125 protein-coding genes and 3 tRNA genes (1 of these 128 cut by a window edge) are annotated in these 112,054 nt (G+C 59.8%); 74 read left to right on the forward strand and 54 right to left on the reverse strand.

All coding sequences use genetic code 11. The features are described 5' to 3' along the window. Positions 1-94: 94 nt before the first annotated feature. From M2366_RS11050 to ruvA, 15 genes are all read right to left on the reverse strand, one after another. A tRNA-Val gene (locus tag M2366_RS11050) sits at positions 95-170 on the reverse strand. Positions 171-202: 32 nt separating this feature from the next. Then, positions 203-278, reverse strand: a tRNA-Lys gene (locus tag M2366_RS11055). A gap of 173 nt (positions 279-451) precedes the next feature. Continuing rightward, positions 452-1,264 (reverse strand): tol-pal system protein YbgF, encoded by an 813-nt coding sequence (gene ybgF, locus M2366_RS11060; protein ID WP_224432055.1) that lies wholly within the window; start codon positions 1,262-1,264, stop codon positions 452-454. 12 nt (positions 1,265-1,276) lie between these two features. Next, complete coding sequence (pal, locus tag M2366_RS11065) at positions 1,277-1,801, reverse strand: peptidoglycan-associated lipoprotein Pal (protein ID WP_042041561.1); 525 nt, start codon at positions 1,799-1,801, stop codon at positions 1,277-1,279. Between the two features lie 50 nt (positions 1,802-1,851). After that, positions 1,852-3,177, reverse strand: coding sequence for a Tol-Pal system beta propeller repeat protein TolB (tolB, locus tag M2366_RS11070; protein ID WP_042041562.1), 1,326 nt, complete (start codon positions 3,175-3,177; stop codon positions 1,852-1,854). A gap of 3 nt (positions 3,178-3,180) precedes the next feature. Next, entirely contained in the window at positions 3,181-4,341 is a 1,161-nt protein-coding gene (gene tolA, locus M2366_RS11075) for a cell envelope integrity protein TolA (protein WP_042041563.1), read from the reverse strand. Between the two features lie 5 nt (positions 4,342-4,346). Next, positions 4,347-4,793 (reverse strand): protein TolR, encoded by a 447-nt coding sequence (gene tolR, locus M2366_RS11080; protein WP_005908538.1) that lies wholly within the window; start codon positions 4,791-4,793, stop codon positions 4,347-4,349. Then, a complete protein-coding gene (tolQ, locus tag M2366_RS11085) occupies positions 4,793-5,473 on the reverse strand; it encodes a protein TolQ (protein WP_306381968.1) in 681 nt (226 codons plus the stop codon). The genes tolR and tolQ overlap by 1 nt, the downstream gene beginning before the upstream one ends. Position 5,474: 1 nt before the next feature. Beyond that, the gene (ybgC, locus tag M2366_RS11090) at positions 5,475-5,882 is read right to left on the reverse strand and encodes a tol-pal system-associated acyl-CoA thioesterase (protein WP_042041566.1); all 408 of its coding nucleotides are present in this window, start codon (positions 5,880-5,882) and stop codon (positions 5,475-5,477) included. Positions 5,883-5,986: 104 nt separating this feature from the next. Further along, entirely contained in the window at positions 5,987-6,298 is a 312-nt protein-coding gene (locus tag M2366_RS11095) for a cyd operon YbgE family protein (RefSeq protein ID WP_259269746.1), read from the reverse strand. Next, entirely contained in the window at positions 6,285-6,401 is a 117-nt protein-coding gene (cydX, locus tag M2366_RS11100; RefSeq protein ID WP_259237956.1) for a cytochrome bd-I oxidase subunit CydX, read from the reverse strand. The genes M2366_RS11095 and cydX overlap by 14 nt, the downstream gene beginning before the upstream one ends. 14 nt (positions 6,402-6,415) lie before the next feature. After that, positions 6,416-7,552: a cytochrome d ubiquinol oxidase subunit II gene (cydB, locus tag M2366_RS11105; protein WP_259269747.1), complete on the reverse strand. Its 1,137-nt coding sequence runs from the start codon at positions 7,550-7,552 to the stop codon at positions 6,416-6,418. A gap of 12 nt (positions 7,553-7,564) precedes the next feature. After that, positions 7,565-9,121, reverse strand: a complete 1,557-nt coding sequence (locus M2366_RS11110) for a cytochrome ubiquinol oxidase subunit I (protein WP_259269748.1) — start codon at positions 9,119-9,121, stop codon at positions 7,565-7,567. A gap of 944 nt (positions 9,122-10,065) precedes the next feature. Continuing rightward, the gene (gene ruvB, locus M2366_RS11115) at positions 10,066-11,076 is read right to left on the reverse strand and encodes a Holliday junction branch migration DNA helicase RuvB (RefSeq protein WP_042041572.1); all 1,011 of its coding nucleotides are present in this window, start codon (positions 11,074-11,076) and stop codon (positions 10,066-10,068) included. An 8-nt stretch (positions 11,077-11,084) separates the two neighbouring features. Further along, entirely contained in the window at positions 11,085-11,699 is a 615-nt protein-coding gene (gene ruvA, locus M2366_RS11120) for a Holliday junction branch migration protein RuvA (RefSeq protein ID WP_042041573.1), read from the reverse strand. Positions 11,700-12,042: 343 nt separating this feature from the next. Between ruvA and M2366_RS11125 the strand changes: the two genes are divergently transcribed. Together M2366_RS11125 and M2366_RS11130 are read left to right on the forward strand one after the other, a co-directional pair. Continuing rightward, complete coding sequence (locus tag M2366_RS11125) at positions 12,043-12,420, forward strand: hypothetical protein (protein WP_224432051.1); 378 nt, start codon at positions 12,043-12,045, stop codon at positions 12,418-12,420. Positions 12,421-12,672: 252 nt separating this feature from the next. Then, positions 12,673-14,397, forward strand: a complete 1,725-nt coding sequence (locus tag M2366_RS11130) for a proline--tRNA ligase (protein WP_259269749.1) — start codon at positions 12,673-12,675, stop codon at positions 14,395-14,397. Positions 14,398-14,479: 82 nt separating this feature from the next. Here the strand turns inward: M2366_RS11130 and M2366_RS11135 are convergent, their stop codons facing one another. The 3 genes from M2366_RS11135 to M2366_RS11145 form a co-directional block, all read right to left on the reverse strand. Beyond that, positions 14,480-15,157 carry an SDR family oxidoreductase gene (locus M2366_RS11135; RefSeq protein WP_259237947.1) on the reverse strand — a complete coding sequence of 226 codons (678 nt, stop codon included), beginning with the start codon at positions 15,155-15,157 and terminating at the stop codon, positions 14,480-14,482. A 23-nt stretch (positions 15,158-15,180) separates the two neighbouring features. Then, positions 15,181-15,810, reverse strand: coding sequence for a TIGR04219 family outer membrane beta-barrel protein (locus tag M2366_RS11140; protein ID WP_042041576.1), 630 nt, complete (start codon positions 15,808-15,810; stop codon positions 15,181-15,183). Positions 15,811-15,920: 110 nt separating this feature from the next. Next, positions 15,921-16,364, reverse strand: a complete 444-nt coding sequence (locus M2366_RS11145) for a copper chaperone PCu(A)C (protein ID WP_259269750.1) — start codon at positions 16,362-16,364, stop codon at positions 15,921-15,923. Between the two features lie 89 nt (positions 16,365-16,453). Here M2366_RS11145 and M2366_RS11150 point away from each other — a divergent pair, with 89 nt between their 5' ends. Further along, entirely contained in the window at positions 16,454-17,203 is a 750-nt protein-coding gene (locus M2366_RS11150) for an enoyl-CoA hydratase-related protein (RefSeq protein WP_259269751.1), read from the forward strand. 39 nt (positions 17,204-17,242) lie between these two features. On the opposite strand, the gene M2366_RS11155 is transcribed toward M2366_RS11150, so the two are convergent. Continuing rightward, positions 17,243-17,719, reverse strand: coding sequence for a DUF2753 domain-containing protein (locus tag M2366_RS11155; protein WP_259269752.1), 477 nt, complete (start codon positions 17,717-17,719; stop codon positions 17,243-17,245). 174 nt (positions 17,720-17,893) lie between these two features. Between M2366_RS11155 and M2366_RS11160 the strand changes: the two genes are divergently transcribed. From M2366_RS11160 to M2366_RS11180, 5 genes are all read left to right on the forward strand, one after another. After that, positions 17,894-19,669, forward strand: a complete 1,776-nt coding sequence (locus M2366_RS11160; protein ID WP_259269753.1) for an ATP-binding protein — start codon at positions 17,894-17,896, stop codon at positions 19,667-19,669. An 88-nt stretch (positions 19,670-19,757) separates the two neighbouring features. Then, positions 19,758-21,116, forward strand: coding sequence for a sigma-54 dependent transcriptional regulator (locus tag M2366_RS11165; protein WP_259269754.1), 1,359 nt, complete (start codon positions 19,758-19,760; stop codon positions 21,114-21,116). Positions 21,117-21,396: 280 nt separating this feature from the next. Further along, positions 21,397-22,386 (forward strand): TRAP transporter substrate-binding protein, encoded by a 990-nt coding sequence (locus M2366_RS11170; RefSeq protein WP_042041582.1) that lies wholly within the window; start codon positions 21,397-21,399, stop codon positions 22,384-22,386. A 54-nt stretch (positions 22,387-22,440) separates the two neighbouring features. Beyond that, on the forward strand, positions 22,441-22,977 hold the full coding sequence (locus tag M2366_RS11175; protein ID WP_259269755.1) for a TRAP transporter small permease: 537 nt from the start codon (positions 22,441-22,443) through the stop codon (positions 22,975-22,977). A 5-nt stretch (positions 22,978-22,982) separates the two neighbouring features. Beyond that, positions 22,983-24,386: a TRAP transporter large permease gene (locus M2366_RS11180; protein ID WP_259269756.1), complete on the forward strand. Its 1,404-nt coding sequence runs from the start codon at positions 22,983-22,985 to the stop codon at positions 24,384-24,386. Between the two features lie 88 nt (positions 24,387-24,474). Here M2366_RS11180 and M2366_RS11185 read toward each other — a convergent pair whose 3' ends face one another. Then, entirely contained in the window at positions 24,475-25,176 is a 702-nt protein-coding gene (locus M2366_RS11185; RefSeq protein ID WP_224432042.1) for a ParB-like protein, read from the reverse strand. Positions 25,177-25,336: 160 nt separating this feature from the next. On the opposite strand from M2366_RS11185, the gene M2366_RS11190 reads away from it, so the two are divergent. After that, a complete protein-coding gene (locus M2366_RS11190; RefSeq protein ID WP_259269757.1) occupies positions 25,337-26,941 on the forward strand; it encodes an ABC transporter substrate-binding protein in 1,605 nt (534 codons plus the stop codon). 148 nt (positions 26,942-27,089) lie between these two features. Next, on the forward strand, positions 27,090-27,416 hold the full coding sequence (locus M2366_RS11195; protein ID WP_259237934.1) for a hypothetical protein: 327 nt from the start codon (positions 27,090-27,092) through the stop codon (positions 27,414-27,416). Between the two features lie 116 nt (positions 27,417-27,532). Here the strand turns inward: M2366_RS11195 and M2366_RS11200 are convergent, their stop codons facing one another. Beyond that, the gene (locus tag M2366_RS11200) at positions 27,533-27,688 is read right to left on the reverse strand and encodes a hypothetical protein (protein ID WP_259269758.1); all 156 of its coding nucleotides are present in this window, start codon (positions 27,686-27,688) and stop codon (positions 27,533-27,535) included. A 2-nt stretch (positions 27,689-27,690) separates the two neighbouring features. Next, a complete protein-coding gene (dusA, locus tag M2366_RS11205) occupies positions 27,691-28,740 on the reverse strand; it encodes a tRNA dihydrouridine(20/20a) synthase DusA (RefSeq protein ID WP_259269759.1) in 1,050 nt (349 codons plus the stop codon). A gap of 640 nt (positions 28,741-29,380) precedes the next feature. Between dusA and zur the strand changes: the two genes are divergently transcribed. From zur to M2366_RS11220, 3 genes are read left to right on the forward strand one after another with little or no spacing between them, the layout of a single operon-like run. Further along, the gene (gene zur / locus M2366_RS11210) at positions 29,381-29,839 is read left to right on the forward strand and encodes a zinc uptake transcriptional repressor Zur (protein ID WP_042041928.1); all 459 of its coding nucleotides are present in this window, start codon (positions 29,381-29,383) and stop codon (positions 29,837-29,839) included. Next, entirely contained in the window at positions 29,829-30,290 is a 462-nt protein-coding gene (locus tag M2366_RS11215; protein WP_042041590.1) for a chemotaxis protein CheX, read from the forward strand. The genes zur and M2366_RS11215 overlap by 11 nt, the downstream gene beginning before the upstream one ends. Before the next feature lie 5 nt (positions 30,291-30,295). Beyond that, complete coding sequence (locus M2366_RS11220; RefSeq protein ID WP_259269760.1) at positions 30,296-30,523, forward strand: hypothetical protein; 228 nt, start codon at positions 30,296-30,298, stop codon at positions 30,521-30,523. 284 nt (positions 30,524-30,807) lie between these two features. Here M2366_RS11220 and brnQ read toward each other — a convergent pair whose 3' ends face one another. Together brnQ and M2366_RS11230 are read right to left on the reverse strand one after the other, a co-directional pair. Continuing rightward, the gene (brnQ, locus tag M2366_RS11225) at positions 30,808-32,070 is read right to left on the reverse strand and encodes a branched-chain amino acid transport system II carrier protein (RefSeq protein WP_259269887.1); all 1,263 of its coding nucleotides are present in this window, start codon (positions 32,068-32,070) and stop codon (positions 30,808-30,810) included. Between the two features lie 235 nt (positions 32,071-32,305). Beyond that, positions 32,306-33,016, reverse strand: coding sequence for a tRNA1(Val) (adenine(37)-N6)-methyltransferase (locus tag M2366_RS11230; RefSeq protein WP_259237928.1), 711 nt, complete (start codon positions 33,014-33,016; stop codon positions 32,306-32,308). A gap of 119 nt (positions 33,017-33,135) precedes the next feature. Between M2366_RS11230 and srmB the strand changes: the two genes are divergently transcribed. Further along, positions 33,136-34,359, forward strand: coding sequence for an ATP-dependent RNA helicase SrmB (srmB, locus tag M2366_RS11235; protein ID WP_259237926.1), 1,224 nt, complete (start codon positions 33,136-33,138; stop codon positions 34,357-34,359). 220 nt (positions 34,360-34,579) lie between these two features. Here srmB and yaaA read toward each other — a convergent pair whose 3' ends face one another. From yaaA to tapT, 3 genes are read right to left on the reverse strand one after another with little or no spacing between them, the layout of a single operon-like run. Continuing rightward, positions 34,580-35,353: a peroxide stress protein YaaA gene (yaaA, locus tag M2366_RS11240; protein WP_259269761.1), complete on the reverse strand. Its 774-nt coding sequence runs from the start codon at positions 35,351-35,353 to the stop codon at positions 34,580-34,582. A gap of 34 nt (positions 35,354-35,387) precedes the next feature. Next, positions 35,388-36,497, reverse strand: coding sequence for a PilT/PilU family type 4a pilus ATPase (locus tag M2366_RS11245; RefSeq protein WP_259237923.1), 1,110 nt, complete (start codon positions 36,495-36,497; stop codon positions 35,388-35,390). A gap of 8 nt (positions 36,498-36,505) precedes the next feature. Continuing rightward, entirely contained in the window at positions 36,506-37,540 is a 1,035-nt protein-coding gene (gene tapT, locus M2366_RS11250) for a type IVa pilus ATPase TapT (RefSeq protein ID WP_224432034.1), read from the reverse strand. A 39-nt stretch (positions 37,541-37,579) separates the two neighbouring features. On the opposite strand from tapT, the gene M2366_RS11255 reads away from it, so the two are divergent. From M2366_RS11255 to M2366_RS11275, 5 genes are all read left to right on the forward strand, one after another. After that, complete coding sequence (locus M2366_RS11255; RefSeq protein ID WP_224432033.1) at positions 37,580-38,281, forward strand: YggS family pyridoxal phosphate-dependent enzyme; 702 nt, start codon at positions 37,580-37,582, stop codon at positions 38,279-38,281. A gap of 106 nt (positions 38,282-38,387) precedes the next feature. Beyond that, entirely contained in the window at positions 38,388-39,212 is an 825-nt protein-coding gene (proC, locus tag M2366_RS11260) for a pyrroline-5-carboxylate reductase (protein WP_259269762.1), read from the forward strand. Between the two features lie 13 nt (positions 39,213-39,225). Next, the gene (locus M2366_RS11265) at positions 39,226-39,777 is read left to right on the forward strand and encodes a YggT family protein (RefSeq protein ID WP_042041603.1); all 552 of its coding nucleotides are present in this window, start codon (positions 39,226-39,228) and stop codon (positions 39,775-39,777) included. Beyond that, positions 39,777-40,079 carry a DUF167 family protein YggU gene (yggU, locus tag M2366_RS11270; protein WP_259269763.1) on the forward strand — a complete coding sequence of 101 codons (303 nt, stop codon included), beginning with the start codon at positions 39,777-39,779 and terminating at the stop codon, positions 40,077-40,079. Before M2366_RS11265 ends, yggU begins: the two co-directional genes overlap by 1 nt. 21 nt (positions 40,080-40,100) lie before the next feature. Beyond that, the gene (locus M2366_RS11275; protein WP_042041605.1) at positions 40,101-40,517 is read left to right on the forward strand and encodes a DUF4426 domain-containing protein; all 417 of its coding nucleotides are present in this window, start codon (positions 40,101-40,103) and stop codon (positions 40,515-40,517) included. Positions 40,518-40,589: 72 nt separating this feature from the next. On the opposite strand, the gene M2366_RS11280 is transcribed toward M2366_RS11275, so the two are convergent. Continuing rightward, positions 40,590-41,015 (reverse strand): hypothetical protein, encoded by a 426-nt coding sequence (locus tag M2366_RS11280; RefSeq protein ID WP_042041606.1) that lies wholly within the window; start codon positions 41,013-41,015, stop codon positions 40,590-40,592. A gap of 102 nt (positions 41,016-41,117) precedes the next feature. Further along, complete coding sequence (hupA, locus tag M2366_RS11285; RefSeq protein ID WP_005305063.1) at positions 41,118-41,390, reverse strand: nucleoid-associated protein HU-alpha; 273 nt, start codon at positions 41,388-41,390, stop codon at positions 41,118-41,120. Between the two features lie 337 nt (positions 41,391-41,727). Here hupA and rsd point away from each other — a divergent pair, with 337 nt between their 5' ends. Further along, a complete protein-coding gene (gene rsd, locus M2366_RS11290) occupies positions 41,728-42,213 on the forward strand; it encodes a sigma D regulator (protein WP_259269764.1) in 486 nt (161 codons plus the stop codon). 85 nt (positions 42,214-42,298) lie between these two features. Beyond that, on the forward strand, positions 42,299-42,679 hold the full coding sequence (locus M2366_RS11295) for a PilZ domain-containing protein (RefSeq protein ID WP_224432030.1): 381 nt from the start codon (positions 42,299-42,301) through the stop codon (positions 42,677-42,679). Positions 42,680-42,766: 87 nt separating this feature from the next. Here the strand turns inward: M2366_RS11295 and radA are convergent, their stop codons facing one another. Further along, positions 42,767-44,131, reverse strand: coding sequence for a DNA repair protein RadA (gene radA / locus M2366_RS11300; RefSeq protein WP_042041609.1), 1,365 nt, complete (start codon positions 44,129-44,131; stop codon positions 42,767-42,769). Between the two features lie 100 nt (positions 44,132-44,231). Here radA and M2366_RS11305 point away from each other — a divergent pair, with 100 nt between their 5' ends. Further along, positions 44,232-46,619 (forward strand): PilZ domain-containing protein, encoded by a 2,388-nt coding sequence (locus tag M2366_RS11305; protein ID WP_224432029.1) that lies wholly within the window; start codon positions 44,232-44,234, stop codon positions 46,617-46,619. 118 nt (positions 46,620-46,737) lie between these two features. Here the strand turns inward: M2366_RS11305 and M2366_RS11310 are convergent, their stop codons facing one another. Further along, a complete protein-coding gene (locus M2366_RS11310) occupies positions 46,738-47,649 on the reverse strand; it encodes an alpha/beta hydrolase (RefSeq protein ID WP_259237967.1) in 912 nt (303 codons plus the stop codon). Positions 47,650-47,673: 24 nt separating this feature from the next. Next, a complete protein-coding gene (gene serB, locus M2366_RS11315) occupies positions 47,674-48,681 on the reverse strand; it encodes a phosphoserine phosphatase SerB (RefSeq protein WP_259269765.1) in 1,008 nt (335 codons plus the stop codon). Between the two features lie 117 nt (positions 48,682-48,798). Between serB and M2366_RS11320 the strand changes: the two genes are divergently transcribed. The 3 genes from M2366_RS11320 (at position 48,799) to M2366_RS11330 (ending at position 52,542) form a co-directional block, all read left to right on the forward strand. After that, positions 48,799-49,437 (forward strand): YtjB family periplasmic protein, encoded by a 639-nt coding sequence (locus tag M2366_RS11320; protein ID WP_259237908.1) that lies wholly within the window; start codon positions 48,799-48,801, stop codon positions 49,435-49,437. 490 nt (positions 49,438-49,927) lie between these two features. Continuing rightward, entirely contained in the window at positions 49,928-51,601 is a 1,674-nt protein-coding gene (locus M2366_RS11325; protein WP_259269766.1) for a DUF3300 domain-containing protein, read from the forward strand. 11 nt (positions 51,602-51,612) lie between these two features. Next, complete coding sequence (locus tag M2366_RS11330; RefSeq protein ID WP_259269767.1) at positions 51,613-52,542, forward strand: DUF2950 domain-containing protein; 930 nt, start codon at positions 51,613-51,615, stop codon at positions 52,540-52,542. Positions 52,543-52,776: 234 nt separating this feature from the next. Here the strand turns inward: M2366_RS11330 and deoD are convergent, their stop codons facing one another. From deoD to M2366_RS11400, 14 genes are all read right to left on the reverse strand, one after another. After that, positions 52,777-53,490, reverse strand: coding sequence for a purine-nucleoside phosphorylase (gene deoD, locus M2366_RS11335; RefSeq protein ID WP_042041615.1), 714 nt, complete (start codon positions 53,488-53,490; stop codon positions 52,777-52,779). Between the two features lie 154 nt (positions 53,491-53,644). After that, positions 53,645-54,853, reverse strand: coding sequence for a phosphopentomutase (locus M2366_RS11340; protein ID WP_259269768.1), 1,209 nt, complete (start codon positions 54,851-54,853; stop codon positions 53,645-53,647). A 14-nt stretch (positions 54,854-54,867) separates the two neighbouring features. After that, positions 54,868-56,199, reverse strand: a complete 1,332-nt coding sequence (gene deoA / locus M2366_RS11345) for a thymidine phosphorylase (RefSeq protein ID WP_259269769.1) — start codon at positions 56,197-56,199, stop codon at positions 54,868-54,870. Positions 56,200-56,305: 106 nt separating this feature from the next. Next, positions 56,306-57,079: a deoxyribose-phosphate aldolase gene (deoC, locus tag M2366_RS11350; protein ID WP_259269770.1), complete on the reverse strand. Its 774-nt coding sequence runs from the start codon at positions 57,077-57,079 to the stop codon at positions 56,306-56,308. A 387-nt stretch (positions 57,080-57,466) separates the two neighbouring features. Next, the gene (locus tag M2366_RS11355) at positions 57,467-57,637 is read right to left on the reverse strand and encodes a XapX domain-containing protein (RefSeq protein WP_042041623.1); all 171 of its coding nucleotides are present in this window, start codon (positions 57,635-57,637) and stop codon (positions 57,467-57,469) included. A gap of 121 nt (positions 57,638-57,758) precedes the next feature. Then, positions 57,759-59,033: a NupC/NupG family nucleoside CNT transporter gene (locus M2366_RS11360; RefSeq protein ID WP_042041624.1), complete on the reverse strand. Its 1,275-nt coding sequence runs from the start codon at positions 59,031-59,033 to the stop codon at positions 57,759-57,761. A gap of 225 nt (positions 59,034-59,258) precedes the next feature. Further along, positions 59,259-60,032: a TatD family hydrolase gene (locus M2366_RS11365; protein WP_259237890.1), complete on the reverse strand. Its 774-nt coding sequence runs from the start codon at positions 60,030-60,032 to the stop codon at positions 59,259-59,261. 170 nt (positions 60,033-60,202) lie between these two features. Continuing rightward, on the reverse strand, positions 60,203-60,361 hold the full coding sequence (locus M2366_RS11370; protein WP_259269771.1) for a hypothetical protein: 159 nt from the start codon (positions 60,359-60,361) through the stop codon (positions 60,203-60,205). 78 nt (positions 60,362-60,439) lie between these two features. Beyond that, positions 60,440-60,952, reverse strand: a complete 513-nt coding sequence (locus M2366_RS11375) for a GNAT family N-acetyltransferase (RefSeq protein ID WP_259269772.1) — start codon at positions 60,950-60,952, stop codon at positions 60,440-60,442. A 186-nt stretch (positions 60,953-61,138) separates the two neighbouring features. After that, the gene (gene rlmD / locus M2366_RS11380) at positions 61,139-62,488 is read right to left on the reverse strand and encodes a 23S rRNA (uracil(1939)-C(5))-methyltransferase RlmD (RefSeq protein WP_259269773.1); all 1,350 of its coding nucleotides are present in this window, start codon (positions 62,486-62,488) and stop codon (positions 61,139-61,141) included. Positions 62,489-62,758: 270 nt separating this feature from the next. After that, complete coding sequence (gene amt / locus M2366_RS11385) at positions 62,759-64,177, reverse strand: ammonium transporter (protein WP_259269774.1); 1,419 nt, start codon at positions 64,175-64,177, stop codon at positions 62,759-62,761. Positions 64,178-64,992: 815 nt separating this feature from the next. After that, a complete protein-coding gene (locus M2366_RS11390; RefSeq protein ID WP_259269775.1) occupies positions 64,993-66,054 on the reverse strand; it encodes a tyrosine-type recombinase/integrase in 1,062 nt (353 codons plus the stop codon). After that, positions 66,035-66,886, reverse strand: coding sequence for a hypothetical protein (locus M2366_RS11395; protein ID WP_259269776.1), 852 nt, complete (start codon positions 66,884-66,886; stop codon positions 66,035-66,037). The genes M2366_RS11390 and M2366_RS11395 overlap by 20 nt, the downstream gene beginning before the upstream one ends. Before the next feature lie 9 nt (positions 66,887-66,895). Then, on the reverse strand, positions 66,896-67,612 hold the full coding sequence (locus M2366_RS11400; protein WP_259269777.1) for an XRE family transcriptional regulator: 717 nt from the start codon (positions 67,610-67,612) through the stop codon (positions 66,896-66,898). A 147-nt stretch (positions 67,613-67,759) separates the two neighbouring features. Between M2366_RS11400 and M2366_RS11405 the strand changes: the two genes are divergently transcribed. From M2366_RS11405 to M2366_RS11490, 18 genes are all read left to right on the forward strand, one after another. Next, a complete protein-coding gene (locus M2366_RS11405) occupies positions 67,760-67,975 on the forward strand; it encodes a hypothetical protein (protein ID WP_259269778.1) in 216 nt (71 codons plus the stop codon). A gap of 29 nt (positions 67,976-68,004) precedes the next feature. Next, entirely contained in the window at positions 68,005-68,514 is a 510-nt protein-coding gene (locus tag M2366_RS11410; RefSeq protein ID WP_259269779.1) for a phage regulatory CII family protein, read from the forward strand. Between the two features lie 10 nt (positions 68,515-68,524). Next, a complete protein-coding gene (locus M2366_RS11415; RefSeq protein WP_259269780.1) occupies positions 68,525-68,983 on the forward strand; it encodes a hypothetical protein in 459 nt (152 codons plus the stop codon). Between the two features lie 68 nt (positions 68,984-69,051). Then, positions 69,052-69,228, forward strand: coding sequence for a hypothetical protein (locus M2366_RS11420; RefSeq protein WP_163147952.1), 177 nt, complete (start codon positions 69,052-69,054; stop codon positions 69,226-69,228). Positions 69,229-69,230: 2 nt separating this feature from the next. Continuing rightward, the gene (locus M2366_RS19910; protein ID WP_404972797.1) at positions 69,231-69,575 is read left to right on the forward strand and encodes a hypothetical protein; all 345 of its coding nucleotides are present in this window, start codon (positions 69,231-69,233) and stop codon (positions 69,573-69,575) included. Continuing rightward, entirely contained in the window at positions 69,572-69,781 is a 210-nt protein-coding gene (locus tag M2366_RS11430) for a hypothetical protein (protein WP_259269781.1), read from the forward strand. Before M2366_RS19910 ends, M2366_RS11430 begins: the two co-directional genes overlap by 4 nt. Then, positions 69,778-70,311, forward strand: a complete 534-nt coding sequence (locus M2366_RS11435; protein WP_259269782.1) for a hypothetical protein — start codon at positions 69,778-69,780, stop codon at positions 70,309-70,311. The genes M2366_RS11430 and M2366_RS11435 overlap by 4 nt, the downstream gene beginning before the upstream one ends. After that, positions 70,308-70,727, forward strand: a complete 420-nt coding sequence (locus M2366_RS11440; RefSeq protein WP_259269783.1) for a hypothetical protein — start codon at positions 70,308-70,310, stop codon at positions 70,725-70,727. Before M2366_RS11435 ends, M2366_RS11440 begins: the two co-directional genes overlap by 4 nt. Then, entirely contained in the window at positions 70,724-71,260 is a 537-nt protein-coding gene (locus tag M2366_RS11445) for a class I SAM-dependent methyltransferase (RefSeq protein WP_259269784.1), read from the forward strand. Before M2366_RS11440 ends, M2366_RS11445 begins: the two co-directional genes overlap by 4 nt. Next, positions 71,257-71,514 carry a hypothetical protein gene (locus M2366_RS11450; RefSeq protein WP_259269785.1) on the forward strand — a complete coding sequence of 86 codons (258 nt, stop codon included), beginning with the start codon at positions 71,257-71,259 and terminating at the stop codon, positions 71,512-71,514. Before M2366_RS11445 ends, M2366_RS11450 begins: the two co-directional genes overlap by 4 nt. Before the next feature lie 140 nt (positions 71,515-71,654). Next, the gene (locus M2366_RS11455) at positions 71,655-73,844 is read left to right on the forward strand and encodes a replication endonuclease (protein WP_259269889.1); all 2,190 of its coding nucleotides are present in this window, start codon (positions 71,655-71,657) and stop codon (positions 73,842-73,844) included. A 2-nt stretch (positions 73,845-73,846) separates the two neighbouring features. Then, positions 73,847-74,341 (forward strand): hypothetical protein, encoded by a 495-nt coding sequence (locus M2366_RS11460; protein ID WP_259269890.1) that lies wholly within the window; start codon positions 73,847-73,849, stop codon positions 74,339-74,341. A 2-nt stretch (positions 74,342-74,343) separates the two neighbouring features. Further along, positions 74,344-74,589 carry a hypothetical protein gene (locus tag M2366_RS11465; RefSeq protein ID WP_259269786.1) on the forward strand — a complete coding sequence of 82 codons (246 nt, stop codon included), beginning with the start codon at positions 74,344-74,346 and terminating at the stop codon, positions 74,587-74,589. Further along, positions 74,586-74,804: a hypothetical protein gene (locus M2366_RS11470; protein ID WP_259269787.1), complete on the forward strand. Its 219-nt coding sequence runs from the start codon at positions 74,586-74,588 to the stop codon at positions 74,802-74,804. Before M2366_RS11465 ends, M2366_RS11470 begins: the two co-directional genes overlap by 4 nt. Positions 74,805-75,011: 207 nt before the next feature. Then, positions 75,012-75,344, forward strand: coding sequence for a hypothetical protein (locus M2366_RS11475; RefSeq protein ID WP_259269788.1), 333 nt, complete (start codon positions 75,012-75,014; stop codon positions 75,342-75,344). Positions 75,345-75,905: 561 nt separating this feature from the next. Next, on the forward strand, positions 75,906-76,127 hold the full coding sequence (locus tag M2366_RS11480) for a hypothetical protein (RefSeq protein ID WP_259269789.1): 222 nt from the start codon (positions 75,906-75,908) through the stop codon (positions 76,125-76,127). Positions 76,128-76,207: 80 nt separating this feature from the next. Further along, positions 76,208-77,263, forward strand: coding sequence for an ImmA/IrrE family metallo-endopeptidase (locus M2366_RS11485; protein ID WP_259269790.1), 1,056 nt, complete (start codon positions 76,208-76,210; stop codon positions 77,261-77,263). Beyond that, positions 77,264-77,743, forward strand: a complete 480-nt coding sequence (locus M2366_RS11490; protein WP_259269791.1) for a PIN domain-containing protein — start codon at positions 77,264-77,266, stop codon at positions 77,741-77,743. Between the two features lie 35 nt (positions 77,744-77,778). On the opposite strand, the gene M2366_RS11495 is transcribed toward M2366_RS11490, so the two are convergent. From M2366_RS11495 to M2366_RS11505, 3 genes are all read right to left on the reverse strand, one after another. Beyond that, positions 77,779-78,030 carry an ogr/Delta-like zinc finger family protein gene (locus M2366_RS11495; protein WP_259269792.1) on the reverse strand — a complete coding sequence of 84 codons (252 nt, stop codon included), beginning with the start codon at positions 78,028-78,030 and terminating at the stop codon, positions 77,779-77,781. 65 nt (positions 78,031-78,095) lie between these two features. Further along, the gene (locus M2366_RS11500) at positions 78,096-79,112 is read right to left on the reverse strand and encodes a phage portal protein (protein WP_259269793.1); all 1,017 of its coding nucleotides are present in this window, start codon (positions 79,110-79,112) and stop codon (positions 78,096-78,098) included. Beyond that, complete coding sequence (locus M2366_RS11505) at positions 79,109-80,929, reverse strand: terminase large subunit domain-containing protein (RefSeq protein WP_259269794.1); 1,821 nt, start codon at positions 80,927-80,929, stop codon at positions 79,109-79,111. The genes M2366_RS11500 and M2366_RS11505 overlap by 4 nt, the downstream gene beginning before the upstream one ends. A gap of 175 nt (positions 80,930-81,104) precedes the next feature. On the opposite strand from M2366_RS11505, the gene M2366_RS11510 reads away from it, so the two are divergent. The 24 genes from M2366_RS11510 to M2366_RS11625 all read left to right on the forward strand — a co-directional run bounded on the left by M2366_RS11510 (position 81,105) and on the right by M2366_RS11625 (position 98,229). Beyond that, complete coding sequence (locus tag M2366_RS11510) at positions 81,105-81,947, forward strand: GPO family capsid scaffolding protein (protein ID WP_259269795.1); 843 nt, start codon at positions 81,105-81,107, stop codon at positions 81,945-81,947. 9 nt (positions 81,948-81,956) lie between these two features. After that, positions 81,957-83,009: a phage major capsid protein, P2 family gene (locus M2366_RS11515; protein WP_259269796.1), complete on the forward strand. Its 1,053-nt coding sequence runs from the start codon at positions 81,957-81,959 to the stop codon at positions 83,007-83,009. Between the two features lie 3 nt (positions 83,010-83,012). Then, on the forward strand, positions 83,013-83,741 hold the full coding sequence (locus M2366_RS11520; RefSeq protein WP_259269797.1) for a terminase endonuclease subunit: 729 nt from the start codon (positions 83,013-83,015) through the stop codon (positions 83,739-83,741). A gap of 114 nt (positions 83,742-83,855) precedes the next feature. Further along, positions 83,856-84,329 (forward strand): head completion/stabilization protein, encoded by a 474-nt coding sequence (locus M2366_RS11525; protein WP_259269798.1) that lies wholly within the window; start codon positions 83,856-83,858, stop codon positions 84,327-84,329. An 8-nt stretch (positions 84,330-84,337) separates the two neighbouring features. Then, positions 84,338-84,844: a phage tail protein gene (locus M2366_RS11530; RefSeq protein WP_259269799.1), complete on the forward strand. Its 507-nt coding sequence runs from the start codon at positions 84,338-84,340 to the stop codon at positions 84,842-84,844. A 2-nt stretch (positions 84,845-84,846) separates the two neighbouring features. Further along, positions 84,847-85,533, forward strand: coding sequence for a phage virion morphogenesis protein (locus M2366_RS11535; RefSeq protein WP_259269800.1), 687 nt, complete (start codon positions 84,847-84,849; stop codon positions 85,531-85,533). A gap of 4 nt (positions 85,534-85,537) precedes the next feature. After that, on the forward strand, positions 85,538-86,659 hold the full coding sequence (locus tag M2366_RS11540; RefSeq protein ID WP_259269801.1) for a DUF2586 domain-containing protein: 1,122 nt from the start codon (positions 85,538-85,540) through the stop codon (positions 86,657-86,659). A gap of 3 nt (positions 86,660-86,662) precedes the next feature. Further along, entirely contained in the window at positions 86,663-87,118 is a 456-nt protein-coding gene (locus M2366_RS11545) for a DUF2597 family protein (protein ID WP_259236933.1), read from the forward strand. Positions 87,119-87,123: 5 nt separating this feature from the next. Beyond that, positions 87,124-87,333: a TraR/DksA family transcriptional regulator gene (locus M2366_RS11550; protein WP_042042808.1), complete on the forward strand. Its 210-nt coding sequence runs from the start codon at positions 87,124-87,126 to the stop codon at positions 87,331-87,333. Positions 87,334-87,358: 25 nt separating this feature from the next. Further along, entirely contained in the window at positions 87,359-87,682 is a 324-nt protein-coding gene (locus tag M2366_RS11555; protein WP_042042810.1) for a phage holin, lambda family, read from the forward strand. Continuing rightward, entirely contained in the window at positions 87,669-88,130 is a 462-nt protein-coding gene (locus tag M2366_RS11560; protein WP_259269802.1) for a glycoside hydrolase family 104 protein, read from the forward strand. Before M2366_RS11555 ends, M2366_RS11560 begins: the two co-directional genes overlap by 14 nt. After that, positions 88,127-88,558: a hypothetical protein gene (locus tag M2366_RS11565; RefSeq protein WP_259269803.1), complete on the forward strand. Its 432-nt coding sequence runs from the start codon at positions 88,127-88,129 to the stop codon at positions 88,556-88,558. The genes M2366_RS11560 and M2366_RS11565 overlap by 4 nt, the downstream gene beginning before the upstream one ends. Then, the gene (locus tag M2366_RS11570; RefSeq protein WP_232302000.1) at positions 88,494-88,685 is read left to right on the forward strand and encodes a hypothetical protein; all 192 of its coding nucleotides are present in this window, start codon (positions 88,494-88,496) and stop codon (positions 88,683-88,685) included. Before M2366_RS11565 ends, M2366_RS11570 begins: the two co-directional genes overlap by 65 nt. Next, on the forward strand, positions 88,682-88,942 hold the full coding sequence (locus M2366_RS11575; RefSeq protein WP_259269804.1) for a putative phage tail assembly chaperone: 261 nt from the start codon (positions 88,682-88,684) through the stop codon (positions 88,940-88,942). The genes M2366_RS11570 and M2366_RS11575 overlap by 4 nt, the downstream gene beginning before the upstream one ends. Positions 88,943-88,983: 41 nt before the next feature. Then, complete coding sequence (locus tag M2366_RS11580) at positions 88,984-89,127, forward strand: DUF6890 family protein (RefSeq protein ID WP_259236241.1); 144 nt, start codon at positions 88,984-88,986, stop codon at positions 89,125-89,127. A gap of 9 nt (positions 89,128-89,136) precedes the next feature. Then, positions 89,137-90,951, forward strand: a complete 1,815-nt coding sequence (locus M2366_RS11585) for a phage tail tape measure protein (protein ID WP_259269805.1) — start codon at positions 89,137-89,139, stop codon at positions 90,949-90,951. Beyond that, a complete protein-coding gene (locus M2366_RS11590; RefSeq protein ID WP_259236926.1) occupies positions 90,948-91,271 on the forward strand; it encodes a DUF2590 family protein in 324 nt (107 codons plus the stop codon). Before M2366_RS11585 ends, M2366_RS11590 begins: the two co-directional genes overlap by 4 nt. Beyond that, the gene (locus tag M2366_RS11595; RefSeq protein WP_259269806.1) at positions 91,268-92,455 is read left to right on the forward strand and encodes a baseplate J/gp47 family protein; all 1,188 of its coding nucleotides are present in this window, start codon (positions 91,268-91,270) and stop codon (positions 92,453-92,455) included. The genes M2366_RS11590 and M2366_RS11595 overlap by 4 nt, the downstream gene beginning before the upstream one ends. Next, entirely contained in the window at positions 92,448-93,050 is a 603-nt protein-coding gene (locus M2366_RS11600) for a phage tail protein (protein WP_259269807.1), read from the forward strand. Before M2366_RS11595 ends, M2366_RS11600 begins: the two co-directional genes overlap by 8 nt. After that, a complete protein-coding gene (locus tag M2366_RS11605) occupies positions 93,047-94,762 on the forward strand; it encodes a phage tail protein (protein WP_259269808.1) in 1,716 nt (571 codons plus the stop codon). The genes M2366_RS11600 and M2366_RS11605 overlap by 4 nt, the downstream gene beginning before the upstream one ends. After that, the gene (locus M2366_RS11610; RefSeq protein ID WP_259269809.1) at positions 94,759-95,190 is read left to right on the forward strand and encodes a tail fiber assembly protein; all 432 of its coding nucleotides are present in this window, start codon (positions 94,759-94,761) and stop codon (positions 95,188-95,190) included. The genes M2366_RS11605 and M2366_RS11610 overlap by 4 nt, the downstream gene beginning before the upstream one ends. Next, the gene (locus M2366_RS11615) at positions 95,187-96,068 is read left to right on the forward strand and encodes a hypothetical protein (protein WP_259269810.1); all 882 of its coding nucleotides are present in this window, start codon (positions 95,187-95,189) and stop codon (positions 96,066-96,068) included. Before M2366_RS11610 ends, M2366_RS11615 begins: the two co-directional genes overlap by 4 nt. Then, on the forward strand, positions 96,065-96,619 hold the full coding sequence (locus tag M2366_RS11620) for a hypothetical protein (protein ID WP_259236249.1): 555 nt from the start codon (positions 96,065-96,067) through the stop codon (positions 96,617-96,619). The genes M2366_RS11615 and M2366_RS11620 overlap by 4 nt, the downstream gene beginning before the upstream one ends. Next, positions 96,616-98,229, forward strand: a complete 1,614-nt coding sequence (locus tag M2366_RS11625; RefSeq protein ID WP_259269811.1) for a hypothetical protein — start codon at positions 96,616-96,618, stop codon at positions 98,227-98,229. The genes M2366_RS11620 and M2366_RS11625 overlap by 4 nt, the downstream gene beginning before the upstream one ends. A gap of 187 nt (positions 98,230-98,416) precedes the next feature. On the opposite strand, the gene M2366_RS11630 is transcribed toward M2366_RS11625, so the two are convergent. The 3 genes from M2366_RS11630 to M2366_RS11640 form a co-directional block, all read right to left on the reverse strand. After that, positions 98,417-98,908 carry a hypothetical protein gene (locus M2366_RS11630; RefSeq protein ID WP_259269812.1) on the reverse strand — a complete coding sequence of 164 codons (492 nt, stop codon included), beginning with the start codon at positions 98,906-98,908 and terminating at the stop codon, positions 98,417-98,419. Then, the gene (locus tag M2366_RS11635; protein ID WP_259269813.1) at positions 98,905-100,008 is read right to left on the reverse strand and encodes a DUF3289 family protein; all 1,104 of its coding nucleotides are present in this window, start codon (positions 100,006-100,008) and stop codon (positions 98,905-98,907) included. Before M2366_RS11635 ends, M2366_RS11630 begins: the two co-directional genes overlap by 4 nt. A gap of 675 nt (positions 100,009-100,683) precedes the next feature. Beyond that, positions 100,684-100,768: transfer RNA gene (locus M2366_RS11640), tRNA-Leu, on the reverse strand. A gap of 144 nt (positions 100,769-100,912) precedes the next feature. Between M2366_RS11640 and M2366_RS11645 the strand changes: the two genes are divergently transcribed. Further along, positions 100,913-101,434, forward strand: coding sequence for an RDD family protein (locus M2366_RS11645; RefSeq protein ID WP_224432017.1), 522 nt, complete (start codon positions 100,913-100,915; stop codon positions 101,432-101,434). A 69-nt stretch (positions 101,435-101,503) separates the two neighbouring features. Here the strand turns inward: M2366_RS11645 and lptG are convergent, their stop codons facing one another. After that, positions 101,504-102,574 (reverse strand): LPS export ABC transporter permease LptG, encoded by a 1,071-nt coding sequence (lptG, locus tag M2366_RS11650; RefSeq protein WP_224432016.1) that lies wholly within the window; start codon positions 102,572-102,574, stop codon positions 101,504-101,506. Between the two features lie 138 nt (positions 102,575-102,712). After that, on the reverse strand, positions 102,713-103,825 hold the full coding sequence (gene lptF / locus M2366_RS11655; RefSeq protein WP_042041633.1) for an LPS export ABC transporter permease LptF: 1,113 nt from the start codon (positions 103,823-103,825) through the stop codon (positions 102,713-102,715). Between the two features lie 171 nt (positions 103,826-103,996). On the opposite strand from lptF, the gene pepA reads away from it, so the two are divergent. The 6 genes from pepA to pbpG all read left to right on the forward strand — a co-directional run. Continuing rightward, positions 103,997-105,505 carry a leucyl aminopeptidase gene (gene pepA / locus M2366_RS11660; RefSeq protein ID WP_042041634.1) on the forward strand — a complete coding sequence of 503 codons (1,509 nt, stop codon included), beginning with the start codon at positions 103,997-103,999 and terminating at the stop codon, positions 105,503-105,505. A 178-nt stretch (positions 105,506-105,683) separates the two neighbouring features. After that, complete coding sequence (locus tag M2366_RS11665) at positions 105,684-106,139, forward strand: DNA polymerase III subunit chi (protein WP_259269814.1); 456 nt, start codon at positions 105,684-105,686, stop codon at positions 106,137-106,139. A gap of 47 nt (positions 106,140-106,186) precedes the next feature. Continuing rightward, positions 106,187-109,039 (forward strand): valine--tRNA ligase, encoded by a 2,853-nt coding sequence (locus M2366_RS11670; protein ID WP_259269815.1) that lies wholly within the window; start codon positions 106,187-106,189, stop codon positions 109,037-109,039. 151 nt (positions 109,040-109,190) lie between these two features. Next, positions 109,191-110,492 carry a hemolysin family protein gene (locus tag M2366_RS11675; RefSeq protein ID WP_259269816.1) on the forward strand — a complete coding sequence of 434 codons (1,302 nt, stop codon included), beginning with the start codon at positions 109,191-109,193 and terminating at the stop codon, positions 110,490-110,492. An 8-nt stretch (positions 110,493-110,500) separates the two neighbouring features. Continuing rightward, the gene (locus tag M2366_RS11680) at positions 110,501-111,172 is read left to right on the forward strand and encodes a DedA family protein (RefSeq protein ID WP_042041933.1); all 672 of its coding nucleotides are present in this window, start codon (positions 110,501-110,503) and stop codon (positions 111,170-111,172) included. Positions 111,173-111,315: 143 nt separating this feature from the next. After that, positions 111,316-112,054, forward strand: the 5' portion of a protein-coding gene (gene pbpG / locus M2366_RS11685; RefSeq protein ID WP_370736606.1) for a D-alanyl-D-alanine endopeptidase. The gene runs 77 nt beyond the window's last position; the window shows 739 of its 816 coding nt (coding positions 1-739); it begins with the start codon at positions 111,316-111,318; its stop codon lies off the right edge, out of view.

Below are 112,054 nucleotides of genomic sequence, written 5' to 3' on the forward strand. Positions count from 1 at the left end.
CGTGCTGGATTCGAACCAGCGACCAATTGATTAAAAGTCAACTGCTCTACCGACTGAGCTAACGGCCCATCTAAATCATTTACTGCTTACAAACTGGTGGTCGTTACTGGGCTCGAACCAGTGACCCCCTCCTTGTAAGGGAGGTGCTCTCCCAGCTGAGCTAAACGACCTGGGATACTGCTTTCCACTCTGGAGTGGAGAATGGTGGGTCGTGCTGGATTCGAACCAGCGACCAATTGATTAAAAGTCAACTGCTCTACCGACTGAGCTAACGACCCATACCACCATCGCATCGGGCACATGACTGTACCGACGCTGACGGCGGCCTATAATACGGATTTAAATTCTTGGTGCAACAGAAAATTCTTAATTTAAATCCGTTTGCTCACTGTGCGTACAAACTGCTGTCACATTTACAAGAGTGTTACGAAAACAACCACCTAGCGCAATGTTACAGCTTGTCGAGGCTCTGCTTGGCGAGCTGTGCTGGCGAGGTGTTGGGATAGCCCTTGATCACCTGCTCGTAGTAACTTTTTGCCTGCGCCTTGTTGCCATCCAGCTGAGCTATCATGCCCAACTTGACCAGTGCATCGGCACGCTTGGGAGACTTGCTGTACTTGTCAGCCAGGGTCTTGAACTGGGCAGTGGCACCGGGCCTGTCCCCCTTGTTGAACAGCAATTGCCCCAGCCAGTAGTGGGCATTGGGCACATAGCTCGAATCCGGGAACTGCTTGATGAACCCCTGGAATGCCGGGATCGCCTTGTCGTAGTTCTTATCCTTGAGCACCAGGTTCACGGCCGAATCATAGGCCTGATTTTCATCCTGGTTACTGGAATAGGTCGCGGCACTCGCGGCGCTGGCCGTTGCCGCCGTGGCGGCGGCAGCTGCGGCCGGAGCTGCCTGTTGGCTGCTGACCTTGTCGAGCTCCTGATAGAGCTGGCGCTGGCGCTCCTGGGACTGCTCCATCTTGTAGGTCTGCTGCTCCAGCTGACCACGCAAGTCGGCCACCTCTCCTTGCAGAGAGTCGACCTGCTGCTGCAAGTCGGCCTGTAGACGCAGACGGGCATTGAGGGTGCGCTCCAGCAGCGCCACCCTGTCCTCCAGGCTGCCTGAGGGCACGATGGCGCCCGCATTGCTGCCGAAGGCGGCGGTGACGGCACTGTCGCCACCGGAGAGATCGGACACAGGCGCCGCGGCGTGGGCCCCCATGCTAAATAGAAGTGCGGCCATCGAAATGGCCGCATTTTTATACACAAGATTCATCCGAATGAAACCTTAGTAGACCAGAACCGCACGACGGTTCTTGGCAAAGGCATCCTCGGTGTGAGACAGGTCCAGCGGCTTCTCTTCGCCATAGCTGACGATGGACAGCTGCTCAGCCTGCACACCCAGGGTTTGCAGATATTTGGCTACGGCCTTGGCACGACGCTCGCCCAGGGCGATGTTGTACTCAGGGGTACCGCGCTCATCGGCGTGACCTTCGATCAGTACCTTGACGGACGGGCGCTCACGCAGGTAGCTGGCGTGGGCATCCAGCAGGTCGGCGTATTGACCCTGGATATCGTAACCGTCGTACGGGAAGAAGATGACGTTATCGCGCTGCAGCGCTTCGAACTTTTGACGCATCTGCTCTTCCGGTGACAACAGACCATTGGCGGAGCCAGTCTGTACACCACCCATGCCGTCGGTCATACCCGCTTCGGCGCCGGAAGCGTCGGAGTCGGAAGAAGAACTACAGGCAGCCAGGGTGAACAGTGGCAGTGCGATGGCCAGACCCTTGAGCAGTTTATTGAGTTGCATGCTATTTCCTTAAACCTTTATAACAAAACAAAAAACAATTGAATTTATTATCAATTCAGAAAGGGCGACCAAGCTGGCGCACGTATTTCCCCGCTGCTTGTCGGCAATACTGCCTTGAAGCGACCATCCGTCGAGACCAGAGCCAGGCTCTTGCGCCCCTGATAGATGGTGGAGTAGATGATCATGCTGCCATTAGGAGCCACACTTGGCGACTCATCCAATGCACTCTGGGTCAATACCAACATGGCTCCGCTTTCCATATCCTGCCGAGCGATGCGATATTGTCCCTGTTCCCGGGTGACCACTACCATGGACTTGCCGTCCGCTGTCATGGACGCACCCTGGTTAGAATCCCCTTCCCAGGTGATGCGACGAGTGGCGCCAGTCGCCAAATTTACGCTATAAATCTGGGGTTTGCCACCACGTTCAGAGGTGAATACCAAACTTTGTCCATCTGCCGTCCAGGAGGGTTCGGTGTCTATGGTGCGGCTATTGGTCACCCGGGTCAGCTGCTTGCTAGCAACATCAATGATATAGATATCCGGTTGACCATCCTTGGACAGAACGATAGCCAATCGGCGACCATCTGGCGACCACTCTGGCGCCCCGTTGATGCCACGGAAGCTGGAGACAAGGCTGCGCTGCTGATTGTAAATATCCTGCACATAGATCTCGGACTTCTGATTCTCGAAGCTGACATAAGCCAGCTTGCTGCCATCCGGCGACCAGGCCGGAGACATCAGCGGCTCACGGGAACGCAGCAAGACCTTCTCGTTGTAACCGTCATAGTCGGAGATACGCAGTTGGTAGGGGAACTGGGCACCCTGATCGACCGCCACATAGGCCAGGCGAGTCAGGAAGGCGCCACGCTCGCCAGTCAGGCGCTCATAGACGATGTCGGAGATACGGTGGGCAAACTGACGCATCTGGGCACCGGGAATGGTGGCCATGCGACTGTCGAGCACGTAACCATTGGCTTCTCCGCCCTGGGTCTTGGCTAGCTGCCCCTTGAGCACATCGACCAGTTCGAAGTTGATTTTGTAGGAACCATTGCCGGCAGGGGCTATGGTGCCCACCACCACGGCTTCCACCCCTTGCGAGGCCCAGGGCGCGAAATCAATCTCGCCACTGCTGCTCGGGGTCTGCGGCATCTGGCCACGAGCCAGCGGCTTGAACTTGCCGCTGCGCATCAGGTCATTGGAGACCACCTCGGCAATATCCTGAGGCAACTGACCCTCACCACTCCACTTGAAGGGAGCCACGGCGATGGGACGGGCGCTGTCGATACCACCTGTGATGACGATGTCCAGCGCCGCCTGGGCGCTCTGGCCCATCAGCAAGCAGCCAACCAAAGCAAAAAATACTTTTCTTATCATGGCTTAAATACTCGGTTCCAATTTGAGATTGAATTCTTTGAGCTGCTCGAATGCCGCAGGATCCTTGGGCACGGGCAACTGGTTCGCCTTCAGTACGGCGGCTCGACCCGAACGACAGACGGCGGGATCACCCTGACCATTGTCGACCGAAATAACGAAGCCACTGCTGGCAAGCTTCACACCGATAGTACATGTTTTGCCCCGCATGGTGGGATCCAAAATCATGTAACGCTCGACCGTGGCCTTGATGAGCGCGGCATACTTGTCGACCTCACCCTGAGCCGCTGCCGCCGCTGCCTGACTTCTAGAGCTGGCCTCAGCCGCCATTTGCGCCTGCATTTGAGCCTCTAGTTGTGCCTGTAGCTTGGCTTCTTCGGCTGCCTTGCGCTTGCGCTCGGCATCGGCTTTGGCCTTCTTGTCAGCCTCTTCCTTCGCTTTCTTGTCTGCGTCAGCTTTTGCCTTTTTGGCCGCCTCGTCCTTGGCCTTCTTATCGGCCTCGGCTTTGGCTTTCTTCTCGGCGTCCGCCTTGGCTTTCTTGTCCGCGTCTGCCTTGGCCTTCTTCTCGGCCTCCGCTTTCGCCTTCTTGTCCGCTTCTGCTTTGGCCTGCTTGTCCGCCTCTACTTTCTTGGCGGCCTTGGCCTTCTCCTCAGCCTGCTTCTGTTCTTGCTCTTGTTTCTTCTTCAGGGCCAGGGCTTTGCTGGTCGCCTCTTCGGCCGCCTTGCGTTCTGTCTCGGCCTTCTTGGTCTTCAGCTCCTCTTGCTTGCGGACCTGTTCAGCCTGTTGAGCTTGCGCTTCGGCCTGTTTCTGCTCGGCCTGCTTCTTCTGTTTCTCGGTCTCGGCTTTGCGGGTCGCCTCTTCGGCGGCCTTACGCTTGGTTTCGACGCTCTTCAGCCGCTCCTCTTCTAGCTCGCGAGCCTGTTTAGCCTGATCGATATCGGCCTTCACGGCGGGCTTGTTTTGCTGTTGTGCTTGCTGTTGCTGGATCTTCGCGGCTTGCTCGGCAAGGAATTCGTCATCGAGCATCACAGCGTTGACTATCTGGGCCGAGGAGGCAGGCCGCTTCGGCTTGCTGAAATCGACACCGACCAGCAAGATGATGCCGATGATCAGATGCAGCAGCAGCGAGACGATGAGATAACTGGAAATACCACGTTTCACATCCATCTCCGTCAGTTCACCGGATCCGTCATCAGACCAACCTGGGGCACGCCGGCTTTCTTCAAGGCGACCATCAACAGTATCACCTCTTCATAGCGCACGGCCTTGTCGCCAGCCACCACCACAGGGGCACCCTGGTTGACCGCGAGATACCCCATGGCCTTCTCGGTGATAAATTGCTGGATAGCCTCGGGCGAACCCGCAGGTACCGGCTCGTCATCCGCTTCACCCGCCTTGACCACGTATTCGCCATCGACGTTGACGCTGACGATGAAGGGGGACTTGGCATCTTCCGGCAGTTGCTCAGACTCCGCTTGGGGCAGATCCACCTTCACCCCCTGGGTGATCACCGGCGTCACCGCCATGAAGATAATGAGCAGCACCAGCATGACGTCGATGTAAGGCACCACGTTGATCTCGGCCACCTTCTTGCGCCGGATCCGCTGATAGGTTTGCATTACTGATCACCCTGTTGCTGCTGTGCTATCTGGCGGTTCAGAATGGTGGTGAACTCATCCATGAAGTTGGCGTAGGCGTTTTCCAGTCGCTCGACCTTGTTGGTAAAGCGGTTGTAGAAGATGACCGCCGGGATCGCGGCGAACAGGCCCATGGCGGTGGCGATCAACGCCTCGGCGATGCCGGGTGCCACCATCTGCAGAGTCGCCTGTTGTACCTGTCCCAGGGCGATAAAGGCATTCATGATGCCCCATACGGTACCAAACAGGCCGATATAGGGGCTGATGGAGCCGACGGTCGCCAGTACCGGCAGGTTGGATTCCAGTTCGTCCACGGCGCGAGACAACGACACCCGCATGGCACGGTAAGTACCGTCCATCACCGCATCCTGACCCCGGGCACCGGCCTTGAGCAGACGGGCATACTCCTTGAAGCCTGAGTAGAAGATGTCTTCCATGCCTTCGATATCATCGCGGCGGGAGGAGGACTCCTGATAGAGGCGGTTGAGATCCACCCCGGACCAGAATCTGTCCTCGAATTGCTCGGATGCCAGGTTGGCAGCCTTGATAACCTTGGCGCGCTGGATAATCAGTGCCCAAGAGACCACAGACATGCCCATCAGGGTCAACATCACCAGCTTGACCAAGAGGCTGGCTTGCCAGAACAGACCAATAAACGAAATTTCAGCGTGCACTTAACAGCACTCCCTTCACATTTTCAGGTATTGCAACAGGTTTCATAAGCGGGTGACTGACACAGGCTATCTGTACCATGGCCTGGGTGATCAGTCGCCCATCAGCCGCCAGTATCTGTTGCGAGAAGCGCATGGAGGCGCGTCTCACTTCAGTCACTTGCGTTATTACGGTCAGTAATTCGTTGAAGCGGGCTGCGGCGCGAAAATCGATCTCGGTCCGGCTCACCACGAAGGCGATCCCCAGTCCGAGCAGGACGTCCTGTTCGATACCACCGGCACGCAGAAACTCGGTGCGGGCCCGCTCCATAAATTTGAGATAATTGGCGTTGTAGACGATGCCCCCGGCATCGGTATCTTCGTAGTAGACCCGTACCGGAAACTCAGAGACTTCACCCATAACAATCTGTGATCCATTCGACAGTCTGATGGGGGGGTATCATAGCGCAGGGGTGAATAGGAAAGAAGCAGGGGGAGACAGGGAAATCCTGTCTCCCCCTGTTTTTATGGCAGGAAGTAACTGTGTGTCAGCCAGAGCCCATAAAGCAGGCTTGGCCAGGCGAGCCAGGGACAGAAAAACACCCTGCCCGGCAGGCTGCGGGGATGAAACCCCAGGCCGTGCATGACGCCGCAACTGACTGCCCACATCAACCAGGGCGCCACCCAGTGACCATGAGCACTGGTGTTGGCCGCAATCAGATTAGGGGCCTGTAAAATGACGGCGGCCAACAGGGCCGCCGCGAGTAACATCAGACCCTGCCATGGCTGGCGCTCAAGGGGAGCGGCCAGCCGGGCCAGTTGGTCACTTGTCTTCATCGATCGTGCGATCCAGGTTCTCGGTGTGCTCCAGCCAGAGCGCATTGATAATCCCAAACGCACAAGCCAGCAGCAGACCCAGGATCCAGGTGAAATACCACATATCAGGGCACCTTCTTAGTAGAGCGATTGTTGGTTGTCTTCGATGTGCTTGTTACTCACCCGGCCAAACATCTTGATGTAGGTCCAGATGGTGTACGCCAGCACAGTCGGCACAAAAATGGCAGCAACCACTGTCATCACCTTAAGGGTGTTGAAGGAGGCTGTAGCATCCCACATGGTCAGGCTCTGTGACGGCTCCAGGCTCGAAGGCATCACGAAGGGGAACATGGAGAAGCCGCAGGTCAGTATGATGCCCGCGATAGCCAGGGAGGAGCAGAGGAACGCCAACCAGCCCTTGCCCAGCTTGGCCACAAGCGCGGTCAGCAGGCTCATCACCAGACCCAGCACGGGGGCAGCAATCATCCAGGGATAGAGGCTGTAGTTCTGCATCCAGGCACCGGCCTGCACCACCACTTCCTTATGCAAAGGGTTGGTCACCGCATCGGTCGCCGCGCCGCTGACCACCACATAACCATCCATGCCACTGACCCAGACACCCGCTACCGCGAAGGTCACCAGGGTCAACAGGGAGAAGATCATGGCAGCGGTACGGGAGCGAGCCAGCACTTCCCCCTCGGTCTTCATCATCAGCCAGGTGGCACCCTGGGTCACGATCATGAACAGGCTGACCAGACCGGCCAGCAAGCCAAACGGGTTGAGCAGGCCGAAGAAGTTGCCGTGATAGGTCAGCATCAGGAACTGGTTGAAGCTGAACGGCACCCCCTGCAGCAGGTTGCCGAAGGCCACCCCGAAGATCACTGGCGGCACGGCGCTACCGATGAAGATTCCCCAATCCCAGTTGTTGCGCCATTTGGCATCTTCACGCAGGGAACGGTACTTGAAGCCGACCGGGCGCAGGAAGAGCGCCATCAGGGTCAAGATCATGGCGATGTAGAAGCCGGAGAAGGCTGCCGCATAGACCATGGGCCAGGCGGCAAACAGCGCACCACCCGCAGTGACCAGCCAGACCTGGTTGCCTTCCCAGTGCGGCCCCATGGTGTTGAGCATCACTCGACGCTCAACATCCTTCTTGCCGACGAAGGGGAGCAGTGCGCCCACCCCCATATCAAAACCATCCGTGACAGCGAACCCGATCAGCAAGACACCGACCAGCACCCACCAGACCAGACGCAACATTTCGTAATCAAACATGAGTCGATCCCCTTATGCCTTGAGCTGTTCGAAGTGGTACTTGCCGGTTCTGAGGCTGCTAGGGCCCAGACGCGCATACTTGAACATCAGGTACATCTCGATGACCAGCAGTACCGAATAGAACAGACAGATGCCTATCAGGGAGAACCAGATCTCGGAGGCGGGTATGTTGGAGGCAGACACGAAGGTCGGCAACACTTCCGCTATGGTCCAGGGCTGACGGCCATACTCGGCCACAAACCAGCCACACTCGATGGCAATCCAGGGCAGAGGTATACCCCACAGCAACGCCTTGAGCAGCCACTTGCGCTGACCGATACGGTGACGAGTGCTGTCATAGAAGGCGATACCAATGAGCAGCAGCATGGCGATGCCACAGGCAACCATGATGCGGAACGCGAAGAACAGGGGCGCCACATGGGGGATGGAATCATCCACGGCGGACTTGATCTGGGCATCGGTCGCATCGACGACGTTATTGGTGTAGCGCTTGAGCAGCAGACCGTAACCGAGATCCTGTTTCACTTCATCGAAACGGGCACGGGTCTCTTCCGACTTGTCACCAGATTGCAGCTTGGTCAGCAGTTCGTAGGCGGTCATGCCGTTACGCACCCGCAGTTCGTGCTCGCTCTTCAGATCCTTGATGCCGGTCACCTGCTCGTCCAGGGAACGAGTGGCAATGATACCGAGGGCATAGGGGATCTTGATGGCGTAATCGGTGCGCATCTCCTCCTGGTTCGGGATACCGAACAGGGTGAAGGAAGCCGGGGCCGGATGGGTATCCCACTCCGCCTCGATGGCGGCCAGTTTCACCTTCTGTACTTCACCTGTCTCGTAGCCGGACTCATCACCCAGGATCAACACAGACAGGATGGAGGCCATGCCAAAGGCTGCCGCGATGGCGAAGGAGCGACGAGCAAACGCCACATCCCGCCCCTTGAGCAGGTAATAGGAGGAAATGCCCAGCACGAACATGGCACCCGTGGTGTAGCCCGCCGCGACCGTGTGCACGAACTTGACCTGAGCTACCGGGTTGAACACCAGATCCGCGAAGCTCACCATCTCCATGCGCATGGATTCGAAGTTGAACTCGGCACCGACCGGGTTTTGCATCCAGCCGTTGGCGACCAGGATCCAGAGCGCGGAGAGGTTGGTTCCCAACGCCATCAACCAGGTTGCCGCCAGATGCTGACGCTTGGTGAGGCGATCCCAACCGAAGAAGAACATACCGACGAAGGTGGACTCGAGGAAGAAGGCCATCAAGCCTTCGATGGCCAGCGGGGCCCCGAAGATATCGCCGACATAGTGGGAGTAGTAGGCCCAGTTAGTCCCGAATTGGAACTCCATGGTCAGACCCGTTGTGACCCCCAAGGCGAAGTTGATCCCAAACAACTTGCCCCAGAACTTGGTCATGTCCCTGTAAACGGGGTTATTGGTCATGACATAGACAGATTCCATGATCGCAAGAATGAAGGCCATTCCCAGCGTCAGGGGTACAAACAGGAAGTGATAAAGGGCCGTCGCAGCAAATTGGAACCGCGATAGGTCTACCACATGCTCAGCAATCATGATGTTTCCTCACCGATTATTGGCACGGCTATTTTAGGTGTATTTAAGAACAAAGCTTCCGTTGGTGCTCCCGAACCCGCTGCGTACTGCATCACTTCACAACCGCATTGTTAGGTCACGACCAAATATTAACAACAAGGCAATAACTAAGAACAAATAAAGCTAATGTTTAACAACTACAAAACAAGCAGCTGGTATTTATTCTCGCCCATGATGACGACTGTTTTATATCATCTTTATTTGATTGAAATCAATGTAAAACCAGTGTCAATACATGTGTTTAAAAGGGTTTTTTACGCTTAAATTACATCCATTTTGAGAGCAAAGTCACACATTCGCAAAGATTTTAATTTATTGATTTAAATCAATTTTTACAAATTGCGCGCCACGATAAAACCTATTAAATAAATCGTTGCATCAATATAGACCTACTCATTCCTGTCAAAGATGATGCCTCGATGCGAAATTACTGAAAAACCGATAAAAACGCATGTTCATGCTAGTTTGAATCGCCAGAAAATGAATTAATAAAACTAATCCGAAAGTGACAATTTTTCTTGTTTGCTCCTTCATGAACCTCCTCCTACAATGCGCCCCGCAGTGAGGGCAATCCCTTGGATACAGGCCGGTTAATCAGGGTTCCCAGTGCGTTTTTGATGACCATTTCGAATCTGACAGAGGGATACCAAGATGAAAAAGTTTGTTACTAAAGCGATCCGTTATTACAAGATCTCTTTCGTTCAGCTGTATCAAATGAACCGACTCTGAGTCTCGCGACGACTCACCGTTTTTGCCTTACCCGGCTTGTGTCCAGGCGCACTCACTGTCTGTGAACATCCACCCTGAATTGTCTTTTATGCCCACCGCCTGTGCGTGTGGGCTTTTTTATGCCCGCCCATAAAAAAACCGCCCCAGAGGACGGTTTTTTGTCGAACCAGCCGTTTTCAGCTCTCAGCGGGTCGCTGCAGACCGAAGTGGGCATAGGCTCTAACCGTCGCAATCCTGCCTCTTGGAGTACGTTGCAGATAACCCTGCTGGATCAGGTAGGGCTCAAGAACGTCCTCAATAGTATCCTTCTCTTCACCGATGGCGGCAGCCAGGTTATCCAGCCCGACAGGTCCGCCCATAAACTTGTCAATCACAGCCAACAATAGCTTGCGATCCATGAAGTCGAAACCTTCGTTATCCACGTCCAGCATGTCCATGGCACGGGCCGCAATGGGGCCATCGATGCGGCCATCGGATTTCACCTGGGCGAAATCACGGACCCGGCGTAACAATCGGTTAGCAATGCGGGGGGTGCCACGGGAGCGGCGCGCCACTTCCAGGGCGCCATCGTCGGTCATCTCAAGGCCCAGGCAGCGGGCGCTACGCGCGACTATGTCGGTCAAGTCCTTGACGTTGTAGAACTCCAGCCGCTGGACGATGCCGAATCTGTCCCGCAGCGGGCTGGTGAGGGAGCCGGCCCGGGTGGTGGCGCCAATCAGGGTGAAGGGGGGCAGGTCGAGCTTGATGGAGCGGGCCGCGGGCCCCTCTCCTATCATGATGTCGAGCTGATAATCTTCCATCGCCGGATAGAGTACCTCCTCCACCACTGGGCTGAGTCGGTGAATTTCGTCGATGAAGAGCACATCATTGGGTTCGAGGTTGGTGAGCAGCGCCGCCAGATCCCCAGCTTTCTCCAGCACAGGACCCGAGGTGGTCTTGATGTTCACCCCCATCTCATTGGCCACGATATTGGCGAGGGTGGTCTTGCCCAGACCCGGTGGGCCAAAGATCAGCAAATGATCCAGCGCCTCGCCACGTTGGCGGGCGGCTTCGATGAAGATCTCCATCTGGGCGCAAACAGGATCCTGGCCGGTATAGTCGGCCAGCTTCTTGGGACGAATAGCCCTGTCGATGACCTCATCTTCACGAACACCCGTGGCCGAGATGAGGCGGTCTGCTTCGATCATCTCTTACCTCACACCAGACTACGCAGGGATTCGCGGATGATGGCTTCCACCGACATCCCCTCCTTGGCGACCTTGCCCACAATTTGGCTCGCCTGAGCCGGCTTGTAGCCGAGCGCGACCAGGGCGCTGGCCGCCTCCTCGCTCGCATCGGGGGCGCGCAGGCTGCTCTCCTGGGCGGGCAAACTGATCGTCGCTGGCGAGAAGAGGTCGTGACTGACCCAGCCCTTGAGCCTGTCTTTCATCTCCACCACCAAGCGCTCGGCGGTCTTCTTGCCAACCCCTGGCAACTTGACCAGGGTGCTTATCTCCTCGCGCTCGACGCTGAGCACGAACTGGCTGGCCGTCATGCCGGAGAGGATGGCCAGCGCCAGCTTGGGGCCGACGCCATTGGTCTTGATCAGCTCGCGAAACAGGGCGCGCTCCTGCTTGTGGTTGAAGCCATACAGCAGCTGGGCATCTTCGCGCACCACGAAGTGAGTCTGAACGATCGCCTCCTTGCCAAGCTCGGGCAAGTCATAGAAGCAGCTCATGGGCATCTGGACCTCATAGCCCACGCCCCCCACCTCGAGCAACACCTCGGGGGGATTCTTCTCAATTACAATGCCTCTCAAGCGACCGATCACGGCTTGTCTCCTCAACCAAAACAGCTCGTCATAAAGTGGCCCCTAGCATAAAGAATAACTGGATAAGTATCCAGCATATGCCAGCCTCCCCACTCTCCTCTTTCCGTGCTTTTATCGCGGACAGGACCCTTAAGAAGGTATGCGTTCAAGCTGAACCCATGATGGGGCCGGCTAAACCTCCATATTTAATTCATTTAGATTCAATTAATTACGAAGAAAATCATCAATAGGGACTGGCTATATGCCCCGAACTGACTAGTCTGAACTCGCCGGTGAGATCTAAATGAGACTCATTGGTACTCTTCCACCTTTGTCACGCGCATCACTGCGCAAGGAGAGCAAGATGGCTAATGGACGTATCAGCTTTTGGGAAGGCAATGGCGCCACTCAGGATCAGGTCGGCAACACCCTCAGTGGTGGCGCGAGTTACAACATCAACTGCCAGAGCGGAGACCATGGTTTTCGCAATGATGAAGCCCGCTCCCTGAAGCTGGAGGGCCTCCCCGGCATCACCCTGATCAAGGTGTATGACAGTCCGTCAGCCAGCACCGACGATGACTGGGCCCAGATCCTGATCAAGGGGCCCATTGCCGACTCCGTCGTCGTCAGCAGCTTCAACAGCAGCGCCAATTTGGATGGGGGCAATGTGGTCGTCACCAGCCATTACCACAATGGCCTGGATGGCAAGATATCGAAGATCATGATCGACTATCTCGGCTGATCCTGGCGCCCTCCTCTTAGCAAGGCGGCCGGCATCCAGGCCGCCTTTTTCTGCCTTTCTCCTATCACCCGCCCCCTCATAGGCCATCGCCAGCCAGTGGGCGCACTCCTGCGCGATGACGAACAGAGAAATAGTCCGCATTGGTGCGCTATCGCGAACAGATAATCGCATTAGGGCAGTGACCCATGTTAAAATTCCGCCCTTGCATTTATCCAGGGCCCGGCGGCCCGTCTCACGTTAAGGTTCATCGCGATGCGTACCAGCCATTATCTGCTTTCTACCCTCAAGGAAACTCCGTCCGACGCCGAGGTTGTCAGCCATCAGCTGATGCTGCGCGCCGGCATGATCCGCAAACTGGCCTCCGGCATGTACGCCTGGTTGCCCTCTGGTCTGCGTGTACTCAAGAAGATTGAGAACATAGTCCGCGAAGAGATGAACAACGCAGGGGCTGTCGAAGTGTCCATGCCGGTGGTTCAACCGGCCGAATTGTGGCAGGAATCCGGCCGCTGGGACGACTACGGCCCTGAGCTGTGCCGCCTGACCGACCGTCACAACCGAGCCTTCGTGCTGGGCCCGACCCACGAAGAGGTGATTACCGCCCTGGTCCGTAACGAGGTGAACAGCTACAAGCAGCTGCCCCTGAACCTCTATCAGATCCAGACCAAGTTCCGCGATGAAGTGCGCCCCCGTTTCGGTGTGATGCGCGGTCGCGAGTTCCTGATGAAGGATGCCTACTCCTTCCACATCGACAAGGCCTCGCTGATCGAGACCTACGAGCGGATGCACGCCGCCTACTGCACCGCCTTCAGCCGCATGGGCCTGAACTTCCGCCCGGTGCAGGCCGATACCGGCTCCATTGGTGGCACTGGCTCCCATGAGTTCCAGGTGCTGGCCGAGAGCGGTGAAGACCTGATCGCCTTCTCCGACAGCTCTGACTACGCCGCCAACATCGAGATGGCCGAAGCCCTGGCCCCGGCCGGTGAGCGCGCTGCCGCGACCCAGGCCCTGACCAAGGTCGCTACCCCGGCGGTGCACAGCATCGATGAGGTCGCCGCTTTCCTGAGCCTGGCACCGAGCGCCATCGCCAAGACCCTGCTGGTACTGGCTGATGCGGACGAGCACGGCAAGCAGGCCGTGATTGCCCTGATAGTGCGCGGCGACCATGAGCTCAACGAGCTCAAGGCAGAGAAACTGGCCGGGGTGGCCAACCCGCTCACCTTCGCCAGCGACGAGCAGATCCTCGCCGCGGCAGGCTGCGAGGCAGGCTCCATCGGTCCGGTCGGCTTTGCCGGTCGCATCATCGTCGATCGCAGCGCCGCCCAGCTGAGCGATTTTGTTTGTGGCGCCAACGAGACTGGCTTCCACCTGACCGGTGCCAACTGGGATCGTGACATCACCGCTTACGAAGTGGCCGATCTGCGCAACGTGGTGGAAGGCGACCCCAGCCCCTGCGGCCAGGGCAAGCTGCTGCTCAAGCGCGGCATCGAAGTGGGCCACATCTTCCAGCTGGGCACCAAGTACTCCGAAGCCATGAAGGCCAACGTGCTCAACGAGGGCGGCAAGTCCGTCACCATGGAGATGGGCTGCTACGGTATCGGGGTCTCCCGCCTGGTGGCTGCCGCCATCGAGCAGAACAATGACCAGTACGGCATCATCTGGCCGGATGCCATAGCACCGTTCGAAGCGGTCATCATTCCGATGAACATGCACAAATCGGTACGGGTTGCCGAACTGGCCGAGCGTTTCTACACCGAGCTGAAAGCCGCCGGGGTCGACACCCTGTTCGATGACCGTAAAGAGCGCCCGGGCGTGATGTTTGCCGACATGGAGCTGCTGGGCGTCCCCCACGCCATCGTCATCGGCGATCGTGGCCTGGACAGCGGCGTGGTGGAGTACAAGTGCCGCCGTACCGGTGAGAAGCAGGAAGTGGCCATCACCGACATCGTCGCCATGATCAAGGCCAAGCTGGGCCGTTAATCCCCGCCAACGCCCATAAAAAAGCGCGCCAATCGGCGCGCTTTTTGTTGTCTGGTGATCCAGCGTCTCCAGGCAACAGTGCCTAATTGCGACCAATAAAGAGGTCGGTCACATGGCAGCTGCTGCGCGCCTCCAGGGCATCGAGCATGTATTCGGCAGCGTCTTCCGGGGTCATGAAACCACTCGGGTCCACGTGATCCGAGTTGTCCCAGAATTCACTGCGAATGCCGCTTGGATAGAGGTTGACCAGGCGCAGCGGGCCGCCCTTGGTCTCGGCGCGCAAGGATTCGAGAAAGCCGCGCATGCCCCATTTGGAGGCGCAATAGAGGCTCTCGTTGGCCTTGCCAACCTGCGCGGCCGAGGAGAGCACATTGGCGAGTATGCCGCCCCGCTCCCCGATGAGCCGCACCGTCTGCTGGGCCACCAAAATGGTGGAGACAAGATTATTCTCCACCACCCGGCGCACCTGTTCGGCGGTATAGACGCCGACCGGGCCAAACTCACCGACCCCGGCGCAATGGATCACCAGACTCGGCAGACCGCCCCACTCCACCGCAGCGGCGAAGGCCATCTCCACCTCTTCGTAGTGGGAGAGATCCGCCGCGATGCCGATCACGGCCTGACCGAGTTCGGCCTCTAGATCCTGCAATTTCTGGTAACGGCGTCCCATCATGGCCACCCGGTGACCGCGGGCCACCAGTCCATTCGTCAAGGCTCGGCCCAGACCAGACCCCGCCCCCGTCACAATGATGTTACCCATGAGGAACCCTCGTTACCGTGAAATTAGAAGCTGAATTCGGCGCCAGCGAACCAGCCATCTATCCGCTGATCAACCTTGTCAAAGTCGACATCGACTTGACGCCAGCCAGCGCGCAGCTTGAGCGGCAGGGAGGAGAACTTGTAAGCACCACCCAGACGGTAGTCATAGTTGTCAGCATCCTGCACCCGGGCATCGCCGAAGGCAGAGAAGCCGGTACCCGGCAGACGCACTTCGGCGCTGCTGTAAGCCATCAGCACGTCTTTGTCATAGGAGTAGTGCTGGGTATTGAAGTCCCCTTCATAACGACGACCGGTCAGACCCAGATCAATCTGGAACAGATCGTTGTTGAACAGGCGATAGTAGAGGCTCAGATCGTAGGCTTGCAGATCGTTGTCGAAGGCGCCGCCGCTGGAGCTCAGGTCGGACATTTCAAACTTGGCATTGGGCAGTAGGATGATGCCATGCTCCAGCTGCAGGTAACCGCTCCAGTTGTTTTTGTCATCAAAGCTGCCGTTGGCCCCGATGTCGTTGACGTGACCGCTACCTTCGGCATTCCAGATATCGCTGCCGACGGCAAAGCGCCAGTCATCGGCGGCCATGGCAGAGGTGCTCATCAGGGCAAGCAGGGAAGAGGCCAACAGTGTCTTTTTCATTATTAAACTCCAGAGAATGCGGGATTAGACCTGCATTTTACCTCGCTTATCCCCAATACCTAGCAAGATTATCCACACAGCGACCAATTCTGACCCAGATCTGACCCGGATTAGTGCTGCATCCCCGCCGAAGGCTCGACCGGTTTCACCGGTAACAACAGACCCAGGGTCTGACCATTATCCAGACTCAGGGTCAGGGGGAAGGGGGTATCCTGACTGGGTTGATCCTTGAGATCGAACAGCATGATGTGAAAACTGCCCGGCTTGAGCGCCACCTCTCCCTTGGCCGGGATCTCGATGCTCTCGACCTGACGCATACGCATCACGCCATTCTCATGGAGGTGAGCATGCAGCTCGGCGCGAGCCACCTCGGGAGAGCTGGCGCCGGTCAGTTTCACCGGGGCATCACCGTCGTTTTTCAACACCACGAAGGCCGCCGTGTTGGGGGAGCCGGGGGGCAGCAGACGCACATAACCGTCGCTGGCTGTCACGTTCGCCAGCACCGGGGTCGCCAGCAACAGGGAGACTGCCGCATAAAACATGCGTTTTAACATAGTTGAAATCCTTTTATGAACTTGTTAAGAAAGGAAAAGCTTACTGCCAAGCGCGGAGCTTGAACAGACCACCAGCCAAGGATTGCGACATGAACGACCCCATCATCAGCCAGCGCCAGCAGGGGGTACTGACCCTAACCTTGAATCGCCCCGCCAAACGCAACGCCCTCAATGGCGTCATGTATCAAGCATTGACCCAGCAACTGCGTGAGGCCGCGCTGGATGCGGACGTGCGAGTGGTGCTGCTGCAGGGCCAGCAGGATTGCTTCACCGCCGGCAACGATCTCGGCGATTTCATCGGCAAGGAGAGCCTCGGCGAGGATGACCCCATCTTGCAGTTCCTGCACACCCTTGCCGATTTCCCCAAGCCGTTGGTGGCCGCCGTGGCCGGGGCGGCGGTGGGCATAGGCACCACCCTGCTGCTGCACTGCGATCTGGTCTATCTGGCAGATAACGCCAGGCTGCAACTGCCCTTCGTCGAGCTGGGTCTGGTGCCTGAATTTGCTTCCAGTTTGTTGCTGCCCCGGGCCGTGGGTCACCTCAAGGCGTGCGAGCTGCTGTTGCTGGCAGAGCCACTCTCGGCCCGGGAGGCGCTGGATCTGGGGCTGGCCAACCAGGTGCTGGCCCCGGGCGATCTCCTGGCCCATGCCAAACACCAGGCCGAGCGGCTCGCCGACAAGCCTCCCCTTGCCCTGCAAAGAAGCAAGGCCCTGCTCAAACAAGAGCTCAGGCAGGCGGTTCATTTCGTCATCGACACGGAGGCGCGCGCCTTCTCCCTGGCGTTGCAGGGGGAAGAGGCGCAAGCGCGCATCGCCCGCAAACTGGCCACCAGGGGATAAACCCGTCGCAACCCGCCCGCTCAACCCGGGTGAGGTTGATCAGTTGAGACGAAAACGTCCAATCAGCTCGCAACCTTGCAAGATGTCCTGACTCTGGATCAGCCTGGCTATCTCGGGGTTGGGGTGGCGACGCAGGAAACCAAGCAGGGCGGCGCGGCAGCACCCCAGCTCACTGATGAGGGACTCGCAGCCCTGGTGGGGACACTGGGGCACCAGTGCCGTCACCAATTCGGCGGCTAGTTTGAGGTAGCGCAACTCGTAGTTGGGCTCCCCCATGGCACGCCAGAAGTCGGCGAGACGATGGCAGGTGGCAACCCGCATGGTGGCCAGCTCTTCGAGGTCGATGGTGACGGCTTTGCTCTGCCCATCGACAGACTCGGAGATGGCGCCAAGGGCCTGCTGATAGAGGCAGACTGCGGAGCCTAGCGCCCCCTGTGCCAAGGAGTGCTCGGCTTCTATCATGTAACGCTGCCAGTGCGCCTCAGTGTCATCCGGCCTGGTGAGTGTCTGTGCCATGAGAGACCTCCTTACTTGAATGAGGCCTATCATGATGCCTAAACGAGAATGAATATCAAGCTGACAGATTGTGCAGGATCTCTGCTCCTGTTGCCCCCATCACACTCTGTCATCGGCGTCGCCCTGTCTCATCCCAAGGCAGGTTAAGATGATGCCAACCTAAGGAAGGGCATGATGAACAATGGAAGTCGGGGCCTGCTGATCGGCCTCTGGGTCACCTTGATGGTGATGATCGCCTTCACGGCGCGCCAATGGGGGCTGGAGAGCCTGCGCCAGCAGGCACAGCTCGACAATGAACGGCTCGCGGGGCAGCTGCTGGGCGAGCTCGACAAGTACCGTCGCTTGCCCGCCCTGATCGCCACCCGCAGCGAGCTCAAACAGACCTTGCTGCTGCAGTTTCCTCCCTATCGCCTCCACCCCCTGCTGGAGCAGTACAACGAGATCCTGGGGACGGATGCCATCTATCTGATGACGGAGCAGGGAGAGGTGCTCTCCGCCAGTAATTGGCGGCAACAGGACAGCTTTGTCGGTGACAACTACCACTTCCGCCCCTATTTTCGCCAGGCGATGCAGGGTAAACCCGGCAGCTACTTCGCCCTGGGTCAACGGTCGGGGCGGCGCGGCTACTACTTCTCCTATCCGGTCCAGGATGGCGATCGCCGGCTCGGGGTCGTGGTGGTCAAGGTGGCGCTCTCCCTGATCGATGAGCGCTGGGCCCGCAGCGATCTCGACTACCTGCTCACCGACGAATACGGTGTCGTCTTCTTCGCCTCTCAGCCTGACTGGCTCTATCGCCCCCTGGTTCGGCTCGATCAGGCAACCCGCCACATTCTGGCCGAGGAGCGTAAATATGGGGACAAACTGGGCGCCCCCTTGAGCGATCTCGCCTCCCTCGGCCTGCTGCGCAGCCAGAGCGAGTGGCACTGGGGCCAGGGCTATCTGTTCACCGGCACCGCCATGCCGACTGCCGGCTGGCACCTCTATACCCTGGAGCCACTCCATGACTTGCGCCCCATCATCGCCAAGGCCCTGGCCAGCTTCACCCTGGTCTCCCTGCTGCTGCTGATGATCTGGCTCTACTGGCGCCAGGTACTGCTCGGTCGCGCCCGGCTGGCCCGGCTCAACAACTTGCTGGAGCACAAGGTCAACCAGCGCACCAAGGCCCTCTCCACCAGCAACCAGGACTTGGTCGCCACCCTGGACAAGTTCCGTCAGACCCAGCGAGAGCTGGTCGATACCCAGGAGCAGCTGGTACAGACCGCCAAGCTGGCCCTGCTCGGCGAGATGTCGGCCGGGATCAATCATGAACTCAACCAGCCCCTGGCCGCCATGCGGGCCTATGGCGAGAATGCCTTGCAGCTGCTCGACCAGGGCCGTCTCGATAGCTGCCGCGACAACCTGCTGCAAATCAATGATCTAAACCACCATATGAGCGAGCTGGTGGCCCGCTTCAAGGTGTTCGCCCGCAAGGGAGAGCAGCGGCTGCAGGCGGTGGCGCTGCAACCCGTGGTTCACGCCAGCCTCTCCCTCTTGCACGGCCAGATGATCAAGCAGGGAGTGCTGGTCGAAACCCGCCTGCCCAGCGAGCCCCTCTATGTGCGCGCCGATGCGGTCCAGCTCGAACAGGTGCTGGTCAACCTGCTGCACAATGCCCTGCAGGCCTGCGCCAGCAGCGGCCCTCCCCGGGTCTGGCTCGAGGTGGAGAGCCGGGCGGAGCAGGTGAGCATCGCCGTCATCGACAATGGCCCCGGCCTCCAGGTCGAGGCCAGACAGCTGTTTGCCCCTTTCTATACCACCAAGTCCCAGGGGCTGGGGCTGGGGCTGACCATATCCCTGCGCATCATCACCGCCTTTGGTGGCACCCTGGACGCCACCAATGACCCAAGAGGCGGAGCCCGCTTCACCATCACGCTGCCCGCGGTTGACCCCAGCCTGAGGAGTCCCCTGTGAAGCAGACTTGCTCCTGCCATGCTGCTGCGCTCACCCTTCGCCATCTCACCCGCACAGCCCGGGCCACAGCGCCCTCAAGGAGGCCGACATGAACCAGATCATGCTGATCGACGATGAACACCACCTGCGTCTCTCCCTCGGCCAGACTCTGGAGCTGGCCCAGTGGCAGGTCACCACCTTCGCCAGCGCCACCGAGGCGCTGCCTCACATCAAGGCGCAGTGGCCCGGCATCATTATCAGCGACATCAACATGCCCGGCATGAACGGCATCGCCCTGCTCGAGGAGATCATGGGCCGTGACCCCGAGCTGCCGGTGATCCTGCTCACCGGTCATGGGGATATCTCGACGGCGGTGCAGGCCATTCGCCTCGGCGCCTACGACTTTATCGAGAAGCCGTTCGGCACCGAACAGTTGCTGGAGGTCGTGCGCCGCGCCTGTGACAAGCGGCGTCTGGTGCTGGAAAACCGCGAGCTGCGCAGCGAGTTGGAGGCCCAGAGCGGGCCGGGCCCCAGGCTGCTCGGCACCCACCCGGCCATCAAGCGGCTGCGCCAGATCCTCACCCACATCAAGGATGCCCCCGCCGACGTGCTCATCATGGGTGAGACGGGGTGTGGCAAGGAGTTGGTCGCCCGCTTCCTGCACGATCACTCGATACGGGCCGCCGAGCCCTTTGTCGCCATCAACTGCGGCGCCGTGCCCGAGACCATGATAGAGAGCGAACTGTTCGGCTTCGAGGCGGGCGCCTTCACGGGCGCCCAGAAGCGACGGGTCGGCAAGATAGTCTGGGCCGACAAGGGCACCCTCTTCCTCGACGAGATTGAGAGCATGCCCATGGCGCTGCAGATCAAACTGCTGCGGGTACTGGAAGATAGAAAGGTCGAGCCACTCGGTACCAACCAGCTGATCCCGCTGGATATCAGGGTACTGGCCGCCAGCAAGATGGATCTGAAAAAACTGGTCGAGCAGGGCACGTTTCGCGCCGATCTCTATTACCGGCTCAATGTCGTGAGGGTCGATATCCCCCCATTGCGGGAGCGCAAGGAGGATGTGCCCCTGCTGTTTGAAAACTTCCTGCGGGTGGCGGCGACCCGCTATCAGCTGGCACCGCCGCGCCTTGGCGCAGAGCAGCGCGCCTGGTTGTTGGCCCACGACTGGCCGGGCAATGTGCGCGAGCTGCGCAACCTGGCCGAACGCTGCGTACTGATGGGGGAAGAGGGCGCCTTTGCCGATCTCAGCCTGGGTTGCGAGGCCCTGACCCTGGCCGAGCAGGTCGACCGGTTCGAGCGCATACTGCTGACCGACACCCTCAGCCAGCATCGCGGTCGCCTGAAAGAGGTTCAGGAGGTACTCGGCCTGCCCCGCAAGACCCTGTACGACAAGATGCGTAAATATGGCCTCGACAAACAGGATTACAAACTCGGAGACGAGGCCAGCGAGGGGGTATAACGCTCCCAGGCCGCACTGCCAGTCGGTACGCCCTGGCTGAAGGCCCTGCCTCAGCGCGTCCAGGGGCGGATCCCAACCTCGATCTCCTGCGAGAATTGGCGAAACCCCACCCATGCCAGCAGGGGGATGGGGGGATTGCCACCCCTTTTCGCGGCGCACTCATCTCGCCCCCGGGCCGCCACGGCCCGGCCCTTCTGAAATGTTGCGGAAATGTTGCCATTGGCACGCAAGTTGCCTTGTTGAGTGGGAATGCACTGACCCACACACAAGGATGAACACAATGACATTCAGAACCCGCGCCCTGACCGCCGCCCTCACCCTGGCCCTCGGCATCTCGACGGCCTTCGCCGCCCCCATCGAACTCAAGTTCTCCCACGTGGTGGCGGACAACACCCCCAAAGGCCAGATGGCAAACCACTTCAAGCAGTTGGTGGATGAGCGCCTCAAGGGACAAGTCGAGGTCAAGGTCTATCCCAGCTCCCAGCTGTTCGGTGATGGCAAGGAGCTCGAAGCCATGCTGCTCGGTGACGTGCAGATGATCGCCCCCTCCCTCTCCAAGTTCCAGAAATACACGGATCAGCTGCAGATCTTCGACCTGCCCTTCCTGTTCAATGACATGGCCGCCGTCGACCGATTCCAGCAGGGCAAGGAGGGCCAGGCCATGCTGGGCTCCCTGGAAAAATATGGCCTGGTGGGTCTGGGCTACCTGCACAACGGCATGAAGCAGATCTCCGCCAGCAACCCCCTCAAGACCCCGGCCGATGCCAAGGGCAAGAAGTTCCGCATCCAGACCTCGGACGTGCTGGCCGCCCAGTTTGAAGCCATCCAGGCCGTGCCGGTGAAGAAACCCTTCGCCGAGGTGTTCACCCTGCTGCAGACCAAGGCCATCGATGGCCAGGAGAACACCTGGTCCAACATTTACTCCCAGAAGTTCTTCGAGGTGCAGCCCTATATCACCGAGACCAACCACGGGGTGCTGGATTACCTGATCGTCACCAACGCCGACTTCTGGAACGGCCTGCCAGACAATGTGCGTAGCGAGCTCAAGAAGGCCCTGGACGAATCGGTCACCTTCGGCAACAAGATTGCCGCCGAGAAAGACAGCGAGGACAAGGCCGCCATCTTCGCCTCCGGCAAGAGCCAGCTGATCACCCTGACCGATGCCGAGCGCAGCCAGTGGGTCGAGGCCATGAAACCGGTCTGGCAGCAATTTGAAGGGGCCATCGGCAAGCAACTCATCGACGCCGCCGTCGCCGCCAATCAGCAGTAAGGAACCAGAAGGCCCCTGCCAGCAAAGGGTAGGGGCCCTCTCAGGGACGATCCTATGAAAAAACTCATTTATCAGCTGGAGGAGACCATCATAGGTCTGCTTCTGGTCAGCACCACGCTGCTGGTCTTCATCGAAGTGGTACTGCGCTTCTTCTTCGACACCGGCCTGCTCTGGGCCCAGGAGCTGACCCTCAACCTCTGCGCGTGGATGGTGCTGTTCGGCGCCTCCTGGGGGGTGAGAGTCGGCGCCCATATCGGGGTAGATGCCTTCATCAAGGTGCTGCCCGGCCATTGGCAACGCCGCCTCACCCTGCTGGCCGTTGGTCTGTGTCTGCTCTACTGCGGTTTCTACTTCTATGGCGCCTGGATCTATCTGACCAAGCTCAAGATGATCGGCATAGAGATGGAGGATCTGCCCATTCTGCGCTGGCAGGCCATGAGCATTCTGCCCATAGGCCTGGCTTTGCTGTTTTTCCGCTTCCTCGGGGTCGGTGTCATGGTATGGCGCGGCCAGATGCAGGGCTTTGCCCTGGCCGATGAGGCGCGCGAGAGCATGCACCTCATCGACAACGATCCGCATCAGAAGGTATAAGCACCATGGCAACCCTGACCCTGTTTACCCTGCTGATCCTCACCATGTTGCTCGGCATGCCCATCGCGGTGGCCCTCGGCCTCTCCAGCGTGGCCACCATATTGCTCTTCTCCAACGACTCCCTCGCCTCCCTGGCGCTCAAGTTGTTCGAGGCGACGTCCGAGCACTACACCCTGCTCGCCATCCCCTTCTTCGTGCTGTCGTCGGCCTTCCTGTCGACCGGTGGCGTGGCCAAGCGGATCATCAACTTCGCCATGGACTCCGTCGGTCACATCCGTGGTGGCCTCGCCATGGCTTCCGTCATGGCCTGCATGCTGTTTGCCGCCGTGTGCGGCTCCAGCCCGGCGACCGTGGCCGCCATCGGCAGCATCGTCATCGCCGGCATGGTGCGCTCCGGCTATCCCCAGGCCTTTGCCGCCGGGGTGATCGCCAACGCAGGCACCCTGGGGATCTTGATCCCCCCCTCCATCGTCATGCTGGTCTATGCGGCGGCGACCGAGGTATCGGCATCGCGCATGTTCATGGCGGGCTTCCTGCCCGGGCTCATGATGGGGGGCCTCATCATGGTGGTCATCTATGTGGTGGCTCGCATCAAGGGCCTGCCGAGCCAGCCCTTCCCGGGGGTCATCACCCTGCTTGGCAGCGGTGGCAAGGCCCTCGGCGGCCTCTTCCTCATCATATTGGTGCTGGGATCCATCTACGGGGGAGTTGCCAGCCCGACCGAGGCCGCTGCGGTGGCGGCAGTCTACGCCTTCTTCATTGCCGTCTATGGCTATCGCGACATAGGACCGCTCAAGGGGATCCCCTGGCGCAATCCGGGGGAGTCTCTGGCTGCCGCCAGCCTGCGCAATCTGGTACTGTTGCCGCTCTCCCTGCTCAAGTCTCCCTTCAACGGGGAGGTGGGCCATGTGGTGCGCGATGCCGCCAAGGTGAGCATCATGCTGCTGTTCATCATCAGCAATGCCATGCTGTTCGCCCACGTGCTCACCTCCGAGCGGATCCCCCATGCCATCGCCGAGACCATCATCGCCTGGGGTCTGCCTGCCTGGGGCTTCCTCATCGTGGTCAACATCTTGCTGCTGCTGGCGGGTAACTTCATGGAGCCCTCGGCCATCGTGCTGATCATGGCGCCCATCCTGTTCCCCATTGCCATGCAGCTGGGCATAGACCCCATCCATCTGGGGATCATCATGGTGATCAACATGGAGATAGGGATGCTGACGCCCCCTGTGGGGCTCAACCTGTTCGTGACCGCGGGGATCACGGGGCAGAGCATGGGCTGGGTGATCCGCGCCTGCCTACCCTGGGTCGGTTTCCTGCTGCTGTTCCTCATGCTGATCACCTATGTGCCGCAGATCAGCCTGTTCCTGCCCGAATACCTGGATGGCCCCAGTCTGCCGGTCCCCTGATAGCCGTGCTCGCCCCCATGCAAAGCGCCACCCTTGAGGTGGCGCTTTTTATCGACGCGGATCTGCCCGAGGCGTGGATCAGGGCAATTCAGCTACGTGCGGGCTTGGTACTGCACTGCTTGCCAGGGTAGCCGGGCAGCGCATCGGCGCCGCGACTGCAGGCAAGCCGCTTTGCCTGCTGCAAGCTGGCCGCCAGGTTGGCTTGATTGATGGGCTGCCACTGCATCTGCTGACCCAGCCAGCTCGCCCAGGCGAACTCGACGAAATAGACCCGCTTCTCCTTCTGGAAATAGCCGGCATCCTGCAGCAGACCCGCCAGGGTACGGTAGGGGTAGTCAGGCAGTGAACCTATGCGGGTCGGCAACTGCTGGGGAGTAAGGGGTTGCCCCTGCTCATTCTTGAGCCAGGCCCAGTGATTGTTCTGCATCTGACTCCAGAAGGAGTCCTTGTCTTGCAGGCGGGCAATGACCTTGACCCTCGCCTCCTTGACCCCCGACTGCCACAGCGCCGTGGTGAGGTGATGCCTGTCCACCAGCCAATAGCCACCATCCGGGGCAATGACGATGGGGATCTCCTTCTTCTTCATCAACTTGTCGAGCTGTTTGGCTGACTTGCCCACCAGCTCGCGCTCTGTCTCATCCACCTGCAGCTGGCCGACGCCCGCCTGGGTCGGATGCAGCTTGGCTATGCTCACCTGGCACCAGCTTCCCACCGGGCTGCTCGGCTGACAGCTATCCAGTGCCCAGGCGCCCTGGCTCAGCAACCCCGCTAATAACCACCCTAGTCTCATCCTCTTCCCCCACCCCATACTGTTCACCCCCGAAAAGGGTCCATAAGAGCCTTGGTGACCGCTAGCGGTCTGACCAGCATTGGGGATATCATGTTTCCCCAACAACAGGCGAGCATTTATCGCCGACTTTTCTCCTCGCCTCACATTTAAGGATCCGACCATGACGCTATGGCGCCCCTTGCTGTTACTGCTGACCGTGGGCACAGCCCAGGCCGCCGATGTGCCATCCGCAGCCAAGCTCGCCGCCGAGCAGACGGTGGTACGCCACCTCAAGGATGAGCCCAGCAGCCTGAGCCCCCTCAAGCTGGTCGGCTTGCCAGAGTTGCAGGTGGTACGGGACTTGTTCGAGGGATTGCTGACCCAAGGGGCCGATGGCAGCGTCCAGCCAGGGGTGGCCCAGCACTGGCGCAGCGATGATAACCAGCACTTCCTGTTCGAGCTGCGCAAGGATGCCGCCTGGTCAAACGGGGACCCGGTCACCGCCAGCGATTTTGTCTACAGCTGGCGCCGCCTGGTCGACCCCAAAGAGGCCGCCACTTTCGCCTGGTTCGCCCAGCTGGCCCATTTCGAGAATGTAGACAAGATAGTGGCCGGTGAACTGAGCCCCGACCAGCTCGGGGTCGAGGCCGTCGGTGACCACACACTCAAGGTGACCCTGTCTCAGCCGGTGCCCTACTTCCTCAATCTGTTGACCCACCCCAGCCTCTCGCCCTTGCATGAGGCCAGCATAGTGCGCGAGGGCAGTGCTTGGACCCAGCCCGGCAAGCTGGTCGGCAATGGCGCCTTCATACTGGCCGATCGCGTGGTCAACGAGCGGCTCGATCTGCGGCCCAATCCCCACTACTGGGACTGGGCCCACACAGTGCTGACCAAGGTGACCTTCCTGCCCATCAATCAGGAGAGCGCGGCGACCCAGCGCTATCTGGCCGGGGATATCGACATCACCGAATCCTTCCCCAAGGAGCAGTACGCCCGATTGATCAAGCAGATCCCGGCCGAGGTATACACGCCGGAGCAGCTCGGCACCTACTACTACGCCTTCAATACCCGCCAGGCGCCCCTCGATGACGTGCGGGTCCGCAAGGCGCTCTCCTATGCCATCGACAGGCAGCTCATCGCCAGCAAGGTGCTGGGTACTGGGGAGAAACCGGCCTACCACTTCACCCCGGATGTGACTGCCCACTTCACCCCCAAGCCAAATACGCTCTCGACCCTGAGCCAGCCTGAACTCGACGCCGAGGCCAAACGGCTGCTGGCCGAGGCGGGTTATGGCCCGGCCCATCCTCTGGAGCTGACTCTGCTCTACAATACCGCCGAACTGCACAAGAAGCTGGCCCTGGCCATCGCCAGCATGTGGAAGCAGAAACTCGGCGCCAAGGTGCAACTCACCAATCAAGAGTGGAAGAGCTATCTCGACAGTCGCCAGCATGGCCAGTTCCAGGTGATCCGCTCCTCCTGGGTCGCCGACTACAACGACCCTTCCGCCTTCCTCGAACTGTGGCGCAGCAGCAACAGCGGCAACATGGCCCGCTTCGCCAGCCCCGACTACGATGCCCTGCTCGATCAGGCATCGCGCAATACGGTCCAGGCCAGCCGCAGCCAGCTGTTCGACCAGGCCGAGGCCCTGTTGCAGGAGCAGGCCCCCATCGCCCCCATCTACCAGTACACCAATGCCAGACTGATCAAACCCTGGCTCAAGGGGTACCCCATCAACAACCCGGAAGATGTGGCCTACAGTCGCCAGCTCTACCTGCTTGCCCACTAAGCCGCCCCACCCGGTGGCCGCCACAGCGTGGCCACCGGGTGGGACAGACCCAGGTGCCAGGTCTCGTCATCTTTGTCCTGTACCCGGGCAACATTACCCCATAAAATAAGTACTAATCAGCAACTTAGTGATAGTTTACTCAGCCAACATGCCACGCATCCTCCTGCTTTTATCCCTGTTCAGCCCCTTGGCGCTGGCTGTCACCCATGCCGCCCCCCAAGAGAATAAAGAAGACGCGTGCCGTCAGGCCTTCCAGCACTGGATGCTGAATCAGCAGCAAGTGTTCAGCGATCGCAAGGCGAGCAAGCAAGATCGCCGCCAGGCGGAGCGCGCCATCGACTTGGTCCGCGCCGAATATGAGAAGGGGGAGAGTTTCTGTCAGAGCATGGCCCTGGCCAAGCAGAGCAATGGCGCCGACCCCCGCTTCAAACCCAGACGCGGCGAGATCCATGACTTCATCCCCGATCAGGGCTGAGCCCATTTAACCGCCGATCTGCCTCCTCCCCATACAGCACTGATCGCAGCGCGCCAGCCTGGGTTGGCGGCAATAAAAAACCCCGCTCAAGGCGGGGTTTGTCTGCGTGCTGGCACTTAATCGAAGAAGTGATCCCGGTGCAAGCCAAAGACCAGGGCGGCGCCGAGTAGGTAGAGGGCACTCAACTTGATGCCGAGGATAGCCATCATGCCGACACAGAGGCGTACCAGCCCCTTGTGCAGCCAGGATCCGGTGAAGCGAGAGCCATTCATCTTCACAGCACCCCTTCGGCGCGATATTCCGGTACCTTGGCCATGGCATCCAGCACCACCTGAATACCCGCTCCCGGCTTGCAGGCGTTCTCGCTCAGATGGCGGCGCCAGGCCCGGGCACCCGGCATGTTCTGGAACAGCCCCAGCATGTGGCGGGTCACATGGGAGAGATAGTTGCCCTTGGCCAGCTCCTGCTCTATGTAGGGGAGCATCATGTGCACCACTTCATGGCGGGAGGGCATGGAGCCTGTCTGGCCAAACAGCTGGCGGTCGACGTCGGCCAGGATGTAGGGATTCTGGTAAGCCTCGCGACCCATCATGACCCCGTCCACCTGCTGCAGATGATCGAGGGTCTGCGCGAGGGCGTTGACCCCCCCGTTGAGGGCAATGGTCAGCGCGGGATAGTCTCGTTTGACCCGATAGACCCGCTCATAGTCCAGAGGCGGGATCTCCCGGTTCTCTCGCGGGCTCAGACCACTCAACCAAGCCTTGCGGGCATGGACGATGAAGGTGTCGCAACCGGCATCCCGCACCTGTTCGATGAAGGCCTGCAAAAACTCGTAAGAGTCCTGATCGTCGATGCCGATCCGGGTCTTCACCGTCACCGGAATATCTACCACGTCGCGCATCGCCTTGACGCAGTCGGCCACCAGTGCCGGTTCCCCCATCAGACAGGCCCCGAAGCGGCCGTTCTGCACCCGATCCGAGGGGCAACCCACGTTCAGGTTGATCTCGTCATAGCCACGCTGCTGGGCGAGTTTGGCGCAGTGAGCCAAGTCTATCGGGTTGCTGCCTCCCAGCTGCAAAGAGAGCGGATGCTCCTGCTCGCTGTACCCCAGATAGTCACCCTTGCCATGAATGATGGCGCCCGTGGTCACCATCTCGGTGTAGAGCAGGGTCTGACTGCTCATCAGGCGATGAAAATAACGGCAGTGCCGGTCGGTCCAGTCCAGCATGGGGGCAATCGAGAATGTCTGGCGGTGGCCAGGCTTGCCAGATATGGCCTCAGAGCCTGATGTCACAAGGTTTTCACTGATTTGTTGCTGCGTCATTTACGGGTGTTTCCAGACATTTGTTGATTGAACCTGCCCCCTATCTGCCCCCACCATGTCATGGGGCAGCTGTACTCCACGAGGTATCTATGGTCGGCGACACAATAGAAAACCTCAGACCAGCAAAGGCGAATTACGCTATCGCGGTACCGTCAGGGAACATAAGGGCGAAGCGGCAGTATACCGGGAATCCCGGACCTTTGGCAGACAGTCCGACGCCAAGAGCCGGAGAATGCAGATAGCAGCGTCGGCACCGTCTTTGGCTCGCTGTGTGGCGTCCTTATCCAGGGCTTGCTCCAGACCTGCATCCACGTCGACGACACACTCAGCGCCTGGTGGATCAAGATCATCATCGGGGTATTGTTGTTCAGCTTCATCGGCTTGCAACCCATGTTGATGCTGTTTTCGGCACACAGGAAAGCCAACAAACCGAGTCCGCTCACCCGAAAAGCCCGGCCGCCGGGGTCAGTGACGGATAACCCTGATGGCCTGCGCCAGTTGGCCCTGTCGCAGGCCAGTCGAAGTGACGCTGACCTCGCCATCCTCAGGACGTGGCACTCATCACAAAATCAATTTTGACGCCACGCGCGAAGAGGCCCTATGTTAGTATCCGCAGACGATACAGGGCATTAGCGTGATCATGAATCAAGACCAACTCCTACAAGCCGCCGAGCGTCTCTGCCAACAACGAGGCATCCGCTTTACTCCGACCCGACGCCAGGTATTTCGCCTGCTGGCCGCCCATGGCAATGCCATCAGCGCCTATGATCTGCTGGCCCAGTTGCAGAAGACCGAGGCCAATGCCAAGCCGCCGACCGTCTACCGAGCCCTCGATTTCCTGCTCGATCAGGGCTTCGCCCACAAGGTTGAGTCCCTCAATGCGTTTATCTTCTGCTGCCATTTCGACCATGCCCACCCCATGCAGTTGCTGATCTGCGATCGCTGCGGCGATGTGGTCGAATTGCATGATGATGCCATCGACCATGCATTCTCCGAGCAGGCCCGCCAGCATGGCTTTACTATTACCAATAAGACCATTGAGGCTCACGGACAGTGCGTCCGCTGCGTGCCTCCTGTAGGAAGTCAACATGAAGGCTGATTTTGTCAATCCGTTCCTGCTCTCCCTACTCAATGTGCTCTCCACCATGGCTCAGCTTGAACTGACCCCCGGCAAGCCCAAGCGCAAACTCGACGAACTGGCCCGCGGTGATGTCTCCGGCCTCATTGGCATGGTCGGTCCCCAGACAAGGGGCTCGCTCTCCATCAGCTTCGAGAAGGGACTGGCACTGGAGATCATGCGCCGCATGCTGGGGGAAGCCCCGACCCATATCAACGAAGAGGTCACCGACATGGTCGGCGAGATCACCAACATGGTCACTGGTGGCGCCAAGCGGATGCTGGGCGAAAAAGGCTATGAGTTCGACATGGCCACCCCGGTGATCGTTTCAGGCCCGAATCACACCATCACCCACAAGGCGGATGGCAGCAAGATCATGATGCCGTTCGAATCTGAGTATGGCCGGGCCACCATCGAAATCTGCTTCGAGTAACGACCATGTGGACACTGTTGAAGTGGTTTTTTATCGGTTGGGTTCTGCTGCTGATCCTCTCGGATATCGAACTCAGCACCTCCATCTATCGCTACCAGGATAACAAGGTGGACATCGCCTTCCCCCGCTGGGAGGGCAAGCACCCCTGGGCCACCTTCTCCTGGCACGCCGGCGAGACGCGGTTCCACTGGTATGGGTTGGATGGCAAACCACTGCCCGCAGATAGCCTCTAGTCTCCCTGGCCAGCAGGTCAGTCCTAGCAAACATGCATCACAGCAAAGGCCAGCATCGCGCTGGCCTTTTTCATGGTGCCCGGCGGTGCAGAGCCTGCGCTCCCGGGCTGGATGCTCAGCCCTCTAACCCGTATCTCCCGATGACATAGCCTGGTGCGCACATCGAGGCGTCGCCGTAAGATACAAGCCAGGGATCAGGGCTGCGGCAGGCTCAAGACGGTGATACCGCGAAAAGCAAAAAGGCCAGCAGCAGCTGGCCTTTTTCAATGGTCACATCCGGGCAATCAAGCCGCGTCTGCCACCAGCTTCTCATTGCCACGCACCATGACACCCAGACCGCAGGCAACCAGGGTTGGCAGCAACCAGGCCAGTCCCTTGTCAAACAGCGGCAGGAAGGCGAAGGAATCCATCTTCATGCCGGCGGCGCCCAGGCCATCCAGGCAACCGAACACGAAGGCCACGGTCAGCACCAGACGGAATGTCAGGCGGGGGCGACCGAAGTAACCCTTCAGGAAAGTCACCAGTACCAGGGCAACGGCGACCGGGTAGATAGCCACCAGCACAGGGATGGAGAGGCTGATCAGCTGAGCCAGACCCACGTTGGCCACCAGGGCACAGGCAGCCCCCAGAATGACCACCAGCTTGCGGTAGCTCATGCCGGTGAGATTGTGGAAGAAGTCGGCACAGGCAGAGATCAGGCCCACCGCGGTGGTGAAGCAAGCCAGGGTGATGATGCCAGCCAGAATGTACTGACCCGGCTGACCAAACAGGCTCAGCACATAGGCGCTGACGATGGCGCCACCGTTGCTGGCATCTGTGGCGATACCGCCTGCCGTATTACCCAGCTGGAACAAGGAGATATAGACCACGGACAGACCGATGGCAGAGATGACACCGGCGATGGCCAGATACTTGAACTGGCTCTGGTAGTCATGGATGCCCTTCTTGCGCAAGATGTCGACGATCAGGGCGCCGAACATCAGGGAGGCCAGGGTATCCATGGTGTTGTAACCCTCCAGGATCCCCTTGACGAAGGCATCATGCTGGTAATCGGCAACGGCGCTCGGCATGCTGCCCTGGGGCGCCACGAATACCCCGACTGCCAGAACGATCAGCAACAACATCAGCACCGGGGTCAGGAACTTGCCGATGGCATCCATCAGTCGGCCCTGATTGAGGGAGACCAGGATGGCAACACCGAAGAAGGCGATGGTATAGGCCATCAATCCTTGCGCGCCCATCTCACCCAGGAAAGGCTTGAGACCCATCTCGTAGGCAACCAGACCGGTGCGGGGAGCGGCGAAGGCCGGGCCAATGATGATGTAGATGGCAACCGCCAGTGCGGTGGCAATGCCCGCTGGCAGCAGCTTGGTCATGCCGGCCCAACCGTTGCCAGCCTTGGCAACGGCCAGGATGGTGATCAGCGGCAGGCCAACGGCGGTGACCAGGAAGCCGAACATGGCCAGGGTCATGTTCTCGCCAGCGAGGAAGCCCGCCAGGGGCGGGAATATGATGTTACCGGCGCCCAGATAGAAGGCGAAGGTCATAAAGCCTAATCCGAGTACATCGGACAATGTCAGTGATTTCGTCAAGTTCAACCTCGTCTGTCTTGTAAACTATTGCTTGTTATAGTTTTTTATTGGTCATTGCCTGGGTTGTTCCTGGGCAAAAAAAAGGAGCCCCGCTTGTTTTTTCAGCATGACCAGTGGTTTTAGCTGGTCTGGCGCGGGTGCTCATTTAAGTGTCAGCATAATGATGTGAAAAAATAGTTCAAGACGAAATTTACATCTTCAAATAGAAGGGGGCGGTCAGTTGGATATATCTGTTGGAATAGCCGCCATCAGCAGAATGGATCACAATCTCACCCCGTTCACACCTGTTTAATTCTCTGCTTAGTTGCAGTAAAACACGATTTGCCGCTTTTCCCTCCCTGGTGATAACAGCTACATAACAAAGTTCATGCAGATCATAGTTCGGCAAAACGGATATTATTTCATCAGCAAACGCCGTCGGCAGCACCATGGCGACTCGTCCCCGGGGTGACAGCAAACGGGAGCAGGCATCAAGCAGGTCCCGACTATCGAGTGCTCCTCTGTGCCTCGCCTGGGCCCTGGCGGGATCCACAAAAGGCTGACCCGCGCCAAAATAGGGGGGATTGGAGACGATGAGGTCATAGGGCTCTGCCTCATGCTGCTGTATGGCGCCCCCTTGCATCTGCACCCGGGCGGACCAGGGCGAAGCCAGCACATTCTCCCGTGCCTGAATGACCGCCTCTTTGTCGAGCTCCACCCCGGTTATCTCGCAATCAGGGTCACTGCGCTGGGCCAGCATCAGGGCGATGAGGCCGCTACCGCTGCCGATATCCAGTGCCCGTTTCACCCCATCGAGCGGCGCCCAGGCACCGAGCAAAATGCCATCCGTTCCCACCTTCATGGCGCAGCGGTCATGGTCGATATGAAACTGTTTGAAGGTAAAACCGCGGCTTCGGCCCATATGGCCCCCCACTCTGGGTAAAAAGGGTCGGCGATTATAGCCAGTTCCCGTCGCCAACCATAGGAGACGACGACATAATCGCCTATAATCTGCCGTTTCCTTAATGACCGAGCATTGCCATGAGCCAATCCTTTGATGATTTCGACCTGAATCCCGCCCTCAACCGGGCCCTGGCCGAGATGGGGTTTACCCGCCCAACCACCATTCAGCAGATGGTGCTGGAACCCGCACTGGAGGGTCGTGACATCCTGGCCTCGGCACCGACTGGCACCGGCAAAACGGCCGCCTTCCTGTTGCCTGCCCTGCAGCATCTGCTCGACTTCCCGCGCCGCAAGCCGGGCCCCTGCCGCATGCTTATCCTGACCCCGACCCGCGAGCTGGCCTTGCAGATCACCGCTCATGCCAAGGCCCTGGCCGTGCACACTCACATCAGTGTCGAGACCATTATCGGTGGCGTCAGTCATGATGAGCAGCTGCCTGCCCTGACCAAGACCACCGACATCGTGGTCGCCACCCCGGGACGCCTGCTCGAATATATTGAGCGGGAAGAGTTCGAGGGGCACGACATCGAGATACTGGTGCTCGATGAAGCGGATCGCATGCTGGACATGGGCTTCATCAAGGATGTGAACCGCATCGTCGAAGAGGCCCGCTATCGCAAACACAGCATGCTCTTCTCCGCCACCCTGGAAGGGGCCGGTCTCACCAAGTTTGCCAACGAGATCCTCAAGGATCCGGTCGAGCTGCATGCCGAGCCGCCGCGCAGCGAGCGCCGTCCCATCACCCAGTGGGTGCATCTGGCCGATGACGCCAACCACAAGCTGGCGCTGCTGATCCACATTCTGAAAGATCCCGAAACCCAGAAGGCCATCGTCTTCGTGCGCACCCGTGAGCGCCTGGCCGAACTCTCCGGCCAGTTGCAGGCGGCTGGCATCTCCTGTGCCTGGATCCGTGGTGAGATGGAGCAGAGCAAGCGCATCGAGTCGATCCGCAAGTTCCACGCGGGGGAAGTCCCCTTCCTCATCGCCACCGACGTCGCCGCCCGCGGCATCGACTTGCCCAACGTCAGCCATGTCATCAACTACGACATGCCCTACGGCACCGACGTCTATGTCCACCGCATCGGCCGTACCGGTCGCGCCGGCAACCGTGGTTGCGCCATCAGCCTGGTGGAAGCCCATGACATGGCCATCGTCGCCAAGATTGAACGCTACACCGAGGAGCGCCTCAAGCGCCGGGTGATCGACGAACTGCGCCCCAAGCACAAAGAAGCCCGGGTGCCGGTGAAGAAGAAAAAACCCAAGGATGCCAAGAAGAAGTCGGCGAAGAAGAAAAAGAAGTAACCAGGCGCCCGCTCACAACGGCCATCTTCGGATGGCCGTTTGTTTTTCTGTGCCCCGAGGAACCGGGTCTTGCCGGGTGCAGTGTCAGGAACATGCTGCAATGGGTGGCGAACAGGCAGAAAAAAGCCGACGCATAAACGTCGGCCAATAAAAAGTGCTTACAACAGAGGATTCACATATTCAGACCCGGGGTCTGGTGATTGGTTCCCCCTTAATTCAATTAATTTCCCGAACGTTTAAACATCAGGGTGCGTTCGTCCGACTCCTCCGCCACGAAGCGGTAACCATTGCTATCAAAACCGGTCAGCTGTTCGACCCGGGTCAGGCGGTGCTTGATGATGTAGCGGGCCATCATGCCCCGTGCCTTCTTGGCATAGAAACTGATGATCTTGAACTGGCCATTCTTCTCATCCTTGAAGACGGGAGTCACTATCTGGCCGCTGAGCACCTTGGGACGCACCGACTTGAAATACTCATCAGACGCCAAGTTGATGAGCACCCCATCCCCCTGCGCCGCCAGCGCACCATTGAGCTGCCTGGTAATGATGTCGCCCCAAAACTGGTAGAGATCTTTGCCGCGCTCGTTGTCGAGCCGTATCCCCATCTCGAGGCGGTACGCCATCATCAGATCCAGAGGACGCAGCACGCCGTACAGGCCGGACAGCATGCGCAAATGCGCCTGCGCGAACGTGAAATCCCCTTCCTCGAAATCCTCCGCGGCCAGCCCGGTATAGACATCCCCCTTGAACGCCAGAATCGCCTGGCGGGCATTGGCCGGCGTGAAATCCGGCTGCCACTCGGCAAAACGAGCGGCATTGAGGCCGGAGAGCTTGTCGCTGATCTTCATCAGGCTGGCTATCTGAGCCGGGCTCAACTGCCGGGCCCGCTCGATCAGATGGGCGGAGTGATCCAGCAATTCGGGTTGGGTGAAGCGGGAGGTCGCCAGCGGCGACTCGAAATCCAGCGTCTTGGCCGGGGAAACCACAATCAGCATAACGATCCTATCTCAAGGGAGGGGCCCCAGGCCCCTAATCATCTACGGTTACGCCCTCCAGCGTACCAGAATCCAGAGGATCCTTGCCCGATAACTTGATCTGCAGGCGCAAGTCATTGGCGGAATCCGCGTGGGCCAACGCCTCCGCGAGGCCGATGCGGCCTGCCATGAATAGCTGGAAGAGTCCCTGATCGAAGGTCTGCATGCCCAGCTCGGTCGATTTGGTCATCACCTCCTTGAGGCGATGCACTTCTCCCTTGCGGATGATGTCGGTGATGATGGGAGTATTGAGCATCACCTCGAACACAGGGCAGCGCCGCTGGCCATCGAGGGCAGGCAACAGCTGTTGGGCAATGATGCCTCTCAGGTTGAAGGAGAGATCGAACAGCAGTTGACGATGCTTCTCGGGCGGCACCAGATGCAGGATGCGATCTATGGCCTGATTGGCATTGTTGGCATGCAGGGTCGCGAGGCAGAGGTGACCCGTCTCGGCAAATTGCAGTGCGAACTCCATGGTCTCCTGACTGCGGATCTCGCCGATGAGGATGACGTCCGGTGCCTGACGCAAGGAACTCTTGAGGGCGGCATCGAAAGAGGCCGTATCAATACCCACCTCCCGCTGGGTGATGAGGCTGCGGCCATGCTGGTGCACGAATTCCACCGGATCCTCCACCGTCAGGATATGCCCATCGCTGTGCTGGTTGCGATAACCAATCATGGCCGCCTGGGTAGTGGTTTTCCCGGTTCCCGTCGCCCCGACAAACAACACCAGCCCCCGCTTGGCCATGCCGATCTCTTTCAGGATATCGGGCAAGCCCAGCTCCTCAAACGTCGGGATCCGGGTCTCGATACGGCGCAGCACCATGCCCGGCAGGGCCTGCTGCCAGAAGGCGCTGACCCGAAATCGCCCCAGCTCAGGTCGGTGAATGGCGTAGTTTGCCTCCTGGGTCGCCATGAAATGCGCGAGATGCTCCGGGCTCAGGGTCTCCCGGATCAAGGCAAGCACCTGCTCCTCATCGAACACCCTATCTTCGAGGGGGTGCAGGTGACCGTCTACCTTGACCATGGGGCGACTGCCCACTGTGATGAACAAATCCGAGCCTTGTCGCTCGACCAGCTGTACCAACAACATCTCGAGTTTCATAAGCGCTCCTAGATAGAATTGGGATCCACCGCCTTGGCCTTGGCATCCAGGGAGGCCACTGTCCCGCGTCCCACCAGCTGCTTGAGGCTCTGATCCATGGTCTGCATGCCGTGCACCATCCCTGTCTGGATAACGGAGTAGAGCTGGGCCACCTTGTCTTCACGGATAAGGTTACGCACCGCCGGTATCCCCAGCATGATTTCGTGGGCAGCGACCCGTCCGCCCCCAATGCGCTTGAGCAGCGTCTGGGAGATAACGGCTCGCAGTGACTCGGACAGCATGGATCGCACCATGTCTTTCTCCGCACCGGGGAAGACATCGATGATGCGGTCTATGGTTTTGGCCGCCGAGGAGGTGTGCAGGGTGCCGAACACCAGATGACCGGTCTCGGCCGCCGTCATGGCGAGGCGTATGGTTTCCAGATCGCGCATCTCCCCCACCAGTATGATGTCCGGATCCTCCCGCAGCGCTGAGCGCAGGGCATTGGAAAAACTCTTGGTGTCCCTGTGCACCTCACGCTGGTTGACCAGGCAGCGCTTGTTTTCGTGCACGAATTCGATGGGATCCTCGATGGTGAGGATATGGTGATGGAAGTTCTCGTTGATGTAATTGACCATGGCCGCCAGGGTGGTGGACTTGCCCGAGCCGGTTGGCCCGGTCACCAGCACCAGACCCCGTGGATATTCGGCAATCTTCTGAAAAATATCGGGGGCATCGAGCTCTTCCAGACTCAACACCGTGCTGGGGATGGTGCGGAACACTGCGCCAGCGCCGCGGGATTGCTGGAAGGCGTTGACCCGGAAGCGTGCCATGTTGGGCACCTCAAACGAGAAATCGACCTCAAAATGCTCTTCCAGTTCCTTGCGCTGATGGTCGTTCATGATGTCATAGATAAGGGCGTGCACTTCCCGCTGATCCAGGGCTGGCAAATTGATCTTGCGCACCTCGCCATCAACCCTGATCATCGGTGGCACACCGGCCGAGAGGTGTAGGTCCGAGGCATTATGTTTTACACTAAAGGCCAATAACTCTGTGATATCCATAGACTTGTCATTCTCCCATCACAAGATCGTTAACGAAATATGAGCCAGATTTTCCAACAGCTTATTCAGGTCAGGAAACGCATTCAGCTGGCCGCCGACGCGGCCGGACGGCACCCTGACCAGATCCGCCTGCTCGCGGTCAGCAAGACCAAACCCCTCGCGGCCATCCAGGATGCCTATGGTGCCGGACAGCGCTGTTTCGGTGAATCCTATGCCCAGGAAGCTTGCAGCAAGATAGACTCACTGCGCGACCAGGCGGGCTATGCCGATATAGAATGGCACTTTATCGGCCCCTTGCAGTCGAACAAGTCCAAGCAGGTGGCAGAGCGATTCGATTGGGTGCAAAGCGTCGATCGAGACAAGCTGATCGAGCGGCTTTCTCGGCAGAGACCGGCGCAGCTTGCGCCGCTAAATATCTGTCTGCAAATCAATATTAGCGGAGAGAGCAGCAAATCCGGTACTTCGGAACAAGAGATTTTCCGGCTGGCCCAGTTGGTCAATCAATCCGAACGCCTGGTGTTGCGCGGTCTGATGGCCATACCGCAGCACACTCAGGATCACGCCGTCTTGGCACAACAGATGCTGCGCATGCAGGCTCTGTTCACCCGGCTTGCGCAACAATATCCCACGGTCGATACCCTCTCGATGGGCATGACAGAAGATCTGGAGCTCGCCATCTTGCACGGCAGCACCATGGTCCGGGTCGGCACCGCCATCTTCGGTGCCCGCGACTACCCCTGACAGGCGCCCTGGAACATCATTCACCGGAGAGCCTGACGCCTGGTCACCTGAAAAATGGGGCTCATTGCTGCGTCAGGCCCACAGACATCATCAGCAGGAGAGCTTGATGCAACACAGAACCATCGCCTTCATCGGGGCGGGTAACATGAGCCGCAGCATCATAGCCGGCCTTCATCAATCGGGTTATCCGGCAGACAGGATCCTGGCCGCCAACCCCAGCCGTCCCAAACTCGATGCGCTGGTCCAGCAATTTGGCATCGGTGTCAGCCAGGATAACGCCGAGGTCGCCAGAATGAGCGACGTCATCGTACTGGCGGTCAAGCCGCAGCTGATGGCTGCCATGCTGGCGAATCTGGTCAGTGAATTGGGCTCATTGGAGGGCAAGCTGCTCATCTCCATTGCCGCCGGCATCAAGGTCGATCGCCTCTGCGAGATGGCTGGCGGTCATCACCGCATCATCCGCACCATGCCCAACACCCCCTCCCTGCTGGGCTTGGGCATGACAGGCCTCTATGCCCCTGCCGCCATAGCCTCCGAGGATCGCCACTTTGCCGAGCAGTTGATGCAATCGGTCGGCAAGACCCTCTGGGTCGAGCAAGAGTCCGGCATCAATGGCGTCATCGCCGCCGCTGGCAGTGCCCCTGCCTACTTCTTCCTGTTTATGCAGGCCATTGCCGAACAGGCCGAGGTCATGGGCTTTAGTCCGGAGCAGGCTCGTTTGCTGGTGCAGCAGACTGCCCTTGGCGCCGCCGCCATGGTAGAGCAAAATCCTCAGCTGTCGCTGCAAAGCCTGCGTGAACAGGTGACCAGCAAGGGCGGCACCACGGCCGAGGCCATTCGCACTTTCCAGGAGCAAGGCTTGCTGCCGCTCACCGCCAACGCCATGCAGGCTGCCGTGACCCGCGCCGCCGAGATGGAAACCCTCTTCTAAATCAGGAGTCCAGATGAACACTGCTTATTTTTTGATTAACACCGTCTTCGATCTCTACCTCATGGTGGTACTGCTGCGCGTCTGGTTGCAGTGGGCGCGGGCCGATTTCTACAACCCCATGAGCCAGATGGTGGTCAAGCTGACCAACCCGCTGGTGGTGCCCATGCGTCGCCTCATCCCGAGCCTGGGTAGCCTGGATCTCGCCTCGGTGGTGTTGGCTCTGCTGATAGCCTTCGCCAAGCTGGCCCTGCTCAAGGCCATGAACGTCATGGTCGCCGACTGGTTGACCCTCGGCCTGTTCGCCCTGCTGACCGTGCTGAAAAAAGCGGGCTCCATGATCTTCTGGATCCTGCTGATCCGCGCCATCCTGAGCTGGGTCAGCCAGGGTCGCAACCCCATCGAATACGTGATGCATCAGCTCACCGAACCCTTCCTCGCCCCCATTCGCCGCATCTTGCCGGCCCTCGGCGGTCTGGATCTCTCCGTCCTGGTCGCCTTTATCGGCTTGCAGGCCGTAAACTATCTGTTGGGGGATCTGTTTGGTCAGCTGTGGTGGATGATCTGATGCCTGCCGTCGCCTGGCAGAATGATGCACTGGTGCTGCACCTGGTCATTCAACCCAAGGCGAGCCGGGATCAGATAGTGGGCCTGCATGGTGAGGAGCTGAAGGTGGCCATTACGGCACCGCCGGTCGATGGGCAGGCCAATGCCCATCTCATCAAGTTTCTGGCCAAGCAGTTCAGGGTCGCCAAGGGGCAGATACGGCTGCTGCGGGGCGAACTGGGTCGCCACAAGACGGTGGCGATCGACGCGCCCAGGCAGATCCCGACCGAGATAGCCGCGCTGATCCCTGCGGCTCCACGCTAATTCGATGAGAAGGATGACACGATGAAAACAGCATGGGTTTGCCTGTTGGCCCTCCTGATGACGCTGCCGCTGCGAGCGGAGCAGATGCAGGCACTCGGTCCCTGGCAGGTTCACTACAACGCCTTCAACTCGAGCTTCCTCACTCCTGAGGTCGCCAAGGCTTATGGCTTGGAGCGCAGCCGTTACAACGGCATCCTCAACATTGCGGTGCAGGACAAGAACGGCAAGGCGCTGGCGGCGGGCCTGACCGGTGAGGCCAAGAACCTGACTGGCACCCTTCGCACCCTCAGCTTCCAGCAAGTGAAGGAGGGGGATGCCATCTACTATCTGGCCGTGCTGCCTTATCGCAATGAAGACACCTACCAGTTCACCATCAATATCATGGCGGACGGTCGGCAGGAAACGCTCAAGTTCCAGCAGACCTTCTACGTGGACTGACCCGCTGGCCACAGATGACGGGCAACAAAAGGGGCATCAGTTGATGCCCCTTTTTCTATCATGTTCCTGCCATCAAGGCTCGGGATCGACGAACTGCAGCTCGGGAGAGTGGGAGGTGAGCACATCGGCGCAGTAGTCCCAGGTCGAGATACGGTAGTGCTGAATGTCATCATCCAGATGCAGGCCATCGGATTCCTGATGGAACCAGCTGGCAAAGCGCGACGGCGTGATGAGCTGGATCTGCTCTTCGATGCTGTGACTCTCTTTCCCCTCCGCCAGATCGCAATCCTCCATCACCCGCACCGCCAGGATATGGCGAAAGTGCACGCGGCACAGGATCAGAGGAGGCAAGTCGATACTGCGCGCGCGGCCCAGCACCACGGTCAAGGAGTCACCCCAAATATCCTGATGCAGTTCGGCAACCACAAGACCCGGGGGAAGTTGACGGGACGGAGCCCAGGGGACGGCAACCTGCCGAATGGCGTTTTTCTGTTCCATCGTCTACCTCCACTACAGCGAGCTGTATAACTTGAGTGTATCCGAAACGAAAAGCGGTGACAGCGGGAAGAAAAAACCCGGCGAGCGCCGGGTTTTGGGAGATTACTTGACGGCGTCTTTGAGCGCCTTGCCGGCCACAAAGGAGGGCACGTTCGCGGCAGCAATCTGGATCTCTTTACCGGTTTGCGGGTTGCGACCGGTACGGCCAGCGCGATGGTTCACCTTGAAGGTACCAAAACCTACCAACTGGACTGCATCACCTTCTTTCAGGCTCTGGGTGATACCGTTGATGATCTCTTCCAGGGCCACTTTAGCCTGAGCTTTGCTCAGATCCGCTTTGGCGGCAATTGCATCGACAAGTTGAGCTTTGTTCATAACATTTCCTTTATGATCGGGCATTTAGCACTTGGTCACTCTATGCAAAAAAAAAGACTCAGGCAAAGGCTTTATCCAGACGGCGGACTCAAATGCTGGGCTTTTCATCAAGAAGTGCGAAAAAAGTCACAGATCCAGCCAGGGTACGGCTTATTCTGACCACAGCAGCACCAAAGATGAGCAGACCATGGAAGGTGCTTGTCACAGTCCCCCCGGATGAGGTAACAATATCCTTACATTGAGGTTGAGCTTAGATCTACTTTCCTGATGGCCGTTGCTGTCGTCACTCAGGAGGCCGGAGCCAGAGTGCTCCCAGCTAATGCCCCATGGAGGGACTATGTTAACTGAACTGGAAAAGACCAAAGACGCGCTGGCAGGAAAGCACAAGGCGATCGATGACTGGCTCGAGGCGAGGCAGGCCCTGCTGGTTGAATATATCCGTCTTGCCGGGCTCAGCCCTTCACGCAGCAAACAGCAGCGCTGCCTGCCCGGTTGTCCCGAACTGCAGCAATTTTGCGAACAGCTCGTCGACTATGTCAGTGCCGGCCACTTCGAGATTTATCACCATGTGGTCAACGCCTTCGAGCAAGCCAGTGGCGACAGCCTGGAGCTAGCCAAACGAATCTATCCTCATATTCGCAGCTGCACCGAATTTGCCCTCGAGTTCAACGACAAATACAGTGATGCCGACGAAGCCCAGCTCCTGAGTCTGGATGAGGATCTCAACAAGCTGGGACCGGTACTGGAAGACAGGTTCAAGTACGAAGACAGGTTGATCTCCGCCCTGCAGGTGGTCGAAACCCTGAGCTCTCAACCCGGTTGAGTCGCAATATCGGAGCCAGCGCAAATTCAAGAGAGGTTGAGTGGATTACACTCAGGCGCGGGATACCACAAGGCAGGAATTGATAATGACAGAGCGTCGCCGCTTCTCACGCGTACTCTATGCGGCCCAGGCCAGCCTGAGTCAGGGCTCACAGACCTGGACGACCCAACTGGTCGATGTCTCCCTGCAGGGGGCCTTGCTGGAACGTCCCAGCGTCTGGCATCCCGGCGAGGATCGAGACTATCGACTCAGTTTTACCTTGGCCGACAGTGACATCATGCTGACCATGGAAGTCGAACTGAGTCATGAGGATGACCATCGCCTCGGCTTTTACTGCCACCATATCGACATCGACAGCGCCAGCCACCTCAAGCGCATGATCGAACTCAATGTGGGAGACGAAGCCCTGCTCCATCGAGAGCTGGAGCAGTTGCTGGCCGAGCACCTCGCGCATCCCCACCCCTGACCGGCGTCTCGCGCCGCTGGGATCAATCGCCCGCTATTCAGCTGAAAAAAGAGCGCCTGCGCCCTTTTTTCATCGCCCCACTCTCGCTCAGAGCGCCTCCAGCGCATCCGCCAGCTTCTTGACCGGCACCACTTCCATCCCCTCGATAGGGTGCTTGGGGGCATTGGCAAAGGGCACTATGGCGCGGCGAAAACCGTGTTTGACCGCCTCTTGCAGCCGCTCCTGACCCGAGGGTACCGGACGAATTTCCCCAGAGAGCCCCACCTCGCCGAACACCACCAGATCCTTGGGGAGAGCCTGATCGCGAAAACTCGACACCATGGCCAGTAGCAGGGCCAGATCCGCACTGGTCTCCTCGACCTTGACGCCGCCCACCACGTTGATGAAGACGTCCTGATCCGCCATCTGCAAACCGCCATGACGGTGCAACACCGCCAGCAGCATGGCGAGACGGTTGTGATCCATGCCCACGGCCACCCGGCGCGGGTTGGAGAGCTGGGAGTAATCCACCAGCGCCTGCAGCTCCACCAGCAGCGGCCTTGTGCCCTCCCAGATCACCATGACGATAGAGCCAGGTGCCTGCTCCTCACCCCGACTCAGGAAGATGGCGGAAGGGTTGCTTACCTCCTTCATCCCCTGCCCCGTCATGGCGAATACCCCGAGTTCATTGACGGCACCGAAGCGGTTCTTGTGGGAGCGCAGGGTGCGAAAACGCGAGTCGTGGCCACCATCGAGCATGATGGAGCAGTCGATGCAGTGTTCGAGCACCTTGGGACCCGCCAGGGTGCCATCTTTGGTGACATGACCCACCATGAAGATGGCCACGTGATTCTGCTTGGCGTAGCGGGTCAGCAGGGCTGCGGATTCGCGCACCTGGGAGACCGAGCCGGGCGCGGATTGCACGTCCGCCACATGCATCACCTGGATGGAGTCGATGACCATCAACTGGGGCTGCTCCTGCTGGGCGATGAGGCAGATCTGCTCGACGCTGGTCTCCGACAACATGCGCAGCTTGTCGGTGGGCAACCCCAGGCGACTGGCCCGCATCGCGACCTGCTGCAGGGACTCTTCCCCGGTCACATAGAGGGTCTTCATCCGCTCGGCCAGCCCGCACATGACTTGCAGCAGCAGGGTCGACTTGCCCGCTCCGGGGCTGCCGCCGATCAATACCGCCGATCCCGGCACCACGCCGCTCCCCAACACCCGATCCAGCTCCTTGAAACCTGTACTGAAACGGGGGATCTCGGTGGTGGCGATCTCGGCCAGGGTCTGTACCTTGCTGCCGATGGCACCGGCATAGCCGCCGTAGCGAGCCCCTGCGCCCGGGGTCGCGGTGCCAAGACGCACCTCTGTGATGGTGTTCCACTCCTTGCACTCGCCGCACTGGCCCTGCCAGCGGCTGAAAGCGGCGCCACACTCGGAGCAGACGTAAGCTGTTTTATTTTTGGCCATGGATAACTCGGGGACAGGATGAATGCCTGCTTGATATACTCGGTTCAGCCCGACAGATCAAACCCGGAACCGGAAAATTGACTTTCCGTAGCAGGAACACATGGACCTAGCCGAACAACAACCGCTCATAGATCAACTCATTACCCTGCAGCGGGAAGCCGATTTTGAAGAGATCTTCTTGCGTCTCACCGCCGAACAGAGCAGCAATACCCGCTTTCTCCTGAAGATGGAACTCAACCGACGCGGCGCCGACAGTCGCCGGGTGCTCGACATGCGCCCCGACTGGCCGCAGGCCTGCCGGGTATTCGAGTTTGCCGGGGTTACCCACTTCATGCCCGATGAGGCCATCGCCCAGTTCCAGTCCCACTGCTATCTCTACCGGGATCGCTACACCCTGGGGGTCTATGAGGCGATGCAGGCGTGGCAGCGCAGGGCCCACAACCGGAGCCTGCCCCCGAGCCAGCATCAGCCGGGTCAGCTGCGCCAACTCGATGTCAACCTCATCACCTTCGCCAGCTACGTCGGACGCAGCCAGGACAGGATGCACTTCAGCTCCCCCCTGGAACTGGCGTTGGTCAGCGGTGAGCGAGTCAATGCCAAGAGCTCGGATCTCTCCATCGGCGGCATCCGGGTCTCGGTGCCTTATCTGCCGCGCTTCGAATCTGGGGACAAGGTCCAGGTGTTTTTCCATGGCCTGGACAAGGAGTCCCCCCACCCCAGCCTCGCCAAAGGGGTGGGTTATCGCATCCTGGGTCAGGAGAGCCGTGATGACAGATATTGGCTGCGGCTGATCCGCGAGGGGGATAATGCGCGCTTCGATGAGTACCTGGCTCGCTTCATTGAGAGCAACAAGGGCCGTTATAGAGTCAGCGTGGATCACCTGCTGTCGGCGGCCATCATCAAGGGCTACGAGCAGTTCTTCCTGCCACGGATGAGCGGCTTGCCGCTCTTCTTCAGCAAACAGAGTCTCGGTGAGGCGCCACGGCTCGAGGTGGTGCTCAAGAGCGAGAACAACCTGCACCTGCTCGAATATTGGCGCGACGAGAAGAATCAAGGGACCCTGGCGGGCCTGTTTCCCCCCCGTCGTCTGAACGCTCTGCTGCCCAGTGGCGATGAGTGCCGCGAGACCCTGATCTACAGCTTCACCCACGCGGTGCGCAGCCACCTCTATTTCTTCTCCGCCACCGCCGAGGAGCTGGCCGAAAGCGGGCTGCGTGACCTCTTCTTTCAAGTGGCGGCCAAGAGGCCCAGCTTCCGGGTTTACAAATTCTCCCTCGACCCCTGCACCCTGACCGAGGCCGACATCAGTAGCCTGCCGACCCAGGAGATCCCCCTGAGCCAGGACAAGCTGCTGCGCACCCGGTTAGAGCGGCTCGGCTATGTCGGGCTATTACAGGAGATCCCGAGCGAACCGGTGCGGGATGAATACCTGGCTCAACCCCAACATCAACACAATGCCAATGCCTTGCAGCGCTTCGGCCACGAGCCAAACCCGGCCCTCTTCGAGGTGGAGACCCTGCACTATGTCCAGCTCAGGCGCGAGGCTCGCTACCTGCACAAGACTGCGGTCGCCCTGCGCCTGGACGAGCAAGCCTGTGTCGGCTGGACCCGCGATATCTCGGCCCACGGCATGCAAGTCGAGCTGGAGAGCCCCTTCCCCGGCAGCAAGGGTGATCTGGTCACTGTCTCCCTGCCCAGGCTGCAACCCCTCACCAAGAACCTGGATCTGCAGACCCTGCGCTATCGCCTGGTCAACCTCAATCAGAGCCGTACTGTGCTGCACCTCTGCATCGAGGGGGAACCCGAGCGCCACAGTGGTCGCCAGTTTTTCAGCCTGCTGATCGAGAGCAACCGCACCAAGCTGAAAACCGCACAGGGGCTGCGTCGGTATCGTGGCCTGGCCCGGGCCCTGCGCAACATTTACAGCCACCACGTGTTCAGCAACCCCATCTATATCAACAAGGGCAAAAACAGCATCAAACCCGCGACCCTGGCGCTGGCCCCTCGGCCCCGCTCCCTGGCTCGCCTGCTGCAAGCCTGCGCAGAGGCCCCCGAGCAGGGCAATCTCTACCCCCTGCTCCAGGGCGATCTGCTGCGCCAGCTGATGCTGGATCCCCTGCGCGCCATGGCGCGGGAAGATTTGCCCAGGGAGGTCGAGATCTATATCAGCTGGCAGCGGCTGGCCAATGGCGCCCCCCAGTTCCACAGTGTGGCGGCCAGCACCCTGGTCGACATTGGGGCCAAGCGGGACTTTATTCGCCATGCCAGGCTCAAGGGAGAGTTCTACTCGGTGCAGATGGGGCTGTCGCGCACCGGCCGACCGGACACCAACTTCATCGCCAGCGAGCTGGACTACATCGCCAAGTTCGCCATTCATAAAGCCAAGCGGCTGGAGGACGAGCTGTGGAGCGTGGTCGGAGTCGGCGAGCTGACCGATACCACCCAGGCAACCCTGCTGCGCCTGGGGCTGGAACCCGCCAAGCCGTGAGGGAGCCGGGGCAGGTGGCCCGCTTTCGATGATGAGATAACAAGACGCGGATCAGCTGGCTGATCCGCGTCTTGTCAGGTGGTCCTTGGGATATCTTCTGTCAATTCACGTACGCCACTTAGCTGGCCGCCGGGTGACTCAGCCAGCGGAGGATCTCGGGGAAGTGATCGTCGATGGCCTGGGGCGCCGTCAACATGTTGATGTGGTCGTAATCGAGCCGATTTCCCCTGTCCCGGCCAAGGCGAGTATGACGGGGCCGGGCTCGGACGCCCAGTTCAGCGCCGAAACGATGCACATCCTCGGGATGACCCAGCACCCGATCCGCCTTGGCCGAGATGAGCCAGAGCGGCGGCCAAGGGACCCGCTCGGCGGCCTCATCATAGGCAAAGCCATCATAAGGATCCTGCCAGGGGCCACACTTGACCCAGGGGATCGTCTCCTCCAGGTAGCGCAGCGGCTCATCGTCGGCACCTATCTTCAAGCGCCGTGCAGCCAGAAAACCACGACTGCGCGCCAGCCAGGGCGCAAGCCTGTTCCAGAAAAGATCCACCTTCAACCAGCGTTCGGGGTTCTGCACCGAGACTCCGCGCTTGCTGCCAAAGAACAGCAGGCTGGCTATCCCCGCGGCCAAGTCGGGAAACCGCACCAGGGTCGAGGCCATCAAGACCCCACCCCAGGAGTGCGCCACCCAGTGCACCTTGTGACCGGGGTGACGGGCCGCTATCCAGGCCTGCAGGGTGGGCAGATCTTCGGTGATCAGTTCATGCTGACCATGATCCTGCACCTTGGCGATACTGGGCTCACTCTGGCCACGGCCTCGCAAATCGGCCACATAGACCTGATAACCGTGCCGGGCCAGGAAGCAAGCCAGCCCCTTGCCCGATTCGGTATAGAAGATGCGACCATTCTCGATGGCCCCATGGACCATGAGCACAGGCTCGGCCTGGCTAACCAGCGTGGAGCCTATCTGGCGCAGGTGCAGGCTGTGCGCCCCGCAAGCGACGTAATGAGAGTCTTGCAGCAGTTCCATCATGACATCCTCCCTGGTGTGGACTCAGCCATCCCAGCGTGTCGTGGCGCAGGCGCGAGCCCCCAGCAGGCAGATGACCCCCTCCAGGTCGTGATGATCCAGGCTGGCGCTCGCCTGGGCACGCACCAGAGGCTTGGCGTGGATGGCAATGCCGAGTCCGGCGACCGCCATCATCTTGAGATCGTTGGCGCCATCCCCCACCGCCACCGTCTGGGCCGTGGCGATACCGCGTTCGGTGGCGAGCTGGCTGAGCACCCGGGCCTTGGCCTGCGCATCCACAATGGCTCCGGCTACCTGACCGGTCAGATGACCATTCGCGACCTCCAGCTCGTTGGCGAAAATCGCGTCCAGACCCAGAGCCCCTTGCAACTCGCCGGCGAAGCGGGTAAAGCCGCCCGATGCGATGGCCAGGGTCCAACCCGCCTGCTTGAGGGTATCGACCATCAGTTTGAGCCCCGGCATCCAGGGCATGTTCACGGCGACCTCATCCAGTATGCTGGCCGGGGCGCCAGCCAGCAGCGCCACCCGGCTGCGCAGGCTGTCGACAAACTCCAGCTTGCCCTGCATGGCGGCAGCGGTCACCGCAGCCACCTGCTCCCCCACCCCGGCCAGGCGGGCAATCTCGTCGATGCACTCCATCTGTATGGCGGTGGAGTCCATGTCCATCACCAGCAGGCCCGGTTCGCTCAAGGTCGGCAAGGCTTCCAGATGACAGATGTCTATGGTCCAGGCTTCCTGCCGGATGACGTCGGCCAGGGCGGTGGAGAAGCTGTCGGTACCGATCAGCAACAAAGGCACACCGGCAATCCGGGTCACAGGATAGAGGCAGGCAGGCACTCCCTCCAGGGCCAGCAGGGGCGCCAGTTGCTGCAGGTGGCGGGCGCCAAGATCATGGCCGAACAGTACCAGCCAGCCCCCCGTCAAGGGATGGCGAGTGCCAACCAGGCTATCGAGACGCAGTTCCCACAGGGGAAAAGAGGCAAGCTGGGCTGCCCAATCGGTGGGGGCTTGAGGTAAGTGGGACAACAACATGAGCAAAAAACCTTCCTTGGATGTCGGGGACATAAGCAGTGCGGGCCAGAGTAGCGTATTGCTTTTTATACAGGCAAGCGCCAAGATCCCGCCAGCACCCGCAATCAGGAGAGCCCCTTGCGTCATATGCCAGTCAAACGTCTGCTGAGTCTCGGCGCCGGTATCGCCCTCGGCGCCTGGGTCCTGGCACTGCTGATCCACATGCAAAGTGCCAGCCAGGCTGCCCTGCATGACGAGGCCCGCACCCGGGCCCAGGCTCTGGTCAACTATGCCAGCCGCGACATGCGCCGCTGGCTGAAGGAGGACAACGAGAACGAACTGGAGCGCCTCGCCGAGGAGCTGGCGCAATCCCCCGAGATCCTTGATGTCACCCTCTATGATGCTCGTGGCGTGCCACTGGCCCAATCGGACCAAGCCCTGCCTATCGACAGCCTGCTCCCCATAGGCACGGATAATGCGACGCAACCCAAGCAGGGCAAGGGGCGCTTGCCCTATGTCGAGGAGATCCTCGACGGTGACAAGACCCTCGGCTACCTGAGGATCACCCTGGAAGAGCAGCAGATGCTGGCCAAGCAAGACAACCAGCTCAAGGTCAATCAGGAGAAACAGCGGCTGATGCTGCTGGTGATGCTGCTGGCGGGATTGCTCATCTCCTACGGGGTGCGCCGCAACTATATGCGGGTCCGCAAGCACAAGAAGAGATCGGTGCAGAGCCAGGCCTCCGCCGACAACGCCCCGCCACCCGGCATCGAATAAGGCGCCGTTCGCGAAACCCGTGAGCTTGTTATTACCCCCGGCGGTTCGAGTAGCTGATCGAGTCGCTTGGATTCGTCGTCGTCGCTGAAGCGCTCGTTGACGAAGTGACGATCCACCATCACTTCATGCCGCAGTGCCTTGACCAGCCTGTCCAGCCATTTGCGCCGCATCGGTGTCCAACTGTGCTGCGCCTAGATCATCTCCATCCCAACGTGCATTGATTGAATCTCGATCACCCTCGAAGGCGGTATCCCATCGCCCTTCACTTCTCGTGTCCATCTGATTTTGGTCAGGTTAAGGTGTTCAGGCGTAGAGTGAGACAGGAGCATACGAATTTTTCACGCCTTTCCAGCCGGTGTTGGGTGTGATCTCGATTCGTGGTTTATGTTTTCGGTATGAAACGCCCGCATTGAATGCATTGAGATACAACATGTGTGGAAATCATCAGGCAAGAGGCGCATCAGCCACTCCAGCAGAAGGAAACAAGGTAATGAAGCAACCCCTATTTCGCCGTAGCGCGTTGGCGGCCCTGATCGCCCTCAGCACGGTATTGGCTGCCTGCAAGGAGGAGTCGCCTGCTGTCACGCAAAATGTCCAGCCCAGCGTGGCCAGCGCAGCCAGCGCTGCGATCGCACCGCAAGCGCAGCCTCAGCCTCAGCCTCAGCCTATTAACACGCCAGCATCGAAATATACCCCGGAGGCGCTCGAGACTCTGCTTGCCCCCGTAGCGCTTTACCCGGATGCGGTATTGGCTCAGGTGCTAGCCAGCGCCACCAATCCGCAAGAGGTGCTCGATGCCGGCAACTGGCTGGTCGCCCACCCCGATCTCAAGGGGAAAGAGCTGACCGCCGCCATTGCGCCGCTGGGCTTTACGCCGCCCACCATGTCGCTGATGCACTTCCCAACCGTCATGGACATGATGTGCTTGAAGATGGAGTGGACGACAGAGCTGGGCAGTGCCTTCCTGGCCGATGAGCCGGGCGTGCTGGCAGCCGTTCAGCGCCTGCGCCAACAGGCGCTGGAGGTGGGCAACCTGAAAGACTCAGAACAGATGAAAGTGGCCAAGGATGAACAGAACAATCAGCAGATCGTCACCATTGCACCTGCCAACCCTGACGTCGTTTACGTCCCGCAATACGACCCAACCGCCGTCTATAGCGCGCCAGCTGCCGGGCCAGCACCAGCACCGGTGACCACAGCAACCACCACCACGACCGTGCCTGCGACAACGACCACGACAGTGGTGGACGACAACGATGATGAATACGACCGTGGTGATATGGTCGTGACGGGCTTGCTCGCCTTTGGTGCGGGCATGTTGGTCAACGAGGTCTTCAACGACGACGATGATGATGAGGGCGATTATTATTACCCGCGGTGGGGATCCGATTATCCCGACGGTTACGCTCCCTATCGTTATCACCCCAACTATGGCAATGGATTCCGTCCCGCCAGCGGGTACAACCGTCCGGTCAACTATCAGCGGGGCTCTAACAACAATATTTATATCAACACCAAGGGGAACGATTACTTCAACAAGTTTGAGCGCGGCCCCAATAACTACCTGCGCCAAGCCGACAGCCCCATCACGGCGGCGCGTCCCCAGCGTGCTGAGCTGGCTACCCTGACGCCACGCTCGCTGAATAACGCGGCACGGGATGCCACACCGAAGGGGAGTTATGCGGGGGCCAATCGCCAACCTAAAAGCGAATACGCCGGCGCACCCCGCGTAGTCAATGAGGTGAACAGGGAGGCGCGCGTAACCGCGCCCAAGGGCACCTATGCGGGAGCCAACCGCCAACTCAACAGCGAAAGTACCAAGGCGACGCGCGACGCTAGACAGGTGAGCAGGGAGGCGAATGTGGTCCAGCGCACGCCGCGCCAGGGCAGCTACGCAGGAGACAAGGTCAAGCGGCAGCAAATCACGCCACAGACCGCAGGAGCCCGTGATCGCGGCTATGTCCAACCACGCGCCATTCACCACAAGAGCACGGCGCAGACTGCAACACGCAGAGCACCTGCGGCCTCCACCTCAAGGAGTGCCTTCCAAGGGGTGCATAATACGGGCAGAACCGAGCGCGCCGCCAGCCAACGTGGGCGCGAAAGTGTGGCTAGTAGCGCGCATGCCGGGCGCAACACTCAACCCAGACGGAGTACGCGATAATGAAGCCTTTGTTGAAATGGAGTTGGGCCCCCTCATGGGGATTGGCCCTGCTGGCCCTGACCGTTGCCAGCAATGCAAGCGCCATGGCACCGCGCACCTTCGCCACCCCGGATGAGGCGGTACAGGCCCTGATCACGGCCCTGGATCGGAACGATGTCACCGCACTGACGCTGTTGCTCGGCGAAAATAGTGAGGAGGCCATCACCTCGGGGGATGAGGTGGCCGATGCCAATGATCGCACCGCCTTCGTCGCGAGCTTCAAGAGCAAGCACCAACTGGTGGCCGAAGGTAAGGATAAAATGGTCCTGGTCGTGGGGGAGTCGGAATGGCCACTGCCCATCCCCCTCGTGGCCGCAGATGGCAAGTGGTATCTCGATGGCGCAGCAGGCGCCAAAGAGATCGCCTATCGCCGCATCGGTCGGAATGAGTTGGGGGCGATTGCGGTGTGCCGTGGCTTTATCGACGCGCAGATAGAGTACGCCACCATGGGGCATGATGGCCAAACAGCGGGGATCTTTGCGGCAAAACTACGCAGTGATGCAGGGCAACAAAATGGACTCTATTGGCCTGTGGCCGAGGGTGAACCAGCAAGCCCGGCCGGAGAGGAGGTCGTCAGTGCCGCGGCAGAGGGCTACAAGGCCGTGGTCGGTCAACGCACTCCCTATCATGGCTACTACTACCGTATCTTGTATGCCCAAGGAGTCGCAGCCAATGGGGGCAGCAAAGAGTACTTTGTCGAAGGGCAATTAAGAGACGGTGTCGCCCTGATCGCCTGGCCGGCCGACTATGCCAACAGCGGGGTGATGAGCTTCATGGTGAATCACGAGGGGCGGGTTTATCAAAAGGATCTGGGGGCAGACACGGCAACGGCCGCTGAGGCGATCCAGCTGTTCGATCCCGATAAGAGCTGGTCGCTGGTGGTGAGCCAAGAGGGTGATTAGGGCGCTTTATCTACTATCGGATCTTGGCAAATAGCATGGGCCCAGAGCGACGTGATTGAGAGCACAGGAGATGATGCGGGGCCTTTTGGCCCCGCGTTGCGCTCTGGCGTTTAGGCCAGCCAGTCTCGTCATCGGCCAACAGACATGGCATTGCTGTTGTCGATCAGCGGCTCGATATCATAAAAAAACGGCGACCCTGAGGTCGCCGTTTTGCATGGAGCCGAAGCCGCGGGATCAGTCGCCCAGCAGCACGGAGTCCAGCGCGATTTCGATCATGTCGTTGAAGGTCAGTTGACGCTCTTCGGAGGTAGTTTGCTCACCGGTACGGATGTGATCGGAGACGGTACAGATGGTCAGTGCCTTGGCACCGTACTCTGCGGCCACGCCGTAGATACCGGCGGCTTCCATCTCGACACCCAGGATGCCGTATTTTTCCATGACGTCGAACATGGAAGGATCCGGGGTGTAGAACAGATCGGCGGAGAAGATGTTACCCACGCGCACCGGTACGCCCTTGTTCTTGGCGGCTTGCACGGCATTGGCTACCAGGTCGAAGTCGGCGATGGCGGCAAAGTCGTGATCCTTGAAGCGCAGACGGTTGACCTTGGAATCGGTGCAAGCACCCATGCCGATCACCACGTCACGCAGTTTCACGTCTTCACGCACGGCGCCACAGGAACCGACACGGATAATGGTCTTCACGCCATAGTCCTTGATGAGCTCGGTGGCGTAAATGGAGCAGGACGGGATACCCATGCCGTGACCCATGACGGAGATGCGACGGCCCTTGTAGGTGCCGGTGAAGCCGAGCATGCTGCGCACGTCACATACCTGCTCGACGTTCTCCAGGAAGGTTTCGGCGATGTACTTGGCGCGCAGGGGATCCCCTGGCATCAGTACTGTGTCAGCAAAGGCGCCATCTTTCGCATTGATATGAGGAGTTGCCATTCTCTTGATTCCTTCACACTAGGTTGAGTTTTATTGTCTTTATTGGTTGCCCGCCACCGAGGCGGCGGGCGCGTAAATTACAGGAAGCAGATACCCTGCTGCACCCTGGGCAGGCCATGCAGGATCAGCCCCACGGCCCGGCCCAGGGGCGGCATCACAAGAAGCTGGTGCCGTATTGCAGCTTGGGCAGACCGTGGTAGGCCGCGATGCTCTGACCGATGTCGGCGAAGGTCTCGCGACGGCCGACGGAACCGGCCTTGACCGGCTTGCCGTAGAACAGCACCGGAATGTATTCACGGGTGTGATCGGTACCGCCCCAGGTAGGGTCGCAGCCATGGTCGGCGGTCAGCACCACCACATCGCCATCTTGCAGTATCTCGAACAACTCCGGCAGACGGGCGTCGAAATACTCCAGCGCATCGGCGTAGCCCTTGACGTCACGGCGGTGGCCGTAGGAGGAGTCGAAATCGACGAAGTTGGTGAAGACTATGGTGTTGTCACCGGCGGCGTTCACCTCTTCCAGGGTTCTGTCCCACAGCTCGGCCAGACCGGTGCCTTTCACTTGCTTGGTGATGCCCTGGTTGGCATAGATGTCGGCTATCTTGCCGATGGAGACCACCTGGCCACCCGCCTCTTTCATGTAGTCCAGCACGGTCGGCGCCGGCGGCAGTACCGAGTAGTCGTGACGGTTGCCGGTACGCTTGAAGTTGCCCTTGCCGCTGCCCACGAACGGACGGGCGATGACCCGGCCTATGTTGTAGGGCTCCAGCAGCTCGCGCACTATGTGGCACAGCTCGTAGAGCTTCTCGAGGCCATAGGTCTCTTCGTGACAGGCGATCTGGAACACGGAGTCGGCAGAGGTGTAGAGAATAGGCTTGCCGCTGCGCATGTGCTCCTCACCCAGATCGTCCAGCACCTGGGTGCCGGAGGCGTGGCAGTTGCCCAGATAACCGGACAGGCCCGCCTTCTCGACGATGGCGTCCAGCAGCTCCTGGGGGAAGCTGTTGTGGTGATCCTTGAAGTAGCCCCACTCGAACAATACGGGCACGCCGGCGATCTCCCAGTGGCCGGACGGGGTGTCCTTGCCGGAGGAGAGCTCCTGAGCGAAGCCGTAGGCACCGACCACCTCGATATCCTTCTTCAAGCCCGCCGGGAAGTAGCCGGAAGCTTGCTCACCGGCATGGCCCAGACCCAGCTTGTTCAGATTCGGCAGGTTGAGGGCGCCACGGCCTTCTATCTCACCGGCGGCGCAGGCCTTGGCGATATGGCCAAGGGTGTTGGCGCCGATATCTCCGAATTTGTCGGCATCGGCGGCGGCACCAATACCGAAAGAGTCCATCATCAGAATAAAGGTACGTTTCATGGGTGTTCCCCCTGTTACAAATCGGCCAGACCGATGCGACGGTAAACCTCGGGCAGTGCCTCTGGCTGGGTGTCGCCGATCTTGATGGCAGCCTGCACCATGCGGGCAGCCTCGGCAAATTGAGCTTCTGTTTGAGCGTGGATCAGGGCAAGCGGCTTGTCAGCCTCGATGCGCTGCCCCAGGCGGATAAAGTCGGTCAGACCAACCGCATAATCGAGCTTGTCACCGGCGGCGCGACGACCACCGCCCATGGCGACCACGGCCAGGCCCAGTTCACGGGTATCCATGGCGGTCACGAAACCGGCATGGTCTGCGTACACAGGGCGTACGATGGCAGCCTTGGGCAGGTAGCTGTCGTAACGCTCCATTAAGTCCGCCGGACCACCGAGGCCGGTCACCATGCGACCGAAGATCTCGGCGGCCTTGCCGTTGTCCAGCACCGCCTGCAGCTTGGCACGGGCGTCTTGCTCGTCGCTCGCAAGCTTGGCGGAGATCAGCATCTCCGCACAGAGCGCCATAGTCACTTCGTGGATGCGCGGGTTGCGGTACTCACCGGTCAGGTAGCGCACCGCCTCGCGCACTTCCACGGCGTTGCCTGCACTGGAGGCCAGCACCTGGTTCATGTCGGTCAGCAGCGCAGAGGTACGGCAACCGGCACCGTTGGCCACGGCCACTATGCTCTTGGCCAGCTCTTCGGAGGCCTCGAAGGTCGGCATGAAGGCGCCTGAACCGACTTTCACGTCCATCACCAGGGCTTCGAGCCCGGAGGCGAGCTTCTTGGAGAGGATGGAGCCGGTGATCATGGCGATGGATTCGACGGTGGCGGTGATGTCACGCACCGCATAGATGCGCTTGTCAGCCGGGGCCAGATCGCCGGTCTGGCCTATGATAGCCACACCCGCCTCTTTCACCACTTTCAGGAAGCGATCGTTGTCGACCGAGGTCTGGTAGCCGGGGATGGCATCCAGCTTGTCCAGGGTACCGCCGGTGTGGCCCAGGCCACGGCCGGAGATCATCGGCACGAAGCCACCGCAGGCAGCGACCATGGGGCCGAGCATCAGGGAGACGACATCACCCACCCCACCGGTGGAGTGCTTGTCGACGATGGGGCCACCCAGGTTCAGGCTCTCCCAGTTCAGCACCATGCCGGAGTCGCGCATGGCACAGGTCAGTGCTACCCGCTCATCCATGGTCATGTCTTTGAAGTAGACCGCCATGGCCAGGGCCGCGATCTGCCCTTCACCGATGCTGTTGCTGGTAATGCCCTGGACGAAGAATTGAATCTCCTGGGTAGTGAGCGCTTCACCGTTGCGCTTCTTGCGAATAATTTCTTGAGGCAAAAACATCTTTCATTCCCTCCGCCATTGCAGGCGTCACATAAGCCGTTATCCCTGCCCACACATGGCTGGGCAGGGGCATATCAGGGCGAGCCGCGCTCGCCCTCTGTGCAACTTAGTAACCGCTGGTATTGGCAGGCTTGTCGCCATGGCCCAGGGTCGCCAGCAGGCTGCCCAGCAGGCTGGAGGCGCCGAAGCGGAAGGTGCGCGGGGAGACCCAATCCTTGCCCAGGATCTCTTCGGCCATGGCCAGGTACTGACCGGCCACGGCGGCATCTTTCACGCCACCAGCAGGCTTGAAGCCGACTTTCGGGTTCTTGGCCTTGATCACTTCCATCATGATGCGGGCCGCTTCCGGGGTCGCATTGACCGGCACCTTGCCGGTGGAGGTCTTGATGAAGTCGGCACCGGCATCGATGCAGATCTCGGAGGCGCGACGGATCAGCGCTTCTTCTTTCAACTCGCCGGTCTCGATGATCACTTTCAGCAGCGCCTGGTCGCCACAAGCTTCCTTACAAGCTTTGACCAGCTCGAAGCCGACCTGTTCATTGCCAGCCATGAAGGCGCGGTACGGGAACACCACGTCCACCTCATCGGCACCGTAAGCGACGGCAGCGCGGGTCTCGGCCACGGCGATCTCGATGTCGTCGTTGCCATGGGGGAAGTTGGTCACGGTGGCGATGCGCACATCGGCAGCGCCGATCTCACGCAGGGTCTTGCGTGCGATGGGAATGAAGCGGGGATAGATACAGACGGCGGCGGTGAGGCCGGCCGGAGACTTGGCCTTGCGGCACAGGTCGACAACCTTCTGATCGGTGTCGTCATCGTTCAGGGTGGTCAGGTCCATCAGGTTCAAGGCGCGTTGGGCAGCCAGTTTCAGATCGGTCATGAAATTCTCCAAAGTCTTTGATTGGGCCCCATGAGGCAAACGAGTCAGCTGCGAAGACGCAGTTGGCCGACAGGTTCCACCCAGCATGCGGGCATGGAAATACAGTGCGACTGCACGGGCAATAGACTGTAAATAAGGCAAGAGCCCTGTCACTTTCTTACAAAAGTGCGGACTTGGTTCCATGAAGACTTGAGAAAGGTCATGCACATCAGACCCTGATTCCCAATCAATTCCATTTGACCGCCAACACCCGATCCCATCGGGCATTAGTCAATGCCAGCACCCTGCTGGCAATGCCTATTTCAGCCGAGATACCCCCTGTTTGCAAGCCGGATTTGCCAATTCCAGAGGTATCTCACACCAGGCAAATCCATCACTTTCTCCTTCTCAGGAGAAGAAGCGAGTCAACACCCAAGAGTAGGCGACACCACCAAGGTAGACTCCTACGATACCCATCACCCCGGATAATACCGGTGGTGCCGGGATCGGCAATTTGAGGAAAGAAAACAACAGGCCGACGATGAAGCCGGCAACCATGGCCAGTAACACTTCGTTCATAGAACCTCCGGTTTGACTCACTTCTTGTGATGAGTTTAGGGAGGAAAACGGTTGTCAGCTCCCCAAATGCGAACGCCACAGCATATGCTGTGGCGTTCGGCTTAAGGCTTGTCAGCCGTACTTAGATCGCGGACAGGGCCAGGAAGAAGCCTGCAATGGTTGCAGACATCAGGTTGGACAGGGAACCTGCCAACACGGCTTTCAGACCAAAGCGCGCAATGTCACCACGACGGTTCGGTGCCATGGAACCCAGACCACCCAGCAAGATAGCCACGGAGGAGAGGTTCGCGAAACCGCACAGGGCGAAGGAGATGATCGCCTTGGTGTGGTCGGACATGGCCACGCCATTGATCAGCACTTCATCCTTCAGGTAAGGAGCAAAGTTCAGATAGGCCACGAACTCGTTCACCACCAGCTTCTGACCGATGAAGGAACCGGCGACGGTCGCTTCGCTCCAAGGCACACCAATCAGGAAGGCCAGCGGGGAGAACAACCAGCCCAGCAGCAGTTCCAGAGAGAGCTGAGGATAGCCGAACCAGCCACCGATCCCGGAGAAGATACCGTTGATCATGGCGATCAAGCCGATGAAGGCCAGCAGCATGGCGCCGACGTTCAGGGCCAGTTGCATACCGGAGGAAGCACCGGCTGCGGCGGCATCGATCACGTTGGCTGGCTTGTCATCCAGGTCGCCATCGGCGCTGTTCTCGTCATAGTTCGGGCTCTGGGTCTCAGGCACGATCAACTTGGCGAACAACAGACCACCCGGGGCAGCCATGAAGGAGGCAGCAATCAGGTATTCCATTTTGACGCCCATGGCGGCGTAACCGGCCAGTACGGAACCGGCTACGGAGGCCAGGCCACCACACATGACGGCAAACAGCTCGGAGTCGGTCATCTTGCCGATGAAGGGACGTACCACCAGCGGGGCCTCGGTCTGACCAACGAAAATGTTGGCAGTCGCAGACAGAGATTCAGTACGGGACGTACCCAGCACTTTTTGCAGTCCGCCACCCAGCACCTTGATGACAAGTTGCATGATGCCGAGGTAATAGAGAACGGCAATCAGGGAAGAGAAGAAGATGATGACTGGCAGAACGCGGAAGGCAAATACAAAGCCACCACCACCAAATACTTCAAACATCTTATCGCTGACCAGGCCACCAAACAGGAAATTAATACCATCCTGGCCATAGCTAATGACGCTGGAAACGGCACTGGAGACGCCGACCAGAATATCGCGGCCAACCGGAACATACAGAACGAATGCCCCCAGACCGGCTTGAATAACAAACGCACCTGCCACGGTACGGATGTTGATTGCCTTGCGGTTGCTGGAGAACAGCACCGCGATAAGGATGAGCGTCGCCATCCCTACCAGACCCATGATCAAACTCATTGTTATCTTCCTCGTAGTAGCACCTTCCAACTTGTTAATAAGTTGTGTCCCAAACTTATCAATCAAGGGTGCGCATTATACTAACTGGCTCGCGACAAAGTATAAGGGCGGTCACATTTTGTAAGCATCAAATCGACTAACTGGCGCTAAATTAGACCGCAAACGATTTTTATCCCCGTGCTTTTTCACCCACGAGCATTGCCAGGTTGAATTAATGTTAATGATTTATTTATGGAGATGAAAACTGCGGGATGTGGATTCACACAACACCCTTGCAACATACTCGACAGGCAAACGTTTTATATTTGCCAATTCATCAAGCACCCTTAATAGAGAGAGTGGCGAATTACGCTCCCCTTGCGCCCCCGACAGTGGCATGTCTGGGGAGTCCGTTTCCAGCAATAGAGACTCAAGCGGCATGGCCGCTACCGCCTCTCTGGTTTTATTGGCCCGCTCATAGGTGATGGTACCGCCAATACCCAACTTGAAACCCAGTTGCCAGAAACGCTCCGCCTGATGCAAAGAGCCGCTGAAGGCATGAATGACCCCTCCCCTGGCCGGCTTGTGACGGCGCAATAGCTTGAGCACATCGTCGTTGGCTCGCACCGAATGGACGATGAGGGGGAGATCCATCCCCATGGCCAACCTGATTTGTGCCTCAAACAGGGCTAACTGCCCCTCCTGGACCAGATGGGATCGCCCATCCAGACCGCACTCCCCTATGGCAACCAGACCCGCCGGTCGTGCAGCGGCCAGGGCAGCTAGCTGCGCCATCACATCCTCTGGCTGATCGGCCACGAAGCATGGGTGCACACCGAGAGCGAAGAAGATGTCGGGCTCGCTCGCAGCCAGCGCCATCACCCGGCGCCAGTTGCCGGCACCGATAGCGGGGATGATGAAGCCCGCCACACCCCGCAGGCGACACTCAGCCAGCAGAGCGGCACGATCCTGATCAAAGTCGGGGAAATCCAGGTGGCAGTGGCTGTCAAACGACCGCATAGAACAGGGCTCGCTATATAAAGAGAAGAAAGGAGGCGGGTTACCGACCCAGTGAGGGACGGAACACTCTTAATCTGAGCTTAGCTCGGGGGATCCCCCCGGCCCAGCAGGCCACAAACGCATGGCCCGGGGAGTCGATTACCCGCCACATGCCGTTCAGCCTGGGCCGCTCATGGCGCTGACTGCTTTTCAACCGGCACCGGCTTGGGACAATCGGCTCTGGCCTCCCTGCGCTGAGGCGTACAGCAACGGCGATACTCAGGGGATAGGCCCCAGCGCTGGCTCCAGGCATCGTAACGGGCCAGCCAACGCAACAAGATAGCTTTCATGATCGATTCCTTGTCTCTGTCCGCGCTTAACACGCTGTTGCCATGCGCTTAACGCCTGGCGCTCCTAAAGAGATGGCGTCATGGCGCGTCTGGCGGCAATAAAAGACCCATGCTGATCTCGTCGACATCGCGATCATCCAGTCGATAGGCGTTGCGCCGAATGCCTTCGTCGATAAAGCCGCATTTGCGATAGAGCCCATGAGCCGCCTCGTTATGGGCCATCACTCCCAACTCCAGCCGGCTGATGCCACAACCTGGCGCGGCGGCGATCAGGGTACGTAGCAAACGCTCACCCCACCCCAGGCCCCGCGCACTCGACCGCAACCCCATCACCACCAGGGCGCAGTGTCGATTGCGCCTCAAGCCGCCTCCGATCATCAGCGCAAACCCCTCCACCTCCCCGTCCAGCACCAGCAGCCACATGGCCTGATTGGGGGCCGCCGCCATGGCCTCGAGCCGCTGGCGCAGCCCCTCGATATCGGATGGGCGCTCCCCCGCCTCGAACAGCATGAAACGCGTCTCCCGATCCAGCTGTTGAAAGAAGTGATCCAGGGCGGCGGCATCTTCCGCCTCGGCCAAACGAATGCTCATATCAGGCTCCCTGCCCTTTAACCCGCTTGCGAGCGGCCATAAAAAACGACTCCATGTGGAGTCGTTTTTATCAGAGCCATCTGGCTAATTCAAATCATGCCTTGGCCAGCAAGCTCAAGCGTGTGACGGCATCTACCGACATGGCGCGGAGGAGGAACATGTCAATCTCTCCGCGCCAATACTCGCTCAGTCTTTCGCTGGCAGGCTCAGACGGGCAACCGCTTCCACGTGCATGGAGTGCGGGAACATGTCCACCGGTTGCACTTCATCCAGCACGAAGCCCTGCTTGACCAGATAGGCGAGATCCCGTGCCAGGGTCTGCGGGTTGCAGGAGACATAGACCAGACGGCGCGGCGCCATGGCGACCAGGGTCTGCAGCACCGCCTTGTCACAACCCTTGCGGGGGGGATCCATCACCACCACATCGGCGCTCACGCCCTGGGCGTGCAGCTCGGGCATCAGCTGCTCGGCCTTGCCCACGTGGAATTCGGTGTGCTCTATGCCGTTCAGGGCGGCGTTGCGACGGGCATCCGAGATCGCGCTCTCCACCGACTCGATGCCGACTACCTTGGCCGCCTTGGCTGCCAGGAACAGGGAGATGGTGCCGATGCCGCAATAGATGTCGAACACCGTCTCGTTGCCGGTCAACTCGCTGTATTCCAGCGCCTTGGAGTAGAGCACATCGGTCTGGCTCGGGTTGTTCTGGAAGAAGGAGAGCGGCGAGATCTCGAATTCGAGCTCGTGGATCTTGTCGCGGATCACCCCTTCCCCCAGCAGCACGCGGTTGCTCGTTCCCAGGATGCGGTTGGTGCGCTCGTCATTGATGTTCTGCACCAGGGTGGTGATGGGCAGATCGCTTAAGATAGCCAGCAGTTCGGCCTCGAAGGGCAGCGCTTCACCCAGGGTCACCAGCACCACCATCAGCTCGCCGCTCTTGAAGCCCTTGCGGGTCATCAGGTTGCGCACGCAGCCGGTGTGGGCCACCTCGTCATAGGCGGCGATATCGTGCGCGCGCATCCAGCCACGCACCCGGGCGTTGAGTTCCACGTGCAGGGAGTCCTGCACCGCGCAGTCGTCGGCGGTGATGAGTGTGTGGGAGTGCTTGCGATAGAAGCCGATCTCGGCCCCCGCCTCGCTGCCACGCACGGCGTACTGCGCCTTGTTGCGGTAGGCGAAGGGGCTGTCCATGCCGAGGATGGGGTTGACCTGAGTCGTCAGCCCGGCCTGATCCAGTGCGCTCTGCACCAGGGATTGCTTGAGCTTGAGCTGGGCCGGATAGGCCAGCGGCCTGACCTGGCAGCCGCCGCACTCGGTATTGGGGCAGAAGTCGGGAACCCTGTCGGCGGAGGGCTGGGTCAGCTCGACCAGCTTGCCGTGCAGGTAGTTCGGCTTGACCTCGGTCAACTCGACCAGCGCCTGCTCACCGGGCAGCAGACCCTCGACGAACAGGGGGCGATCGAACAGGCGACCCTTGCCATCCCCTTTGTCGGTCAGTTCCAGAATATCGATCTGATGTTGGTGTCCCACTAACGGCATGAGCGGCTCCGAAGGCATAGAAGAAAGGGTGGAAGCAGGGCTGGCCCGGCTACCCCAAATAAAGGGTGGCAGAGTTTAGCGGAGATCCGGCCAAATTGCAGGCATAAAACGTTGCCATAGCGGAAATAGCTGAGCGGTGAACCGGGCAGATCGCCAGGCATAAAGCAGCGCCATCAGCAAACGCTGGGCCGAGCTGCTGCCCCTTGGCGGCCATAAAAAAGCCGCCGGATAGGACCGGCGGCGGCATGGAGATCCTGTGACTTGATGTTTTTACTGGCTGTAGGCCTTCTCGCCATGGCTGGTGACATCCAGCCCTTCGCGCTCTGCATCCTCTTTTACCCGTAGCCCGATGGTCATATCCACCAGCTTGTAGGCCAGGAAAGCGACGACACCGGACCAGAGGATGGTCACGCCAACGCCTATGGCCTGGATCTTGACCTGGGTCAGGATGGAGTAATCTGGCGCCACCTGATTGGTGACATAGTCCCATACCCCGGTACCGCCCAGATCCGGGCTGGCGAAGACCCCGGTCAAGAGCGCCCCCAGGATGCCGCACACCCCGTGCAGGCCAAACACATCCAGGCTGTCATCGGCACCCAGCAGTCGCTTGAGACCATGTACACCCCAGAGGCCAGCGACCCCGCTCAGCAACCCCATGATGAGAGCACCGCCCACACCGACAAAACCGGCGGCCGGGGTGATCACGACGAGTCCGGCAACGGCACCAGAGGCCGCACCCAGCAAGGAGGGACGGCCCTTCATCAGCCACTCGGCCAGGGTCCAGGAGAGCGCCGCCGCCGCCGGGGCCAGCCAGGTGTTGATAAAGGCCAGGGCGGCCGTGCCATTGGCCTCCAGAGCAGAGCCTGCGTTGAAACCAAACCAGCCAAACCAGAGCAGGGAGACCCCGATCATGGTCATGGTGAGGCTATGGGGTGTCATGGCGTCGCGGCCATAACCGAGGCGTTTGCCGACCATGAAGGCCCCGACCAACCCGGCCACGGCCGCGTTGATGTGCACCACTGTGCCGCCAGCGAAATCGAGGTCCCCATGCTGGAACAGGTAACCCGCGGTGGCGGTGGCAGCGGTGGCGGCCTCAAGAGTGGTATAAGCGTCAGGACCTGCCCAGTACCACACCATGTGCGCCAGCGGGATGTAGGAGAAGGTGAACCAGAGCACGGAAAAAAGCAGCACCGCGGCAAACTTGATGCGCTCGGCGAAGGCCCCCACGATCAGACCGCAGGTGATGGCTGCGAAGGCCCCCTGGAACACGACATAGATGAATTCGCTGATGCCCACTCCCTTGCTGAAGGTGGCAGCGATGGAGTCAGGGGTCACCCCTTTGAGCAGCAGCTTGTCGAAGGAGCCATAGAAGCTGTTGCCCTCGGTGAAGGCGAGCGAGTAGCCATACACCACCCACAGCACACAAATAAGGGAAAACAGGGCAAATACCTGCATCAGTACGCTCAACATGTTCTTGCTGCGCACCAATCCACCGTAAAACAGTGCCAGGCCCGGGATCGACATCAGGATCACCAGCGCCGCCGACAGCAGCATCCAGACATTGTCCCCTTTGTTGATGGTCACGGCAGCGACTGGGGCTGTGGCCACGACCGCATCCTGTGCCCAGCTTGGGGCGGCCAGCAAGGCGGTCAACGCCAGCGGGCCTGTCATCATGAATCTCTTGAGCATATCGCCATCTCCTTCCCTGTCTTTCCTGCACCGGATCGGTTCACCTTGCTGATGAACATGTGGATCCGGTGGCTCATATAAAACATACCCGGCCATCCCTTCCATCGCCTTCTTGACTGATGTGCCCTTATTGGTGCGGCAACATGGCAAGCTGATGAACGGAAGCATAAACCAGGCCAGTTAATAAACCTCTTTACTATCAGTGTATTAAAAAGATAAAGAGGAATATTAGCACCATGATGGTGCGCTGGACGCGCCAACCCATTCAGGATTGCACCTCGACCGAGCAGCATCCGGGGATGCACTTAAATGGCGCAAAGCCTTGGTTGCGGGCGCCGGAAGGACCAGGGGAACCCAGTCGCACTGGCTGCGAGGGGAAAAACCAGGCGGGCTTGACGCCCACTCAGCAGCCACGGGGCATGGCTGCGGGGAGGCTGCACTGTCCGCTTGTGGCGTGGAGGTTCTGTTGACTGCCGGGGGGCTGTTGACTGCGAAAGAGATCGCCTCTGGCGTGGTTGCATGGCGTAAGCCAGAAGAGGCATCACAGATGAAGACACAAAATCAAGCCTGGCGTCAGGGCAACCTCGCAGCCAGACATCCCGCTGTCGATGCCCATCGCCAGGACCCTGCAACGGGATCCAGAAAAACAAAAGGCCATCCGCGAGGATGGCCTTTTGTCACTGAATTCTGGAATGGTGCCCGGGGTCGGACTCGAACCGACACGTCTTGCAACGGCGGATTTTGAATCCGCAAAGCAACCTTATAAATCAATAAGTTACTGATTCATAAGGGTTGGAAAAGTTCAATATCGCGCTTTATAAGTCAATGTGGAGCGGCTGGATGGACTGTTTGTGGACATCTTTCAAGGCCGTGATGGGGTTCAGCCGCACGGCATCTTCCAAATGATCGGGGGCAAAGTGGGCATAGCGCATTGTCATCTTTATATCTGTATGGCCGAGGATACGTTGCAGCACCAGAATGTTGCCGCCATTCATCATGAAGTGACTGGCGAAGGTGTGACGCAGAACGTGGGTGCTCTGCCCGGATGGCAACGTGATGTTGGCCCGCTTGATAGCTTTCTCAAACTCAGCATAACAATCTTTGAATAGACGCCCGGGGCGTTTGGGCAGCATGGCTAGTAACCAGGGTGCTACTGGTACTGTCCGGTTTCGTTTTCCCTTGGTACGAGTGAACGTGATCCGACCCAAGCCAACTTGGGAGCGGCTGACTTTTTCGATCTCTGACCAACGGGCCCCAGTCGACAGGCAGAGCATCACTATCAGCCACAGATCCCGCAGCTCCTTGCAGGTATCGAGCAGCTGCTCGATCTCATCCTGGGAGAGATAGGCCAACTCGCTCTCCTGTACCTTGTACTGGCGCAGGTCGGCCAACGGGTTGCCGCCACTCCACACCCCAAGGCGGGCCAGTTCGTTGAATACCGCCTGCAGATAAAGCTGCTCTCGGTTGATAGTGGTCGGCGTAACCTGCTTGCTTCGACCTGGGATATAGAGATCGCCCGCGAGTCGACGTTCACGATAGGCCGAGAAGTGCTCAGAGGTGAACTCGGTAGCAACCGGGTTATCCAGTGCTTCACATAGCCATATCAACTTATCCCGCCGCCGCTCCCCATCAGCCAACGTCTGACCATGGCGACCAAACCAGAGTCGAACCAGGTCAAGCAGGCGTTGTTGCTCTTGCTGCTCACTCTCTGGTTCAGGTTCTTTTAGCCAGGGCTTGTTCATTAGCTGGTGCCGCTCCCACGCCAGCGCCTCCCCCTTGGTCATGAAGGATTTGCGCAGTCGGGGACCGGTCACTCCGTCAGGACGAACGTCTGCCCGCCACGGCTTGGCTTGCCCCTCAATTTTTTTGACTGTCATCGCACACTGTCAGGGCTTGCTTGTGGGATGCAATGACCTGCGCCAGCTGGTCCCGTGCCGACTGTAGGGAGCTAACATCACCATTTCTGGCAAAGGTATAGAGCTGGCCGACAAACGCATCACTACGCTGCACCAGGTCAACTGCAAGTCGGAGCACCACATCATCAGTTAGGTTGCTGGTGCGTACGTCGCTCATCGAGTCACGGGCCGCGGATATCACCGGTGTAACACTTTTCACCCGATACTCGGCGATCTGGTTATAGTCGATCTGCTGTCCATCCAGCAGACCACCAAAGTGCTCCATCACTCCATCCGTGGTCTGTTTCATCTTCTGGTAGATATCCAACTCCAATCGGCACTGGTCAGCGAGGGAAAGCGCCCGCTGTGCCTTGGCCGATTGCGGCTCACCTTGCACCATCGCGCTCTCAGTAGGCTGCATGGGAGCATCATACCAAGTAGGGCGGAATAGCCACGCTCCAACAACCGCCGCAACAAATAGAATCAGTACGCCAGCCGTGGCTTTACTGGGGCGAGCTGATGCCGCCCTCTGAGCTCGTTCCTCTTTGCTCATCCTGAGCACGGCAAACGCGTGACTGAAGAACAGCAAGATGCCATGCGCGGCAGACAGCACCGCCAGTAACACCAACCCACCACCCAGCTCTATTTTTCCATCCGGCACCGAGCTGAGCAGGGCAAAACCGAGGAATGCATAGAGCCCGATAAAGAACGCATTAAGCCGACGTTTCAGTCCAAACAAAGCCGGTTTGAACAAACTGATCACCGTCAGCAACAAGCATAAAAGGGCTGTCCAGATAGCCAGCACAGAAAGCATTAGAACTCCTTAAAACTTCTTACCAGCCCAGACCACGCGGCCAACCAGATCCAGCTCGGCCAGTTCGGCCTTGCTCAGGTCGCGTGATTTGTACAGGGGGTTGTCGGAGATGATGCGCACACCACCCAGGTCGAACTGCAGGCGCTTGACGAACAGGCCGCCATCGAGGCGCAGCACATAGAGGCCATCGCGGGGGGCTTCTCCATTCTTCAACCGCACCAGGATCACATCGCCATCATTGATGGTCGGCTCCATGCTGTCGCCCTTGGCCCGGATGACAGCCATCTTGGCCGGGTCAAACCCTTCACGGCGCAACCAGTCGCTACGGAACGCCATCGGCTCGGCCAGTGCTTCGTCTGTGATATTGGCGCCATGCCCTGCGCTCGCAAACACCTGATAGGCGGGAATCGTGGTGAACTCTTCGGTTACCTGAAAGCCTTGAACATCAGAAGCTGGCGCAATAGGAAGATTTGTTCGAGTGCTGGACCCTGCCTCACCGATACCAAACACCAGCCAGTCAAAGGTGACACCGCCTGCGCGCGCCAAGTTTAAAGCTCGATCAATAGGAGGAATGGTTCCCTCATACAGATAGCGCTTGAGGCCGCTATCGCTCATGTCTGCTCGTCGAGCAAAAGCGCGAATTGGTTCGTTGCCTATCACCTTAGTAAGTCGTTCTGAGAAGGATGACTGATCAAAATCAACCTTTAAAGCTTTCTCCGTAGTCATAAAGCACCTTATAGAACTTTATAGGGTTATTAATGCCCCTAAGGATTGACCGAGTAACTTTTTAGATCAACAATTCGCTTTGTGAGATTGAATTGAAGCATTAGAGCTATATCGAGCCGTATTGAGCAACGTTTAAGGGGATCTATCATGTCAGAGATTGCACTCAAGATCGATACACCAGTCAAAACCATCGAGCGCTATAGCGCCGATACCGGCATCCCTGTTGGCACCGTCAAGAAGATGATCTCTAGTGGTGAGCTGCAGATCATGCCAAAACCAGGCCCCAAGCACCGCGTCCTGATCAACATGGTCGCGCTGTACCACAAAGCCGCCGCAGCCGCCTACCTCCCTGCAACCTCCTGATTACTATGGCACTCATTGGATCGAGAACCATGTTTATCAGTGGCGACTGCAAACACCCGCACCTCGAATCTGCATGCAGCAGGTTCAAATCTAATCACGAGATCAGCGCGATTGCCCCGTTGGCCGGCATTGATGCCCAGGTGTTGAGAAACAAACTCAACCCCGACCAACCGCATCACCTGACCATGGCTGATCTCATCGCGCTCTACCACGCCACCGAAGGGGACGAAACCCTGATCGACGGCATGCTGATGGAGTGCGGCCTGACGGCCATCGCCATCCCCAGCGCCGACCGGGCGCCATCCCTACCCCACCAGGCGATCCGCCTCAACGCTGACGTTGCCAGTATCGGCCTGCGTGCGGTGGAGCTGGCCGAACGGGGACGGGTCACCCGCACCGAACGCAACACCATCATCAGTGTCGCCACCGCCGCCATGGGGTCGCTGGCACTACTCATCCACGACGTCGAGGCCCGCTTTCAGGCTGTGCCGGCCGTCGCCTGCGCATCAGACATCCTGATGCAAACCATGACCATGTAAGGGGAAACCCATGCAAGAGAAGCAAACCAACCACGACGAACGCAATCTCGCGGGCCTGACTCCGCTGGAGCAGGTGGCCATGAACACCGCCGGCTGCCAGATCCTGCGGGAGTTGTTCGGCAAAACGCGCTCCAGTCTGGACACCGACTGGCTGGCCTTGAGCCAGGCCAAAAAAGCGGCCATCTGTGCCATTGCCCGCCAGCCACGGGGCGAGCTGATGACCGCCACCTTGTCAGCCCTGCCCCATGCCCAGCGTGAGGCGGTCAGGATGGCGGTGATCGCGCTGGAGTACCAGGGGGAGTTTCGCGGCGGCTGTGACGCCAAGGTATGGCACCCAGCTCCGACTACCAGAGCCATCGGGGATATCGAGAGAGAGAAGAAGGAACGTGCCGCCAAGCTGCGCATGAAGCGCGCCGTCATGGCAGCCAGCCAGATAACACAAAGCGGCCCGCGAGCAATCGGGCAATAAAAAACCCCGCAAAGGTGGTGGAACACCGCGGGGCTTTCATCAGTCACTTATCGACTAGGAAAATCGACATGCCAACTCTAGCCATTCTCGACACAGTGCGCAACCTGCGCCTGCAAAACCGCAAGCTGGCCCGCCAGGGCCCGCGCTACAACTCCAGCCCTGACCTGATCCATGCAGTAGAACGCCCGGCCGCCATGGCCTGGCGTGCGGTCTGGTCATGCGTCAACAGCCGTGGAGGGATCTGATCATGGCCGCCGTTATCACTCGTCACACCGAACCGACCATCAAGGCCGCCAGCGCCTATCTGGTGCAGCAGGGTTACACCAACTGCGGGCCAGAACGGGTACGCCCGCATGGAGCGCATGCTCTCAGGCGCCATCCGCATCATCGAGGGGGTGGCATGAAAAAGCTGTTCCACCCCATCACCCGGCAGGCAGCCCTGGCCGATTTGGCCGATCTGCCGCACCGCATCAGGGCGAAGACCTACACCACCAAGCGCGGCCCAGAGGGCCGCAATCTGCGTGAGCAGGCCCACCTGCAACTGCGCTGGCACCAGCTATTCCACACCATGAACCGGAGGGCCCAGGCATGAGCATCGACGCCATTCATATCGCAAAGCGGGCAGAGCGGGCCGTGTTGCCGCTGCTGACCGAGCTGTTGGCCAGCACTGAGCAGACAAACCGCATCGCCCTGGGCGAGCTCTATTCAAGGGATGAGTACATCCAGGTGCAGCTGGTCGTAACTAGCCGCCCCGCGGATCTGCTCGATGACGACTCAATGATGGGGGATGAGGCATGAGCCAAGACCTGATGTTCCTTCGCTTGTTCAACGAGTTCGCCGCAGCCAACCCACAGGCTGCGGATGAATGGCTGTTCGTAGAGGGAAGAAGCAGCTTTACCTGGAGTGTCGATGAAGAACGGATGGTATTCCAGCCGCAAGACGATGCCGCTCAGGTGCCGGTTGATGACCTGCCGTTTATGGATAACCCGTTCTTCATTGGCGCTGATATGGCCTCTGGCCCCGATGCCACCGTTACCACCGGCACCATTGCCAAGGTGCCGAGCCGACCTAATCGGCTGAGCGTGATCCGCATCAGCTTCTTTGTGATGTGTCAGGCCTGCCTGCGCCTCTCCATCTACTCCAGGGAGAAACACGGCGAGCAAGAGTTCTGCCAGTGCGGAGGCCAGTGGTGTGGCTGCGAAAGCTGCAACGAACAAGCACTCATGCTGCTGAGCGGCGAGCGTGATCAAAACAAGCTGGGCCTGCAAGTGCCCATCTCAAGTTGGTCACCGGTGAACGGATGCGTGGTTGTAGGGGGTGCAACATGAGCAACGTCTATGTGAATCCGATGGCCAGGCTGGCCGCCGAGCTGGCTGTGCTGGATTTGTATAGGGTGGTCAGAACCACCGCTGCCAGCCTGAGTGACTGGGTCGGTGTTAACGGCGATTCGCTCCCAGAGCCGCTTGTCGGTGAGGTGAACACCAGCATGGTCGCCATGTCGGCCGCCGTTCATTGCATTGGCTACAGGTCAGCCGACGAGCTGAACAAGCGGCTGGCTGCCTTCGAGGACACCGGCGAGCTGGTCGTGCAACTGCTGGCAGAGCTGAACCAGGGTGATGGTCTGCGGCGTGAGGATCTGGTTGTCACTCGCTCAGCAGTGTTGCTGCTGGCGATGTATGGGCTGCTGGCACTGGCCAGCCGCGAGTCAAATGCAGACAGCGAAGACGAGGAATATCAGGCATGAGCAGCACGACCGGCAACACCATCGAGCGCGAGCTCTACCCAACTCCAATCAGCGCAGTTGTAGCACTGATGCGCCACATTCAGTTCCGCCAGGGCGACACCTTTATGGAACCCTGCCGCGCTGAGGGGAACATCTATGATGCCGTCCCACTGCCAGATGGTCAGAAGGAGTGGGCCGAGATCCGCCATGGCCGTGACTACCTGGACTGGGACTTTGGCCGCCAGTTCGACGTCATCATCACCAACCCGCCGTTTTCCCTCACCGAGGAATTCATGAGAAAGAGTCTGTCCGAACTCGCACCGGACGGGACGCTCATCTACCTGCAACGGGTGAACTTCCTCGGCAGCAAGCGGCGGGTGCCGTTCTGGGCTGAAATAGGATTCCCGAACAAGACCCCGATCCTGATACCGCGCCCCCGGTTCGTGGGCGGCGGCTCCGACTCCTGCGAATACTGCTGGTTTATCTGGGATAAAGGAAACCGTGTTGCCCTGCCGGATGGTCTGAGCCACCTGATTGCAGAGGAGGCAGCATGAGCCATCGCCTGATCTCAGACCTGCAAACCCGTGTGGATAGATGGTTCGACACCCTGATGAGCGACGAGGCCCGCCTGCGCAGCTACCAGCGCGACCTGCTGGCAATGCGTCGGCTATCCCCTCGCCCGCGCTGCACGGTCTCCCTCACTCTGCGCCAGTGTGTCGCAGCCAGAAAGATAGCGAGGCATGCCCGCCATGCGCTGACCTCCTGCCGAAACAACATCAAAGATCTGTCGGGTAACCATCACCAATGAACCATCAGAACAACACTGGGCCAGCCGCCGAGGCTGGCAAATTTGGTTTTGCCATCACCCGTCTGCCGTCTGCTGCCCATGGACAGCTGCCGCTGTCAAAAAAGGCCATCAGGTCGCGCATTGAATCGCTCTCCAACTCCATGCCAGGTATCAACCTGGCCGATTCGTTTATCGGTTCGGTCGGTGAATATGATCTGGTGTGGGCCGTGCAGCTGCTCGATGGGTTCTCCATGCAGCTGACCCAGACCCTGTTCAAGCAGTACATGCGCCGCCGCAAGAGTGGCACCGCCAAGAAAGCCCGCAATGCCAACATCTGGCTACGTGAGCGGGTCCGGTGGATTCGCGCCCTTGTACAGGCGATCCCGGTCAATGCCCAACACCTGCGCGATGACGAAGGCCGCAAGCGGGTGGCCCACCAGTTCGCCAATATGACAGCCGCCATCTGGAAAAACATTGAGCAGAACAGCACCGCCGGTGAACTGGATCTGATGGCGACATGGGAAGCCATCAAGCAACCCGCCGACCAGTGGGAATTCATCGGCAAGATACCGAAATTCCAAACCCAAGAGGCGCGGAATAACTGGATCCTCAGCGTGATGGTGCGCTTGCTCAGCGCCAAGTGGTGGGAGAAGCGCGTGAACCGCTGCTGGGATCGGCTGCAAGAGCACATCGCCATCCTGCTGGGCAGTGTACGCCACGGCGTCTCTGCCTACGTCTCGAACGCCACCATGAAGGTGGTGTGCGAGCGCAAGCGGGCCATGATGCGCTGGCTGGCCGAGTCGGAAGTGATGAACAGCCAGCACGATCTTGTTATCTCAATGAAAGATTGCTGGGAGTCCAGCATCTCCAACCCGGTCAACCGCCGCAACGAGATGATGACCCGCATGCGTGGCTTTGAAGACTACGCCGAGCAGCAGGGCCATGTGGGGGTCTTCTTCACCTGGACAGCCCCGAGCCGCTTTCACGCCTGGAAGACAGGCCGCAACGGCAAGACCATTGATAACGAAAAGTACGAAGGTGCCACCCCGCGCGACACCTGCGCATATCTGGCCAAATTGTGGAGCCTGACCCGCGCTTCACTCAAGCGCCACGACACACCGGTGTATGGCTTTCGGGTGTGCGAGCCTCACCATGACGGCACCCCGCACTGGCACATGTTGCTGTTTATGCGCCCGAGCGATCGCAACAAGGTGATCAGCACCCTGCAGCGCTATGCCCTGACCGACGACAAAACCGAACTGGTGCGCAACCCCATCGCCGCCCCCTCATTCACCGATATCACGCCCCGTTTCGACTGGAAGCTGATCGACCCCACCAAGGGCGATGCCACCGGTTATCTGGCCAAGTACATCGCCAAGAACATCGATGGCGCCTATGTCGGTGACGATGAAGAGGCAAACACCCCTGCCGATCAAGGCGCTCTGCATGCCTGCGCCTGGGCAAGTTGGTGGGGCATTCGATCCTTTCAGCAACTCGGCGGTGCACCGGTCGGGGTGTGGCGCGAGCTGCGCCGCATCAGCAACGCCAAGAAGCATGGCGATCTGGTGGGGCCACCCAAGCCAGTGTTGCAAGACCCGCGCTTTGAGGCTGCCCGCTATGCCGCCGATAACGCCATCTTTCGTTGCTACCTAGAAGCCATGGGCGGGGCGCTGGCTACCCGTGCCGAGCACCCCATCAAGCTGGCCCACCTCATCGAAGAACAAGCCAACAGCTATGGCGAGGATGTCAAACGCCTGATGGGGCTGCACACCGCTCGCCTGGGTATCAAGACCCGCCTGCAAGGGTGGGAAGTGGTACCAGCAGGCACCTATGAGGCCGCCAAGGCCGTCGGGGGTTCGGGTTGGGGTGTGGGTGTTCAGTCGGGCGACCGCCCGGCTCCTTGGAGCTCTGACAATAACTGTACGCAGCCGGATCCTGAGGCGTTCGCGGATCAGTTGATGGCAGAGCAATGGGATTTATCTCCCTTCTCCATCGGGCGTTTACGGGCAGGCGCCAGCGTCAGCGCGGACGGTTTCAGCCTCTGGCTGGAGAACGGCCAGGTGCAGTCGAGCCGGACGATCCCGAGCGAGCCGGATTGGCAGCCAGAAGGCCAGATGCCAGCCGAACAGGGCCAGTCGGATGAGTACGCGCTGCCGGAAGACGACCAGGACTGGCCGATGTTGGTTGAGCTGTGCGGCAAGGTCTACCAGGCACAGGGCCATACCGGTACCCGCATCTGGATAGAGATGCTGCCGCAGCCCTATCAGTCCGAGATGTGGCGCGTGCTGGAAGGGCTTGATGCACCGGAGTGGATGCAGGAACAGGACGACTACAGCGAGGAGTGGGCATGAACATGAGTTGCAAGCAGACCGTCAGCCGCGAAGAGTACCGCCGCCTGGATAATCGGGTGACCTGCATTCTCCAGCAGCGCTGGCCAGTCAACGAGATCAGCCAGTGGGTGGGGATGCTCAAGGACAAACAGCAGGCCATGGCGTGCGCCATTCTGCGCCGCCGCCATCCTCGCCCAGCGTCGCTGGCCCTGCCGGCCATCGCCACCGAGGTACCGATCCCGTTTCAGGCAAGATCCAACCTCCCCACCGTACCGGTGCTGACAGCTGATGGCCGCTCGGTTGGCCGCCGCCATATCGTGGACGGGCTCACCCCCGTGGCCATCGACCAGAGTGGCACCATCCGGTGCGCCGTCACCGGCCGCACCCTATTCATCGCACCGGGCAGCGCCACCGACCGCGCCAACCCGGGCGCCGCCGCACAGCTCAACCCAACATACCAGCCAGCCCTGCACCAGGCAGTGGCTGACCACCGTCAACATGTAGAAGCAGGGGAATAATCATGAAGCACATCAACTGGAATCAGGCCAGCGAACTTGGGCTTATCGTTCGCATCAACAGCGAAGTTCTGCATCCGCTGGGGCTGGCCATGAGCCGCAACCCTGAGAACGGGGCATCGGAGATGCTGCTGGTGAGCCCAGACGGGGTTTGGGAGTACGCCCATCCGCTGATGGACTTACCTCCTGCGGTCAGTGACGAGGATGCCAGAGCAAAAATTGCAGAGTGGACGAAGGAGCAATATGCATGAGAGACCCCCGCAAACATCCGGTACCGGGTGACGTGATCTCCCGCTTCGGTACCACCAGGGAAGTGACCGGCATCAAGCACAACTCGCGCGGCACTGTTACCCATGTGGTGTACAGCCACCCATCCACCGACACCCCGGCGAAGGAGGCAACCATCTCCAGCTGGCGGGCGTGGGCCAAGCAGGATGCCATGGTGGTCAGGGAGGGAGCGGCATGAACATCGGGGGAGAAATTGGGTTCGCTGTGCTTGTGTGGGGGATAGGCGGCGTAACGGGGTGGATAATTGGCTCTCCCCCACCCAGCACACCGCATCGAGCTGAGGCTATGGTAGTTTACGACAGCGGCACCGGCTGCCAGTACCTCAGCTCTCACTCTGGCGGTTTGATCCCTCGCTTGGATGCCAAGGGTCGGCAGGTGTGCCGTTATGAGTGAGGCGGCCAAACGCAAGCAGGCACAACGAGCCAGGCGGGCCGCCCTCGGTATCAAGCGGGTGGAGGTAGCGCTCTCAGAACGGGAGCGCCAGCAGTTGGAGACGCTGCGCATCGCTCGGGCTGGCAGTTGTGAGCCCTACTCCGCCGACGAGTACATCAGTACCCTGATCCGGCGAGACTGGGAACGCTGGCTGCAGCAGGAAGCCGAGCTGAAACAGCAGATCTGCCCGAACTGCGACTGTGCATTGCCGGCAGGATGCGGCGGAACCTTCAAAGGCGAGGGAGCCTGTTGGCTCACCCTGGGGGAACAAGCCATTGCACTATAATGACCGGCCCCTGCAGCGGGGGCGGTCATTAATAAACTGAGGTCAACATTTGAATAAACCCAAGTTTATAATAATGCCACAAGCGGTCTCAAAGGGGCTCGCTCAATCATATTTTGAAATTTCACATTCAATATTTTGAACGTTTTCAGTAAATCAAAATTGCATTATTGACTCACGGAAACATTATTTATTGAATCAAAATTTCAATATTGACACACAGAGAGACCCCATCGAAACCAAAAATAAAAAATCCTTTATGAACAGCATGATACCCATTGGGTATCTTACTGATATCCCCTTGATACCTCCCTGATATCTCCATCTAGACACTCCGCAATGCTTATTTTTATGATATAAGCAAACGATAGTGAAAATATTTTTCTCGGCGGGTTGATCTCTATATGGCATACACCATACTATCCCGCCACTCGATATTCACTCCTCTATCTGCCGTATGCAGAGGACGCTGTTTATCTGTGAATCGCGGCCCTCGTTTCACGTGCCAATCTGGTGCAGGATGTGACGTAGGGCACAAAATTGTTGGGCCCGATCCGAGGGGTTATGATGGTCACGGCAACGACATCAGCGAACGCAATAGGGGGCAATGTGCAAACAGGCATCAATATCGAAATCTATAGCTCTATCCAGGATATCGCGAGGGTGACGCCGGACCTGAAACTGGCAGACCGGGAGGGGATGTGCCGGGCTATCGCCACGCTCTGCGAACTGGGCATGCGGCTGGAAGAACAAGAACGCACCAACGGCGGGTTAACTGAAAAGTGACCGGTCACAATGGTCGACAAGCATACGAAGTACGGTTTATGATTTACCATATTTGGTAAATTTTATAAACCGGAGTCAGTATGATTGGGGAACGGGTAAGACGTGCTCGTGCCGCTGCAGGCCTGTCAATGCAGGCCTTGGGAGAGAAAGTTGGTGTGTCTGCCAACATGGTAAAAAAATACGAGCATGACCAGAGCATGCCCTCTTCTGCCGTGCTGTTAAAGCTGGCTGCAGCTCTTAATGTGCGCACCGAGTTCTTCTTCCGCCCCTCTGTCGTAACCTTGGCAAACGTAGAGTATCGTAAGCGCTCAACCACCCCTGCAAAAATAATCCAGCAGATCGAAGGGGATGTGCTGGATCAGGCTGAACGTTGGAAGACTCTTGCCGATCTATGGCCCAATTTCCCCATCCCGCCTTTTTCCTACAATGCCCCACTTCCGACTATCCATGGTTGGGACGACATTGAGGCATTTGCCGAAAGCGTGCGTGAACATTGGCAACTAGGGGTAAACCCGATACCCAATCTGATTGACCTGCTGGAAACCAAGGGGATTCTGGTTATTGTCACTAAGGTGGAGCAGGGCAATAAATTTGACGGTCTGCAGGCCCATATCGGTAACCAACCGGTTATCGTGGTCTCCGCACATTGGCCAGGCTGTCGCCAGCGCTTTACCTTGGCCCATGAACTCGGCCATTTTCTTATGCACGGTAAATTGCCAGTAGACATGGATGAAGAGCAGGCCTGCAACCGCTTTGCAGGTGCCTTCCTATTCCCTGAATCCGAGGCTATCGCCCATCTTGGCTGCCCTCGCAGAAGTTTAGAGCCACAAGAGCTCTATTTGCTTAAGCATGAGTATGGTCTGAGCATGGCGGGCTGCCTTTATCGGGCTAAAGATCTAGGGATAATCACCGAAGCGCGCTGTAAGGACCTCTATCTCAGGTATTTCGTTGGCAAGAAATGGCGGGCGGGGGAACCTGGAGAACCCTACCCACAAGAGCACACCTGGTTGTTCCAACAGTTGGTTTACCGTGCTATTTCGGAAGAAATCATATCTGAATCAAAAGCTGCTGAGCTGTTGCAGATGCCACTGATTAAGCTGCGGAGATCGCGCATCATGCAAGGTGAGGCCATGTAAATGCAGGTGCTGATCAGCGACGCCAATATTCTCATCGATATGGAGGTTGGGCTGTTGCTCGACCGAATGTTCCAACTGCCTTTTCAGTTCATGACACCAGATGTATTGTTCGAGGAAGAGCTGAAAGATAGCCATCCTCATTTGCTGACTCTAGGTCTGCAGCTCGGCGAACTTAGTGCAGATAGCATCAGCACTGTGTTTGAACTCAATGGTACATATGGTGGCCCAAGCATTCATGACTGTTTCGCCCTAGCCTTGGCAAAACAAGAATGTTGCCCACTTCTGACCGGTGACCGCGCCCTAAGAAATGCGGCGGAGAAGGAAGCTGTTGTGGTGATGGGGACACTGTGGGTTGTGGAGCAGATGGTTGTGCATAGTATTCTGACCAAAGAAGATGCTTTACTCGCTTATGACACCATGAGAGCCAACGGTAGTCGCCTTCCGTGGGATAAAGCCAAACAGCGCATTGAAGAGATTTAACGCTTCGCCACATGCAATCACGGAAGAAGGGGGCGCTATTGCGCCCCCAGTCCTTTCAGTACCATCTGCCGTCCCTCCGGCGTCAACGAGCCCATCAGACTGAGAACTAGCTGATTAGTTGTCTTGGCCGAAGGGCTCAGGGTATGGGCGAACGACAAGGTGGCCACCCAGCTATGGCCACACTCGGCATCGGTGCACTGACAATAGAGATCGGAAACCTCATCGCTCAGCCGATTGGTCTTGGTAATACGGCCTCGCTGGCCACACTCTTTGCAAAAAACCCGCATCACCCCTCCAGATAAATCGAAATCTCAATCAACAGGTTGCATCCTACATCATTAAGACTGTGTTTTTATACAGCGCCCCCTATCGTTTCTCGAAACGTGACCCACAGCGCCCGGGGCAGGCCAGCGCTGTTGATGGCGTCCTGCACCAGCTCGCACAGCGGCAACACCTCATTCCTGGCATAGGTGGCGTCATACTTTTCCGGGTCACCCAACCCGCCCCCGCCATTGGTCGGGATAATGCCGGCCAGCGCCGCCGGGAAGCGGTGCGCCGTCAGCACGTCCTGGGCGGTGATCCCCTTGATGGCGGTAAACTCGTCCTTGGTCGCTATGTCCCCGACCGGGATCAGCTTGATGCCATCGGGCTTGCCGTCGGGGATGTTCACGAACATCGAGCGGAAGTTCCCCACCCCCTTGCTGCTTGCGATCATCTCCTTCATTTCCTCTTCGGTGTCATCGTCCATGTTCGGGTCGGTGGCATAGAAGATGAAACCCATGTGGGCGCCGTTGAGGAAGTATTTGCGCCGAAACAGGGTGGCGTCCTGGTTGAGCAGGGCCGACTGCAGGCCCCCCAGGTAATCGGGCATGCCATAGACCTGCTGCTCGGGATCGTACTGGGCCAGCCAGATGACATCCTCCGGGCGGTAAATCAGGTTCGGCTTCCCCTGCTGCAGGTAGACAAAGCAGCCATCCTCGCGCCGGCGCAGGTAGACACTTGAGAGCGGGTACAGCCCCACCACCTGGCCAAACCCGTTGCGAATTTTAAGCAGGCCCGCATCCCCAAACTGCAGGTAGTTGTGCACGAACGCCGTGATGGTGGCGCGCTGGTTGGTGAAGCGCCCCGCCACCATGTTGCGCCTTGCCATCAGGATGGCCCCGTGGTGGGCGTTGGCCCGGGCCACCTTGGCCAACCCCTTGCGCTCGATGGGCGGCTGGTAATACTCGCCGTAGGGGTTGTAGAACACCCCGGTGTAATCGGTCATCCAGGCAGTGGGGTCGATGGCCTCCGGCATGCTGAAGGCCACGGCGCTGCGGTTGGGTGAGGTGACCGTCTGGGCCGGTTGGGATTTCTGTCGCTTGGTCATGCTGCCTTCTTCTCCTGGCTGGTTGCCCAGGTGGATTTGCGTTTGCGGTGGGTATCGAGGGGCTCGTTCGCCACGGCGTGGGCGATGGCAAAGAACACGTCGGCGTGTCCGGTCACGTTGTCGCGCGCCGCGCGGAACGTCATCTGGCCACCACCGGTGGTACTGCGTTTGATGGCCAGGAACGCCAGCGGGATGTCCCTGTCCGAGCTGTCCCACTCGATGCGGTTCGCCTCCACCACGTCGATCATCTTGAGTACCAGCCGCGACTTGCTCTCGATGCTGTAGTTGATGGGGTGACACACCCCTTTGAAGACGGGCTTCAAGAGGTCAAACACCCCGGCGCCGATGCCGGACACATCGACCCCCAGATAGGTGACTCGAAACTTCTTGGCGATGCGCTCTATCTCCTGGGCCTGAAACTGGAAGTTGAGCCCCCGCCAGTAGTGCTTTTCCAGCACCCGGAACCGCTCACCGGCGACCGTGGGCGGTGCAACCACCACCAGGGTGGCGTTGTCGCGGGTGCGGCTCGGGTCGTAGCCCATCCACACCTCCCGCCGCCCGAACGGATCGGGCCGCCCTGGCCTGTAATCCTCCCACCGGGATGGCTCCACCCCTGCCCGCTCCATATCCTGGAACTTGAACACCGACAGGGCATCGTCGATAAAGCGACACAGATAGAGGCGCTCGAACACCTCCTCCGGGTATTCGTCTTTGAGCTCCTCGATGTCGATAAGGTTACAGCCCAGGCGTATGGCATCCTCGATGGTGATGACATAGCGCCATTGCCTGTCAGGGCAAACCCGGCCGCCATCGCGCATCTCCTCTTCGCCAGGAAAATCGATGGCCACCCGGCTCGGGCGTTGCCCCTTCCAGCGCTCTCCTGTCCAGAAGCGATAGGCCTCATGCACCTTGCTCGACGGTGTGGAGAAGTAGGTCTTGCGCCAATGGCTCTGGGTCGCCATGGCGCTGGAGACATCGGAGAGCTTCTCGAAGTTGGGGATCCAGAAGTATTCGTCGATGTAGACGTTGCCCGAGCGGGACTGGGCGCTGTTGGAGTTGGTGGAACAAAAGTGCAGCTCGGCCCCGTTCGACAAGACGATAGGGTTACCGGTCAGGGTGAGCCCGAGGAAGGTCTGGGCAATCTTGCAGATGTAGGAGCGAAACACCTCCGCCTGGGCCCGGGTGGCTGACAGGAAGATCTGATTGCCACCGGTCAGAATGGCATCTTCCAACGCCTCACCGGCGAAGTAGTAGGTCATGCCAATCTGGCGGCTTTTCAGGATATTGCGGGTACGCGGCAAGGCCGGGTCGTTCTTGGCCTCCCGCACCCGCAGCTGGTAGCCGAACAGGGTGCCCAGCCACTCGCTGAAATCGGCCTCTGTCAGGTGGCTGACCTCGTTCTTGCCCTTTTTGCCGCCCTTTCCCTTGCGGCTGTTGCCATCCTGGCCGCCACGACCACGTTGCCCACGCTCAGGCGCGGGATCCTCCCCTGCCTCGCGCCTGGCCTTCAGCACCTGTTCGCGCTCGACCCACTTGAGGGCCTTCTCTTTGAGGCTGACATGGTGGCCGATAAGCCTGTCCAGCTCCTCCTGCTCGCCCGGACTTTTCTTCTCACGGTGCAGCAGCACCTGCACCCGGCGAGCGATAGCATCCTCCACCGCCTCGTCGGTGAGCAGGTCACGCCAGCCGAGCTTCTCGGCCCAGTAATAGATGATGCGACACGAATTTAGCCCCAGTTCGTCCTTGATCTCCTGGGGTGTCCATCGTTTAAGGTAGAGTCCCTTTGCTGCCTTGCGGATCTCTTCGGGATACGCCACAGCGCCTCCATCAGGTGAATGATGGCGCCATCATAGCCAGCCCCCTCCCCCGACTTATCCCACTGATGTTCTGAGCACTTCGGATATCCCGCTGGATCCGAATCCCCCCGAACACAACCGGATGAAACCCCCTTTCCGACCCGATAGCCTGAGCCCGTATCAATTGGGAGCAGGCATGAACGAATCAACCTTGAGAACTGGCTTTGTCTGTATCGCCACCGAAGGCAAAGCGGTGGACGGCCGAGACATCACCCGCGACTGGCTGGTCGACATGGCCGAGACCTACGACCCGAGCTATTACACCGCCGTCATCTGGCCGGAGCATGATCGCTGGTCCAGCTATGGCACCGTGCAGGCCCTCAAGACCGAAGAGGTAGACGGCAAGCTCAAACTGTTCGCCGTCCTCTGCCCAAATCGGGATCTCGTCTACTGGAACCAAAGCGGCCAGTACCAGTTCTGCTCCATCGAACCGTTCGAGCAATTCGCCGATCTGGGTCGCACCTACCTGATTGGCCTGGGCGTCACCGACCAGCCCGCCAGCACCGGCACCACCCATCTCAAGTTCAGCAAGAGCAACAAAGGCCAAACCATCGGCACCAGCGAACCGCTGGATCTCTCCATGTTCAAGCTGCCCAAGCACGAGAAGCCCGACAGCCTGATCTCAAAGCTGTTCAACCTGCTGTCCAGCCATGGCGAGCACGAACCACAACCCACCCCCAGCCAATCCGAGGATGAGGAAATGAAACCAGAACAGTTCGATCAGATGCTGGGGGCCATGACAGGCCTTGGCGCCAAGATCGATGCCTTCAGCGCCAAGCTGGAAACCAAACCGGAGACCGAACCAGCCCCGGTCATCGACCCGGCAAAAGAAGACAAGCCCGGCGTCACCACCGAGCAGTTCAACCAGCTGCAAACCCAGCTCAGTGAACTGACCGCCAAAATCGACCAGTTCTCCGTTGAAGTGCCGGGCCAACGCCCGGGCGCGCTCGGCGGTGACGATACCCCCACCGCATATTAAGGAGCGACCGTGAGTCAGACCCTAACCGTCCAGGCCCGTCAGCGCCTCGAAAAATACAGCGCTGCCCTGGCCAAGACCTATGGCATCCCCGTTAACGTGCTGGACAAACAGTTCAGCGTCATCAGTGGCCCGGTGGAAACCGGTCTGCGCGCGGGCCTGCTCGCCTCGGTCGAGTTCCTGAACCTCATCACCTGCATGGATGTGGATCAGATCAAGGGCCAAGTGGTGCAAGTCGGCATCGGCAAGCTGTTCACCGGCCGCAAGAAAAATGGCCGTTTCAACGGCAAGGTCGGCGTGGATGGCAACACCTACGAGCTGACCGAGACCGATTCGTGCGCGTCGCTCGACTGGGCGACCCTGTGCGTCTGGGCCAACGCCGGCAGCGAGGGCGAGTTCATCCGCCTGGTCGGTGAGTTCATCAACACGGCATTCGCCCTCGACATCCTGCGGGTCGGCTGGAACGGCGTCTCTGCCGAAGAGACTACCGACCCCGAGGCTCATCCGCTGGGTGAAGATGTCAACAAGGGTTGGCATCAGATCGCCCGCGAGTGGAACGGCGGCAGCCAGATCATCAAGGCCGGGGCCGGCAAGAAAATCCACTTCGACCCGGACGGCAAAGGCGATTACAAGACCCTGGACGAGATGGCCTCCGATCTTATCAACACCACCATCGATCCCCTTTTCCGCCAAGACCCGCGTCTGGTGGTGCTGGTCGGTACCGAACTGGTGGCGGCAGCCCAAGCCAAGCTCTACAGCGAAGCCACCAAGCCGAGCGAGCAGATCGCCGCCCAGAAGCTGGCCGAGTCCATCGCCGGGCGCAAGGCCTACATCCCGCCCTTCTTCCCGGGCAAGCGGATGGTGGTCACCACCCTGGACAACCTGCACTGCTACACCCAGCGCGGTACGCGCAACCGCAAGGCCGAGGATAACCAGGATCGCAAGTGCTTCGATAACCAGTACTGGCGCATGGAAGGCTATGCCCTGGGCGAGCACCTGGCCTATGGCGGCTTTGAAGAGACCGACATCGAGATCGGCGCCGCACCGGCAGCGCCCGAGGCCTAAGTCATGAGCTCACCCGGTCAGCGTCACAAACAGCGCGTCCAAGCCATGCAAGGGGCCGCGCAATCCGCCAGCTCCGGCATGGCCACCGGCGCAGTGGCTGACAGCCTGCACCTGCAGCTGATTGCGCTGGAGCAAGACATCGGTCGCCTGCGCAAGCTGGCCCGTATCGGGGACCGGGTGAACATGAAACGCGACGAGCTGATGCCCAAGTATCGCCCCTATGTGGTGCGCTATCTGGCCGCTGTCGCTGAGTCCGGTCAGCCCTATCAGAACGAGCTGTTCCAGCGGCTCATCATCTGGGCCTTTGATGTGGGGGATTTTGATTCAGGCATTGCCTGGGCGGATCTCGCCATTGCCCAGGGCCAGCGTACCCCCAACAACATCAAGCGCGACTGGGCCCACTTTGTGGCCGACACCGTGCTGGAGTGGGCCGAGAAGCAAGCCGCCGAAGGCCATGCCGTCGAGCCCTGGTTCTCCCGGGTATTCGACAAGGTGCGCAATGAGTGGCGCCTCAACGAACAACTCACCGCCAAGTGGTTCAAAGCGGCCGGTTGCTTGCTGCTGCGCGACCACGACGGCCAGCCCCGCCCCAGTGCCGTGGGCGACAGCGCCACCCTGGAACAAGCCGATCACTGGCTGGCCCAAGCCGACAAGCTGCACAGCAAGGTGGGCGTCGGCACCTTGCGCCAAAAGATTGCCATGCGCCTACGGGCGCTGAATCCGGAGCAATAAGACTCTCCGCGCCACCGCACCCCGGCGCGAATGCCATGGGCAGCCTCTGGCTAACCCAGCGGCAATTGCGTGGCTACAGGGGTGCACCTATTCAACGAACCAGCGAGGCAAGCCATGTTTGCAGGCAAGAACGTCGACTACAGCGCCGCCACCATCCGCAACGATGGTTTCTGGCCGGATGTGGCCGTGGCTGATTTTGAGCGCCGCCGTGCCCTGCCTGCCGACTTGGACATGCAGACCACTGGCGCAGCCTTGCTGGCCGCCGTGTCTGAAATAAACCTGCAGCTTGCCAGCCATCAGGCCGCGCTGCAGGGCAAGGGCTTTACCACCGCAGCAGACGTCCCCGGGCCCAACCTGGAAGGTGGCGCCCACACCGGCAGTAATGCCCTGACCGAGCAGTACCTGGCCGCCGTGTTTGCCCGCGCCAAGGCTGCCCTGTTGCCCGAGTTCGCCAGCGTCACCGAGCGAGCCAGTGCCAACAACCTGGTGGAGCGATCCCCAGACCCGCGCGCCCAGCTACTGGCCGAAAGCCAGCAACTGGTGCGCAGCATCAAGGGCAAGCACCGGGCGGGGGTCTCGCTGATATGAAAGAGGCCATGAACGAGCAACAGGCCCAGGGCTACTTCCTGCAGGCACTCCACACCGAGCTGCTGCGGGTGCTGCCGCCTAAGTGCCACAAGCGCCTCGATAGCTGGATGGAGAACGGCACCATCAAGCTCGAACCCAAGAACATGGGGCCCACCGGCAGCAACGTCGGCTGGCTCACCTACCAGGCCGTGTTCACCGTCGAGCAGTTGCCCTTTCGGGAGCTCGACCCGGCCATCTTGTTGGCCGTGGTGGCCGCCTGGGTGCAGGAGCATGACGACTACCGAGAGGATTTTGAGCTGCCCGACCCCGAATACGCGGTCACCCCAAACGACGAGCAGACCGCCGACCTTGAGATCCAGCTCGCTTTCGCCGAACCGCTGCGCCTGATTGAGCAGGCAGATGGCCCCATCCACTGGCTCGGCAAGCACTGGCAAGTGGCGCCCTATGCCATCTGGGTGGCCGAGCAGATTGACATGAACGTCGCGGGGACCGGCTCGCACAGGATCCGGGGCTAACCATGATCACCATCACCCTGGACGCCCATCGCAACAAAGAGCAGCTCAACCTGTTGGCCCTGCCCCTCAAGAAACGGCAGCGCCTGGTGTGGCGAGCGGCCAACGAGATGAAGAAGCTGGCCGCCCGTAACGTGCGCAGCCAACAAGACCCCAACGGCAATCCGTGGGCACCGCGCAAGCGTGGCAAACGCAAGATGTTGCGTGGCTTGCCCAAGCTGCTGCAGATCCGCGCCCCTCGCCAGGATGTGGCCGAGCTGGGTTTCAAGAAAGGCAGCATGAGCGCCCATGCCGGGGTGATAGCCGGTACCCACCAGAAGGGGCACACCTATCGGGTCAACGCCGCCAGTCGCCAGCGTATCGCGCCCAGTCGTGGGCTTGCGGACAAAGGCGCCAGCAAAGCTCAGGCCCGCAAGCTGCGAGAGCTGGGCTTCAAGCGTCCAGGCAAACGCAAGCGCACATACCGCTCGGCATCCCTGGCCTGGATAACCGGCAATCTCAACTTCGCCCAGGCGGGATTGCTCATCAAGAAGCTCAAGGACGCGCCGGTGAAAACCAGCTGGGAGATCCACCTCCCCGCCAGACCATTTTTGGGCGCCAATGCCCAGCAACGGCAGCAAGCCTTTGCCCGCGCCCTGCAAAGCATCGACTACGGCTGGGACGTCAATAAACACGATATGAAGGGGAAATAGCGCCATGTGGCCTTATGTGCAGATCAACAACTTGAACCAACGGCAGGGGTCGGTCACCGCCGTCGAGCGCCACCTGCTGTTTATCGGCAGTGCGCCGAGCAACACCGGCAAGCTGCTCTCAATCAACACCCAGAGCGATTTCGATGCCCTCTTGGGCCAGGCCGACAGCGAGCTGAAAACCAACTTGCTGGCTGCCCGGGACAACGCCGGTCAGAACTGGAGCGCCGCCGCCTTCGTCTTGCCGACCGACATGGACTGGATAGAGGCAGCCCGCGCTGCCCAGCAGACCCAATCCTTCGAGGGGATGGTGATCCTGGGCGAGGAGATCACGCCCGACCTCATCACCGCCGCCCAGGCGCTCAATCAGGAGCTGATCGCCAAGTGGGGACGCTGGCAGTTCATCCTGCTAGGGGTGCCTGGCATCAATTCGGACGCCGAGGATGGCGACACCTGGAGCGATTACGAAGCCAAGCTGGCAGCCCTGCAAGATGGCATCGCCGCTGACGGGGTCGCGCTGGTGCCCATGCTCTGGCCAAACCTGTTGGGGGTCTATGCCGGTCGCCTGTGCAACCGGGCGGTGAGCATTGCGGACTCCCCTTGCCGGGTCAAAACCGGTGCTCTGGTGGGTGTGGGCAGCAAGCCACTGGACAAGGACGGGATCCCGCTGCCGCTGGCCACCCTGCAAACCTTGGAAGCGAACCGCTACTCGGTACCGATGTGGTACCCGGATTACGACGGTTTCTATTGGGCTGACGGGCGCCAGCTCGATGCCGAGGGTGGCGACTACCAGGTGATCGAAAACCTGCGAGTGGCCTACAAGGTGGCGCGCCGGATGCGCATTCGCGCCATTGCCCGCATCGGGGATCGCGCCTTCAACTCCACCCCCGGCAGCACCGCCGCCGCCATCACCTACTTTGGCAAAGATCTGCGCGAGATGGCCCGCGCCACCACCATCAACGGTCAGCCGTTCCCGGGCGACATCGCCTCCCCCCAGGATGGCGACATCAGCATCCAGTGGATATCCAAGAACCTGGTCTCTGTGTTCGTGGTGGTGCGCACCCTGGACTGCCCCAAGGGGATCACCGTCAACATCATGCTCGATTTGAGCCTCAACGAGGAGGGCTAACCCATGAGCCGCCGCATTTCCGGTATCAACTTCGACACCACCCTGATGGGGGCCATGGTGCACATCGACAAGGCCAGCCTGACCATCACCGACAACAGCGCCGTGGCCCAGACCCGGGGCGTGCCCGATGGCTACCTGGACGGCGACGTCTCCGCCGAGCTGGAGTTCGAACTCGATACCAAGAACTTCTCCCAGCTCAGTGACGCCGCCAAGCGCGCCGGTAGCTGGCGCGGCCTGGAGCCGGACGATGTGCTGTTCTACGCCGACACTGGGGGTGAGCAACTCAAAGTCGAAGCCTTCGCCGTCAAGCTGGTCATCTCCGACCTGCTCGACATCGACCCCAAGGGCGGCAGCAAAGGGGTGCACAAGGTCAAAGGCTTTGTCACCTCCCCCGACTTTGTCCACATCAATGGCGTGCCGTACCTCTCCAAGGACGACACCCGCCACCTGCTGGGGTAACCGCCATGGATGATATCGACCGCGCCACCCGCCACGCCGCGCGCATGCTGGCCATTCAACTTGCCAACCAGGTGGGCAAGAGCCGCGCCCTGGGCCCGAGCCTGTTTGAGTGCGAGGAGTGCGACGACCCTATCCCCGCCGCGCGCCGCCAAACCGTACCGGGGGTGCGCCTGTGCGTCCCCTGCAAAACCCGGCTCGAACGCTTGAGCCGCTAACCAGAGCCTGATGGATATGAACTCTATGCCAACCAAAGACCCCACTCTCTGGGCCGCCCTGCTGGCCTGGCTGATGGACAACTGGCCCTCTGTCTATGGGGCCTTGCTTGCGCTCATCATCGCCTTCTTGCGCATCACCTACGCCGGGGGCAGTGGTCGACGCCGCCTGATTGAATCCAGCTTGTGCGGATTCATCACCCTGGCCGCCGCTACCGGCACCCAACTGCTTGGTATTCCCGCCGAAGCCACCCCGTTCCTGGGCGGCATGGTCGGCCTGCTTGGCATGGACATCATCCGGGGCAAAGCCGAACGCCTGTTTGGCAAAGGAGGCGACGATGCCGCGCATTGAGTGCAGCCGTAATCTGGCGGCCTTCCTCGACCTGCTGGCCTTCTCTGAGGGCACCAAGAGGCTGGGCGATGATGGCTATAACAAGCTGGTCAATCCGGCGGGTTTCTTCGGTGACTATCGCGAGCACCCCGACGTACTGGTGCAGGTCAATCCGAGCCTCAGAAGTACCGCCGCCGGGCGCTATCAGTTCCTGTCCCGTCACTGGCGCCACTACCAAGCGGCGCTTGGCCTGCCGGACTTTGGCCCAATCTCCCAGGACAAGTGGGCCATCCAGCTTATCCGCGAGCGCCGGGCTTTGGCCGACATCGAGGCGGGCCGCATCCGTGAGGCCATTGGTAAGTGCAACAACATCTGGGCCAGCCTGCCCGGCGCAGGCTACGGCCAGCCGGAGCACCCGCTGGAAACCATGTTGGCCAAGTTCACCGAGTTTGGCGGGGTGCTGGCATGAGCACCTTCCTCCGGCTGCTACCGACCCTCCTCGGGCTCATGATTGGCACCACCCTGTTTGTCCAGGGCCAGCGCCTCAGCACCCGGACTCAAGAGCTGGCCACCGCCAACAACACCATCAACGCCCTGCAAGTAATCAGCGAACAGCAAGCCAGGGCGCTGGCGGCTATCCCGCTGCGCGAGAAGGGGCTGCGCCAGCTGCTTGACCAGCAAAACGACGCGCTGGCCAAGCTCGACCAGCAACGAAGGAGCATTGCCGATGAACTGCAACACGTCCTGGCCACGCCGCCAGTTGGTCGTCCGGACTGCAGCCGTGAGCCTCTGCCTGCTGGCGCTCTGCGCCTGCTCAAGCCAGCCGCCCCTGGTGAAAACCGAGCTGGTCAGGCTGCTGCCGCCACCGGGGCTGGTGCCCCGCTGCCCGGAGCCTGAATTTAATGGCACGACTTGGGGCGAGGCCGTGGCCTTTATCCCCACGCTGCAGGGCGCACTGCGCCGCTGCCAACAACAGATAACCACCCTGAATCACTGGATTACTCAAGAGGAAAACCAACCATGAGCAAGACCATCACCCTGACCGTAGCCGGGTCCGACATCAGCTTTGAGCCCACCATGGTGGCCTACAACAGCTACATCAACGACCTGATGCCGGGCGACAAGGTAGCCCCGTCCCACAACTACCTGCGCAAGATTGCCTGTGGTGAGAGCAAGGCGGCCCTTGATGAGCTGCTGGCCCGTCCCGGCGCGGCCCTGCAACTGGCTGGCGCCGTCAATGAGCAGTTCGCGCCAACCCTGGACATCACCATAAAAAACTGACCGGGCGCGCCGAGGCCATCGAGCGCAATCAACTGGAGCAGGTGCTGGCACTGCGGCGCCACTACCTGCCCCATGAAGAGGACGACCTCGATAGTCTGGCCCGCGCCATCTGGTTTGATAAACACCACCGCAAGACCCTTGCCCTCGCCGTTGCCGAGGGAATAGCCCACGCATTTAACGGATAAGAGACCCCTATGGCCTGGATGGAAAAATTGATGATGCAGGTAGCCTTGGTGGATCAAGTCACCAAGCCGCTGGCGGGCATCAATGCCCAGATTGACCAGGTCAGCAAGGCCGGGCGTCGGGGCTGGGGCAACATGGCCATGGGCGCCACCACGGTGGCCGCCGGTGGCATGGCTATCCAGGCAGCCCTGGGTCCCGCCATCGAGATGGACAGGGCTCTCGGGGAAGTGGCATCGCTTGGGGTGCAAAAAGAGGGATTGGGGGCGCTGGGGCGCGAGGCGCTCAAGTTCTCGGTGGAATACGGGAAATCGGCCACCGAGTTTGTCCAGGCCTCTTACGATATCCAGTCCGCCATCGCCGGGCTCACCGGTAACGAGCTGCCCGCCTTTGCCCGGGCGTCCGGGGTGCTGGCTGCCGCCACCAAGGCCGATACCGGCACCATCACCAACTACATGGGCACCATGTACGGCATCTTTGAGCAGCAGGCCAATGCCATGGGCAAGGCTAACTGGGTCGAGGATGTGGCAGGCAAGACCGCGCTTGCAGTGCAGATGTTCAAGACCACCGGCCAGGGCATGAGTGATGCCTTCAAGGGCATCGGGGCCAATGCCACCTCGGCGGGGGTGTCGATGAATGAGCAGTTTGCGGTGCTTGGCCAGCTGCAGGCCACCATGAGTGGCAGCGAAGCGGGCACCAAGTTCAAGTCGTTTCTGGCCGGGGTGGGCAATGCCCAGAAGGCGCTCGGCCTGCAGTTTACCGACTCGGCGGGCAACATGCTGCCGGTGCTCAACATCCTCGACAAACTCAAGGTGCGCTATGGCGAGACCCTGAGCGTGGCCGAAGGGGACGAGCTTAAGAAGGCGTTCGGCTCCGATGAGGCGGTGGCCATGGTGAAACTCCTGATGAGCAACACCAAGGGGCTCGCCACCAACATTAACGCCCTGGCCAACACCCATGGCATGGGCAAGGCCGAGCAGATGGCAGCCTCGATGACCGACCAATGGCAGCGGGTAGAGTCAGCCTGGTTTGCCATTCGGGCCGCCGCCTTCGGGGTGGTGCTGCCAGCCATCAATGCGGTGGTTGCGGTCTTTGCCGATGGCGCCGCCGTGGTGCTGCGCTGGACTCACCTTTTCCCCAACCTGACCAAGGTGGTGAGCTATGCCCTGCTCGCTATCGTGGGGCTCGGCATGGTGACCGGCGCCTGGATGCTGATTGCCGGGCTGGCCAGCCTGGCCACCACCGGGCTTGGCATTGCCTGGACCGTGCTGATAACCCCCCTCAACCTGCTTAAGGCCGGATTGGTGAGCTTTAGAGCCATCCTGCTCGCGGTCAACATCGCCATGTATGCCAACCCAATCGGCCTCATCGTCGCCGGTATCGTGCTGCTGATTGGGGCCGTCGCAGCGGTCATCTACTACTGGGACGACTTGAAGAAGACCCTGGGCGATTGGGGGGTATTCAAGTGGCTGGGTCAGTCCATCGACTGGCTGGTCGACAAACTCAACATGATCCCGGGCATCGACATCGAGATGGGCAACATGCCCGAGCTGGCCCTGCCCTCCCCGAGCCAGTTGCAGATCCCCCTGCAGGGGGTGGCTCAGGCGCAGCAGCGCATCAACGGGCCCCTGGCCAGCTATCGTCAGGGCCCCGAGAGCCCCATCCCCCAAGGGGGCCTTGGCCAACAGTTGATCCAGGCCAACGCGGCGGCGACCACCGCCAACCAGAAACCCGCCAAGGCACTGCATATCGGCGAGGTGCATATGCACAACCAAAACCCCATGACCCCGGAAATGATGGCTGAGAACGCCTGGCTGGAGACCAAATGAGCGAGCCCAAATACATCGACATCCTGGTGAACGATGGCGCCTGGCTGCTCGATGCCGGTGGCCAGCCCCGTTACACCCAGAACAGGCACAGCATCGGCCAGGACATCAAGCACCGCATCATGGAGTCGGGGCTCGCCCGCAAGCTCATCGGCGAGCGCAGCCCGACTCTGCGCGCCGATGTGCTGACCGAGATTGAGCTGCTGGTTGAACGTGACGAGCGGCTGGTGCCCGGCACCATCTTCATCAATGAAGAGGCCGCCGACCGAGTGCTGGTCACCGCCACCACTTACGAATTTGGCCCCCTGGAGGTAACCCTGTGAACCTGCGCCCGACCGTGGACTTTATGGCCCTGCTGAGCGAAACCGGTGTGCCGACCACCGCCGAGGCGATGGAGGCTGAGCTCAAAAAGGAGGTGGAGGCCGCCGGTTCCCTCATCACCAACGACTCGGACGTGAGCCCGTTCTGGCGGCTGGTGCGCGGCGTGGTCATCACCCCGGCGCTCTGGCTTATCCGCGAACTGCTGGCCAGTCATGTGCTGCCCAATACGTTCGCGGCCACCGCCACCGATACCTATCTCGACCTCAAAGCCTGGGATGTGGACTTGACCCGCAAGGCAGCCCAAAAGACCCGGGGCCTGGTCAACTTCGTCAAGGCCAGCCCCCAGGATGCCGTCACCGTCCCGGCCGATATCTGGATAAGCACCGAGCGCATCAACGGCACCATCTACCGCCTTAAGCCTCTGCAAACCGTGGTCAGCCCCGCCGGTGAAGCGGTGGCCAAGGTGGTGTGCGAAGCCGAGCAGGCAGGCGCGGCCTGGAATTTGGCCCCCGGCTATTACAACCTGCTCAGCGAGGCGGTGACCGGCATTTTGTCGGCGCGCAACGACGACAAGGAGTGGATCACCACCCAGGGCAGCGACGCCGAGAGCAACGATGCCCTGGGGCTGCGCATCCAGAACCAGTTCTCGGCAGTGGGCCGCTATCACATTGATGCGATTTACCGCTCGATGCTGGCCAGCGTGGCGGGCATTCGCGCCGATCACATCTTCTTCGAGCATGACGCCCCCCGGGGCCCCGGCACCGCCAACGCCTATATCCTGCTGGAAGTGGGGCCGACCCCGGCCAGCCTCACCGCCCAGCTCAACGACTACGTGGGCCGCCAGGGCAACCATGGCCATGGGGATGACCTGTTCGTGATGAGCATCCCCGAAACCCAGCACGACCTCACCCTGGAGCTGTGGCCACAAGCCAACCTCAGCGAGGCGCAGCGAACTGCGCTCAAGGCGGGCGCCGAGAACCTGGTGAAGGCGGCCTTTCGTCAGTCTGCGGATTTCCCCAGCGTCACCCGCACCTGGCCCCAGTCGCGCTTCTCCCTCTCCCAGTTGGGCCGGGAGTTACACAGCCAGTTCCCGCAGCTCAAAAGCCTGCGCTTTGCCGAGGAGGACATCGTGTCCGCCCTGGCCATCCCGCGCCTGAATCAGCTTGAGGTCACCCTCCATGACTAAGCCGACACCGCTTGCCCACGACCTGCAAGCCCCTGCGTTACCCGATGCTAGCGCCCCCTGGTGGGAAGATGGCGTCACCATCAGCGCCGCTCACGCCGAGCCGGGTTTTCTGGCCAAGGGCATCAACGCCTTCTGGCAGCGACTCAAAGGGTGGCTTTTGCTGCCACTGGCCCAGCAAGACCCGTTGACCTGCTCGGAGTCCCTGCTGGCCCTGCTCGCCTGGGAGCGGGACATCGGCCGCTTTGATGGCGAGCCGCTGGCACTGTTTCGCAAGCGCGTCCAGTTCGCCTTTGTCAACGCGAGGGACGCGGGCGAAGTGGCGGGGTTTAAGCGGATTTTCGAGCGGCTCGACATCGGCTGGTGCGACATCCACGAGCGCCAGGCGGGCCAGCCCTGGGACGTCATCACCATCGAGGTGACTGACAGCGCCATGGCCAGCAATCAGGCGCTGATGAGCACCCTCATTCAACACTATGGCCGCACCTGCCGCCGCTACCGCTTCCAGGTGGTCTATCCGGTCAGCGCGACCATCCATCATGGCCGCATCGACATGAGCCAGCAGCTGTTCGGTGCATCACTCAAGAGGAACCCATGAGCCAGATCATTACCAACGCCTTCGCCAGCTACTGGCAAACCTGCCTCGCCACCCAAGCCCCGGTGGTGCTCGATGAGTTCGTGCTGGCCAACATCCCAGGACTAGACCCCGATGCGCCCATCAACCCCGATGGCGCTCTGCCACCGGCAGGGCAAATCGTGCATCGCCACCAGGTGGATCAGCGCGGGCGCATCAACAACGACGCCGTGGCGTACACCATCGTCATGGACACCACCCTGGGCGATTTCGAGTTCAATGCCATGTACCTCATCAACAAGGCGACCGGCATGGTGGCCATGATTGTGCACAAGGGCAGCGAGACCAAACTCAAGACGGATCCCCTGAGCGGCCAGGTGGGTAACAGCCTGGTGAAATCGATGCTGATGGAGTACGACCGAGCCAGTGAAGCCACGGTCACGAATGTGGACGCCAGCACCTGGCAGATTGACTATGCCGCTCGCCTGCGTGGCATGGATGACGACCTGCGCCTGCAGGCGCTGCAGTTCTTCGGGCCAGCCACCTTCTATGGCGATGGCTTCAAGCTGGTGAATGAGGCTGGCGTCTACAAGGTGCAGCCCGGGGTCGCCTATGTCGGTGGCCTGCGCGCCCAACTCGATGAGGTGCAGAAGATAAGCCCGGGCGCCAAGCCGGTGGGGCTCTGGCTCGACATCTACCGGGCGGGCTCTTTGCTCGATGCCTGGGTGAACCACTTCACGCTGACCTTGAGCGTGGCCGACAAGGCCGATTACACCGACGGCAACGGCTATCGTCACCATCTGGCCAAGGTGGCCATCATCAACAGCGACGGCAGCGTGATCGACCTGCGCCGCAAGCGCACCATCGAGCTGTCCGGAGATGTGACCGGCAAAGGCATCCTGGAAGACGCCCAGGGCGTCAATATCGTGGTGGAGATCAAGACGGGTAGCCATCGCCACCCCTGGAGCGAGTTGGACAATGTGCCCACCCAGGCAACCCGCTGGCCGAACTGGGGGGAAGTGACAGACAAGCCCGCCCTGGCCATCGAGGGGCATAGCCATGACTATCTCGATCTCAAGAACCTCGACTGGAACGTTCAATCTGACAAATTCATGACGGGCTCGGCGCAAGCCCCCAAGGGGTCTGGCAGCACGCAGTTCTTGAACTGGATCAGCTGGGGACACAACGGTGGGAGCAAATATCGGCACACACTGTTCAGCCCGACGACTGCTATTTATCAGCTCTGGTACGGGTTCAAGGCGAATGCCAGTGATACGACCTCCCCTTCCACCAATGCCCGCATTTATCACACGTACGACAAACCAACCCTGGCCGAACTGGGCGCGGCAGCGGCATCCCACTCTCACCCCTGGGGACAAATAAGCGGTATCCCCGCATACGCCAGCCGCTGGCCAAGCTGGGGGGAAGTGTCCGGCAAACCCGGCACCATGCCCCCCTCTGGGCACACCCATCCGGCGTCTCAGGGCAATGCCGACATCGTGGGCAGCGGCTGGGGGCAGGTGGGGACTTACTGTTTTGCCACCTGCATCGTATCAACCGGGGGTAACAAGGGCCCAGGCTACGCCATTGCGGGCAGCTCCTTGCGCGCAGCCAACTCGGAAGATGGCAGCCCGGGCATCGGCTCCGCCCTGCCGGGTACTTGGAAGCTGGTTGGCGCCATCAAGGGCGGCGGCAATAACGACCAAAACACCTCACTGTGGATCCGCACAAAATGACAGACGACATTCTTCACGTTACCGCCCCCGTGTGGGCCGACCCGGAACACGCCGCCATCAATCTGACCGTCCAGTTTGCCAATCAGGCCGAGCCGGTGCCCTTCACTGCCACCCAAAGTGACCCGGAGCCCTATGGCGTCGAGTTGTTTGTGCGGGCGCGCTTTGGTGAGTACGGCGAGGTGGCCCCCTACCAGGCGCCGCCCACGCCCATCCCGACCGAAGAGGAGCAGCAGCGCGAACTGGCGCGCCGCCTGCAACTGGCTGGCGATGCCATCGCCCCTCTGGGGGATGCCGAGCTGCTGGGCATATTGACCCCGGCGGAAACCTCGCGGCTCACCGCCTTGCGACTGTACCGGGTGACGCTTGCGCGCCTGCCTGAAACACCTGGCTGGCCCACGACGGTGGATTGGCCGGAGCTACCAGCATGAGTTGGCAGCAAAGCGACCTGCACTGGCCCCCCTGCGGGGCCAGCTTGCACCATCAGGCCCGCGCCGTACTGACCCAGGTACCCGCCTTGGCGGATGCGGCCATGGGGCGCCTGCAGGCCATCGCCAGCCGCGCCCAGTATCGCCCCCACCCGCTCAGTGGTGAGGCTGCTGCCCTTTCAGGACTTCGCGCCCAACTCGACCATCTGCTGGTCACCGGTCGCGCCCTGGCGGTGACCCCTTTTCAGCACGGCGTCGGCCAGGTGCAGGGGGATCAGGCCAGTCTGGCCGCCCCCAATGCGGTCAAGGCGCTGGCTGACAAGCTGCAAGATGGTGCCGACCCCTTGCTGCCATCCGGTCATCTCCATGCCCTCGCCTGGCTGGTGACCGGTAACAGCGCCGCCGACCTTGCGGCCAAGCTGGCCCCTCTGTGCGCCTTGCTGCCATTGCCAGAGTGGTGCGCGGCCCTGCGTCGCCTGGAAGCCAACAACGACATCATGGCCAAGCCCACGGCGGCCAAGGTACCGCGCTGGCATGCCGATGAGCCGCTGGTCTGGGCGCCGCTGCGCCCTGCCAGCCTCGCCTTGGGCAGTGAGCTTGCCCAGCTAGAGAGTCTGGCCCGGGATAACCAGAGCCCCATCGACAAGCTGCAGGGGCTGGCGAGTCGCCGCGCCGCGCGCCTGAGCGAACTGGCTAGCGCGCTGGATACCCTGGCCACGCTCTCGGGTCAGCTCTACCGCTGGCAAGGTCAGGGGGATGTCGCCAGCCTGGCCGCGCAACTTGGCCAGAGCACACCACCGGATCACAGCATGAGCATGAGCGTCGCCACCCTGCTGCTCTCCCCTTCCCCACTGACCTTTTGGCAGGAGTTTACCCCATGACCATCAGCGCCATGCTGACCCTGGACGGCGAACCCATCGCAATGTCATCGATGCGGATCTCGCTCTCCATGCAGTTCCAGGACAAAGACCAATCGGGCCAAACCAGCTCGACCAGCAAGGCCGAGCAGGGCACCAAAGCCAAGGAGCTGGATGTCTCCGGCCTCATCCCCTACAAAGACGGGGACAAGCTGGCCCGCCTGTTCGAGCTGGCCGACATGAAAGATGATGGCGGCAAACGCCACATCTTTCGGGTGGGCTCGCTACTCGCCAAGTCGGTCAAGATACGCCAGGCCAAGTTCACCGGTCGCATCACCGCCAGCGAGCAAGAGGGCCTGCTGGCCTGGCAGGTGAGTTTCACCTTGAGCGACCACAACTCGGTACCGGAGAAGCGCGAGCAGCGTCTGCCCAAGGCGGTGGCCCAGGTGAGCCAGGCCACAGAGCAAACCACCCAAGCCAAGGCCCCTTCGCCCACCCAGGGGGACAAGGCCGATGAATACGAACTCACCCCCTTCGAGCAGTACCTCAAAAAAGCGGATGACGCACTGGCATGAAACTCAACACCCAACTGACCCTGGGCGGACAGCCCATGCACCTGGTCGAGCATGACATCGTGCTGGATCTCAGCGCGGGCGGGCGCGCCGCCCTGACCATTGAGGGGGCAGCCAGCAAGGGTCAGACCCTGATCCTGGACACCGGCTACAACAACGAGCTGCGCCGCTGGTTCAGCGGCTATGTCTACGACGTGCAACCCGCCACCAATGGCAGCAGCAAGCTGTTATGCCGGGAGCTGGCCGGGATATTGGGCAGCCGCTTTCCGGTCAGCCAGCAGCATGCCACCCTGCGCGGCTTGCTGGCCTGGCTGACCGACCAGTGCGGTCTCACCTTCTTGCTACCCGACGGGGCCGACTACACAGACCGGCCCATCCCTAACTTCACCAGCGCCGGGACCGGCTACCAGCTGCTCGATAATGCGGGGCGCGCCTTCGCCATTGCCGACTTTTGCTGGTATCAACAACCTGATGGCGCCGTGTTCGTCGGCAGCCATGGCCACAGCCGCTGGCCCGGGCGCGAGGTGATGCTAGACCCTGCCCTCTCAGCCAAGCAGGCGGGCAACATCCTGACCCTGGCCCCCATCCCTGCCGTGCGCCCCGGGGCCATCATCAATGGCCAGCGCGTCACCCGGGTGCGCCTCAAGGGCGATGAGATGAGTCTGACCCTGGCCACCCCGGGCAAAGCCACCAAGTCAGCAGAGCGGCGCAAGGTCGAAGGAGAGTTCCCCGAGCTGGCCGACCAGATGCACCTGCCCAAATTCGGGCGGGTCGAAGCCATCAGCGACCAGGCCACCGCTGGCCAGCTCAATGACCCCTTTCGCCCCCGCTATGCCGTGGACGTGCAACTGCTCGGGGAAGATGGCCAGCCGGATAAAGCCACCCCGCTCTATCGCGCCGTGCCGCTGCCGGTGATGTTCGGCGGGCCTGAGCAGGGTCTACTGCAGTTCCCCATCGAGGGGAGCCTGGTCGAGCTGGGCTTTGCCTTTGGCCGCGCCGACCGCCCCTTTATCCGCACCGTACTTGGCAGCGGCTGGCCACTGCCCGATATCGCCCCGGGCGAGCAACTGCAGCAGCAGCGGGCCGAGGTGTTTAGCCGCACCGATACCGTGGGCAATCTGAGCCGCCACACCGACCGGCGCATGTATGACCATGCCATGGAGATGCACCACCAAAGTGATGACTACCTGGGGGAACATGGCCAGCATCAGCTGCAGGTGGCGCAGCACAGCATCGAAGAGGTGGGCGCCATGAAACGGGTCGAGGCGCTGGGGGCCATCGAGCTGCTGGCGGGGGATGACCTGGTTCTGGGAAGCCTGGGCAACATGAGCCAGACCACAGCAGGGGATCTGGTCGAAGTGGTGGGACAACTGCGCCGAGCCGTCGCCGGTGAGCTGCAACACCTGGAGGCGCCGCGTTCCTGGATGGGGACAGATAGCGTGAACATCTTCCGGCTGCTACTCCAGCTGATGAATTTGGTGGAGCAGCTGGCAGCCACCACGGCCAGCCACACCCACGGCAGCGGGCCCAACCCCAACCAGGGCAACGCCCTCAACAGCCAGAGCCAACAAGCGGGCAACCTGGCCAACCAGCTCTCCCCCATCATCGAGTAACTCACCAACGCAAGAGGGCCCCACAATGTGGGGCCCTCTTTTGTCTGCCTGCCATCACCTGCCCATGACCAGGGAATGCCGCATGGAAGGATTGCATCAGACAGCGCAGCATCATACCGAAGCACCGAGCCTTTATGAATCTGGCCTTACTGGCGCCCGGCAAGTAATGTTTTCCTATACTGCCAGCCTAATTGCAAGTGGCCGGGAGCGGCTGACCGGGGACTATATCAACAGCGTTATATTTCAGCTCTTGACATGTTTCCCTGTAGTCACTAGAGAAAAATATCCTAACCCCCCCTTTCTTCCCTATGTCATCAAGACGACTCACCGAAGCAATTACATATTCATTTATATCAACAGTAACCTTAGCTTTTCCACGCATTGTCTGGTCAAACATCCCCGCTTTTGGCACATCGCCGTTGATTGGCGTATCAGAGCTTTCTCGATAAATAATTGCACCATACTCGATGGGCTCTAACGGATGTTGCTGAAAATAATCAGCGAGGAACGTGACCAAGGCTCTTTGGCCTTCAGGGGGATTGGTCATTACAAATTGGTAGTTATCCCCACCAGTAAATTCATTGTGATAATCAGCCGCCCACTTATGAAGCTGAGGTGGTTGCTCATCGCAACCTGAAAGCAAGAGGATAGAGATAGCTACAAGCCATAGAGCCTTCATGGAAGCTCTCCCTGTATTGGGTAGTAAAGTTCGACCACAGTCAGGAAAGGTTTGTAGGCAAACCTGTTTAGATGCTGCAACACAAACCAGGAGCGAAAACCCACCAACCCACTGTAAGGCTTGATTATCCCCGTATCGGGATCAGGGCCCACATCCGGAAGGTCTAGGCCAAAATTATCGGTAAAGGTCACCTTTAACCGCCCTTTGTAGGATCGACCACTACGCTCATAGGCCACAAGTTCGGCCCTGCCAGACCAAACATCGTTGATTGCCATGGTCAGGCCACCATTTACCCAGCCAAGGTATTTGTCTGAAAATGTGTGAAACGCTGGAGGAAATAACTCCTCCCCATAGCTCTTTTTCCATTCATTGAATGAAATATTGTTTGGCTCTCCGGCATGCTCCTCGATTGAGCGCTTCACCCCCTCAATCAGTACATCAGAGAATTTACGAGTATTGGGATGTGCTCTTACTGCACGCTCCAAGTCCGGGTGCCTAAACTCCCCTCCTTCGCTTTTCTCGAATTTATGAATCATGGCAAGAATCACCATCTGGAGAGTCCCCGCAGAAAACAACGTGGTCGCCATGGTTCGCAAGTTCATAAAGTGATAGTTCGCCCGCGACTTGTCGAGATCCTGCAGGGCAAATAGGCGGGTATCCCAGACGGTGGGGATGGCCTGGATCTGCTCGGCGGTCATATCACCAAAGGTCATATCCGCAGCCATCGTGCCATCAGCATTCTTACCAGGGAGCTTGGGCGACTGGTAAACCAGAATGGGCAGCCTGACCGCAGTGGCACTGGTGGTATCGGCCTTCATCTGCTGGGCCAGCGCTGAGGGGGGCTCGGCTTGCGCAGGCGCAGAACCGAAGCTCCCACCCCCCGCCTGAGCAACCTTGTCGCTGAGCTTGGCCCGCTCATAGGCGGTTCGCACATTCTGGCTGAAGCTGCGATCCCCCTGCACCTCAAGCTGACCATGGGCAAGGGAGCAGCAGGAGCTTGCCGGGCTATCGGCTAGCAGCACGCTACGTCCATCCGCAGACGCAGAGCGGATAAACAAGAACTCATCAGGTTTAAGGTCATCGAGGCGTTTAACAGTCACGGCAAGATCTCATTTGAAACACGTGGTTATTCTGCCACAAACGAGCCCCTCCCTCCATGACCTAATCCGCAGCGCTTAATGCTATACAGCCACGGGCGCGCCTGCGTCACGGAATCCGCGCTCATCCGCTCCCGCCTGCGCGGTGCATCGATAAAATTTTTTGCAAAAGAGGATTACCGCAAAACCATAGGTCCAGAGCGCGCCACATCAAGGATCCGCAGGGCGTTGAGGATCTGCACAGAAGGATCTTTTTTTCACTGTTTTGAAGTTTTCACCCCCGGATTTAAGTAGGTCTGAAAATGCAAGCTGTTGATTTCTCTGGGGTGTGCGTATTTTCCGTGGGGATTGGGACGATCTCGGGGGATCTCGTTGTGCGCGACCTTCTTTGCTAAATCTCTTTTATTTCAGTTGGTTATGGTTAGATTGCAGGATTATGAAAACTGAAGTTTTGAAATGGTACTGAGCGGGGCGGGCGCTGCGGCGAGTGCGCCACGGAAAAGAGGTTTTTTGCTGTTTGTGTCCGGTCACACTTGCCGGAGTGGCTATCGATGTGGACACACTAAAACACCGATCATCTAAACCTCGGTGGACACGATATGGACACATGGCCATTTTGGGGAGCTAGAAAAACTTAAGGCCACCCGCTTGGGTGGCCTTAAGTCATTGAATTCTAAATGGTGCCCGGGGTCGGACTCGAACCGACACGTCTTGCAACGGCGGATTTTGAATCCGCTGCGTCTACCGATTTCGCCACCCGGGCAACTGCGAGGGATTATACGAATGGCGCTTCGGCATGCAAGGGGTTTTTCGTATCCCCCTTCTCGTTTGCTCATTTATTCAACGCCTTGCCGTTGATCGCCCAGTTACTTAGAATGCCCTCAACTTTTTAATGGAAACGTCCCCCATGGCCAAGCGCAAGACAGTCCACCCCCCCCAGGCAACGCCCCCTGTGCATACGCACCCTTCCGCCGGGTTGTTGCGCCGCCTCGGCGCCCTGCTCTATGACTACCTGGTGGTCATCTCGCTGCTGGTGATCGCCGGCTTTCTCGGCATGGGGGTCGCCCAACTGCTGCTCGCGACCGGTCTGGCGACCCTTCCCGAAGGCAAGGATGCCAGCTGGCTGCTCACCAGCCCCCTCTACAGTGCCTGGCTGGCGCTGGTGATCTGTGGCTTCTATGTCTGGTTCTGGACCCGGGCCGGTCAGACCATCGGCATGCGCGCCTGGCGGTTGCGCATCCAGAATGTGGACGGCAGCAATATCCGCATCACCCAGGCCATCATTCGGCTGGCCACTGCCGCCTTTGGCCTGGGCAATCTGATGTGTCTGTTTGACCGCCATCGCCCCAAGGCATTCCAGGACATCTGGGCAGAGTGCGAAGTGATAGTGCTGAGCAAGCAAGAGAACCTGAACATGCTTAATAAATAGGAATGGTCAGATGAAGAAAGGGCACCCAGGTGCCCTTTCTTGTTTCCAGCGGTGCTTGCCTGATGACGCTTAGCGCCTGCGGTTCAGTATATAAAGGGAGATGCCGCCAAACAGCAGACTGGGCGCCACTGCCGCTATGATGGGCGGCACCGCATAGACCAGGCTGATCGGGCCAAACACCCGATCGCTCACATAGACCACGAAGCCGGTCATGATCCCCATCAACATCCGCGCCCCCATGCTCACCGAGCGCAAGGGCCCAAATATGAAGGAGGAGGCGAGCAGTATCATGGAGACCACTGACAGGGGGGCCAGCAGCTTGCGCCACAGCTCCAGTTTGTAGCGCCCCGCATCCTGCTTGTTGGCATCCAGATAACCGACATAGTCCCGCAAACCGGAGATGGAGAGGTTCTCTGGATCGATGCTGACCACACCGAGCTGCTTGGGGGTCAGATCTGACGTCCAGGTCATCTGGGGGTGCACCTCACTGATGATCCGGGTCGGATCGTCGAAGCGGGTCGCATGGACAGACTTCAGCAGCCAGTGATGCTGCTCGAACATCCCCTCCTGCGCCTGCACCACATCGATCAACTTGCGATCCGGGGTAAAGCGATAGAGGGTGATGCCGGTCAGGGCACCATCGTTGCGCACTCCGTTGATACTGACGAAGTTATTGCCATCCCGCGCCCAGACCCCAGAGGCTGATACGGTCAGCCGCCCCTCGGACATGGCACCGGCCTTGATGTCATCGGCGGTGCGCTTGGCGATGGGAGCCACATATTCACCCACCAGACTGAACACCAGCATCAGTGGGATCGCCGTCTTGAGCGCCGCAATCACTATGCTGAGCTTGGAGCGACCGGCGGCCTGCATCACCACCAACTCGGAGCTGCTCGCCAGCTGACCCAGACCAATCAAGCCCCCCAGCAGCGCCGCCAGCGGGAAGAAGAGTACCGCCTCCTTGGGCATGGAGAGCATCACGAAGTAGAAGGCATTGACCATGTCATAGTTGCCGTCGCCGACCGACTTGAGCTGCTCCACATACTTGATGAGCGCAGAGAGGCCGACCAGGGTCACCTCACACAGCAGGATCGACATGAAAATGACCCGACCGATATATCTATCGAGAATGCCAAACATCAGCAGAGGTTCCTATATTGCAGCATCATGCTTTTTCGCCTGGAATATCGAGCACAGAAGAGGTTCGACATAAAAGCGACCCCATGGGCATGCCTAACGAGCGCGCCAAACATCAGTGGAAATCCCTATGTAACCGCATCACGCCGACCCCCTGCTGAAGAGTCGCCCTTTGACCCCATTCCACCAGGCGGTGCCCTGCAAGTTGAGCGGCACCCCGATCAACAGCAAATAGGCTATCGGTACCCAGAACATGCCGGGCCAGTGGGGGAGACGACCACTGTCGATGGCCGAGCGGGCCGCCGACAGCAACAGGAAGTAGGATAGATAGAGCAAGATGGCTGGCAGCAACTTGGCGTAGCGACCCTGGCGCGGATTGACCCGGGCCAGGGGCACCACCAGGAAGGTCAGCACAGGGATGGATAGCGGCAACGAAATACGCCACTGCAACTCGGCCATCAGCTGGTTATCCTGGGTGCCGAACAGTTCCATGGTTGGCTTGGCTGCCGATTTACGGTTGGAGTGCTCGGCCTCCTGCTGACGGATGACCAGGCTGTACTCGCGAAAATCTGAGTTCTGGAACTGTTTGCCATTGAAGTTGCCCTCGTAGCGGGAACCATCCTTCAAAGTCAGCCATTGCAGGCCATTCTCATCCACCGTCACCTGCCCTTCCGTCGCTATCACTATCGAAGGGGGGGTCGTGCCCTGGGCCCGCTGCAACACGAAGATATTATGCAACACGGAGCCCTTGTCATTGAGATCCTGGATATAGGCCACCAACTTGCCGCCATCGAGCTCCATGAAGCGCCCCGCCTGCAGGAAGGAGATACCGGGATCGGCTTTGAATTCATCGATGACCTGATACTCGCGCTCCTTGGCGAGAGGCGCGACCCAGCCGGTGTTGAAACCCGCCACCAGGGCGGTCAGCAGAGCCAATATCATGGTGGTCACCATGACGCGGCGCGGGCTGACCCCCACCGCATGCATCACCGTCATCTCACTTTCGGCATAGAGACGGCCGTGAGCAAACAAGATGGCCAAAAACAGACTGATTGGCAGCATCAACAGCGCCATATTGGGGAGGTTGAGCAGCATCAACGTCGATATGAGGCGCGTCGGTACCTCGCCATCGGCGGCATCGCCAATGATCTTGATAAATTGCTGGCTGACAAAGATAAGCAGCAGCACGAACAATACTGCCAGCTGGGTTTTCAGGGTTTCCCTGAACAAATATCGGAAAACGATCACAGTCATTCCCAAGTAAACTTGTGTTTTTAGTCGAATGCCTGAAAAATAGGGCCCTATATTGGATTTTTACCAGTTTGAACTGCGGAGCCTGTGGCTGTTCGCTCCGCCTCTGATACCCAACAAGCACTGCATTATTCAATAAAAGGTGCCTTTTGTCTTTAGGATGTAGGAGATTCCATGGAGTTCAGTGTAAAGAGTGGCAGTCCTGAGAAGCAACGCAGCGCCTGCGTCGTGGTGGGTGTATTTGAGCCCCGCCGCCTCTCTCCGGTGGCCGAACAACTGGACAAGATCAGCGATGGCTACCTGAGCTCGCTGCTGCGCCGTGGTGACCTGGAAGGGAAGCCAGGCCAGATGCTGCTGCTGCATCAAGTACCGGGCGTGCTGAGCGAGCGCGTCCTGCTGGTGGGCTGTGGCAAGGAGCGGGAGCTCGATGAACGCCAGTACAAACAGATCATCAACAAGACCATCACCACCCTCAACGAAACCGGATCCATGGAAGCCGTCTGCTTCCTGACCGAGCTGCACGTCAAGGGTCGTGACACCTATTGGAAAGTCCGCCAGGCGGTGGAAAGCACCAAGGCCGGCCTCTACAGCTTCGATCAGTTCAAGACCAATAAAGCCGAGCCACGTCGCCCCCTGCGCAAGCTGGTGTTCAACGTGCCGACGCGTCGGGAACTGACCATAGGCGAGAAAGCTATCTCCCACGGTCTGGCCGTCTCGAAAGGGGTGCGGGTCTGCCGCGATGTGGCCAACATGCCGCCCAACGTCTGCAATCCGGCCTACCTCGCCTCCCAGGCCCGTCGCCTCGCCGATGCCTATGACAACATCACCACCAAAGTCGTGGGCGAGCAGGAGATGGCCGAACTTGGCATGAACTCCTACCTGGCGGTGGCCCGTGGCTCCGAAAACGAAGCCATGATGGCCATCATCGAGTACAAGGGCAACGCCGATGCCAAGCCCATAGTGCTGGTGGGCAAGGGGCTGACCTTCGACTCCGGCGGCATCTCCATCAAGCCGGCCGATGGCATGGACGAGATGAAGTACGACATGGGCGGCGCCGCCTCCGTGCTCGGCACCATGCATGCCCTGGCCGAGTTGCAACTGCCCATCAACGTCATCGGCGTCCTCGCCGGTTGCGAGAACATGCCCGGTGGCAATGCCTATCGCCCGGGTGACATCCTCACCTCCATGTCCGGCCAGACCATCGAAGTGCTCAACACCGATGCCGAGGGCCGTCTGGTATTGTGCGATGCGCTGACCTATGTGGACAGATTCGATCCAGACACTGTGATCGATGTCGCCACCCTGACCGGTGCCTGCATCATCGCCCTGGGGCATCACACCTCGGGTCTGCTGGCCAATCACAACCCGCTGGCCCATGAACTGCTCGGTGCCTCGGAGCAGGCCGGCGATCGCGCCTGGCGCCTGCCGATGTTCGACGAGTACCAGGAACAGCTGGAGAGCCCGTTCGCCGACATGGCCAACATCGGCGGCCGTCCGGCCGGTACCATCACCGCTGCCGCCTTCTTGTCGCGTTTCACCAAGAAGTACAACTGGGCTCACCTGGATATAGCTGGTACCGCCTGGAAGAGCGGTAAGGACAAGGGCGCCACCGGTCGTCCGGTGCCCCTGCTCACCCAGTTCCTGCTCAACCGGGCCGGGGTGGACATCGAAGAAAAAGAGTAACCCCTGGCGGCCACTTGTTGGCCCCTGTTACCCTTGACTCACAAGGAAGAGGCCCGCCTCTTCCTTGTTTCATTACAAAACAGGCAGGATGCGCAGCCGATGCGCACCCGCCAAGAGATCTGCGGCGCGCAGCCTGGCTTGCGCCAAGCGCAGTCACCGCCACACGGGACCCAACCTGATGAGCCAAGTGACCTTCTACCTGATGAGCGAACCGGATGAAGCTGGCGTCAGCGCCTGCGAACGGCTCGCCTGCGAGCTGGCAGCCGAGGGCTGGAGCAGCGGTCACCTCTATCTGCACTGTGCGAACCAGGCCCAGGCCGAACGGCTCGACGAGCTGCTCTGGCAGCTACCAACCGATCGCTTCGTGCCCCATCAGCTGCAAGGTGAAGCGGGTCAGGCCCCGGTGGAAATAGGCCATCAGCCCCCCAAACGACGCTATGCCCGGCTCATCAATCTGGCCTGGGAGGCACCTTTGTTTGCAGGGAACTTCCCTCAGGTGGTAGATTTTGTCCCCACTGACGACACGCAGAAGCAGCAAGCCCGCGAGCGCTACAAAGAGTACCGCCAGGCCGGTCATCAACTCGAGATGAGAGATCAGCCCGCACTTGCAGCGCACAATCCGGCGCAGCCCTGACTGCCCCCTTTTTTATCCATCAGAACCTATCAGCATACGGCGAGACCATGGAAAAGACTTTTAACCACAATGCCATCGAACAGGCGCTCTATCAGCACTGGGAATCCCAGGGTTACTTCAAGCCCCACGGTGACACCAGCCAAGACTCCTTCTGTATCATGATCCCGCCGCCGAACGTCACCGGCAGCCTGCACATGGGCCACGCCTTCCAGCAGACCCTGATGGACACCCTGATCCGCTACAACCGCATGCAGGGCAAGAACACCCTGTGGCAGGCGGGTTGTGACCACGCCGGCATCGCCACCCAGATGGTGGTGGAGCGCAAGATCGCCGCCGAAGAGGGTAAGACCCGCCACGATTACGGCCGTGAAGCCTTCATCGACAAGATCTGGCAGTGGAAGGAAGAGTCCGGCGGCACCATCTCCCGCCAGATGCGCCGCCTGGGCGACTCCGTGGATTGGGAGCGCGAGCGCTTCACCATGGATGAGGGTCTCTCCGAAGCCGTACAAGAAGTGTTCGTGCGCCTCTACGAAGATGGTCTGATGTACCGTGGCAAGCGCCTGGTGAACTGGGATCCCAAGCTCAACACCGCCATCTCCGATCTGGAAGTGGAAAACCGCGAGATCAAGGGCCACATGTGGCACCTGCGTTACCCGCTGGCGAACGGTGCAAAAACCAGCGATGGCCAGGATCACCTGATCGTCGCCACCACTCGCCCGGAAACCATGCTGGGTGATACCGCCGTTGCCGTGAACCCGGAAGACCCGCGCTACAAGGCGCTGATCGGCCAACACATCCTGCTGCCGCTGACCAACCGTCTGATCCCCATCGTCGCCGATGAGCACGCCGACATGGAGAAGGGCACCGGTTGCGTGAAGATCACCCCGGCCCACGACTTCAACGATAACGAAGTCGGCAAGCGCCACAACCTGCCGATGATCAACATCTTCACCCTGGATGCCTTTGTGCGCGCCGAGGCCGAAGTGGTCGATTGCAACGGCAACCCCAGCACCGCCTATGACGCCGCCCTGCCGAGCGAATTCGCCGGCCTTGAGCGTTTCGCCGCCCGCAAGGCCATCCTGGCCAAGCTGGACGAGCTGGGTCTGCTGAGCGAAACCAAGGAACACGTGCTGCAACAGCCCTATGGCGATCGCGGCGGCGTGCCCATCGAGCCCATGCTGACCGACCAGTGGTATGTGCGCACCGCGCCGTTGGCCAAAGACGCCATCGCTGCGGTGGAAGATGGCCGCATCCAGTTCGTGCCCAAGCAGTACGAGAACATGTACTTCTCCTGGATGCGCGACATCCAGGACTGGTGCGTCTCCCGTCAGCTGTGGTGGGGTCACCGCATCCCGGCCTGGTATGACGAGGCCGGCAAGGTCTATGTCGGTCGTGACGAGGCGGAAGTACGTGCCAAGCACAACATTCCGTCCGTGACCGTGCTGCGTCAGGACGAAGACGTGCTCGACACCTGGTTCAGCTCCGCCCTGTGGACCTTCTCCACCCTCGGCTGGCCGAACAACACAGAGGCGCTCAAGACCTTCCACCCCACCGACGTGCTGATGAGCGGCTTCGACATCATCTTCTTCTGGATAGCCCGGATGATCATGATGACCATGCACTTCATCAAGAACGAGGACGGCACCCCGCAGGTTCCCTTCAAAACCGTCTACATCACCGGTCTGATCCGGGATGAAGAGGGCCAGAAGATGTCCAAGTCCAAGGGCAACGTGCTGGATCCCCTCGACATGATCGACGGCATCTCGCTGCCGGATCTGCTGGAGAAGCGCACCGGCAACATGATGCAGCCGCAGATGGCCGAGAAGATCGGCAAGCGGACCGCCAAGCAGTTCCCGGAAGGGATCGAGGCCCACGGCACCGACGCCCTGCGCTTCACCCTGGCGGCGCTGGCCTCCACCGGTCGTGACATCAACTGGGACATGAAGCGCCTGGATGGCTACAACAACTTCTGCAACAAGCTGTGGAACGCCTCCCGCTACGTGCTGATGAACACCGAACAGCAGGATTGCGGTCTGGCTGGCGGCGAGATGCAGTTCAGCCTGGCGGATCGCTGGATCCAGTCCCAGCTGCAGGTCGCCATCCGCGACTTCCGTACCGCACTGGATACCTACCGCTTCGACATGGCCGCCGGCATCCTGTACGAGTTTATCTGGAACCAGTTCTGCGACTGGTATCTGGAGCTGACCAAGCCGGTGCTGGGCAAGGGTTCCGAGGCCGAGCAGCGTGCCACCCGTCACACCCTCGTCAACGTCCTGGAAACCCTGCTGCGCCTGGCGCACCCCATCATTCCGTTCATCACCGAGACCATCTGGAAGTCGGTGGCGCCGCTGACCGGTGTCCACGCCGACACCATCATGCTGCAGGCCTTCCCGGAGTTCGATGCCGCCAAGGTAGACGAAACCGCCATGGCGGATAGTGAGTGGGTGAAGGAGTTCATCGTCGGCATCCGCAACATCCGCGCCGAGATGAACGTTGCGCCGAGCGTTGCCTTGAACGTGCTGCTCAAGTGCGATGGCAAGGATGGCCAGCGCGCCACCGACAACGAGGCCTTCCTCAAGTCCCTGGCCCGCCTGGAGTCCATCCGCGTGATGAGCGAGGATGATGTCGCCCCGCTGTCGGTGAAGAAGCTGATTGGCAACACCGAGCTGATGATCCCCATGGCCGGTCTCATCGACAAGGAGGCCGAGCTGGCCCGTCTGGCCAAAGAGGTGGCCCGTCTGGTCGGTGAGTGCGGCCGTATCGAAGGCAAGCTCGGCAACGAGGCCTTCGTGGCCAAGGCGCCGGATGCGGTCATCGCCAAGGAGCGCGAGAAGCTGGAAGATTACCGTCTCCAGCTCACCAAACTGGAAGCCCAGCAGGTGGAAATCGCCGCCCTGTAAGCGGCGCCCTCACCATTCGCACCGCCATATTGAGCCCCCTGCCAGCAGGGGGCTTTTTTGTGGGCGCCTCACAGCCATCGTTTTTACAAGCGGATCCCCGCCAAATTCATTACACTGCCGCAGTGTTCATTATGTGGAGTTAGCTTACCGTATGGAAATGTTGATCCTGATTGGATTGATTGTGCTCAATGGCCTCTTCGCCATGTCTGAAATCGCCATCGTCACGGCCCGCAAGGCGCGACTCACCAAGCTCGCCGCCGAGGGGAGCCACTCTGCCGCCATCGCCCTGCGCCTGGCCGATGATCCTACCCATTTCCTCTCTGCGGTGCAGATTGGCATCACCAGCATAGGTCTGCTCAACGGCATCTATGGTGAATCCGTGCTGGCCAAACCCTTCGCCATCTGGCTGCAGGGCTGGGGCCTGGCCCCCAGCAGCAGCAGCCTGCTCGCCACCGTGCTGGTGGTGGTCATCGTCACCTATCTCTCCATCGTCATCGGTGAGCTGGTGCCCAAACGACTCGGCCAGATAAGCCCGGAACGCATCGCCTGCCTGATGGCGCGCCCCATGCTGTGGCTGGCGACCCTGACTCGCCCCTTCGTCTGGCTGCTCTCCGCCTCGACCCATGCCAGCCTGCGACTGCTGCGGGTCAGCCAGGAGAATAACAGTCACCTCACTCAGGAAGAGATCCACGCCATGCTAGAGGAGGGCTCCGAGACCGGGGTCATCGAGGCCCATGAGCGCACCATGCTACGCAATGTGTTTCGCCTCGATGAGCGCCGTCTCGAGTCCATCATGGTGCCCCGCAGCGACATCCGCTATCTGGATCTGGCCCTGCCCACCGAGGTCAACCTGATGCGAATGGTGGAGTATGGCCACAGCTTCTTCCCAGTGTGTGACGGCAGCCTCTCCAACCTGGTTGGCATCCTCAACGTCAACAAGGTGCTCCATGCCTATGTGCGCGGCGAAACCATCGATCTGGCGGCCCTCACCCAGGATGGCAGCCTGTTGCCTGAGACCCTCAATGGCCTGGAGCTGCTCAACCATTTCCGTGGTCACGCCGAGCACATGGTGCTGGTGGTGGACGAATATGGTGAGTTGCAGGGGCTGGTGACCCAGCAGGATCTGCTCGAGGCGCTGGCGGGGGACTTCCAGCAGGGTGAAGCGCAGGACAACTGGATTTTTCAGCGCGCCGACGGCAGCCTGCTGCTCGACGGCCTCATTCCTCTGCCAGAGCTCAAGGATTGCCTGGGGATCAACCGCCTGCCGGAAGAAGAGGATCACCACTATCACACCCTGGGCGGCCTCATCATGCTGCTGCTGGGACGAGTGCCTCAGACCGGAGATCTGGTCTCCCTGGATCAGTGGCAACTGGAGATTGTCGACATGGATGGTCTGCGTATCGATAAAGTGTTGGCAACCTCAACCAAGCAGTCGGCCGAGGCCGTGGAGTAGGTATTATGATGGAGCAGTTTTCCCAGTTGGCGCACGCCTTCATGACCCAGGATCTCGCCACCCTGTCAGATCCCAGGATGGCCTTCATGGTGTGCTGCGTGCTGCTGACTTTCCTGGTGCTGGAGAACGGCTTCATTCCTACCGCCTTTCTGCCCGGTGACAGCTTGCTCATCCTGACCGGGGTACTCATCTATCAGGAGGTGATCTCCCCCTGGGTGGTGCCCCTGTTGATCGTCGCGACCTTCGTCGGTACCTGGCTCGGCTACATGCAGGGCCGCTTCCTCGGGCACACCCAGACCTATCACCGTTTGATGTCCCACATGGACGACAAGCACAAGGAGAAGGTGTTCTACCTGCTCAACAAGTACGGCATCCTGACCCTGATCACCGCGCGCTATATCGCCTTCGTGCGCACCGTCTATCCCTACATAGTCGGTGCGACCGAGATCCCCCAGGGACGCTTCCTGGTCGTCAATCTGGTCAGTTCCATCCTCTGGGTCAGCCCGCTGGTGAGTCTGGGCTACTACCTGAGTCATACCAAGCTGGCAGCCCAGTATGAGACTCAGTTCCTCAGCATCATTCTCTACCTGCCGCTGGTGCTGCTCGCTGCCGGTCTGGTGGCGCTGATCTGGCGCTGGCTGGTGCGGCGCAAGGCCACGCCGGAGCAAAACAAACCCTGAAGCAAGAGGCCATGGCAACATGGCCTTTTTTAATCACGATTATTAATAAAATAGCCCCCAGCGACCTTGTAAAGCCGCAGCAAAAATGCGTGAATCTACCGCCTTTTTCTGGAGTTGGATGGAGTAGTCGTATGAGGGGTCAGATGCGCACCTTGACGTTGTTGAGTACATTGGCCAGCCTCTTGCTGCCCGCCCTGGTCATGGCCGCGCCCAATCCTGCCAAACTGCAATTGCAGTCGAGCAGCGCCCTGGTGATGGAGGTTGGCAGCGGCAAGACGCTCTATCAGAAGAACGCGACCAGTCGCCGCCCCATCGCCTCCCTCACCAAACTGATGACGGCGCTGGTGGTACTCGATGCCAGGCAGGATCTCAACCAGACCCTCACCGTCAACAGCAACGATCGCGATGCCATCAAGCACACCTATTCCCGGGTGCGCATGGGCACCAAGATCAGTCGTCGCGATGCCTTGCATCTGGCACTGATGTCTTCGGAAAACCGCATGGCCTCGGCGCTGTCTCGCCATTACCCGGGAGGGCGTGCCGCCTTCGTGCGGGCCATGAACACCAAAGCCAAACAGTTGGGGATGCGCAACAGCCGCTTCCATGATGCCACCGGCCTCTCCAGTGCCAATGTCTCCACCGCCCAGGATCTCGCCAAGCTGATCGCGGCCGCCTATCGCCAGCCGCTGATCCGCCAGTTCACCCAGGATAGCGAGCAGGAGATGCGCTTCGCGGTGCCCGGATACAGCCTGCACTTCAACAACACCAACCCCCTGGTCAAGAACCAGGATTGGGATGTGCGTCTCTCCAAGACCGGCTTTACCAATGAAGCGGGCCGCTGCCTGCTGATGCGTGCCAAACCGGACAACAAGGAGCTGGCCA

Origin of the sequence: Aeromonas sp. BIGb0405, assembly GCF_024807335.1 — a bacterium.
Taxonomy (GTDB): Bacteria; Pseudomonadota; Gammaproteobacteria; order Enterobacterales; family Aeromonadaceae; genus Aeromonas; species Aeromonas rivuli.

Coding starts and splice junctions, on each gene's coding strand:
- ybgF (WP_224432055.1), bottom strand. CDS start 1,264: ATGAATCTTGTGTATAAAAATGCGGCCATTTCGATGGCCGCACTTCTA.
- pal (WP_042041561.1), bottom strand. CDS start 1,801: ATGCAACTCAATAAACTGCTCAAGGGTCTGGCCATCGCACTGCCACTG.
- tolB (WP_042041562.1), bottom strand. CDS start 3,177: ATGATAAGAAAAGTATTTTTTGCTTTGGTTGGCTGCTTGCTGATGGGC.
- tolA (WP_042041563.1), bottom strand. CDS start 4,341: ATGGATGTGAAACGTGGTATTTCCAGTTATCTCATCGTCTCGCTGCTG.
- tolR (WP_005908538.1), bottom strand. CDS start 4,793: ATGCAAACCTATCAGCGGATCCGGCGCAAGAAGGTGGCCGAGATCAAC.
- ybgC (WP_042041566.1), bottom strand. CDS start 5,882: ATGGGTGAAGTCTCTGAGTTTCCGGTACGGGTCTACTACGAAGATACC.
- M2366_RS11095 (WP_259269746.1), bottom strand. CDS start 6,298: ATGAAGACAAGTGACCAACTGGCCCGGCTGGCCGCTCCCCTTGAGCGC.
- cydX (WP_259237956.1), bottom strand. CDS start 6,401: ATGTGGTATTTCACCTGGATCCTGGGTCTGCTGCTGGCTTGTGCGTTT.
- cydB (WP_259269747.1), bottom strand. CDS start 7,552: ATGTTTGATTACGAAATGTTGCGTCTGGTCTGGTGGGTGCTGGTCGGT.
- M2366_RS11110 (WP_259269748.1), bottom strand. CDS start 9,121: ATGATTGCTGAGCATGTGGTAGACCTATCGCGGTTCCAATTTGCTGCG.
- ruvB (WP_042041572.1), bottom strand. CDS start 11,076: ATGATCGAAGCAGACCGCCTCATCTCGGCCACGGGTGTTCGTGAAGAT.
- M2366_RS11125 (WP_224432051.1), top strand. CDS start 12,043: ATGGCTAATGGACGTATCAGCTTTTGGGAAGGCAATGGCGCCACTCAG.
- M2366_RS11130 (WP_259269749.1), top strand. CDS start 12,673: ATGCGTACCAGCCATTATCTGCTTTCTACCCTCAAGGAAACTCCGTCC.
- M2366_RS11135 (WP_259237947.1), bottom strand. CDS start 15,157: ATGGGTAACATCATTGTGACGGGGGCGGGGTCTGGTCTGGGCCGAGCC.
- M2366_RS11140 (WP_042041576.1), bottom strand. CDS start 15,810: ATGAAAAAGACACTGTTGGCCTCTTCCCTGCTTGCCCTGATGAGCACC.
- M2366_RS11145 (WP_259269750.1), bottom strand. CDS start 16,364: ATGTTAAAACGCATGTTTTATGCGGCAGTCTCCCTGTTGCTGGCGACC.
- M2366_RS11150 (WP_259269751.1), top strand. CDS start 16,454: ATGAACGACCCCATCATCAGCCAGCGCCAGCAGGGGGTACTGACCCTA.
- M2366_RS11155 (WP_259269752.1), bottom strand. CDS start 17,719: ATGGCACAGACACTCACCAGGCCGGATGACACTGAGGCGCACTGGCAG.
- M2366_RS11160 (WP_259269753.1), top strand. CDS start 17,894: ATGAACAATGGAAGTCGGGGCCTGCTGATCGGCCTCTGGGTCACCTTG.
- M2366_RS11165 (WP_259269754.1), top strand. CDS start 19,758: ATGAACCAGATCATGCTGATCGACGATGAACACCACCTGCGTCTCTCC.
- M2366_RS11170 (WP_042041582.1), top strand. CDS start 21,397: ATGACATTCAGAACCCGCGCCCTGACCGCCGCCCTCACCCTGGCCCTC.
- M2366_RS11175 (WP_259269755.1), top strand. CDS start 22,441: ATGAAAAAACTCATTTATCAGCTGGAGGAGACCATCATAGGTCTGCTT.
- M2366_RS11180 (WP_259269756.1), top strand. CDS start 22,983: ATGGCAACCCTGACCCTGTTTACCCTGCTGATCCTCACCATGTTGCTC.
- M2366_RS11185 (WP_224432042.1), bottom strand. CDS start 25,176: ATGAGACTAGGGTGGTTATTAGCGGGGTTGCTGAGCCAGGGCGCCTGG.
- M2366_RS11190 (WP_259269757.1), top strand. CDS start 25,337: ATGACGCTATGGCGCCCCTTGCTGTTACTGCTGACCGTGGGCACAGCC.
- M2366_RS11195 (WP_259237934.1), top strand. CDS start 27,090: ATGCCACGCATCCTCCTGCTTTTATCCCTGTTCAGCCCCTTGGCGCTG.
- M2366_RS11200 (WP_259269758.1), bottom strand. CDS start 27,688: ATGAATGGCTCTCGCTTCACCGGATCCTGGCTGCACAAGGGGCTGGTA.
- dusA (WP_259269759.1), bottom strand. CDS start 28,740: ATGACGCAGCAACAAATCAGTGAAAACCTTGTGACATCAGGCTCTGAG.
- zur (WP_042041928.1), top strand. CDS start 29,381: ATGAATCAAGACCAACTCCTACAAGCCGCCGAGCGTCTCTGCCAACAA.
- M2366_RS11215 (WP_042041590.1), top strand. CDS start 29,829: ATGAAGGCTGATTTTGTCAATCCGTTCCTGCTCTCCCTACTCAATGTG.
- M2366_RS11220 (WP_259269760.1), top strand. CDS start 30,296: ATGTGGACACTGTTGAAGTGGTTTTTTATCGGTTGGGTTCTGCTGCTG.
- brnQ (WP_259269887.1), bottom strand. CDS start 32,070: ATGACCTTCGCCTTCTATCTGGGCGCCGGTAACATCATATTCCCGCCC.
- M2366_RS11230 (WP_259237928.1), bottom strand. CDS start 33,016: ATGGGCCGAAGCCGCGGTTTTACCTTCAAACAGTTTCATATCGACCAT.
- srmB (WP_259237926.1), top strand. CDS start 33,136: ATGAGCCAATCCTTTGATGATTTCGACCTGAATCCCGCCCTCAACCGG.
- yaaA (WP_259269761.1), bottom strand. CDS start 35,353: ATGCTGATTGTGGTTTCCCCGGCCAAGACGCTGGATTTCGAGTCGCCG.
- M2366_RS11245 (WP_259237923.1), bottom strand. CDS start 36,497: ATGAAACTCGAGATGTTGTTGGTACAGCTGGTCGAGCGACAAGGCTCG.
- tapT (WP_224432034.1), bottom strand. CDS start 37,540: ATGGATATCACAGAGTTATTGGCCTTTAGTGTAAAACATAATGCCTCG.
- M2366_RS11255 (WP_224432033.1), top strand. CDS start 37,580: ATGAGCCAGATTTTCCAACAGCTTATTCAGGTCAGGAAACGCATTCAG.
- proC (WP_259269762.1), top strand. CDS start 38,388: ATGCAACACAGAACCATCGCCTTCATCGGGGCGGGTAACATGAGCCGC.
- M2366_RS11265 (WP_042041603.1), top strand. CDS start 39,226: ATGAACACTGCTTATTTTTTGATTAACACCGTCTTCGATCTCTACCTC.
- yggU (WP_259269763.1), top strand. CDS start 39,777: ATGCCTGCCGTCGCCTGGCAGAATGATGCACTGGTGCTGCACCTGGTC.
- M2366_RS11275 (WP_042041605.1), top strand. CDS start 40,101: ATGAAAACAGCATGGGTTTGCCTGTTGGCCCTCCTGATGACGCTGCCG.
- M2366_RS11280 (WP_042041606.1), bottom strand. CDS start 41,015: ATGGAACAGAAAAACGCCATTCGGCAGGTTGCCGTCCCCTGGGCTCCG.
- hupA (WP_005305063.1), bottom strand. CDS start 41,390: ATGAACAAAGCTCAACTTGTCGATGCAATTGCCGCCAAAGCGGATCTG.
- rsd (WP_259269764.1), top strand. CDS start 41,728: ATGTTAACTGAACTGGAAAAGACCAAAGACGCGCTGGCAGGAAAGCAC.
- M2366_RS11295 (WP_224432030.1), top strand. CDS start 42,299: ATGACAGAGCGTCGCCGCTTCTCACGCGTACTCTATGCGGCCCAGGCC.
- radA (WP_042041609.1), bottom strand. CDS start 44,131: ATGGCCAAAAATAAAACAGCTTACGTCTGCTCCGAGTGTGGCGCCGCT.
- M2366_RS11305 (WP_224432029.1), top strand. CDS start 44,232: ATGGACCTAGCCGAACAACAACCGCTCATAGATCAACTCATTACCCTG.
- M2366_RS11310 (WP_259237967.1), bottom strand. CDS start 47,649: ATGGAACTGCTGCAAGACTCTCATTACGTCGCTTGCGGGGCGCACAGC.
- serB (WP_259269765.1), bottom strand. CDS start 48,681: ATGTTGTTGTCCCACTTACCTCAAGCCCCCACCGATTGGGCAGCCCAG.
- M2366_RS11325 (WP_259269766.1), top strand. CDS start 49,928: ATGAAGCAACCCCTATTTCGCCGTAGCGCGTTGGCGGCCCTGATCGCC.
- deoD (WP_042041615.1), bottom strand. CDS start 53,490: ATGGCAACTCCTCATATCAATGCGAAAGATGGCGCCTTTGCTGACACA.
- M2366_RS11340 (WP_259269768.1), bottom strand. CDS start 54,853: ATGAAACGTACCTTTATTCTGATGATGGACTCTTTCGGTATTGGTGCC.
- deoA (WP_259269769.1), bottom strand. CDS start 56,199: ATGTTTTTGCCTCAAGAAATTATTCGCAAGAAGCGCAACGGTGAAGCG.
- deoC (WP_259269770.1), bottom strand. CDS start 57,079: ATGACCGATCTGAAACTGGCTGCCCAACGCGCCTTGAACCTGATGGAC.
- M2366_RS11355 (WP_042041623.1), bottom strand. CDS start 57,637: ATGAACGAAGTGTTACTGGCCATGGTTGCCGGCTTCATCGTCGGCCTG.
- M2366_RS11360 (WP_042041624.1), bottom strand. CDS start 59,033: ATGAGTTTGATCATGGGTCTGGTAGGGATGGCGACGCTCATCCTTATC.
- M2366_RS11365 (WP_259237890.1), bottom strand. CDS start 60,032: ATGCGGTCGTTTGACAGCCACTGCCACCTGGATTTCCCCGACTTTGAT.
- M2366_RS11370 (WP_259269771.1), bottom strand. CDS start 60,361: ATGAAAGCTATCTTGTTGCGTTGGCTGGCCCGTTACGATGCCTGGAGC.
- M2366_RS11375 (WP_259269772.1), bottom strand. CDS start 60,952: ATGAGCATTCGTTTGGCCGAGGCGGAAGATGCCGCCGCCCTGGATCAC.
- rlmD (WP_259269773.1), bottom strand. CDS start 62,488: ATGCCGTTAGTGGGACACCAACATCAGATCGATATTCTGGAACTGACC.
- amt (WP_259269774.1), bottom strand. CDS start 64,177: ATGCTCAAGAGATTCATGATGACAGGCCCGCTGGCGTTGACCGCCTTG.
- M2366_RS11390 (WP_259269775.1), bottom strand. CDS start 66,054: ATGACAGTCAAAAAAATTGAGGGGCAAGCCAAGCCGTGGCGGGCAGAC.
- M2366_RS11395 (WP_259269776.1), bottom strand. CDS start 66,886: ATGCTTTCTGTGCTGGCTATCTGGACAGCCCTTTTATGCTTGTTGCTG.
- M2366_RS11400 (WP_259269777.1), bottom strand. CDS start 67,612: ATGACTACGGAGAAAGCTTTAAAGGTTGATTTTGATCAGTCATCCTTC.
- M2366_RS11405 (WP_259269778.1), top strand. CDS start 67,760: ATGTCAGAGATTGCACTCAAGATCGATACACCAGTCAAAACCATCGAG.
- M2366_RS11410 (WP_259269779.1), top strand. CDS start 68,005: ATGTTTATCAGTGGCGACTGCAAACACCCGCACCTCGAATCTGCATGC.
- M2366_RS11415 (WP_259269780.1), top strand. CDS start 68,525: ATGCAAGAGAAGCAAACCAACCACGACGAACGCAATCTCGCGGGCCTG.
- M2366_RS11420 (WP_163147952.1), top strand. CDS start 69,052: ATGCCAACTCTAGCCATTCTCGACACAGTGCGCAACCTGCGCCTGCAA.
- M2366_RS19910 (WP_404972797.1), top strand. CDS start 69,231: ATGGCCGCCGTTATCACTCGTCACACCGAACCGACCATCAAGGCCGCC.
- M2366_RS11430 (WP_259269781.1), top strand. CDS start 69,572: ATGAGCATCGACGCCATTCATATCGCAAAGCGGGCAGAGCGGGCCGTG.
- M2366_RS11435 (WP_259269782.1), top strand. CDS start 69,778: ATGAGCCAAGACCTGATGTTCCTTCGCTTGTTCAACGAGTTCGCCGCA.
- M2366_RS11440 (WP_259269783.1), top strand. CDS start 70,308: ATGAGCAACGTCTATGTGAATCCGATGGCCAGGCTGGCCGCCGAGCTG.
- M2366_RS11445 (WP_259269784.1), top strand. CDS start 70,724: ATGAGCAGCACGACCGGCAACACCATCGAGCGCGAGCTCTACCCAACT.
- M2366_RS11450 (WP_259269785.1), top strand. CDS start 71,257: ATGAGCCATCGCCTGATCTCAGACCTGCAAACCCGTGTGGATAGATGG.
- M2366_RS11455 (WP_259269889.1), top strand. CDS start 71,655: ATGCCAGGTATCAACCTGGCCGATTCGTTTATCGGTTCGGTCGGTGAA.
- M2366_RS11460 (WP_259269890.1), top strand. CDS start 73,847: ATGAGTTGCAAGCAGACCGTCAGCCGCGAAGAGTACCGCCGCCTGGAT.
- M2366_RS11465 (WP_259269786.1), top strand. CDS start 74,344: ATGAAGCACATCAACTGGAATCAGGCCAGCGAACTTGGGCTTATCGTT.
- M2366_RS11470 (WP_259269787.1), top strand. CDS start 74,586: ATGAGAGACCCCCGCAAACATCCGGTACCGGGTGACGTGATCTCCCGC.
- M2366_RS11475 (WP_259269788.1), top strand. CDS start 75,012: ATGAGTGAGGCGGCCAAACGCAAGCAGGCACAACGAGCCAGGCGGGCC.
- M2366_RS11480 (WP_259269789.1), top strand. CDS start 75,906: ATGATGGTCACGGCAACGACATCAGCGAACGCAATAGGGGGCAATGTG.
- M2366_RS11485 (WP_259269790.1), top strand. CDS start 76,208: ATGATTGGGGAACGGGTAAGACGTGCTCGTGCCGCTGCAGGCCTGTCA.
- M2366_RS11490 (WP_259269791.1), top strand. CDS start 77,264: ATGCAGGTGCTGATCAGCGACGCCAATATTCTCATCGATATGGAGGTT.
- M2366_RS11495 (WP_259269792.1), bottom strand. CDS start 78,030: ATGCGGGTTTTTTGCAAAGAGTGTGGCCAGCGAGGCCGTATTACCAAG.
- M2366_RS11500 (WP_259269793.1), bottom strand. CDS start 79,112: ATGACCAAGCGACAGAAATCCCAACCGGCCCAGACGGTCACCTCACCC.
- M2366_RS11510 (WP_259269795.1), top strand. CDS start 81,105: ATGAACGAATCAACCTTGAGAACTGGCTTTGTCTGTATCGCCACCGAA.
- M2366_RS11520 (WP_259269797.1), top strand. CDS start 83,013: ATGAGCTCACCCGGTCAGCGTCACAAACAGCGCGTCCAAGCCATGCAA.
- M2366_RS11525 (WP_259269798.1), top strand. CDS start 83,856: ATGTTTGCAGGCAAGAACGTCGACTACAGCGCCGCCACCATCCGCAAC.
- M2366_RS11530 (WP_259269799.1), top strand. CDS start 84,338: ATGAACGAGCAACAGGCCCAGGGCTACTTCCTGCAGGCACTCCACACC.
- M2366_RS11535 (WP_259269800.1), top strand. CDS start 84,847: ATGATCACCATCACCCTGGACGCCCATCGCAACAAAGAGCAGCTCAAC.
- M2366_RS11540 (WP_259269801.1), top strand. CDS start 85,538: ATGTGGCCTTATGTGCAGATCAACAACTTGAACCAACGGCAGGGGTCG.
- M2366_RS11545 (WP_259236933.1), top strand. CDS start 86,663: ATGAGCCGCCGCATTTCCGGTATCAACTTCGACACCACCCTGATGGGG.
- M2366_RS11550 (WP_042042808.1), top strand. CDS start 87,124: ATGGATGATATCGACCGCGCCACCCGCCACGCCGCGCGCATGCTGGCC.
- M2366_RS11555 (WP_042042810.1), top strand. CDS start 87,359: ATGCCAACCAAAGACCCCACTCTCTGGGCCGCCCTGCTGGCCTGGCTG.
- M2366_RS11560 (WP_259269802.1), top strand. CDS start 87,669: ATGCCGCGCATTGAGTGCAGCCGTAATCTGGCGGCCTTCCTCGACCTG.
- M2366_RS11565 (WP_259269803.1), top strand. CDS start 88,127: ATGAGCACCTTCCTCCGGCTGCTACCGACCCTCCTCGGGCTCATGATT.
- M2366_RS11575 (WP_259269804.1), top strand. CDS start 88,682: ATGAGCAAGACCATCACCCTGACCGTAGCCGGGTCCGACATCAGCTTT.
- M2366_RS11585 (WP_259269805.1), top strand. CDS start 89,137: ATGGCCTGGATGGAAAAATTGATGATGCAGGTAGCCTTGGTGGATCAA.
- M2366_RS11590 (WP_259236926.1), top strand. CDS start 90,948: ATGAGCGAGCCCAAATACATCGACATCCTGGTGAACGATGGCGCCTGG.
- M2366_RS11600 (WP_259269807.1), top strand. CDS start 92,448: ATGACTAAGCCGACACCGCTTGCCCACGACCTGCAAGCCCCTGCGTTA.
- M2366_RS11605 (WP_259269808.1), top strand. CDS start 93,047: ATGAGCCAGATCATTACCAACGCCTTCGCCAGCTACTGGCAAACCTGC.
- M2366_RS11610 (WP_259269809.1), top strand. CDS start 94,759: ATGACAGACGACATTCTTCACGTTACCGCCCCCGTGTGGGCCGACCCG.
- M2366_RS11615 (WP_259269810.1), top strand. CDS start 95,187: ATGAGTTGGCAGCAAAGCGACCTGCACTGGCCCCCCTGCGGGGCCAGC.
- M2366_RS11620 (WP_259236249.1), top strand. CDS start 96,065: ATGACCATCAGCGCCATGCTGACCCTGGACGGCGAACCCATCGCAATG.
- M2366_RS11625 (WP_259269811.1), top strand. CDS start 96,616: ATGAAACTCAACACCCAACTGACCCTGGGCGGACAGCCCATGCACCTG.
- M2366_RS11630 (WP_259269812.1), bottom strand. CDS start 98,908: ATGAAGGCTCTATGGCTTGTAGCTATCTCTATCCTCTTGCTTTCAGGT.
- M2366_RS11645 (WP_224432017.1), top strand. CDS start 100,913: ATGGCCAAGCGCAAGACAGTCCACCCCCCCCAGGCAACGCCCCCTGTG.
- lptG (WP_224432016.1), bottom strand. CDS start 102,574: ATGTTTGGCATTCTCGATAGATATATCGGTCGGGTCATTTTCATGTCG.
- lptF (WP_042041633.1), bottom strand. CDS start 103,825: ATGACTGTGATCGTTTTCCGATATTTGTTCAGGGAAACCCTGAAAACC.
- pepA (WP_042041634.1), top strand. CDS start 103,997: ATGGAGTTCAGTGTAAAGAGTGGCAGTCCTGAGAAGCAACGCAGCGCC.
- M2366_RS11665 (WP_259269814.1), top strand. CDS start 105,684: ATGAGCCAAGTGACCTTCTACCTGATGAGCGAACCGGATGAAGCTGGC.
- M2366_RS11670 (WP_259269815.1), top strand. CDS start 106,187: ATGGAAAAGACTTTTAACCACAATGCCATCGAACAGGCGCTCTATCAG.
- M2366_RS11675 (WP_259269816.1), top strand. CDS start 109,191: ATGGAAATGTTGATCCTGATTGGATTGATTGTGCTCAATGGCCTCTTC.
- M2366_RS11680 (WP_042041933.1), top strand. CDS start 110,501: ATGGAGCAGTTTTCCCAGTTGGCGCACGCCTTCATGACCCAGGATCTC.